Origin of the sequence: Curtobacterium sp. MCPF17_031 (assembly GCF_003234035.1) — a bacterium.
GTDB lineage: Bacteria > Actinomycetota > Actinomycetes > Actinomycetales > Microbacteriaceae > Curtobacterium.
In genome coordinates this window covers 111,277-224,817 of sequence record NZ_QKSG01000001.1, presented here as the reverse complement: position 1 = coordinate 224,817, position 113,541 = coordinate 111,277, and the positions used below count along the sequence as shown (strand labels likewise).

Annotated in this window: 106 protein-coding genes, 5 tRNA genes and 1 pseudogene (2 of these 112 cut by a window edge); 40 read left to right on the top strand and 72 right to left on the bottom strand. The window is 72.0% G+C overall.

Annotation, left to right across the window (positions count from 1 at the left end):
- Positions 1-1,478 carry the 3' portion of a cytochrome bc complex cytochrome b subunit gene (locus tag DEJ31_RS01110; RefSeq protein WP_111044144.1) on the top strand. Its footprint begins 214 nt before the window's first position, so 1,478 of the gene's 1,692 nt are visible here — the last part of the coding sequence; its start codon lies beyond the left edge, outside the window; it ends in the stop codon at positions 1,476-1,478.
- Between the two features lie 190 nt (positions 1,479-1,668).
- The gene (locus DEJ31_RS01105; protein ID WP_111044145.1) at positions 1,669-2,628 is read left to right on the top strand and encodes a phosphodiesterase; all 960 of its coding nucleotides are present in this window, start codon (positions 1,669-1,671) and stop codon (positions 2,626-2,628) included.
- A 211-nt stretch (positions 2,629-2,839) separates the two neighbouring features.
- Here DEJ31_RS01105 and DEJ31_RS01100 read toward each other — a convergent pair whose 3' ends face one another.
- Genes DEJ31_RS01100 through DEJ31_RS01085 form a run of 4 tightly spaced genes read right to left on the bottom strand, consistent with a single transcriptional unit; the run spans position 2,840 to position 7,090 of the window.
- Entirely contained in the window at positions 2,840-4,435 is a 1,596-nt protein-coding gene (locus DEJ31_RS01100; protein ID WP_258366063.1) for a stealth conserved region 3 domain-containing protein, read from the bottom strand.
- Positions 4,436-4,461: 26 nt separating this feature from the next.
- The gene (locus DEJ31_RS01095) at positions 4,462-4,938 is read right to left on the bottom strand and encodes a DUF6804 family protein (RefSeq protein WP_181421454.1); all 477 of its coding nucleotides are present in this window, start codon (positions 4,936-4,938) and stop codon (positions 4,462-4,464) included.
- A complete protein-coding gene (locus tag DEJ31_RS01090) occupies positions 4,935-5,561 on the bottom strand; it encodes a GDSL-type esterase/lipase family protein (RefSeq protein ID WP_110902302.1) in 627 nt (208 codons plus the stop codon). Before DEJ31_RS01090 ends, DEJ31_RS01095 begins: the two co-directional genes overlap by 4 nt.
- Entirely contained in the window at positions 5,558-7,090 is a 1,533-nt protein-coding gene (locus DEJ31_RS01085; protein WP_111121020.1) for an SDR family oxidoreductase, read from the bottom strand. Before DEJ31_RS01085 ends, DEJ31_RS01090 begins: the two co-directional genes overlap by 4 nt.
- Before the next feature lie 42 nt (positions 7,091-7,132).
- Here DEJ31_RS01085 and deoC point away from each other — a divergent pair, with 42 nt between their 5' ends.
- The 3 genes from deoC (at position 7,133) to DEJ31_RS01070 (ending at position 9,581) form a co-directional block, all read left to right on the top strand.
- The gene (deoC, locus tag DEJ31_RS01080; protein ID WP_258366062.1) at positions 7,133-7,879 is read left to right on the top strand and encodes a deoxyribose-phosphate aldolase; all 747 of its coding nucleotides are present in this window, start codon (positions 7,133-7,135) and stop codon (positions 7,877-7,879) included.
- Positions 7,880-7,980: 101 nt separating this feature from the next.
- On the top strand, positions 7,981-8,940 hold the full coding sequence (locus DEJ31_RS01075; protein WP_110902304.1) for an ROK family protein: 960 nt from the start codon (positions 7,981-7,983) through the stop codon (positions 8,938-8,940).
- 74 nt (positions 8,941-9,014) lie between these two features.
- The gene (locus tag DEJ31_RS01070; RefSeq protein ID WP_181421455.1) at positions 9,015-9,581 is read left to right on the top strand and encodes a type IV toxin-antitoxin system AbiEi family antitoxin; all 567 of its coding nucleotides are present in this window, start codon (positions 9,015-9,017) and stop codon (positions 9,579-9,581) included.
- A 34-nt stretch (positions 9,582-9,615) separates the two neighbouring features.
- Here the strand turns inward: DEJ31_RS01070 and DEJ31_RS01065 are convergent, their stop codons facing one another.
- The 15 genes from DEJ31_RS01065 to DEJ31_RS00995 form a co-directional block, all read right to left on the bottom strand.
- Positions 9,616-12,006, bottom strand: coding sequence for a bifunctional (p)ppGpp synthetase/guanosine-3',5'-bis(diphosphate) 3'-pyrophosphohydrolase (locus DEJ31_RS01065; RefSeq protein WP_258366061.1), 2,391 nt, complete (start codon positions 12,004-12,006; stop codon positions 9,616-9,618).
- A 45-nt stretch (positions 12,007-12,051) separates the two neighbouring features.
- Positions 12,052-12,411 (bottom strand): rhodanese-like domain-containing protein, encoded by a 360-nt coding sequence (locus DEJ31_RS01060; RefSeq protein WP_111121019.1) that lies wholly within the window; start codon positions 12,409-12,411, stop codon positions 12,052-12,054.
- Positions 12,411-13,409 (bottom strand): protein translocase subunit SecF, encoded by a 999-nt coding sequence (gene secF / locus DEJ31_RS01055; RefSeq protein WP_110902307.1) that lies wholly within the window; start codon positions 13,407-13,409, stop codon positions 12,411-12,413. Before secF ends, DEJ31_RS01060 begins: the two co-directional genes overlap by 1 nt.
- Positions 13,409-15,166 (bottom strand): protein translocase subunit SecD, encoded by a 1,758-nt coding sequence (secD, locus tag DEJ31_RS01050; RefSeq protein WP_110902308.1) that lies wholly within the window; start codon positions 15,164-15,166, stop codon positions 13,409-13,411. The genes secF and secD overlap by 1 nt, the downstream gene beginning before the upstream one ends.
- Before the next feature lie 91 nt (positions 15,167-15,257).
- Positions 15,258-15,647 (bottom strand): preprotein translocase subunit YajC, encoded by a 390-nt coding sequence (yajC, locus tag DEJ31_RS01045; RefSeq protein ID WP_110902309.1) that lies wholly within the window; start codon positions 15,645-15,647, stop codon positions 15,258-15,260.
- Positions 15,648-15,713: 66 nt separating this feature from the next.
- Positions 15,714-16,751: a Holliday junction branch migration DNA helicase RuvB gene (ruvB, locus tag DEJ31_RS01040; protein WP_111121018.1), complete on the bottom strand. Its 1,038-nt coding sequence runs from the start codon at positions 16,749-16,751 to the stop codon at positions 15,714-15,716.
- Positions 16,748-17,368 (bottom strand): Holliday junction branch migration protein RuvA, encoded by a 621-nt coding sequence (gene ruvA, locus DEJ31_RS01035; RefSeq protein WP_111121017.1) that lies wholly within the window; start codon positions 17,366-17,368, stop codon positions 16,748-16,750. Before ruvA ends, ruvB begins: the two co-directional genes overlap by 4 nt.
- The gene (locus DEJ31_RS01030; RefSeq protein ID WP_375537603.1) at positions 17,365-17,934 is read right to left on the bottom strand and encodes a crossover junction endodeoxyribonuclease RuvC; all 570 of its coding nucleotides are present in this window, start codon (positions 17,932-17,934) and stop codon (positions 17,365-17,367) included. The genes ruvA and DEJ31_RS01030 overlap by 4 nt, the downstream gene beginning before the upstream one ends.
- An 83-nt stretch (positions 17,935-18,017) precedes the next feature.
- Positions 18,018-18,782, bottom strand: coding sequence for a YebC/PmpR family DNA-binding transcriptional regulator (locus DEJ31_RS01025; protein ID WP_110902313.1), 765 nt, complete (start codon positions 18,780-18,782; stop codon positions 18,018-18,020).
- Positions 18,783-18,867: 85 nt separating this feature from the next.
- Positions 18,868-19,467 (bottom strand): pyridoxal 5'-phosphate synthase glutaminase subunit PdxT, encoded by a 600-nt coding sequence (gene pdxT / locus DEJ31_RS01020; RefSeq protein WP_111121015.1) that lies wholly within the window; start codon positions 19,465-19,467, stop codon positions 18,868-18,870.
- Entirely contained in the window at positions 19,457-20,374 is a 918-nt protein-coding gene (pdxS, locus tag DEJ31_RS01015) for a pyridoxal 5'-phosphate synthase lyase subunit PdxS (RefSeq protein WP_110902315.1), read from the bottom strand. Before pdxS ends, pdxT begins: the two co-directional genes overlap by 11 nt.
- Positions 20,375-20,403: 29 nt before the next feature.
- Positions 20,404-20,985, bottom strand: coding sequence for an HIT domain-containing protein (locus tag DEJ31_RS01010; protein ID WP_110902316.1), 582 nt, complete (start codon positions 20,983-20,985; stop codon positions 20,404-20,406).
- The gene (gene thrS / locus DEJ31_RS01005) at positions 20,985-22,973 is read right to left on the bottom strand and encodes a threonine--tRNA ligase (protein ID WP_111121171.1); all 1,989 of its coding nucleotides are present in this window, start codon (positions 22,971-22,973) and stop codon (positions 20,985-20,987) included. The genes DEJ31_RS01010 and thrS overlap by 1 nt, the downstream gene beginning before the upstream one ends.
- 95 nt (positions 22,974-23,068) lie before the next feature.
- Positions 23,069-23,611 (bottom strand): adenine phosphoribosyltransferase, encoded by a 543-nt coding sequence (locus DEJ31_RS01000; RefSeq protein WP_111121014.1) that lies wholly within the window; start codon positions 23,609-23,611, stop codon positions 23,069-23,071.
- 133 nt (positions 23,612-23,744) lie between these two features.
- On the bottom strand, positions 23,745-23,990 hold the full coding sequence (locus DEJ31_RS00995) for a hypothetical protein (RefSeq protein WP_111121013.1): 246 nt from the start codon (positions 23,988-23,990) through the stop codon (positions 23,745-23,747).
- A gap of 878 nt (positions 23,991-24,868) precedes the next feature.
- On the opposite strand from DEJ31_RS00995, the gene DEJ31_RS00990 reads away from it, so the two are divergent.
- On the top strand, positions 24,869-25,882 hold the full coding sequence (locus DEJ31_RS00990) for a glycoside hydrolase family 6 protein (protein WP_111121012.1): 1,014 nt from the start codon (positions 24,869-24,871) through the stop codon (positions 25,880-25,882).
- A gap of 118 nt (positions 25,883-26,000) precedes the next feature.
- Here the strand turns inward: DEJ31_RS00990 and DEJ31_RS00985 are convergent, their stop codons facing one another.
- Together DEJ31_RS00985 and ybaK are read right to left on the bottom strand one after the other, a co-directional pair.
- Positions 26,001-28,604, bottom strand: a complete 2,604-nt coding sequence (locus DEJ31_RS00985) for an ATP-dependent Clp protease ATP-binding subunit (RefSeq protein WP_111121011.1) — start codon at positions 28,602-28,604, stop codon at positions 26,001-26,003.
- 96 nt (positions 28,605-28,700) lie between these two features.
- The gene (gene ybaK / locus DEJ31_RS00980; protein WP_110902321.1) at positions 28,701-29,186 is read right to left on the bottom strand and encodes a Cys-tRNA(Pro) deacylase; all 486 of its coding nucleotides are present in this window, start codon (positions 29,184-29,186) and stop codon (positions 28,701-28,703) included.
- A gap of 67 nt (positions 29,187-29,253) precedes the next feature.
- On the opposite strand from ybaK, the gene DEJ31_RS00975 reads away from it, so the two are divergent.
- Together DEJ31_RS00975 and DEJ31_RS00970 are read left to right on the top strand one after the other, a co-directional pair.
- Positions 29,254-29,562, top strand: a complete 309-nt coding sequence (locus tag DEJ31_RS00975; protein WP_111121010.1) for a DUF6412 domain-containing protein — start codon at positions 29,254-29,256, stop codon at positions 29,560-29,562.
- Positions 29,563-29,620: 58 nt separating this feature from the next.
- Complete coding sequence (locus tag DEJ31_RS00970; RefSeq protein ID WP_111121009.1) at positions 29,621-30,367, top strand: membrane protein insertase YidC; 747 nt, start codon at positions 29,621-29,623, stop codon at positions 30,365-30,367.
- A 61-nt stretch (positions 30,368-30,428) separates the two neighbouring features.
- Here the strand turns inward: DEJ31_RS00970 and DEJ31_RS00965 are convergent, their stop codons facing one another.
- Positions 30,429-30,698: a hypothetical protein gene (locus DEJ31_RS00965; protein WP_110902324.1), complete on the bottom strand. Its 270-nt coding sequence runs from the start codon at positions 30,696-30,698 to the stop codon at positions 30,429-30,431.
- An 87-nt stretch (positions 30,699-30,785) separates the two neighbouring features.
- Between DEJ31_RS00965 and DEJ31_RS00960 the strand changes: the two genes are divergently transcribed.
- Positions 30,786-31,793 carry a hypothetical protein gene (locus DEJ31_RS00960; protein ID WP_111121008.1) on the top strand — a complete coding sequence of 336 codons (1,008 nt, stop codon included), beginning with the start codon at positions 30,786-30,788 and terminating at the stop codon, positions 31,791-31,793.
- Between the two features lie 255 nt (positions 31,794-32,048).
- Positions 32,049-33,440, top strand: a complete 1,392-nt coding sequence (locus DEJ31_RS00955) for an MFS transporter (protein WP_111044155.1) — start codon at positions 32,049-32,051, stop codon at positions 33,438-33,440.
- Between the two features lie 10 nt (positions 33,441-33,450).
- On the opposite strand, the gene DEJ31_RS00950 is transcribed toward DEJ31_RS00955, so the two are convergent.
- Entirely contained in the window at positions 33,451-33,909 is a 459-nt protein-coding gene (locus DEJ31_RS00950; RefSeq protein ID WP_111121007.1) for an NUDIX domain-containing protein, read from the bottom strand.
- 23 nt (positions 33,910-33,932) lie between these two features.
- Here DEJ31_RS00950 and DEJ31_RS00945 point away from each other — a divergent pair, with 23 nt between their 5' ends.
- Entirely contained in the window at positions 33,933-34,769 is an 837-nt protein-coding gene (locus tag DEJ31_RS00945; RefSeq protein ID WP_111121006.1) for an alpha/beta fold hydrolase, read from the top strand.
- Positions 34,770-34,811: 42 nt separating this feature from the next.
- Here the strand turns inward: DEJ31_RS00945 and DEJ31_RS00940 are convergent, their stop codons facing one another.
- The 3 genes from DEJ31_RS00940 to DEJ31_RS00930 form a co-directional block, all read right to left on the bottom strand.
- Positions 34,812-35,846, bottom strand: coding sequence for an SGNH/GDSL hydrolase family protein (locus DEJ31_RS00940; RefSeq protein WP_181433433.1), 1,035 nt, complete (start codon positions 35,844-35,846; stop codon positions 34,812-34,814).
- 153 nt (positions 35,847-35,999) lie between these two features.
- A complete protein-coding gene (locus DEJ31_RS00935; protein WP_111121004.1) occupies positions 36,000-36,353 on the bottom strand; it encodes a PRC-barrel domain-containing protein in 354 nt (117 codons plus the stop codon).
- Positions 36,354-36,399: 46 nt separating this feature from the next.
- Complete coding sequence (locus DEJ31_RS00930) at positions 36,400-37,383, bottom strand: glycosyltransferase family 9 protein (protein ID WP_111121170.1); 984 nt, start codon at positions 37,381-37,383, stop codon at positions 36,400-36,402.
- 130 nt (positions 37,384-37,513) lie between these two features.
- On the opposite strand from DEJ31_RS00930, the gene DEJ31_RS00925 reads away from it, so the two are divergent.
- From DEJ31_RS00925 to DEJ31_RS00895, 7 genes are all read left to right on the top strand, one after another.
- Positions 37,514-38,062 (top strand): HAD-IIIA family hydrolase, encoded by a 549-nt coding sequence (locus DEJ31_RS00925; RefSeq protein WP_110902331.1) that lies wholly within the window; start codon positions 37,514-37,516, stop codon positions 38,060-38,062.
- Positions 38,059-39,150 (top strand): glycosyltransferase family 9 protein, encoded by a 1,092-nt coding sequence (locus tag DEJ31_RS00920; RefSeq protein WP_111121003.1) that lies wholly within the window; start codon positions 38,059-38,061, stop codon positions 39,148-39,150. The genes DEJ31_RS00925 and DEJ31_RS00920 overlap by 4 nt, the downstream gene beginning before the upstream one ends.
- Positions 39,151-39,214: 64 nt before the next feature.
- The gene (locus DEJ31_RS00915) at positions 39,215-40,231 is read left to right on the top strand and encodes a glycosyltransferase family 1 protein (RefSeq protein ID WP_258366059.1); all 1,017 of its coding nucleotides are present in this window, start codon (positions 39,215-39,217) and stop codon (positions 40,229-40,231) included.
- Positions 40,231-41,586, top strand: a complete 1,356-nt coding sequence (locus DEJ31_RS00910; protein ID WP_111121002.1) for a glycosyltransferase — start codon at positions 40,231-40,233, stop codon at positions 41,584-41,586. The genes DEJ31_RS00915 and DEJ31_RS00910 overlap by 1 nt, the downstream gene beginning before the upstream one ends.
- Entirely contained in the window at positions 41,583-42,233 is a 651-nt protein-coding gene (locus DEJ31_RS00905; protein WP_111121001.1) for an SIS domain-containing protein, read from the top strand. The genes DEJ31_RS00910 and DEJ31_RS00905 overlap by 4 nt, the downstream gene beginning before the upstream one ends.
- Complete coding sequence (locus DEJ31_RS00900) at positions 42,230-43,621, top strand: PfkB family carbohydrate kinase (protein WP_110902335.1); 1,392 nt, start codon at positions 42,230-42,232, stop codon at positions 43,619-43,621. Before DEJ31_RS00905 ends, DEJ31_RS00900 begins: the two co-directional genes overlap by 4 nt.
- A 43-nt stretch (positions 43,622-43,664) precedes the next feature.
- Positions 43,665-44,369, top strand: a complete 705-nt coding sequence (locus DEJ31_RS00895; RefSeq protein WP_110902336.1) for an SDR family oxidoreductase — start codon at positions 43,665-43,667, stop codon at positions 44,367-44,369.
- A gap of 241 nt (positions 44,370-44,610) precedes the next feature.
- On the opposite strand, the gene DEJ31_RS00890 is transcribed toward DEJ31_RS00895, so the two are convergent.
- On the bottom strand, positions 44,611-45,711 hold the full coding sequence (locus tag DEJ31_RS00890) for a glycosyltransferase family 9 protein (RefSeq protein ID WP_110902337.1): 1,101 nt from the start codon (positions 45,709-45,711) through the stop codon (positions 44,611-44,613).
- A gap of 209 nt (positions 45,712-45,920) precedes the next feature.
- On the opposite strand from DEJ31_RS00890, the gene DEJ31_RS00885 reads away from it, so the two are divergent.
- Genes DEJ31_RS00885 through DEJ31_RS00875 form a run of 3 tightly spaced genes read left to right on the top strand, consistent with a single transcriptional unit; the run spans position 45,921 to position 49,935 of the window.
- On the top strand, positions 45,921-47,441 hold the full coding sequence (locus DEJ31_RS00885) for an aldehyde dehydrogenase (RefSeq protein WP_111121000.1): 1,521 nt from the start codon (positions 45,921-45,923) through the stop codon (positions 47,439-47,441).
- Positions 47,438-49,027: a D-glycero-beta-D-manno-heptose 1-phosphate adenylyltransferase gene (gene rfaE2, locus DEJ31_RS00880; protein WP_111120999.1), complete on the top strand. Its 1,590-nt coding sequence runs from the start codon at positions 47,438-47,440 to the stop codon at positions 49,025-49,027. Before DEJ31_RS00885 ends, rfaE2 begins: the two co-directional genes overlap by 4 nt.
- The gene (locus tag DEJ31_RS00875) at positions 49,024-49,935 is read left to right on the top strand and encodes a glycosyltransferase family 2 protein (protein WP_111120998.1); all 912 of its coding nucleotides are present in this window, start codon (positions 49,024-49,026) and stop codon (positions 49,933-49,935) included. Before rfaE2 ends, DEJ31_RS00875 begins: the two co-directional genes overlap by 4 nt.
- 35 nt (positions 49,936-49,970) lie before the next feature.
- Here DEJ31_RS00875 and DEJ31_RS00870 read toward each other — a convergent pair whose 3' ends face one another.
- From DEJ31_RS00870 to DEJ31_RS00845, 6 genes are read right to left on the bottom strand one after another with little or no spacing between them, the layout of a single operon-like run.
- Positions 49,971-50,654 (bottom strand): TetR/AcrR family transcriptional regulator, encoded by a 684-nt coding sequence (locus DEJ31_RS00870; RefSeq protein ID WP_258366057.1) that lies wholly within the window; start codon positions 50,652-50,654, stop codon positions 49,971-49,973.
- Positions 50,651-52,702: a CocE/NonD family hydrolase gene (locus DEJ31_RS00865; RefSeq protein ID WP_111120996.1), complete on the bottom strand. Its 2,052-nt coding sequence runs from the start codon at positions 52,700-52,702 to the stop codon at positions 50,651-50,653. Before DEJ31_RS00865 ends, DEJ31_RS00870 begins: the two co-directional genes overlap by 4 nt.
- Complete coding sequence (locus tag DEJ31_RS00860; RefSeq protein ID WP_111120995.1) at positions 52,699-54,546, bottom strand: ABC transporter ATP-binding protein; 1,848 nt, start codon at positions 54,544-54,546, stop codon at positions 52,699-52,701. The genes DEJ31_RS00865 and DEJ31_RS00860 overlap by 4 nt, the downstream gene beginning before the upstream one ends.
- Complete coding sequence (locus DEJ31_RS00855; protein WP_111044167.1) at positions 54,543-55,424, bottom strand: ABC transporter permease; 882 nt, start codon at positions 55,422-55,424, stop codon at positions 54,543-54,545. Before DEJ31_RS00855 ends, DEJ31_RS00860 begins: the two co-directional genes overlap by 4 nt.
- Positions 55,421-56,464 (bottom strand): ABC transporter permease, encoded by a 1,044-nt coding sequence (locus DEJ31_RS00850; RefSeq protein WP_110902345.1) that lies wholly within the window; start codon positions 56,462-56,464, stop codon positions 55,421-55,423. Before DEJ31_RS00850 ends, DEJ31_RS00855 begins: the two co-directional genes overlap by 4 nt.
- On the bottom strand, positions 56,461-58,071 hold the full coding sequence (locus DEJ31_RS00845; RefSeq protein WP_111120994.1) for an ABC transporter substrate-binding protein: 1,611 nt from the start codon (positions 58,069-58,071) through the stop codon (positions 56,461-56,463). Before DEJ31_RS00845 ends, DEJ31_RS00850 begins: the two co-directional genes overlap by 4 nt.
- Positions 58,072-58,230: 159 nt before the next feature.
- Here DEJ31_RS00845 and DEJ31_RS00840 point away from each other — a divergent pair, with 159 nt between their 5' ends.
- The 3 genes from DEJ31_RS00840 to DEJ31_RS00830 are packed head-to-tail and all read left to right on the top strand — an operon-like array spanning position 58,231 to position 59,932.
- Positions 58,231-58,824, top strand: a complete 594-nt coding sequence (locus tag DEJ31_RS00840; RefSeq protein ID WP_110902347.1) for a molybdopterin-dependent oxidoreductase — start codon at positions 58,231-58,233, stop codon at positions 58,822-58,824.
- Positions 58,821-59,681 carry a ferredoxin reductase gene (locus DEJ31_RS00835; protein WP_309146918.1) on the top strand — a complete coding sequence of 287 codons (861 nt, stop codon included), beginning with the start codon at positions 58,821-58,823 and terminating at the stop codon, positions 59,679-59,681. Before DEJ31_RS00840 ends, DEJ31_RS00835 begins: the two co-directional genes overlap by 4 nt.
- Complete coding sequence (locus DEJ31_RS00830; RefSeq protein ID WP_111044169.1) at positions 59,681-59,932, top strand: DUF6510 family protein; 252 nt, start codon at positions 59,681-59,683, stop codon at positions 59,930-59,932. The genes DEJ31_RS00835 and DEJ31_RS00830 overlap by 1 nt, the downstream gene beginning before the upstream one ends.
- A gap of 287 nt (positions 59,933-60,219) precedes the next feature.
- Here DEJ31_RS00830 and DEJ31_RS00825 read toward each other — a convergent pair.
- Positions 60,220-60,291: transfer RNA gene (locus DEJ31_RS00825), tRNA-Gly, on the bottom strand.
- Between the two features lie 123 nt (positions 60,292-60,414).
- Here DEJ31_RS00825 and DEJ31_RS00820 point away from each other — a divergent pair.
- Both DEJ31_RS00820 and DEJ31_RS00815 read left to right on the top strand, forming a co-directional pair.
- On the top strand, positions 60,415-61,812 hold the full coding sequence (locus DEJ31_RS00820; protein ID WP_258366056.1) for a serine hydrolase: 1,398 nt from the start codon (positions 60,415-60,417) through the stop codon (positions 61,810-61,812).
- 75 nt (positions 61,813-61,887) lie between these two features.
- A complete protein-coding gene (locus DEJ31_RS00815) occupies positions 61,888-63,291 on the top strand; it encodes a M20/M25/M40 family metallo-hydrolase (protein WP_110902350.1) in 1,404 nt (467 codons plus the stop codon).
- Between the two features lie 39 nt (positions 63,292-63,330).
- Here the strand turns inward: DEJ31_RS00815 and DEJ31_RS00810 are convergent, their stop codons facing one another.
- The 4 genes from DEJ31_RS00810 to DEJ31_RS00795 all read right to left on the bottom strand — a co-directional run bounded on the left by DEJ31_RS00810 (position 63,331) and on the right by DEJ31_RS00795 (position 65,809).
- The gene (locus DEJ31_RS00810; protein ID WP_111120993.1) at positions 63,331-65,226 is read right to left on the bottom strand and encodes a cellulose binding domain-containing protein; all 1,896 of its coding nucleotides are present in this window, start codon (positions 65,224-65,226) and stop codon (positions 63,331-63,333) included.
- A gap of 253 nt (positions 65,227-65,479) precedes the next feature.
- A tRNA-Val gene (locus DEJ31_RS00805) sits at positions 65,480-65,554 on the bottom strand.
- Between the two features lie 23 nt (positions 65,555-65,577).
- Positions 65,578-65,651 (bottom strand) — tRNA-Cys (locus DEJ31_RS00800).
- 86 nt (positions 65,652-65,737) lie between these two features.
- Positions 65,738-65,809: transfer RNA gene (locus tag DEJ31_RS00795), tRNA-Gly, on the bottom strand.
- A gap of 248 nt (positions 65,810-66,057) precedes the next feature.
- Here DEJ31_RS00795 and DEJ31_RS00790 point away from each other — a divergent pair.
- The 5 genes from DEJ31_RS00790 (at position 66,058) to DEJ31_RS00770 (ending at position 72,381) form a co-directional block, all read left to right on the top strand.
- Positions 66,058-66,130, top strand: a tRNA-Val gene (locus DEJ31_RS00790).
- Between the two features lie 129 nt (positions 66,131-66,259).
- Positions 66,260-67,795, top strand: a complete 1,536-nt coding sequence (locus DEJ31_RS00785) for a DUF3375 family protein (RefSeq protein ID WP_111120992.1) — start codon at positions 66,260-66,262, stop codon at positions 67,793-67,795.
- Positions 67,792-68,631, top strand: a complete 840-nt coding sequence (locus tag DEJ31_RS00780; protein WP_111120991.1) for a DUF4194 domain-containing protein — start codon at positions 67,792-67,794, stop codon at positions 68,629-68,631. Before DEJ31_RS00785 ends, DEJ31_RS00780 begins: the two co-directional genes overlap by 4 nt.
- Complete coding sequence (locus tag DEJ31_RS00775; RefSeq protein WP_110902355.1) at positions 68,628-71,993, top strand: ATP-binding protein; 3,366 nt, start codon at positions 68,628-68,630, stop codon at positions 71,991-71,993. Before DEJ31_RS00780 ends, DEJ31_RS00775 begins: the two co-directional genes overlap by 4 nt.
- A 46-nt stretch (positions 71,994-72,039) precedes the next feature.
- Positions 72,040-72,381, top strand: a complete 342-nt coding sequence (locus DEJ31_RS00770) for a hypothetical protein (RefSeq protein ID WP_146236656.1) — start codon at positions 72,040-72,042, stop codon at positions 72,379-72,381.
- Positions 72,382-72,594: 213 nt separating this feature from the next.
- On the opposite strand, the gene DEJ31_RS00765 is transcribed toward DEJ31_RS00770, so the two are convergent.
- A complete protein-coding gene (locus tag DEJ31_RS00765; protein WP_111120990.1) occupies positions 72,595-74,058 on the bottom strand; it encodes a peptide MFS transporter in 1,464 nt (487 codons plus the stop codon).
- A 232-nt stretch (positions 74,059-74,290) separates the two neighbouring features.
- Between DEJ31_RS00765 and DEJ31_RS00760 the strand changes: the two genes are divergently transcribed.
- The gene (locus DEJ31_RS00760; protein ID WP_110902358.1) at positions 74,291-76,444 is read left to right on the top strand and encodes an acyl-CoA dehydrogenase; all 2,154 of its coding nucleotides are present in this window, start codon (positions 74,291-74,293) and stop codon (positions 76,442-76,444) included.
- A gap of 568 nt (positions 76,445-77,012) precedes the next feature.
- On the opposite strand, the gene csrA is transcribed toward DEJ31_RS00760, so the two are convergent.
- The 15 genes from csrA to DEJ31_RS00685 form a co-directional block, all read right to left on the bottom strand.
- On the bottom strand, positions 77,013-77,264 hold the full coding sequence (gene csrA, locus DEJ31_RS00755) for a carbon storage regulator CsrA (RefSeq protein ID WP_111044175.1): 252 nt from the start codon (positions 77,262-77,264) through the stop codon (positions 77,013-77,015).
- A 69-nt stretch (positions 77,265-77,333) separates the two neighbouring features.
- Positions 77,334-78,269 carry a hypothetical protein gene (locus DEJ31_RS00750; RefSeq protein ID WP_111044176.1) on the bottom strand — a complete coding sequence of 312 codons (936 nt, stop codon included), beginning with the start codon at positions 78,267-78,269 and terminating at the stop codon, positions 77,334-77,336.
- Positions 78,244-80,298, bottom strand: a complete 2,055-nt coding sequence (locus tag DEJ31_RS00745; protein ID WP_111044177.1) for a flagellar biosynthesis protein FlhA — start codon at positions 80,296-80,298, stop codon at positions 78,244-78,246. The genes DEJ31_RS00750 and DEJ31_RS00745 overlap by 26 nt, the downstream gene beginning before the upstream one ends.
- On the bottom strand, positions 80,295-81,494 hold the full coding sequence (locus DEJ31_RS00740) for a flagellar biosynthesis protein FlhB (RefSeq protein ID WP_111120989.1): 1,200 nt from the start codon (positions 81,492-81,494) through the stop codon (positions 80,295-80,297). The genes DEJ31_RS00745 and DEJ31_RS00740 overlap by 4 nt, the downstream gene beginning before the upstream one ends.
- A 4-nt stretch (positions 81,495-81,498) precedes the next feature.
- Complete coding sequence (locus tag DEJ31_RS00735) at positions 81,499-82,260, bottom strand: flagellar biosynthetic protein FliR (protein WP_110902363.1); 762 nt, start codon at positions 82,258-82,260, stop codon at positions 81,499-81,501.
- The gene (locus DEJ31_RS00730) at positions 82,260-82,535 is read right to left on the bottom strand and encodes a flagellar biosynthetic protein FliQ (RefSeq protein WP_110902510.1); all 276 of its coding nucleotides are present in this window, start codon (positions 82,533-82,535) and stop codon (positions 82,260-82,262) included. The genes DEJ31_RS00735 and DEJ31_RS00730 overlap by 1 nt, the downstream gene beginning before the upstream one ends.
- 42 nt (positions 82,536-82,577) lie before the next feature.
- Positions 82,578-83,351: a flagellar type III secretion system pore protein FliP gene (gene fliP, locus DEJ31_RS00725; protein ID WP_258366098.1), complete on the bottom strand. Its 774-nt coding sequence runs from the start codon at positions 83,349-83,351 to the stop codon at positions 82,578-82,580.
- Positions 83,352-83,401: 50 nt separating this feature from the next.
- Positions 83,402-83,947, bottom strand: coding sequence for a flagellar biosynthetic protein FliO (locus DEJ31_RS00720; protein ID WP_111120988.1), 546 nt, complete (start codon positions 83,945-83,947; stop codon positions 83,402-83,404).
- Positions 83,948-83,951: 4 nt separating this feature from the next.
- Positions 83,952-84,665 carry a flagellar motor switch protein FliN gene (gene fliN, locus DEJ31_RS00715; RefSeq protein WP_111120987.1) on the bottom strand — a complete coding sequence of 238 codons (714 nt, stop codon included), beginning with the start codon at positions 84,663-84,665 and terminating at the stop codon, positions 83,952-83,954.
- Positions 84,662-85,543, bottom strand: a complete 882-nt coding sequence (locus DEJ31_RS00710; RefSeq protein WP_110902367.1) for a flagellar motor switch protein FliM — start codon at positions 85,541-85,543, stop codon at positions 84,662-84,664. Before DEJ31_RS00710 ends, fliN begins: the two co-directional genes overlap by 4 nt.
- A 68-nt stretch (positions 85,544-85,611) precedes the next feature.
- Positions 85,612-86,541: a flagellar motor protein MotB gene (locus tag DEJ31_RS00705; RefSeq protein ID WP_111120986.1), complete on the bottom strand. Its 930-nt coding sequence runs from the start codon at positions 86,539-86,541 to the stop codon at positions 85,612-85,614.
- Positions 86,542-86,543: 2 nt separating this feature from the next.
- Positions 86,544-87,356 (bottom strand): motility protein A, encoded by an 813-nt coding sequence (locus DEJ31_RS00700; protein ID WP_110902369.1) that lies wholly within the window; start codon positions 87,354-87,356, stop codon positions 86,544-86,546.
- A gap of 1 nt (position 87,357) precedes the next feature.
- Positions 87,358-87,639, bottom strand: a complete 282-nt coding sequence (locus DEJ31_RS00695) for a flagellar FlbD family protein (RefSeq protein WP_110902370.1) — start codon at positions 87,637-87,639, stop codon at positions 87,358-87,360.
- 124 nt (positions 87,640-87,763) lie between these two features.
- The gene (locus DEJ31_RS00690; protein WP_110902371.1) at positions 87,764-89,353 is read right to left on the bottom strand and encodes a Na+/H+ antiporter; all 1,590 of its coding nucleotides are present in this window, start codon (positions 89,351-89,353) and stop codon (positions 87,764-87,766) included.
- 50 nt (positions 89,354-89,403) lie between these two features.
- Positions 89,404-89,622 carry a hypothetical protein gene (locus DEJ31_RS00685; protein WP_110902372.1) on the bottom strand — a complete coding sequence of 73 codons (219 nt, stop codon included), beginning with the start codon at positions 89,620-89,622 and terminating at the stop codon, positions 89,404-89,406.
- A 34-nt stretch (positions 89,623-89,656) separates the two neighbouring features.
- Between DEJ31_RS00685 and DEJ31_RS00680 the strand changes: the two genes are divergently transcribed.
- Positions 89,657-90,400, top strand: a complete 744-nt coding sequence (locus tag DEJ31_RS00680) for an SDR family NAD(P)-dependent oxidoreductase (protein ID WP_111120985.1) — start codon at positions 89,657-89,659, stop codon at positions 90,398-90,400.
- A gap of 80 nt (positions 90,401-90,480) precedes the next feature.
- On the opposite strand, the gene DEJ31_RS00675 is transcribed toward DEJ31_RS00680, so the two are convergent.
- On the bottom strand, positions 90,481-91,182 hold the full coding sequence (locus tag DEJ31_RS00675; RefSeq protein ID WP_111120984.1) for an SDR family oxidoreductase: 702 nt from the start codon (positions 91,180-91,182) through the stop codon (positions 90,481-90,483).
- A 96-nt stretch (positions 91,183-91,278) separates the two neighbouring features.
- Between DEJ31_RS00675 and DEJ31_RS00670 the strand changes: the two genes are divergently transcribed.
- A complete protein-coding gene (locus DEJ31_RS00670) occupies positions 91,279-91,683 on the top strand; it encodes a MerR family transcriptional regulator (RefSeq protein ID WP_111120983.1) in 405 nt (134 codons plus the stop codon).
- Between the two features lie 90 nt (positions 91,684-91,773).
- Positions 91,774-93,108 (top strand): LCP family protein, encoded by a 1,335-nt coding sequence (locus tag DEJ31_RS00665; RefSeq protein ID WP_111120982.1) that lies wholly within the window; start codon positions 91,774-91,776, stop codon positions 93,106-93,108.
- Between the two features lie 12 nt (positions 93,109-93,120).
- Here DEJ31_RS00665 and DEJ31_RS00660 read toward each other — a convergent pair whose 3' ends face one another.
- Together DEJ31_RS00660 and DEJ31_RS00655 are read right to left on the bottom strand one after the other, a co-directional pair.
- Complete coding sequence (locus DEJ31_RS00660) at positions 93,121-94,311, bottom strand: MFS transporter (RefSeq protein WP_111120981.1); 1,191 nt, start codon at positions 94,309-94,311, stop codon at positions 93,121-93,123.
- A gap of 70 nt (positions 94,312-94,381) precedes the next feature.
- Complete coding sequence (locus tag DEJ31_RS00655) at positions 94,382-95,311, bottom strand: helix-turn-helix transcriptional regulator (protein WP_111120980.1); 930 nt, start codon at positions 95,309-95,311, stop codon at positions 94,382-94,384.
- 218 nt (positions 95,312-95,529) lie between these two features.
- Here DEJ31_RS00655 and DEJ31_RS00650 point away from each other — a divergent pair, with 218 nt between their 5' ends.
- Positions 95,530-97,122 (top strand): peptide chain release factor 3, encoded by a 1,593-nt coding sequence (locus DEJ31_RS00650; RefSeq protein WP_258366051.1) that lies wholly within the window; start codon positions 95,530-95,532, stop codon positions 97,120-97,122.
- A 74-nt stretch (positions 97,123-97,196) separates the two neighbouring features.
- Here DEJ31_RS00650 and DEJ31_RS00645 read toward each other — a convergent pair whose 3' ends face one another.
- On the bottom strand, positions 97,197-98,888 hold the full coding sequence (locus DEJ31_RS00645) for a class I adenylate-forming enzyme family protein (RefSeq protein ID WP_111120978.1): 1,692 nt from the start codon (positions 98,886-98,888) through the stop codon (positions 97,197-97,199).
- A gap of 190 nt (positions 98,889-99,078) precedes the next feature.
- Between DEJ31_RS00645 and DEJ31_RS00640 the strand changes: the two genes are divergently transcribed.
- Both DEJ31_RS00640 and DEJ31_RS00635 read left to right on the top strand, forming a co-directional pair.
- The gene (locus tag DEJ31_RS00640; protein WP_111044189.1) at positions 99,079-99,780 is read left to right on the top strand and encodes a YafY family protein; all 702 of its coding nucleotides are present in this window, start codon (positions 99,079-99,081) and stop codon (positions 99,778-99,780) included.
- A gap of 96 nt (positions 99,781-99,876) precedes the next feature.
- The gene (locus DEJ31_RS00635; RefSeq protein ID WP_111120977.1) at positions 99,877-100,248 is read left to right on the top strand and encodes a VOC family protein; all 372 of its coding nucleotides are present in this window, start codon (positions 99,877-99,879) and stop codon (positions 100,246-100,248) included.
- A 133-nt stretch (positions 100,249-100,381) separates the two neighbouring features.
- On the opposite strand, the gene DEJ31_RS00630 is transcribed toward DEJ31_RS00635, so the two are convergent.
- The 6 genes and pseudogenes from DEJ31_RS00630 to DEJ31_RS00605 form a co-directional block, all read right to left on the bottom strand.
- A complete protein-coding gene (locus tag DEJ31_RS00630) occupies positions 100,382-100,837 on the bottom strand; it encodes a hypothetical protein (RefSeq protein ID WP_111120976.1) in 456 nt (151 codons plus the stop codon).
- Positions 100,838-100,963: 126 nt separating this feature from the next.
- Positions 100,964-101,788, bottom strand: a complete 825-nt coding sequence (locus DEJ31_RS00625) for an alpha/beta hydrolase (protein ID WP_181433431.1) — start codon at positions 101,786-101,788, stop codon at positions 100,964-100,966.
- Positions 101,789-101,793: 5 nt separating this feature from the next.
- A complete protein-coding gene (locus DEJ31_RS00620) occupies positions 101,794-102,405 on the bottom strand; it encodes a class I SAM-dependent methyltransferase (RefSeq protein ID WP_110902383.1) in 612 nt (203 codons plus the stop codon).
- A gap of 67 nt (positions 102,406-102,472) precedes the next feature.
- A pseudogene (locus tag DEJ31_RS00615) lies at positions 102,473-102,874 on the bottom strand (DUF4259 domain-containing protein); the annotation flags it as partial.
- Between the two features lie 62 nt (positions 102,875-102,936).
- A complete protein-coding gene (locus DEJ31_RS00610) occupies positions 102,937-103,593 on the bottom strand; it encodes a hypothetical protein (protein WP_146243078.1) in 657 nt (218 codons plus the stop codon).
- Between the two features lie 225 nt (positions 103,594-103,818).
- Entirely contained in the window at positions 103,819-104,835 is a 1,017-nt protein-coding gene (locus tag DEJ31_RS00605) for a LysR family transcriptional regulator (protein ID WP_220034838.1), read from the bottom strand.
- Between DEJ31_RS00605 and DEJ31_RS00600 the strand changes: the two genes are divergently transcribed.
- Together DEJ31_RS00600 and DEJ31_RS00595 are read left to right on the top strand one after the other, a co-directional pair.
- Complete coding sequence (locus tag DEJ31_RS00600) at positions 104,834-105,646, top strand: inositol monophosphatase family protein (RefSeq protein ID WP_111120971.1); 813 nt, start codon at positions 104,834-104,836, stop codon at positions 105,644-105,646. The two genes, DEJ31_RS00605 and DEJ31_RS00600, sit on opposite strands and share 2 nt — an antisense overlap.
- A gap of 41 nt (positions 105,647-105,687) precedes the next feature.
- A complete protein-coding gene (locus tag DEJ31_RS00595) occupies positions 105,688-106,356 on the top strand; it encodes an NADPH-dependent F420 reductase (protein ID WP_220034837.1) in 669 nt (222 codons plus the stop codon).
- A 75-nt stretch (positions 106,357-106,431) separates the two neighbouring features.
- Here DEJ31_RS00595 and DEJ31_RS00590 read toward each other — a convergent pair whose 3' ends face one another.
- The 8 genes in view from DEJ31_RS00590 to fliG are tightly spaced (at most 43 nt apart) and all read right to left on the bottom strand, a layout consistent with a single transcriptional unit that may run on beyond the window.
- Positions 106,432-107,607: a flagellar hook protein FlgE gene (locus DEJ31_RS00590; RefSeq protein WP_110902388.1), complete on the bottom strand. Its 1,176-nt coding sequence runs from the start codon at positions 107,605-107,607 to the stop codon at positions 106,432-106,434.
- 43 nt (positions 107,608-107,650) lie between these two features.
- A complete protein-coding gene (locus DEJ31_RS00585) occupies positions 107,651-108,091 on the bottom strand; it encodes a flagellar hook assembly protein FlgD (RefSeq protein ID WP_110902389.1) in 441 nt (146 codons plus the stop codon).
- Positions 108,092-108,119: 28 nt separating this feature from the next.
- Entirely contained in the window at positions 108,120-109,637 is a 1,518-nt protein-coding gene (locus tag DEJ31_RS00580; protein ID WP_111120970.1) for a flagellar hook-length control protein FliK, read from the bottom strand.
- Entirely contained in the window at positions 109,634-110,392 is a 759-nt protein-coding gene (locus DEJ31_RS17690) for a C40 family peptidase (RefSeq protein ID WP_111120969.1), read from the bottom strand. The genes DEJ31_RS00580 and DEJ31_RS17690 overlap by 4 nt, the downstream gene beginning before the upstream one ends.
- Positions 110,389-110,814 carry a flagellar FliJ family protein gene (locus tag DEJ31_RS00570; RefSeq protein WP_111044200.1) on the bottom strand — a complete coding sequence of 142 codons (426 nt, stop codon included), beginning with the start codon at positions 110,812-110,814 and terminating at the stop codon, positions 110,389-110,391. The genes DEJ31_RS17690 and DEJ31_RS00570 overlap by 4 nt, the downstream gene beginning before the upstream one ends.
- The gene (locus DEJ31_RS00565; RefSeq protein WP_258366047.1) at positions 110,814-112,172 is read right to left on the bottom strand and encodes a FliI/YscN family ATPase; all 1,359 of its coding nucleotides are present in this window, start codon (positions 112,170-112,172) and stop codon (positions 110,814-110,816) included. The genes DEJ31_RS00570 and DEJ31_RS00565 overlap by 1 nt, the downstream gene beginning before the upstream one ends.
- Positions 112,169-112,792, bottom strand: coding sequence for a hypothetical protein (locus DEJ31_RS00560; RefSeq protein WP_111120968.1), 624 nt, complete (start codon positions 112,790-112,792; stop codon positions 112,169-112,171). The genes DEJ31_RS00565 and DEJ31_RS00560 overlap by 4 nt, the downstream gene beginning before the upstream one ends.
- Positions 112,785-113,541: the 3' portion of a flagellar motor switch protein FliG gene (gene fliG / locus DEJ31_RS00555; RefSeq protein ID WP_111044202.1), read on the bottom strand. 281 nt of this gene lie beyond the right edge of the window; the window shows 757 of its 1,038 coding nt (coding positions 282-1,038); the start codon falls outside the window, past its right edge; it ends in the stop codon at positions 112,785-112,787. The genes DEJ31_RS00560 and fliG overlap by 8 nt, the downstream gene beginning before the upstream one ends.

The following is a 113,541-nucleotide window of genomic DNA, read 5'->3' as shown; positions in this document are numbered from 1 at the left end:
TCTCCGGGACCTTCCTGACGTTCTTCTTCCAGGCGTCGATGACCGAGGTCGTCTACAACGGTCCCTACGTCCCGCTCAAGGGCGTCGAGATGTCGGCCGCTCTGCAGTCCACGCTCAACATCTCCTTCGAGATCCGCGGCGGCCTGTTCGTCCGACAGATCCACCACTGGGCGGCCCTGCTGTTCGTGGCCTCCGTCATGCTCCACATGGCGCGCGTCTTCTTCACCGGCGCGTTCCGCAAGCCGCGTGAGCTCAACTGGGTCTTCGGCTTCGTGCTCTGGGTCCTCGCCATGGCCGAGGGCTTCACCGGGTACTCGCTCCCCGACGACCTGCTGTCCGGCAACGGTCTGCGCATCATCGTCGGCATGATCGAGGGTGTGCCGGTCATCGGTGTCTGGATCGCCTACCTGCTCTTCGGCGGCGAGTTCCCCGGCACCGACATCGTCGGCCGTCTCTACACGCTGCACATCCTGCTGCTGCCGGCGATCCTCGTCGCAGTGCTCGGTGTCCACCTCGTGCTCGTCGTGATCAACAAGCACACCCAGTACGCGGGCCCGGGCAAGACCAACGACAACGTCGTGGGCGTCCCGATCCTGCCGGCGTTCGCCGCGAAGGCCGGTGGCTTCTTCTTCATCGTCGCAGGCATCCTCGCTGCCATCGCGTCGTTCTTCACGATCAACCCGATCTGGAACTACGGCCCGTACGACCCCTCCCCCGTGTCCGCCGGTACCCAGCCTGACTGGTACATCGGCTTCGCGGACGGTGCGCTCCGTCTGGTGCCACCGCACTGGGAGGTCAACTGGTTCAGCTACACGATCTCGTTCAACATCCTCGTTCCGATCGCGGTCCTCATGGGGCTCATCATCGCGATCTTCGTGTACCCCTTCATCGAGGCCTGGGTCACGGGAGACGAGCGCGAGCACCACATCGCCGACCGCCCGCGCAATGCCCCGACCCGGACCGCTCTCGGCGTCGCCGGCATCACGCTCTACGGTGCGCTGTTCACCGCGGCGTCGTCCGACCTCATCGCGACCCACTTCATGGTGTCGATCAACCACGTGATCCACGTGCTCCAGGCAACGACGGTCCTCGGTCCGTTCGTGGCCTTCTGGATCACCAAGCGTGTCTGCCTCGCACTGCAGAAGAAGGACCGCGAGATCGTCCTGCACGGGTACGAGTCGGGCCGCATCGTCCGACTGCCGCACGGTGAGTACATCGAGGTGCACGAGCAGCTCGACGAGTACGAGCGGTGGCGCCTGCTGGAGTTCAACGACTACAAGCCGCTGATGATCCGCCCGGACTCCCGTGGTCGCATCACCTCGTTGCAGAAGGCTCGTGCACGCGCCTCCCGCTTCTTCTTCGAAGACCGCATCGAGCCGGTGTCGAAGAACGAACTCGAAGCCGCACATGCGGCGCACCACGGTCCCGACCTCGAGGGGACCCACCAGGCGCCGCAGGTCGGTGCCGGCACGCACTAGTCTCCTCGGCAAGAACGCGAACACCCCTCGTCCACTTCGTGGTCGGGGGGTGTTCGCGTTCGCATCACCCCGCGGACATCGGACACGCCGCCCCGGTTCACGGGGCGTTCAGACGTGGGTGCTGGAATCGTCGAGGACGGTGTGGCACTGTGTTGCACCACGCACCCGCTGCCAACGGAAGAAGAGACCGATGGACGCCCGGACGGCCGAACACCCCAGGCCGAACCACTTCCTGCTCCACCTCAGCGACACCCACCTCATCGCCGGCGACGGCGCGCTCTACGGAGCCGTCGACTCCACCGCACGGCTCGGCCAGATCATCGCCGAGATCGAAGCCTCCGGAGCACGCCCCGAAGCGATCATCATCACGGGCGACGTCGCGGACAAGGGGGAACCAGGTGCCTACGTCAAGGTCCGAGACATCATCGAACCCGCCGCCGAACGCCTCGGCGCCCAGGTCATCTGGGCCATGGGCAACCACGACGAACGCGGCGCCTTCCGGCAAGAGCTCTTCGGCTTGCAGCCCACCGACCGTCCCGTCGACTTCGTCTACGACGTCAACGGTCTCCGCATCATCACCCTCGACACGAGCGTCCCCGGACACCACCACGGTGAGGTCTCCCCGGAACAGCTCGACTGGCTCGCCGAGGTCCTCTCCGAAGCAGCACCGCACGGCACGATCCTCGCGATGCACCACCCGCCCGTCCCGAGTGTCCAGGACCTCACCGTCCTCGTGGAGCTCCGCGACCAGCCGGCTCTCGCCGAAGTGGTCGAGGGCAGCGACATCCTGACCATCATCGCCGGGCACCTGCACTACTCGACGAGCGCCGTGTTCGCGGGCATCCCCGTTTCCGTCGCGAGCGCCACCTGCTACACGCAGGACCTCAACGAGTTCCAGGGCGGCACCCGTGGACGGGACGGCGCCCAGTCGTTCAACCTCATGCACGTCTACGGACACCAGGTCGTGCACTCGGTCGTCCCGATCGGCACCTACGCGACGGTCGGCGAACCCGTGTCCTCCGTCGAGGTCGAAGCGCGCCTCGCTGCTGCCGGGGTCGTCATCCCGACAGCCGTCGAGCCGGCGCCCGTCACGGCCTCCATGCCGGTGTTCACCCTCGACTCGGTACCGGTGTCCCCGATCCACCGGTGAGGGCGTGGGTGGGTGCCTGGAGGCCGTGCACGGAGCGGGCCCACGAGATTGCTGGGCCCCGGCCCCGTGCTCGCCCTGAGCACGACTCAGGAGATGGCTGGGGTCCGGCGCCGTGCTCGCAGGCTCGCCCGGAGCGACGCTCCGGGGATGGCTGGGGTCCGGCCGTGCTCGCAGGCTCGCCCGGAGCGACCGGGAAGGCCGCTGGCGCGTCCTAAGCGCCCGGTCGCTCCCACGGGGCCGGGAAGGGGAAGTAGCGCTCGAGGAAGTCGGTGACCCGCTCGGTACGCTCCTCGTCGCTCACCTCCGGGAAGCTGCCGTCGTTCAGGCAGAACATGTCGACGTTCCGCTTCTTCAACAGCTCGTCGAGCTCCCGGAGCCCCGCTTCCATCGTCGTGTCGATGTACCCGACGGTCGCGTTCTCCTGGATGATCGCCCGTCCCGTGAGCAGCGCGTAGTAATGGTAGAGCGAGTTCGTCACGGAGATGTTGTCCGCCGCACGGAACCGGGAGCCGGCGGTCGCGGCGAACTCCGCCGCGAACTCGTGCTCCATCTCGGTCATGATGCTCTTCCGCAGCGGCGTGGCGGCATGCTCCAGGTGTCGCGTGGTGACCGCGCCGAACCGCTGCTGCAGGAGCTTCCGGTTCACCCGTGCCGAGTTCTCGAACCCGCTGCGTGCCGGGTTGTTCGTCCCGAGCCCGATCCGGGTGGTCGCGAGGATGAACTTCGTCACCGATCCCGGGCTGAAGAACATCGACGGGTCGACCTGGCGCCCGAAGAACATGTCGTCGTTCGAGTAGATGAAGTGCTCGCTGAGCCCCGGGATGTGGTGCAGCTGCGCCTCGACGGCCTGCGAGTTGTGGGTCGGCAGGACCGAGGGGTCGGCGAAGAACTCCTCGCTGCGGACGATGCGCACCTTCGGGTGGTCAGCCAGCCACTCGGGAGCCGGAGAGTCGGTCGCGATGTAGATTCGCCGGATCCAGGGCGCGAAGATGTGGACCGACCGGAGCGCGTACTTCAGTTCGTTGATCTGCCGGAAGCGGGCAGGGGCGTCGTCGCCCTCCCCCAGGACGGCGTTCGCCTGCGCGGCCTGACGGGCGCGCTGGTACTCGATCGCGTTGCCGTCCACCCACGAGAAGACGATGTCGATGGGGAACCGGATGTCGGAGACGTGGTCGTCGAACATGTGCTCGACGGTCGACCAGCCGCGTCCGTAGCGCTCGATGTCGACGAGGACGAACTCCTCGATCGGCAGGCTGCGTCGCATCAGGGCGTTCTCGACGGGTGCCAGGACCTCGGTCTCGGTGACACGCCAGAACTCGAGCTGCACGCTCGTCTCGGCGCCGTACCGCAGGCGGCCCATCGGCTCGAGGCGCGGACGGAACAGGCGGAGGACGGGCTCGTCGGCCGCTCCGAAGCCGTCGTCGACGACGAGCAGGGCGGCCTTGCCCGGCGGCTTCGCGTAGAACGGCTCGCCGGCGGCGGCGTCCATCACGGCGCTCTCGGCCCGCTGGCGGTCGCGCTCGTCGACGGCGATGACCGGACGCTGGTCGTTCCCGCGGATGAGCAGGTGGTCGACGTCGCCGGCGGTGAGGGCGTCGTCGAGGAACAGCAGGTCCTCGATCATCGACTGCTGGGGCGTGAGGTGCCCGTTGATGAGAGTGAGGCGTCCCTTGCGGAGGACGACGTCAGGACGGTCGAGACCGCCGGAGGACGGTCGAGGGGTCAGCAGAGGACTCTCGGTCACCGGCTCGGTCTCGTTGCTCATCCATGCCTTCCAGGTCACGCCGCCGTACTCGATGCACAGCATGTGCGATCTTACCGGGAGGCGCGGCGTCAGTCCGCCGAGCGCGGGACCTTGACCGCGATCCCGACGACGATGAAGAGCGCCGCCGCCACGAGCTGCAGCGCCGCCCACAGCTGCCCCGCGATCGGGAGCACCACGACGGGGTTCCAGCAGACGGCGACGGCGGCCGTGAGGACTGCCGCCCACCAGACGCGTCCGCGGATCGCGAACACCAGGACGATGAGTGCCAGCACCGTGACGCCCCATCGCGCGAACACGAACGCCGAGGAGTCGAGGAACGCCACGCAGGCCAGGAGCACCACGGCCGCGAGGAGCGACGGTGCGAGGGCCGGCCGGGTGAAGTCCGGCAGGGTCCGTCCGTCGCGGTCCGACCCGCTCCTGCGAGTGGCGCCGGGAGACGGGCGAGCAGCCCTGGACTGCGACGACGCCTGCCGCGACGACGCCTTCGGAGACGAGGTCGCCTGCTGCGAGGACCCGATCGCCGGCCGTCCCTTCCGTCCCGTCATCGGTCCTGGGCGTCGCGCAGGTCCGCCAGCGAGATCGGCCGGGACATCGGCGGCAACTCACGGACACGCTCGAGCGCCGGAACGAGCTCGGCGACGTAGGCGCGATACCCGTCCTCGTCGAGGTGCAACCCGTCGTCGGTGAACCGCTCGTCGAGGTGGTCCCCGTCGGCCAGGGCAGGCCAGACGTCGAGGTACTGGGCGTGGCAGGTGGCGACGAACTGGCGGAGGTGCCGGTTCGCCTGCTCGATCTTCTGCGTGTACTCGGCCTGCCGCGGAAGGATCGACACCAGCAGCAGTCGGACGCCCGGCAGCGCACGACGGAGGCTCACCAGGGCGGACTCGACGTTCCGCACGACGTGCTCGGCGCTGGCACGGTGGTGGCCGAAGTCGTTCGTGCCGATCAGGAGGACGATGACCTCGGGTGCGGCCTGCACGACCTCGTCCAGGCGTGCCAGGACGCCATCGGTGGTGTCGCCGTCGACGCCGAGGTTGATCGTCCGTTCGTCCGGCAGCCACTGCTCCCATGCGCCGCCCGCGGTGATGCTGTCACCCAGGAACAGGACACCGCCGCCGTCCGAGCGGTCGCCGCCCGTGCTGCCGCCGTCCGTGCCGTCGTCACTCATGCCGCCTCCTCGTGCGCTGGCTGCGCGTCGTCATTCTGGTACGTGGAGTTGCGCTGCGTCGAGTCCGTGCGGTGCGCCTCCCGTTCGGCCCGGGCGGTGATCCGCTCGACCATGCCGGGGAAGATCACCCCGTGGAACGGCAGGATGCCGTACCAGTAGAGCCGCCCGGCAAGGCCCTGGGGGAAGTAGATCGCTCGCTGGTGGTAGTCGCTGCCGCCGTCGTCCGACGGGGTGACGGTCATCTCGAGCCAGGCGCGGCCCGGCGACTTGAACTCGGCCCGGAGGCGCAGGTACCGACCGCGTACCAGCCGCTCGACGCGCCACCAGTCCAGCGCGTCACCCTGCTCGAGACGCTTCGGGTCGCGACGGCCGCGGTTCAGGCCGACGCCACCGGCGATCTTGTCGAGCCAACCGCGCGCGACCCAGGCGAGCGGGAAGGAGTACCACCCGTTCTCGCCCCCGATCGACTCGACGACGCTCCACACGGCCTCCGGCGGGGCGGACGAGTGCCGCTTGCGGTCGTCGACGTAGACGGTGTGGCCTGCCCAGTCCGGGTCGCTCGGCAGCGGATCGGCCGACCCGCTCGAGAGCGTCGCGTTCCGCCAGCTCGTCTCGACGTCGCCCTTGCGCATCTTCGCCAGCGCGAGCCGGACCGCTCGGCGGTACGAGGTGAGTCCGCCCTCCGGCGGCGGGATGACGTCGTCGATGTCGTGTTCGCGCTGGACGCACTCGAACTGCAGCGACTCGATGATCGGGGTCGCGAGCTTCCGCGGGATCGGCGTCACGACGTTGAACCAGTGCGCCGCCAGTCGCGGGGTGAGGACCGGGAGGACCGTGATCGGCCGCTGCGGCAGCTTCGCCTCGACCGCGTAGCCGTTGAGCATCTGCCCGTACCGGAGCACGTCCGGCCCGCCGATGTCGAACGTGCGGTTGACGTCGGCGGGGATCGTGAGTGCTTCGACCAGGTAGTAGAGGACGTCGCGAACGGCGATGGGCTGGATGTGGTTCCGCACCCAGCGCGGCGCGGGCATCCACGGCAGGACGTCCGTCAGGTGACGGATCATCTCGAACGACGTGCTGCCTGAACCGATGACGACGCCGGCCTGCAGCGCGACGGTCGGCACACCGGAGCCGAGGAGGATCTCCCCGACCTCTTTCCGGCTGCGCAGGTGCTTGCTGAGGTCGCCGTCCGGGTGCAGACCGCCGAGGTACACGAACCGCTGCACTCCGGCCTCGTGACCGACACGGGCCATGGTCTGGGCGGCGTCGCGCTCGGCCTGCTCGAAGTCGCCGTCCGCTCCCATGGCGTGGGCGAGGTAGTAGACCGCCTCGATCCCGTCGACGGCGCCGGCGACGGCGTCGGCGTCCTGCAGGTCCCCCTCGGCGACGGTCACCCGGTCCGCCCAGGGGACGTCCTGGAGCTTCAGTGGGTTGCGGACGAGCACCCGGACGTCGTGCCCGGCATCGAGGAGTCTGGGGACCAGTCGACCACCGATGTACCCGGTGGCCCCGGTGACGAGGACGCGCATGCTCCGCACGGTACGCCTCACGCCTGCTTGTAGGCTTGCCGGGTGGACAACGCAGCGCTCCCCGACAACACCGAAGCCGTCACTGCTGATGCCGTGCGTCGACTCATCGACCACGCGGTCCTCAAGCCCGAGCTGAGCCGCTCCGAGGTCGATGCGCAGCTCGACGAGGCCGCCGCGCACCGCGTGTTCAGCGTGTGCGTCCGTCCGGGTGACGTCCTGCACGCCGTCGAGCGCCTGCAGGGCACCGGGGTGGGCGTCGGCACCGTGATCGGCTTCCCGCACGGCACCACCTCGACCGCGGCCAAGGTCGCCGAGTCGCTGCAGGCCCTCGCCGACGGGGCCTTCGAGCTCGACATGGTGCAGGACATCGGCGCCGCGAAGTCCGGTGACTGGCAGCGCGTCGAGCGTGACGTCCGCGCCGTCGTCGATGCCGCCGGGGACACCGTCGTCAAGGTCATCCTCGAGACCGCGTACCTCACCGACGACGAGATCGTCGCCGCCAGCCGTGCCGCCGTCGCCGGTGGTGCCGCGTTCGTCAAGACCTCGACCGGCTTCGCCGGTGGTGGCGCGACCGCCGAGCACATCCGTCTGATGCGCGAGACCGTTGGTCCCGACACCGGTGTGAAGGCCTCCGGCGGCGTCCGCGGCCTCGACACCCTGCTCGAGATGGTCCGGGCCGGCGCGAACCGTATCGGCACCAGCGCCTCCGCTCGCATCCTCGACGAGGTCGCGCACCGCGTCGCCACCGGTGCGGCCTCGGGTCGCGGCGACGACACCTCGTCCTACTGAGCCCCTCTCCCCCGACCGACCTCACCTGGCCGGCCGCGTCCGGACGTGACGACACGTCCCGGACCGCTGCCGGGCCTCCCGACCGCCACACCGGAGTGCGCATGTCCAGCACCACGACCTCGTCCGAGTCCTCGAACCTGGCCCTCGCCGTCGACCTCGGCGGCACGAAGGTCGAGGCCGCGCTGGTCACCGACCAGGGCGTCGTCCTGCCCGCCACCCGGCACCGCAGCCCGACCGGCCCCGGGCGCACGTCCGAGGAGCTGCAGGCCGCGGTCGACGAGGTCGTCGTCGCGGCCCTCGCCAGCCTGCCGGACGACGCGACCCTGGTCGGCGTCGGGATCGGCTCGGCCGGCCCGGTCGACGAGGAGAACGGCCTGGTCTCCCCGCTGAACATGCCGGTCTGGCGCGGCTACCCGCTCCGCGACCGCGTCGCCGCCCACGTGCCGCATGGCGTCCCGGTGACGCTGCGCATGGACGGGCTCGCGATCACGCTCGCCGAGCACTGGGTCGGTGCCGCGCAGGGCTCTGACCACGTGATGGGCATGATCGTCTCCACCGGCGTCGGTGGCGGGCTCATCCTGCACGGTCGGACCGTGAGCGGGCCGACCGGCAACGCCGGCCACATCGGACACGTCGAGTGCGGTGGGTACGAGGACCCCTGCGCCTGCGGTGGCACCGGCTGCCTGGAGGCTGTCGCCAGCGGCCCGAAGACCGTCGCTTGGGCGCGTCGTCAGGGGTTCGCCGGCAGCACCGGCGAAGAGCTCGCGGCCGCCTACGCGGCCGGGGACGAGGTCGCCGTGGCCGCGGTCAAGCGGAGCGGTCGCGCGCTCGGTCAGGCCATCGCGGCCGCGACGAGCCTGGTCGACCTGGAGGTCGTGGCGATCGGTGGCGGTTTCTCACACGTCTCCCCTGACCTGTTCGAGTACGCCCGACAGGCCGTGGCGGAGCGGGTCGAGTTCCCGTTCGTGACGAAGGTGCGGATCGTGCCCACCGGGCTGTCGCAGGACGGCCCGCTCATCGGCGCGGCGGCGCTCGTGCACCGGGCCGACGTCCTGCGCTGACGCCGGTCCCGAGCCGGTCCACCGCTTGTCCACACCCGCGTCCCCGGTGACGCCCGGTACGGGATCATGTGCTCGTGCCCTCCTCCCGCCTCGTCACCACGGACGACTGGCCAGCGGCGGAACTGCACGCCGCCGTCCTCGCCGGTGACCTCGTCGCGGTCGGCGCCTGCTGGGCGTCGGTCGCCGAACCACAGGACGCTGCCCTCCGTGCCGCCTCGTACGGGTGGAGCGTCGGCGATCCGCGGGTCGTCGCCGGCGGCCTGAGCGCCGCGTGGATCTGGGGCGGGTGCTCCCGCCCGCCCGTCCCCCACGACGGCTGCGTCCCCGCCGACGAACGGTTCCGTCGGCGTGGTGCATGGACGACCGTGCGCGAGATCGCTCTGGACGACGACGACGTCACCACGTGCGCCGGGGTGCGGGTGCTCACGCCCGAGGCGACCGCCCTCGACCTGCTCCGGGTCCGACGTCGGTTCGGCATGCGGGACGCCGAAGCCCTCCGCGGACTGGTGGTCGCCGCGAACCTCGACCCGTCGTCCGTCGGACGCTGCCTCGAGCGGGCGGAACGGGCGCCGATGGGACGGCAGGCGCAGCGGCGGTTCCGCGACACCGGGTTCGACCGGACCGATCGGAGCCCGGCCTGACCGGCACTGCCCGGCCTGACCGGCACTGCCCGGGTCAGCCCGCGCTGACCCGGTACACGTCGTACACGGCATCGATGCGACGGACGGCGTTCAACACGCGGTCGAGGTGCGTGGTGTCGCCCATCTCGAACACGAACCGCGACAGTGCCAGGCGATCGGACGACGTCGACACGGTGGCCGACAGGATGTTCACGTGGTGGTCGGTGAGCACCCGGGTGACGTCGCTGAGCAGGCCGGAGCGGTCGAGCGCCTCGATCTGGATCTGCACGAGGAACACCGACTTGGACGACGGGGCCCACTCGACCTCGATCATCCGGTCCGGCTCGTTCATCAGCGACTTGACGTTCGTGCACGACGCCTGGTGCACCGAGACGCCCTGGCCGCGGGTGATGAAGCCCACGATCTGGTCGCCCGGCACAGGAGTACAGCACTTCGCGAGCTTGACGAGGATGTCCGGCGCACCGCGGACGAGCACGCCGCTGTCGCTGTTGCGCAGCTGTCGGCTCGTGACGTGACGCGGGAACGAGAGTTCCGGCTCGTCGGTCTCGGTCTCCGTCTGGATGCTGCCGAGCGCCTTCTCGATGACCGACTGACTGGAGACGTGGCCCTCGCCGACAGCCGCGTAGAGCGCAGCGACGTCGTCGTACCGCATCGCCGACGCCACCTCGGAGATGGTGTCCTGGCTCATGATGCGCTGCAGCGGCAGGTTCTGCTTCCGCATCGCCCGCGCGATCGCGTCACGACCCTGCTCGATCGCCTCTTCGCGACGTTCCTTCGTGAACCACTGCTTGATCTTGTTCCGCGCTCGCGGACTGCGGACGAAGGTCAGCCAGTCCTGGCTCGGCCCGGAGTCGGGGTTCTTCGACGTGAAGATCTCGACGACGTCACCGCTCGACAGCGCGCTCTCGAGGGGCACCAGCCGGCCGTTGACCTTGGCGCCCATCGTGCGGTGCCCGATCTCGGTGTGCACGGCGTAGGCGAAGTCGACCGGGGTGGCCCCGGCGGGCAGGCCGATGACCTTGCCCTGTGGGGTGAAGACGTAGGTCTCCTTCGCACCGATCTCGTACCGCAGCGAGTCGAGGAACTCGGCCGGGTCGCTGGTCTCTGCCTGCCAGTCGGTGATGTGCGCGAGCCACGCCATGTCCTGGTCGGACTGGCTCGAGCTCTCGGCGTCGCGCCCGGTGACGCGCTGCTTGTACTTCCAGTGCGCGGCGACACCGAACTCGGCACGCTGGTGCATCTCGTGCGTACGGATCTGGATCTCGACCGCGCGGCCCTGCGGCCCGAGGACCGTCGTGTGCAGCGACTGGTACAGGTTGAACTTCGGCGTCGCGATGTAGTCCTTGAAGCGACCGGGCAGCGGCGTCCACCGCGCGTGCACCGCACCGAGCATCGCGTAGCAGTCGCGGACTGTTGGGACGAGGACGCGGATGCCGACCAGGTCGTAGATCTCGTCGAACTCGCGCCCCCGCACGATCATCTTCTGGTAGATCGAGTAGTACTGCTTCGGGCGGCCCATGACGTCGCCCCGGATCTTGGCGGCCTTCAGGTCCTTCTTGAGGGTCCCGGTGACGCTCTGCACGAACTGCTCGCGCTTGGGCTGCCGCTCCTTGACCAGGCTGTCGATCTCGACGTAGAGCTTCGGGTGGAGCACGGCGAAGGACAGGTCCTCGAGCTCCAGCTTGATCATCTGGATGCCGAGGCGGTGTGCGAGCGGCGCGTAGATCTCGAGCGTCTCCTTCGCCTTGCGCGACGCGGAGGCGGACTCCACGAAACCCCACGTGCGGGCGTTGTGCAGGCGGTCGGCGAGCTTGATGACGAGTACCCGGATGTCCTTCGACATCGCGATCACCATCTTGCGGACGGTCTCGGCCTGGGCGCTGTCGCCGTACTTGACCTTGTCGAGCTTCGTGACGCCGTCGACGAGCATTGCGATCTCGTCGCCGAAGTCCTCGCGCAACTGGTCCAGCTGGTAGTCGGTGTCCTCCACCGTGTCGTGCAGCAGCGCGGCCGCGATCGTGATCGTGCCGATGCCGAGGTCGGCGAGGATCTGCGCCACGGCCACCGGGTGGGTGATGTACGGCTCGCCCGACTTCCGCTTCTGCCCGTCGTGCGCGCGTTCGGCGACGGAGTACGCGCGCTCGATGAGCGTCGTGTCCGCCTTGGGGTGGTGCGACCGGACGGTGCGGATCAGGGTGTCGACGGCACCCGCGGGCTGTGCGCGGGAGAACAGCCGCGGCAACAGGGAGCGGAGTGAACCGAGGTTCCCCGTCGTGTTCGCACCGAGCGGTGGACTGGACGGCCGCGGTGCCGATCCCGGCCGCGAGCCGTCGCCGGGCCGAGACGCACCGCTGGACTCGGGAGCACCGCCGGACCGGGAGGCTGCGCCGGCATCCGGCTGCGAGGACTCACGCGTGTCGGTCATGCTGCGCCTCCCGGGACTCGATCCGACAACACTACGCGTGTCGTGTCAGTGCTCGTGACCACGTTCGCCGTCAGCGGCGGCGGCCGTGCCGGGCCGGACAACCGGGGCGCCGGACTGCTCCCAGGCGACCATGCCGCCGGACAGGCTGACGGCGGGGACGCCGGCGCGCTCGAGCGCCGCGACCACCTGCGCCGAGCGGTACCCGCTGTGGCACACGACCACGGCGGGGTGCTCGTCGTCGACGGGGACCTCGGCCCAACGGGCCTGCAGCTCCGACATCGGCAACAGCGTCGCCTGCGGTGCATGCACCTCGTCCCACTCGGACTGCTCGCGCACGTCCATCAGCGGTGCGCCGGCCTCCAGGCGCGCGAGCGCCTCGGTGAGGTCGACCTCGGCGGCGGCCATCAGACCTCCGCCCCGGCCTCGACCGGACGCTTCTTCGCGGCCGCCTGCTGCTTCTTCGCGTCGGCCGCGACGATCTTCGGCTCCTTCTCACGGAGGTGCGCGTACATCGGCGAGGCCAGGAAGATCGTGGAGTACGTCCCCACGATGATGCCGATGAACAGCGCGAGCGAGATGTCCCGGAGCGTTCCGGCACCGAGCACGTACGACCCGATGAACAGGATCGCCGCAACGGGCAGGAGCGCGACGATGGAGGTGTTGATGGATCGGACCAGCGTCTGGTTCACGGCCAGGTTGACCGACTGCTTGAACGTGCGGATCGACTCGATGCTCGTGTTCTCGCGCACCTTGTCGAACACCACCACGGTGTCGTACAGCGAGTACCCGAGGATGGTGAGGAAGCCGATCACCGCAGCCGGCGTGACCTCGAGTCCGACGATGCCGTAGACGCCCGCAGTGATGAGGAGGTCGTGGATCAGTGCGGTCATCGCCGCGAGCGACATCTTCCAGGTGCGGAAGTACAGCGCCATGAACACTGCTGCCAGGGCCAGGAAGATCACGAGACCGCGGATCGCCTGTGCCAGGACGTCGGCACCCCACGTCGCACCGATGAAGGTCGCGGCGACCTTGTCGTCCGGCACCCCGTACGCCGAAGCGAGCTCGGAGGCGATCTCGTCGGTCTGGGCGGTCGTCAGCTGACCGGTCTGCACGCGGATGCCGTGCTGGCCGAGCTGCGAGACGCGCGGGATGACGTCCGGGACGACGCGTTCGACCGTCTCGGTCGCGAGGCCCTGGTCCGTCGACTTCGCGTCGGAGATGGTGAACTCGGAGCCGCCGGTGAACTCGATGCCGAGCTGGTACCCGCCGCGCAGCCACGGGATCGCGAGTGAGAGCACGATGCACACGACCGCGATGACGTACCAGGTCTTCCGGCGTCCGACGATGTCGTAGGACCGCTTGCCCGTGTAGAGGTCGCTGCCGAACTGGCTGAAGCTCGCCATCAGCTGTCCTTCCCGTTGCCGGTGCCGTTGCCCGTGCCGTTGTCGGTGCCGGCGGCCTTGCGCTCGGCGATGGTCTGGCGGCGGGCGGCTTCACGCGCACTGCGCTGCCGCTTGCCGTCCACGATCGGGGCCCGGAACTGCGCTCGGCCGCGGTACACCGCACCGAGTGCTGCCGGGTCGAGCCCGCTGAAGCGGTGCCCTTCGCCGAAGAAACGCGTCCGGGCGATGAGCTGCATCATCGGGTGCGTGAAGAGCGCGACCACGACGACGTCGATCAGGGTGGTGAGGAGCAGCGTGAACGCGAATCCCTTCACGTCGCTGACCGCGAGCACGTATAGGGTCACGGCGGCGAGGAAGTTCACCGAGTCGGACGCCAGGATCGTGCGGAGTGCACGCTTCCAACCGGACTCGACCGCGCTCTCGAGGGCTCGGCCGTCACGGAGTTCGTCCCGGATGCGCTCGAAGTACACGATGAACGAGTCCGCCGTGATGCCGATCGCCACGATCAGACCCGCGACTCCCGCCAACGACAGTCGGTAGTCGACGCGCCACGACATGATCGCGATCACCAGGTAGGTGAGCGCTGCGGCGACACCGAGCGACAGGACGGTGACGAACGCCAGGGACCGGTACTGGATGACCGAGTAGATGACCACGAGGATCAGACCGATGAGACCGGCGACGAGGCCACCGACCAGCTGCGCGGTGCCGAGCGTCGAGGAGATGACCTCGTTCGACTGGACCTGGAAGTTGATCGGCAGCGCGCCGTACTTCAGCTGGTCGGCGAGGGTCTTCGACGAGTCGGCGGTGAAGTTGCCGGTGATCTGCGCCTTGCCGTTGGTGATCGCGGAGTTCGTCGTCGGTGCCGTGATGACGGTGCCGTCGAGGACGATCGCGAACTGGTTCTGCGGCTGAGCGAGCTTGACCAGGCGGTTCGTGACCGAGCCGAAGTCCTTCGTGCCGGCCCCGTTGAAGGACAGGTTGACGGCCCACTCGCCGGTCGTCGTGCCCTGCGAGTTCGACGCGAGACCCGACGTGGCGTTGCTGATGTCGGCACCCGACACCTCGACCGGGCCGAGGATGTACTTCGCCGCACCGTCGTTGTCGCACGTGACCAGGGGCTCGTCATCCGGAGCCGACGTGACGTCGTCCGGAGCCGTGCACTTGTAGTTCGTGTAGAGGTCCTGCAGCTTGGGCGTCACCCAGGCCAGGTCACTGCCGTTCGTCGGCTTCGCGCTCGGCGTCGCCTGCAGCGATGCGGGCGGCGAGTACGGCGTCGGCGAGGCGGACGACCCCGAGCCGGAGTCCCCCACGGCGCTGTCCGACGCTGCTTCGGTGTAGAGCACCGGCCGGAAGGTCAGTTTCGCCGCGGCCTCGATGCGCTGGATCGTCTGCTGGTCCGGCTTGCCCGGGATCGAGACGACGATGTTGTTCGCGCCCTGGGTGTTGATCTCGGACTCCGAGACACCGGTGGCGTCGATGCGCTGGCGGATGATGTTCACCGCCTGCTGCAGCTGCTGCGAGGTGACTGCCGAGCCCTCGGTGCTCTGCGCCGCGAGGGTGATCTGCGTGCCACCCTGCAGGTCGAGTGCCAGCTCGGGGAGCCAGCTCGCGCCGGCGTACCACTTGTCGGAGGCGTCCTTGGTGGTGCTCGCTAGGACCGATGCGGCGGTGTTCAACCCCGCGAGGACCGCGATGAGGATCACCAACCAGGTGAGCGAGCGGAGCGCCTTCTTGACGGGTGTCGATCGTGCCACCGGTCGTCTCGTCTTTCTGTCGTGAGCCCCGCACGTCGCAACGCACGGGGCTCATGGTGTCGCACCGCCGGTCAGCCGGCGGCGTCGGAGGTCAGTCTTCGGTCTTGCGCTTCGTGATGTCGACGTCCTCGACACGCTCGCCGTAGATCGGCTCGCCGTTGAGTTCGGTGACGTGGGAGTCCGACTCCGTCTCGGTCGTGACGGTCGTGTCCACGGCCTCCGGGGTCTCTTCCGGGACGACGCGGGACAGCGTCTGGCGGTGCACTGTGATGACGGTGCCGGGTGCGATCTCGACGTCCGCCGTGACCTTCTCGTCATCGACCGACACGAGCGTGCCGTACAGGCCGAAGGACAGCATGACGCGTGCGCCCGGGACCATCTGGCTGGCCGTCTCCGTCTGCTGCTTCTTGCGCTTGCGGCTGCTGTAGAACATGAAGGCCGCGAACGCCACGACGATGATGATGAGGAAGTACTGGTCCATGGGAGCCTTCGGTCGGTCGAGCGGTTTCGGGCGCGAGCAGTCTAGAGCACGCACATGTGCAGTACTTCACGCATCGTCGGCGTCGAAGAGACCGGGCTGGGCGGCCGCCTGGCCGGGTGTCAGACCGAAGTGTCGCCAGGCCTGCGGCGTCGCGATCCGCCCGCGCGGGGTCCGGGTGACCAGACCGATCCGCACGAGGAACGGTTCCACGACCGACTCGATGGTCTCGGACTCCTCGCCCACGGACACCGCGAGCGTGTTCAGGCCGACGGGTCCGCCGTCGAAGCGGGTGAGCATCGTCTCGAGCACCGCGCGGTCCAGCCGGTCGAGGCCGTACTCGTCGACGTCGTAGAGCTCCAGGGCGCCCTGGACGGCAGCCATGCCGTCGCGGGTGCCGTGCACCAGGGCATAGTCCCGGACACGACGAAGCAGGCGGTTCGCGATGCGTGGGGTACCCCGGGAACGCCCGGCGATCTCCCGCAGGGCGTACCGGTCGAAGTCGAGCTCGAGCAGGTGCGCGGCACGGATCAGGACCTGTTCGAGTTCGTCACGCTCGTAGAACTCGAGGTGTGCGGTGAAGCCGAACCGGTCGCGGAGCGGGTTCGGCAGGAGCCCGGCACGGGTGGTCGCCCCGACGAGGGTGAACGGCGCGAGATCGAGCGGGATGCTCGTCGCCCCGGCGCCCTTGCCCACCATCACGTCGATGCGGAAGTCCTCCATCGCCAGGTAGAGCATCTCCTCGGCCGAGCGCGCCATCCGGTGGATCTCGTCGATGAACAGGACGTCACCGGGCATCAGGGACGACAGCACCGCGGCGAGGTCGCCGGCGTGCTGGATCGCCGGCCCGCTCGACATCCGCAGCGGCCGCGCCGACTCGTGCGCGACGATCATCGCGAGCGTGGTCTTGCCGAGTCCGGGAGGCCCGGCCATCAGGATGTGGTCCGGCGTCCGGTCCTGCATCGCCGCGGCCTTGAGCAGCAGGTCGAGCTGCCCGCGGACCTTGCGCTGTCCGACGAACTCGTCGAGCGACTTCGGTCGCAACGCTCCCTCGAACGCCAGCTCCTCCGGCGACTGCGCGTCGGCGGCGGTGATCCCGCCGCTCACCGTCCGGCACCGGTGGGTCGGAGGGTCCCGAGTGCGGCGCGGAGCAGCGCCTGGGTGCCCATCTGCTCGACACCGGGTTCGTTCGCGACGGCGTCGTCGACGGCACTGCGGGCAGCGTCCTCGCGCCAACCCAGACCGACGAGCGCGGTGACGACGTCCTCGGACGCGGGGTGGGCGCTGGCTGCGGCGGCCGCTGTCGTGGCCGTGGGCGCTTCGAAGGCGGCGAGCTTGCCGGCGAGGGCGACGATGATCAGCTTGGCAGTCTTCGGGCCGATGCCGGAGACCTTGCGGAACGCTCCGTCGTCGTCGTTCGCGACGGCGTTCGCGACCTGGGCCGCGGTCATCTGCCCGAGGACGCCGAGTGCCGACTTCGGGCCGACGCCGGAGACACTCCGGAGCAGGTCGAAGACGCGCAGTGCATCGGTCGACTCGAAGCCGAACAGCTCGAAGGCGTCGTCGCGCACGATCAGGGCCGTCCGGACGAAGACCTCGGATCCGTGGCGCATCGTCAGGGCGTGCGCGGGCGTCACCGTGACGGCGTACCCGACTCCCCCGACCTCCACCACGGCGGTCGATCCGGCGACGTCGATGCAGGTGCCCCGGAGACTCGCGATCATGCCCCGAGCCTAGGGCGGGCCGGGGACGTCCTCGCGCCGCCGCTCCGCACGAGGGGCGACGCGGCACTGCGTCCGGCCGCACCGGCCTGCGCGTCCCGCCAGGCCCGCTGTGCCGGGGTGAGCGTCGACGGACCGGAGCTGACGGCGTCGGGCGAGCCGAGCCTCCAGGCATGACAGACGGCCAGGGCGAGCGCGTCCGCGGCGTCGGCGGGCTTCGGCGCCTCGGCGAGCCCGAGGACCCGGGCGACCATCGCCTGGACTTGCCGCTTGTCCGCGTTGCCGTAGCCGGTGATGGCGGCCTTCACCTCGGACGGGGTGTGCAGACCGACCGGCAGCCCGCGCGCGGCGGCCGCGTGCAGGGCCAGGCCCGACGCCTGCGCCGTCCCCATCACGGTGCGGACGTTCGCCTGCGCGAAGACACGCTCGACCGCCACCGCGTCGGGACGGTGTGCGTCGATCTGTTCGGCGATGCCCTCGGCGATCGCGAGCAGTCGCAGTTCCAGCGCCATGTCGGCGGGGGTCCGCACGACCGTCACGTGCACCAGCCGCGCCCGGCGATCCGGCATGACCTCGACCACGCCGACGCCGCAGCGGGTGAGCCCGGGGTCGACCCCGAGGACCCGGAGCGCCGCGCCGGACCTGGCCGTGATCAGTCCTCGTCTTCGTCGAGTTCGGCCTGGACGTCCGCCGGCACGTCGAAGTTGGCGTAGACGTTCTGGACGTCGTCGCTGTCCTCGAGCGCGTCGATGAGCTTGAACACCTTGCGGGCGGTGTCCGCGTCGACCTCGACCTTGAGGTTCGGCACGAACTCGGCGTCCGCGGCGTCGTAGTCGATGCCGGCAGCCTGCAGGGCGGTCCGGGCCTCGACGAGGTCACTCGCCTCGGTGATGACCTCGAAGCCACCGCCCTGGTCGATGACGTCCTCGACGCCGGCGTCGAGGACGGCCGTCATCACGTCGTCCTCGGTCAGGTCGTCGGTCTTGGTGACCGAGATGACACCCTTGCGGTTGAAGTTGTACGCGACGCTGCCCGGGTCGGCCATGGTGCCGCCGTTGCGGCTCATCGCCGTCCGGACCTCGGCCGCGGCACGGTTCTTGTTGTCGGTGAGGCACTCCACCAGGAGCGCGACGCCGTTCGGCCCGTAGCCCTCGTACATGATGGTCGTGTACTCGATCGACTCACCGGTCAGGCCGGCGCCGCGCTTGATGGCGCGGTCGATGTTGTCGTTCGGGACCGAGGTCTTCTTGGCCTTCTGGACCGCGTCCACGAGGGTCGGGTTGCCCGACATGTCGGCCCCGCCCATCTTCGCGGCGACTTCGATGTTCTTGATGAGCTTGGCGAACGACTTCGCACGGCGACCGTCGATGACGGCCTTCTTGTGCTTCGTCGTCGCCCACTTGGAATGCCCGGACACGGTTCTCCTTGCGTCGTGCGGAAAGTCTCCGACAGTTTACCGGCTGGGCCCACACGGCCGGTACCGGCGCGCCACGGAGCCCGCGTCAGGCGCGGCGGACGATGTCGAGGAAGCGACGGTGGAACCGGTCCTCGCCCGCGACCTCGGGGTGGAACGCACTCGCGAGCACGTTGCCCTGCTGCACGGCCACCACCTGGCCGTCGGGCAGCGCACCGATGACGACGACGCCGGACCCGTGCTGCTCGACGACCGGCGCGCGGATGAACACCGCGTGCACCGGGTCGGCACCGAGGTCGGGCATCGGGATGTCGATCTCGAACGAGTCGTTCTGGTTGCCGAACGCGTTGCGTCGCACCGTGGTGTCGAGGACGTCGAGCGTGTGCTGCCCCGCGATGCCGTCGGTGATCCGCGAACTGAGCATGATCATGCCCGCGCACGTGCCGTAGGTCGGGAGTCCGGCACGGATGGCGTCGCTCAGGGGCTCGGCGACGCCGAACGCGCGGGAGAGCTTGTCCATCACGCTCGACTCGCCGCCGGGGATCACGACACCGTCGAGGGCGTCGATCTCCTCCGGGCGGCGGAGCGGGACGACGTCCGCACCGAGCTCGGTGAGCGAGGCGATGTGTTCGCGGAAGTCGCCCTGCAGTGCGAGGACGCCGATCCGGGGGGCGGCCTTACCAGCCACGCTCGGCGAGGCGGTGCGGTGCTGGGACGTCGGCGACGTTGATGCCGACCATCGCCTCACCCAGACCACGGGAGACCTCGGCGATGACCTTGGGGTCGTCGTGGAAGGTGACGGCCTTGACGATCGCGGCGGCACGCTTCGCGGGGTCGCCCGACTTGAAGATGCCGGAGCCGACGAACACGCCGTCCGCGCCGAGCTGCATCATCATCGCGGCGTCCGCGGGGGTGGCGACACCACCGGCGGTGAAGAGCACGACGGGCAGTGCGCCGGTCTGGGCGACTTCCTTCACCACGTCGTACGGCGCCTGCAGTTCCTTGGCGGCGACGTAGAGCTCGTCCTCCTTGAGGTTCCGCAGCGCCGCGATCTCCTTGGAGATGGTGCGGATGTGGCGCGTGGCCTCGGACACGTCACCGGTACCCGCTTCGCCCTTGGAGCGGATCATCGCCGCACCCTCGGTGATGCGACGGAGGGCTTCGCCGAGGTTGGTGGCGCCGCAGACGAAGGGGGTCGTGAAGCCCCACTTGTCGATGTGGTTCACGTAGTCGGCCGGCGAGAGGACCTCGGACTCGTCGATGTAGTCGACACCGAGCTCCTGCAGCACCTGGGCCTCGACGAAGTGCCCGATGCGGGCCTTCGCCATGACCGGGATCGACACGGCGGCGATGATCTCCTCGATCATCGACGGGTCGGACATGCGGGCGACACCACCCTGGGCGCGGATGTCGGCGGGGACGCGCTCGAGGGCCATGACGGCGGTGGCGCCGGCTTCCTCGGCGATGCGTGCCTGGTCGGCGTCGATCACGTCCATGATGACGCCGCCCTTGAGCATCTCCGCGAGACCGCGCTTGACGCGCGAGGACCCGGTGGTCGAAGTGGCGTTGACGGTGCTGGGGGTGCTGTCGCTCATGATCCCCCCATCTTAGTGCGGAGCAGGCGTCAGCGCTGTTCGCCCCAAGCGTCCGCGATGAGCACCCGGGTGTCTCCGAGCATCTGCGACATCGACTTGGTGCGGGCGATGATCGGGAAGAAGTTCGAGTCCGACTCCCACCGCGGGACCAGGTGCTGGTGCAGGTGCGCGGCGACCCCGGCTCCGGCGACCTCGCCCTGGTTCATGCCGATGTTGAAGCCGTCGCAGTGCGAGACCCGCCGGAGGACCCGCATCGCCGTCTGGGTCAGCTCGCCGATCTCCTGCAGCTCCTCCGGCGTCGTCTCGTCGTACAGCGGGACGTGTCGGTACGGGCAGACCAGCAGGTGTCCGTTGTTGTACGGGTACAGGTTCAGCAGGACGTACGCGTGCTCGCCGCGCGCGACGATGAGGGCGTCCTCGTCGGACTTCCGCGGCGCCTCGCAGAACGGGCAGTCGTCACGGTGTCCGCGGCCCTCGCCCGCGCGACCGGCGTCGATGTAGGCCATCCGGTGCGGGTTCCACAGGCGCTGGAAGGCGTCCGGGACCGCCGCCTGGGTGGCGGCGTCCCGGATCACCAGCGGGTCGCCCTCGTCGTCGAGCGGGCCGGTCATCAGACCTGCACGCGGTCGCGGATGGCGGTCGTGATGCGCTCCACCGCTTCGTCCACGGGCACGCCGTTGTCCTGACGGCCGTCCCGGAAGCGGAAGCTCACGGCCCCGGCGTCGCGGTCGTCCCCGCCCGCGATGAGCTGGAACGGCACCTTCGCCTTGGTGTGCGTGCGGATCTTCTTCTGCATGCGGTCGTCGGAGTGGTCGACCTCGGCGCGGACGCCCTTCGCGCGGAGCTTCGTGACGACTTCGTCGAGGTAGTCGCCGTACTCCTCGGCCACCGGGATCGCGACGACCTGGACCGGCGAGAGCCACGCGGGGAACGCGCCGGCGTAGTGCTCGGTGAGGACGCCGAAGAACCGCTCGATGGACCCGAACAGGGCGCGGTGGATCATCACCGGGCGCTGCCGGGTGCCGTCGGCGGCGGCGTACTCGATCCCGAAGCGCTCCGGCAGGTTGAAGTCGAGCTGCACGGTGGACATCTGCCAGGTGCGCCCGATGGCGTCCCGCGCCTGCACGGAGATCTTCGGGCCGTAGAAGGCCGCACCGGCGGGGTCGGCGACGAGTTCGAGCCCGGACTCCTCGGCGACCTCGCGCAGGGTGTTCGTCGCGACCTCCCAGACCTCGTCGTCGCCGACGTACTTCTCGGGGTCCTTGGTCGAGAGCTCGAGGTAGAAGTCGTCGAGACCGTAGTCGCGGAGCAGGGACAGCACGAACTGGAGGGTCGTCGTGAGCTCCTCCTTCATCTTCTCCTGCGTGGTGAAGATGTGCGCGTCGTCCTGGGTCAGCCCGCGGACCCGGGTGAGGCCGTGGATGACGCCGGACTTCTCGTTGCGGTAGACCGTGCCGAACTCGAACATGCGCAGCGGCAGGTCGCGGTACGACCGGGCCTGCGACCGGTACGCCAGGATGTGCATCGGGCAGTTCATCGGCTTGAGGTAGTAGTCCGCGCCCTGGCGGGTGACGTTGCCGTCCTCGTCGCGGGCCTCGTCCATGTGCATGGGCGGGAACATGCCGTCCTTGTACCACCCGAGGTGCCCGGACTGCTCGAACAGGTCGCCCTTGGTGATGTGCGGCGTGTACACGAACGAGTAGCCCTCCTGCTCGTGCCGACGACGCGAGTAGTCCTCCATCTCGCGGCGGATGATGCCGCCCTTCGGGTGGAAGATCGCCAGGCCGGAACCGATCTCGTCCGGGAACGAGAACAGGTCGAGTTCGGCGCCGAGCTTGCGGTGGTCGCGCTTCGCTGCCTCTTCGAGACGCACGAGGTACGCCTTGAGCTGGTCCTTGTCCGGCCACGCGGTGCCGTAGACCCGCTGCAGCTGCGGGTTCTTCTCCGAGCCGCGCCAGTACGCCGCGGCGACGCGCATGAGCTTGGCGGCGTTGCCGATCCAGCGGGTGTGCGGGACGTGCGGGCCACGGCAGAGGTCCTGCCAGACGACGTCGCCGGACTTCGGGTCGACGTTCTCGTAGACGGTGAGTTCACCGGCGCCGACCTCGACGCTCTCACCGGAGTCGCCTTCTGACGCGGCACCCTTCAGGCCGATCAGCTCCTGCTTGTAGGGCTCCCCCGTCATGAGCTCGCGGGCTTCATCGTCGGTGACGACCCGGCGACGGAAGCGCTGGGCCTGCTTGACGATGCGGTCCATGCCCTTCTCGATCGCCTTGAGGTCCTCCGGCGTGAAGGGTTCGGCGACGTCGAAGTCGTAGTAGAAACCGTCGGTGACGGGCGGACCGATGCCGAGCTTGGCGTCCGGGTTGATCTGCTGCACCGCCTGCGCGAGCACGTGCGCGGCCGAGTGGCGCAGGATGTCGAGGCCGTCCTGCTCGTCGAGCGTCACCGGCTCGGCGGTCTCCCCCGCCTGGACGTCGGCGGCGAGGTCCTTGAGCACTCCGTCGACACGGATGGCGACGACTCCGCGGACGCCGTCGAAGAGCTCAGTCCCCGTCGTGGTGGTCGTCGCGGTGCGGGGCTCGGGTGCCTGGGGCACGTCGGCGGGCTCGGCGGATGCTGCGGCGACTGACTCGGTCACGATGGTGGGGCTCCCTCGGTCTGGTGGTACGTCGATGGTAGTGGCGGGCCGGGTCAGGCGGGCACGCGGCCGAGCGTGGTCACGGGCAGGCGCGGCTCGAGGCGCTCCCGGCCGGACAGCCCGTCGAGTTCGAGCAGCGCGGCGAACCCGATCGCCTGGTACCCGGCACGCTCGAGCAGGGTCACGGTCGCGGCCGCGGTGCCGCCGGTGGCCAGGACGTCGTCGACGACGAGCACGCGGGTGCCGGGCTCGAGCTGGCCCGGGCGGAGTTCGATTTCGGCCTCGCCGTACTCGAGCGCGTACTGCTCGCTGAGGACCTCGCCGGGCAGCTTGCCGGCCTTGCGCACGGTGAGCACGCCGACCTGGTGCTGGGCGGCGATGCCGCCGGCCAGGGCGAACCCGCGGGCCTCGATCCCGGCGACGGCTTCGAAACCGGCACCCACCGCGAACGGCGCAGCGAGGGCCTCGCAGACGCGGCCGAAGGCGATCGGGTCGGCGAACACCGGCGTCACGTCGCGGAAGAGCACGCCCGGCTTCGGAAAGTCGGGGACGATCGTGGTGAGGCGCTCGACGAGAGCAGCCGCGGAGTCGGTCATGCACTCAACCGTACGGGGCTGGCAGCGTCCCGCCGTCCGGCGCGCTTGCACGGGTGGCGCCGGACGGGAGGCTCGCCACCGGCTGGTGCCGTGCCTCCCGTCCGGCGCTGGTCGCGACGGCTGCCCACGTCCGTCACCGCCACATGTGCATGGCGGCGCCGAGCATCAGCCACTCGGCTTCTCGGCGCAGGCGGGCCTGTTCTTCGCGGTGCCGGCGGAGCTCGTCGGCCGGGTCGACCTCGTGCGGCTGCCGCCGGGTGCGACGGCTCCACACGATGAGGGCGAGTCCGATCCGGAGGGCGATCCGGTCCGGCAACGACACCCGGTGGGGTCGTCCCGTCGGCGGCCGCACGGGTCGGAGGAGGGTCTTCGATGACATGGTGGATTCCTGTTCGGAGAATGGATTCGAGTGCTCGAGAAAGGGTCGACGAATCGACCGGAGAACACCGTGGCGATGTCCCGGAAGGCGCGACAGTGCGACCTCGCAGAATGTCGTCAGGGCATTCCGGACGCATTGTCGGAAAGAGTGCGACCCGGCCGGGACGGTCGTGCACGAGTGCCGGACCTGCTGCCGAGCCGGAGGCGCGCCACGGCCGGACCAGCACCGCTCGCGGTCCAGCGCACCAGCCGGGCTCCAGCGCGCCGAGGCTCAGGCCCGGTCGGAGTCCCGGCTCAGGCTCAGGCTCAGGGCCCGCCAGGACTCAGCACGGAACGAGACCAGCACGGCGCTGGACTCAGCGCATCCCGCAGGGGCGAGGGAGACCGATCAGCAGGAACCGAGGACGGGACCGGTGGTTCCACGGACTGCACGGTACGGCGTCTGCATGGTGATCATTGTCGGCCCCCTTTCGGCGAGGTCTCTGCGGTACTGCTCTGAATCGGTACTGCTCTGAATCGGTACTGCTCTGAATCGGTACCGATCTGAATCAGTACCGATCTGAATCAGTACCGATCTGAATCAGTACTGCTCTGCATTCATCGGAACACATCCGTTCGGGCGTTCGCGACGAGTGAACACTATCCATGTCCGCGAGTGACGCGCAACCCTTTCCGGAATTCTCGTGCGGAATTGCATGGCGGAACACCTGAGCCGGCTCCGACCCGCCCGCACCACCGGACGAGCACGGCGCTCGCGCCCGGGTCAACCCCTCGTTCTGGAGATCGACCGCCACGCGGAGCACGGGTTCCGATGGTCCACGGTCGGCGGTACGGACGTGCAGGGCGTCCCCCCCCCCCCCCGACCTCGGAGGGGAACCGATGCACACCAGGATCCGAGCACGCGTCGCAGCAGTGCTCATCGCGACGGCCACGATCACCGGGACGGGCGCACTGCACGCCTCGGACGGGGCAGTCGCCGCCGTGCCACCGCTCACGAGCGCCACCATCAGGACCGCGGCCGCGACCGAGGTCTTCGCGGGCGGTCTCGCCGTGCAGCCGGACAGCCAGCCCGCCCTGGCGGCAGCGAAGCTCACCGCCGAGGGGCGGACCACCGAGGCGGCCGCCGCCCGCACGATCGCCACCCGACCGATCGCGACGTGGCTCGGCGAGTGGTACACCGGCGGCCTGCTCGACCGGGTCGTCGCCCGCAACCTGGCCGTCGCCGAGAAGGCCGGGACCACCCCGGTGTTCGTGACCTACGCGGTGCCCAACCGGGACTGCGGCGGCTACTCCGCCGGCGGGCTCGGTGCCGCCGAGTACACGGCGTGGAACCAGCAGATCGCCGCCGACCTCCGCGGGCACCGGGCGGTCGTGCTCGTCGAGCCGGATTCGCTCTCGCACCTCGCGACGTGCACGAGTGAGCGTGACACACGACCCGGGCTGATCGCGTCCGCCGTCCGTGCGTTCACGGCCGCCGGCGTTCCGACCTACCTCGACGGCGGCAACGAGAACTGGAACACGCCGGTACTGCAGGCCTCGTACCTGCGGCAGGCCGGGGTCGCGGACGCACGCGGGTTCTTCACGAACGTGTCGAACTTCTACGGGGTGGACGGGGAGCGGGCCTACGCCGACCGCGTGAGTGCCCTGACGGGTGGGTCGCACTACGTCATCGACACCTCGCGCAATGGCCGCGGGTGGTCCGGGTCGTGGTGCAACCCGCCGGGTGCCGGTCTCGGCCGGGTACCGCACGCGACCGGCGGCACGACGGCACTGGACGCACTGCTCTGGGTCAAGACGCCCGGGGCGAGCGACGGGACGTGCAACGGCGGGCCTGCCGCGGGTTCGTGGTTCGCGGCGTACGCGGTCGACCTGGTCGCCGACGCGCGGCAGTAGTCGACACCGGCCGGGAGGCGCACCCCGCCGGACGACGAACGGCCCGGACGACGAACGGCCGGGACGACGAACGGCCCGGCCCCCGCATGGGGACCGGGCCGTCAGGACCGGGATCGGATCAGACCGTGGCGGGCGTGCCGACCAGTGCGACGAGCGCCCCGTCGACGACGTCGACCCGGACGGTGTCACCCTCGTCGACCGCCCCGTCGACCACGAGCTCCGCGATCCGGTCGTCGACCTCGCGTTGGATCAGCCGGCGGAGCGGACGGGCGCCGTACTCGGGCTCGTACCCGTGCTCGGCGAGCCAGTCCGTGGCGGCGTCGGAGACCGACAGGACCATGCCCTGCGCGGCCAGACGGAACGCGGTGTCCTGCAGGAGCAGCGACACGATCGACCGCAGCTGTCCGCGCTCGAGCTTGCGGAAGAGCACGATCTCGTCGATGCGGTTGATGAACTCCGGTCGCATCGACTCGCGGAGCTTGCCCATCACCCGCTTGCGCAGGTCGTCCTCCTGGTAGCCGAACGGGTCGGTGCCGCCGTCGGTCGCGACGGAGAACCCGAGCGCACCCGAGCGGGACGCCAGGAACTCGGAGCCGATGTTCGAGGTCATGATGACGACCGTGTTCCGGAAGTCGACCGTCCGGCCCTGACCGTCGGTGAGCCGTCCGTCGTCGAGCACCTGCAGCAGCAGGTTGAACACGTCCGGGTGTGCCTTCTCGACCTCGTCGAGCAGGATCACCGAGTACGGGTTCCGACGGACACGCTCGGTCAGCTGTCCGGCCTCGTCGTAGCCGACGTACCCCGGAGGGGCACCGACCAGCCGCGAGACCGTGTGGCGCTCGCCGAACTCGCTCATGTCGAAGCGGAGCATCGCCGACTCGTCACCGAACAGTGACGAGGCCAGCGCCTTGGCGAGTTCGGTCTTGCCGACGCCGGTCGGACCGAGGAACAGGAAGCTGCCGACCGGACGACGGGGGTCGCCCATGCCGGTCCGGCTGCGCCGGACCGCCTTCGCGATCGCGCGCACGGCGTCGTCCTGACCGACCACACGGTCGTGCAGTTCCGATTCCAGGGCGGCGAGTCGGGTCTTGTCGGCGGAGCCGAGGCGGCTCACCGGGATGCCGGTGGCACGCGACACCACGGCGGCGATGTCCGCCTCGGTGATCACGTCGTCGACCGGCTGCGGACGGGTGGCGGCGGCGACGCCACCGGTGGTGGCGGCGGTGATGCGGGCCTCCAGTCCGGCGATCTCGTCGCGGAGGTCGGACGCCTCTTCGTACTGTTCCTCGGCGACGGCGCGGTCCTTCCGGGCCGTGAGTTCGGCGACCTGGGTACGGAGCGTGTCGACGTCGACGTCGCCCGAGCGGGCGAGACGGCGGCGGGCACCGGCCTGGTCGATGAGGTCGATCGCCTTGTCCGGCAGGTGCCGGTCGGTGACGTAGCGGTGGGAGAGTTCGACGGCGGCGCGGATGGCGTCGTCGGCGTAGGTCACGCCGTGGTGCTCGGCGTAGCGGGGGCTGAGGCCGGTGAGGATCGCGACGGCGTCCTCCACGCTGGGCTCCCCCACCGTGACCGGCTGGAAGCGGCGCTCGAGCGCCGCGTCCTTCTCGATCCGGCGGTACTCGTTCAGCGTCGTCGCGCCGACCAGGTGCAGGTCGCCCCGGGCCAGACGCGGCTTGAGGATGTTCCCGGCGTCCATCGACCCGCCCTCGCCACCGCCACCGGCACCGACGACGGTGTGGAGTTCGTCGACGAACACGATGAGCTCCTCCGAGTGCGCGGCGATCTCGTCCATGGCCTTCGTCAGACGCTCCTCGAAGTCACCGCGGTAGCGGGTGCCGGCGAGCATGCCGGGCAGGTCGAGTGCGACGACGCGCTTGCCCTGCAGCAGGGCCGGGACGTCGCCCTCGACGATGCGCTGGGCGAGACCCTCGACGATGGCGGTCTTGCCGACGCCGGGCTCACCGATGAGGACGGGGTTGTTCTTGGTGCGGCGGAGCAGGATCTCGACCGCCTGCTCGATCTCGTCGGCTCGGCCGATCACCGGGTCGATGCGACCCTCGCGGGCGCGGGCGGTGAGGTCGGTGCCGTACTGGTCCAGCGTCGGGGTCTCCGACTGCTGGTCCTGCTGGGCGGTGGTGCCGGGCATGGGACGCCCCTCTCGTGCGGCCTCGGCCGCCTCTTGTGCGTAGGACTGCATCACCTGCGGGGTGACACCGGCGCTCGCGAGCAACTGGCCCGCGACCGTGTCCTGGTCCGTGACGAGCGCGAAGAAGACGTGCTCGGGGTCCGTGTACGTGCTGCCGAACCCGCGGGCCGCCTGAGTGGCCTCGAGCAGGATCCGCTGCGCGGACGAGGTCAGTGCGGGACGGCCCTCGACCGCCTCGCCCGAGGGCATCGGCAGGCGCTGCTCGACCTCGGCGGCGAAGCGCTCCGGGTCGGCGCCCGCAGAGCGCAGGACGGCCGCGAAGGGCTCGGTGCCGACGAGCACGTGCAGGACGTGCAGGGCGTCGATCTCGTGCTGCCCCTGCTCGACCGCGTAGGTCGCCGTCTGCTGGAGCAGCTCGTGGGTACGACGGCTGAGGAGCCGCGTGATGTCGACCGGTCGTCCGAACGGCATGGACCGCTGGGACTGGCCGGGGTTCTGTGAGGCTGCGAGCAGTCGTGCGAGGAACTCGTCGAACGAGTCGTTGCCGCCGGTCGGGCCGAACGTCTGTGGCAAAGGGACCTCCTGAGGAACTTGAGTGCCTTCGGCTCAATGCAACGCAGGGGGACCGTGCTCATTCCCGGTCAGAGGAAGAACTTGCGGCGGATCGACTCAACTCCGGGCGATGGGCGCCGTGCTCGCATCCGTGACCCGCACCAGGTCCGCCGGCGACAACTCGATGTCGAAGCCGCGGCGACCCCCGGACACGAAGATCGTCGGGTGCTCGGACGCCGAGGCGTCGAGCACCGTGCGCAGGCGCGTCTTCTGCCCGACGGGACTGATGCCACCGACGACGTACCCGGTCCGCCGCTCTGCCAGGGACGGGTCAGCGAGCGAGGCCTTCTTGCCGCCGACCGCCGCCGCGATCGCCTTGAGGTCCAGACGGTCGGCCACCGGAACGATCGCCACGGCCAGGTCGCCGTCGACCGACACGACGAGCGTCTTGAACACCTGCTCCTCGCGGAGCCCGAGCGCCGCGGCAGCCTCTTCCCCGAAGTTCGTCGCGCTCTCGTGGTGCTCGTAGACGTGCGGCGTGAACGGCACGCCCGCCCGCTCCAGCGCGAGCGTCGCCGGGGTGCTCGGGGAAGCTGCGCTCATGCCCCGATCCTGCCCCGGTCGACCGTCACGGCCTCGGAGCCACGCGGGCGCTACGCTGAGCCGCACCATGACCGTCATCGAGGTGCTGCTCCGCGGGCTCTCCGCCGTGCACGGCCTCGACCCCGCGGCACTCGGCTCGCTGCCGGCGCTGACCGCCGCCGCACTCGGGCTCGGCGCGGTCGGCATCACCGTGACCGCGCTCGCCGCGGCACTGCTCGTCCTCCGACTGGTCGCGGTCCTGACGGGAGTCGGCGCTCCGGGCGCACCGCGGGCCTCCCGGACGACGCCGGACCTCGTGACCCGGATCGCCTGGAGCGACCCCGACGCCGACGGGCACCCGCGACCGCGGGCACCGGGAGCCGCCCCGGCGGTCTGACACCGATCGGTGTCGGGGCCGCAGACGCTCCCGACCCTCCGATCGAAGGACCTCCGTCATGGACATCACCACCCTGCCCGGCCTCAGCACACTGCTGCGCGCCGGTTCCGCACTCGTCACCAGCCTCACCGACCTGCTCACCCCCGTCGCCGGGACGGCCGCCGCGACGCTCGCCGTGGTCCTGCTGACCGTGGCCGTCCGGGTGCTCCTCGTCCCCCTCGCCGTCCTGCAGGTGCGTGCCGAACGGGATCGGCGTCGTCTGGCACCCCGGATCGCGGAGCTCCGCCGACGGGCGGGGCAGGACACCGCCCGGTTCCAGCGATCGCTGCAGGAGTTGTACACGAGCGAACGGGTGTCGCCACTCGCCGGGTGCCTGCCGGTGCTCGCACAGGCGCCGGTCGTGTCGCTGCTGTACACGCTGTTCACCCACGCGAGCATCGACGGCACCGTGAACACCCTGCTGCGGGCCACCCTGGCCGGCATCCCCTTGGCACAGTCCGCGGTGGCGGTCGTCACGTCGCCGCTGTGGGTCCACGCCTGGGTGGTGCTCCTGCTGCTCCTCGCCCTGGCGGTCGTCGTCGAGGTGACCCGGAGGGCCCAACTCCACTGGAACCCGGTCCCCCCGGCCGGCCCGGTCGATCCGGGTCTGCCCGGCACGGCGGCGATGACCGGGATCGCCCGGTGGGTGCCGTTCGTCTCGGTCGGGTTCGCCGCGATCGCGCCCCTGGCCGCCGCCCTGTACGTCCTGACGAGTGCGGTGTGGACGCTCGGCGAGCGGGCGGTGCTGCGGCGGGTGCTCCGGTAGCGGGCGTGGGCGCGGTCGGACCGGCCGCCCTGCCGCGGCCGCCCCGGCGGCCCGGTCGGCTCTAGCCGCCCTGGCCCTCCTGCTGCGGCCCCTGGTCGACCGGGTCGTACTCGGTGTCGCGGCCCTGCTCCTCCTCCGGCAGCGGGACGTGCCGCTCGGTGCCGCTGCCACCCGGGCTCGTCGCGACGTAGTCGGCCTCGCCGGACTGCGTGTCGTGGCTCAGCGGTTCGAGCGTCTCCTCGTCGACGTCCTGCGGTGTCGAACCGGTGGCGTCGGCGGGGACGGCGGGGTCGGTCTGGTCGGCGGCCTGGTCGTTCTGCGCATCGGTCATCCCTCGGGCGTACTCCCCCCGGTCTGGGTGCGCGCCGTCGGCGTACCGGTGGCAGCATGACAGCAGGCGTGACGACGAGGAGCGCGCATGAGCCGGACCGACGACGACGCGGCAGCACGAGCGCGTCTCGAACACATCGCCTGGGGCGCAGGGTCGACCCCGGCGGACGCGGCGCGCGCCCGCATCGCGCTGGCGGACCTCGACCGGGAGGCACGCAGGCGGCCCGTCACGACCGTCGCCCCCGCCGCGGGGCCGCGTCGGGGTCGTCGTCCTGGTGCGCAGGTCGTCGCGGCTGCTGCGCCGGGCGTTCCGAGCGCGGCACCGGTCGTTCCCGAGGTTGCCCCCGCCCCGGACGTCGCGACCACCCCGGACGTCGCGCCGACGATCCGGACCGCCGGGCCCGACGTCCACCCGACCGGGAGGACGGAGCCCGGAGACGACACCGGCGACGCCGGAGACGCCCCGTCGTCGGTGACCGACGGTGTCGAGCGCGACCAGCCGTCCGGGGCGACCGCCGACGGACGTCGTGGGGCGGGCCTCCCGGTCGGCGGCCTCGCCCACCGTGCCCGGGAGGTGTTCGGGCTGGTCCGGCGGACCGACCGGACCGTGCTGTGGGCGCTCGGGGGCGCCGCCGTCGTGATCGGCCTGGTCGCGGGGACGGGCGTCGGCCTGTCGATCGGAACCCGCAGCACCGCCGAGCCGGCGACCACGGTGACGACGCCAGCAGCGGGGACGGTGACGCTCGAGCAGATGCTCGACCTGCCGCAGACCTACGCCGACCAGCTGCCCGGCGGCATGGACGCGCCGGTGTCGCTGCACACCACCCGACTCGTGTTCACGAACCGGTCGCTGGCCGGCGACGACGCGGCGACGCCCTGGAACGTCTGGGCCGGCGTCGGACGGGACAGCTCGACGATCTGCCTCGTGGCGACGGCCGACCGTCGGCAGGGCACGAGCGCCTGCTACCCCCGGGACGACGCCCTGCACGGGGCGGTCTCGCTCTCCGACACCTCGTCGAGCGGCACGCTCTGGCTGCGGGTCGTGGGTGGCGCGGTCCGTGGCACCGTGACGAGCTCGCCCGCGCCGCTGTACTGATCCGCGGGCACGCTCCGCCCCCCCACCCCCCGAGAGGCCGGGCATTGGAGCGCTCCTGAGAGCATCGCGAGAACGACCTGGGGGTCCTCGCGTGATCGACGCGGGCCGTGCAACACTGGGTGGAGCGCACTCGCCGTGGAGTGGCCAGAACCACATCTCCACATCCCCGCCCACCACCCGCGAGCGCGCCCCGACCGGTCGAACACCCCGTCGTTCCCGCGCGCTCCTCGCACGTCCTCGAGGAGGTCAGCCGCCGTGTCCACCACCAGCAACCGAACCGTCCAGCCGCACACGACGCCGATCACCGTCACGACGTCGTCGGTGATCGGGATCGCCGTCCTCGGCCTCGCCACGTTCTTCGCCATCACCACCGAACTGATGCCGGTCGGCCTGCTCGGCACCATGAGCGAGGACCTCGGTGTCACCGAGTCCACCATGGGCATCGTCATCACGGTGTACGCGGCGGCCGTCGCCCTGCTCGCACTCCCCCTGACCTCGCTCACCGCGAAGCTCCCCCGGAAGACGGTCCTCGTCGCGACCCTCGTCGGCTACACGGTGTCGAACGCGCTCGTCGCCCTGGCCCCGTCCTTCGCCGTGGTCTGCGCCGGACGCGTGGTCGGCGGCATCGCGCACGCCTTGTTCTTCTCGGTCGCCTCGGCCTACGCCACGCGGATCGTCCCGCCCCGGCTCGCCGGCCGCGCCATCGCGTTCGTCTACTCCGGCAGCTCGCTCGGCTTCGTGATCGGCGTCCCCCTCGCCACCGGCGTCGGGCAGTCCGTCGGGTGGCGCCCTGCCGTCGGCGGCGTCGCGGCGTGCGCCGCACTGCTCGCCGTCGTGGCCGCGGTGTGCCTGCCCGCCGTCCGCGGAGCCGCGTCGCCGCACGTCGGCTCGCCGAAGGCCTGGGCGCGCACCGGACTGCTGTCGGTCGTCGTCGCCGACCTGCTGCTCTTCGCCGGACACTACGTCGTGTACACGTACATCGGCCCGTACGTCGTCGACGCCGGACTCGACGTCGGCATGGTCTCGGGCGCCCTGCTCGTCCTCGGCGGCACCGGCGTGATCGGCCTCTGGCTGGCCGGGGTGTTCGTCGACCGGGCTCCCCGCCGGACGCTGATCGCCGCGATCGCCGCGATGGCCGCCGCGTTCGTCGTGATGCCGTTCGCGCACGGATCCCTGGTCGGCACGATGGCCGTCGCCGGCGTCTGGATGGCGGCGAACGGCACGACCGGAACGCTGTTCATGGCCGCCGCCATCCGCACCGGTGGGGTCAGTCCGGAGATCGCAGGTGCCCTGGTCAACGGGGCCTCGAACATCGGCATCGCCGGCGGTGCCGCGATCGGCGGCCAGGTGCTCGGTCTGTCGGGACTGCAGACGCTGCCGTTCGCGGGGGCGCTGGTCCTGGTCGCGGGGCTCTCCGTCGTGGCCTTCGCCAAGCGCGGCTTCCCGGTGCACGCCACGACGCAGCCGCACCTCAGCACGTCGTCGATTCACGTGCTGACGTCGTCGCTCGCCGTCGTCACGAGCTCGATCCCGACCGTCAGCCGGGCGATCCAGACCGTCACCGGGTCCGTCGCCACGGTGCACCGTGCCGCGACCGCGTCCATCCAGACCGCCACGGGGTCGGTTCGGACCGTCCGCGAGCGGTAGCCGGCAGCGCTCAGCCGCGGTACGCCAGGGCGTCGAGTGCGGCAACCTGACCGGCGACGACGAGTCCTCGCGCCTCGGCGAGCGGCACCCAGCGGGCATCGTCGACCTCGGGAACCTCGACGGAACGGCCCGATCCGCGGGGCAGTTCCAGCGACACGGTGTTGCTCCGGACGACCTCGACCACGAAGTCCGGTGCGTCGAGCGTCCACACCGTCACGACCTTGCCGGACGCCTGCCGGAAGTCGCCGAGCAGTTCCGGTGTGCCGCCGGGGGCGGGGACGCCGATCTCCTCGCCGAACTCGCGGAGGGCCGTCGCCAGCGTGTCCTCCCCCGCCTCGATCTCCCCCTTCGGGATCGACCACGCGCGCGGACGTCGACGCCAGAACGGGCCGCCCATGTGGGCGACGAAGACCTCGAGCGACGGGCCGGCGCCGCGGTGCAGCAGCAGTCCGGCAGAGCGAGGGGGCACGGTCGGAGACTACCCTCGCGCGCATGCAGACCATCGAGCTCGGTGACGGCCGTTCCGTCCTGGTCGACGACACCGCTGCCGACCACGGCGCCGACGGCGGCTGGCCGACGCTCGTCTGGCACCACGAGTCTCCCCACACCGGTGTGCTCTTCGAACCGCTGCGGAGCGCCGCCACCGACCGCGGCCTGCGCCTGGTCGCCGTCACCCGCCCCGGGTACGGCGGGGCCGACCCGCTGCCGGGTCGGCGGGTCGCCGACGGCGCACACGACCTCGAGCAGGTGCTCGACGCCCTCGGCATCGACCGCGTCGCCGCGCTCGGTGGCTCCGGCGGCGGACCGCACGCCCTCGCCGCTGCGGCCCTCCTGCCGGACCGGGTCGCCGCGGTCGCGACCCTCGCCTCGCCCGCTCCCTTCGACGACTCGCCCACCTGGTGGGACGGCATGGCGGACGACGGCGTCCTCCGCGCCGCCACCGCCGGACGCCAGGCCCGCATCACCCGGGCAGCCTCCGCCGCCTTCGACCCGTCCCAGTTCGTCGACACCGACTGGGCCGCCCTCGACGGTGACTGGGCCGCACTGGGGCAGGACGCGACGGCGGCGGGCGGGTCGGGCCTCCAGGGCGGGGTCGACGACGACGTGGCGTTCGTGACGTACTGGGGGTTCGCCCTGTCGGCGGTCACTGTGCCGACGTTCCTGGTGCACGGCAGGCGGGACCGGGTCGTCCCGGTGGCGCACGGCCGAGCGCTGGCCGAGGCGATGCCCGGGGCGGCGTACGAGGAGCGTCCGGACGACGGCCACATCGCGGTCCTGTCGACGGTGCCGACGCTGATGGACCGCCTCGCCGAGGTCCTGCGCGCCTGAGATGCCCGACGGCGCCGCGACCCGTCCTGCAGCAGCAGGACGTCAGCCGAGGAGCTCGCGGAGTTCCGCGTCGAGCCGGCCGGTCAGGTACCGGACTCCGGCGGTGTTCGGGTGCAGCGCTCCGGGCTCGAGGTCGATGCTGCTGAACCCGCCGAACGAGTCGAGCGAGACCCCTGACACGTACGCGCCGGACCGGGCGCAGGCCGAGTGGGCCTGGGTCGTGTCGAAGACGTCGACGAAGCGGACCCCGGCGGCGCGGGCGGCGGACTGCCCGACCTCGTCGAGCTGCTCCTGGATCCCGTGCAGCCACCGGACGTCGGTGTCGGTGAAGGGGTACGTGTCCGAGGGGAACCGACCGGCGAGGGTGCCGAGGTCGACGGCAGGCCGGAAGCACCCGCGTTCCGGGGTGTGATCGGCGTCGGGGAAGATCGCCGGGTACCCGACCAGGAGGACCGTGGCGTTCGGGGCCGCCCGACGGATGTCCGCCAGCGTCTCCGCGATGCCCAGGGCGACGCGGCTCTCGATCTTCGCCCCGAGGGTGTCGACCCCGTCGACGTCGAGCGTGCTCCGGCACGATGGTGCGTTCTTGCCGGAGAAGACCGGCCCGGAGGCCGACAGCGCCATGCACGATGCAGCGGTGCCGAACAGGTCGGCGTCGTTGCCACCGATGGTCAGGGTGACGAGCCGGGTGGAGTCGGACAGGGCCTCGATCTGCGGCGGTGCGCCACGCCACTGCGTGCGCTCCCGGACGTCCTCGCTGGTCGCTCCGGCGCACGTGACATCCGTCAGGGCGAGCCCGAATCGTGCTGCGATGCGGTGCGGGTAGTCCCGGCCGGACTGCGCGCAGGCACCGACCGGCAGACCCGTCGGGTTCGCCAGCCCGTACCCGGCCGAGTACGAGTCGCCGAGTGCGACGTACTCGCTGCCCGGCGGCAGGTCCGTCAGTGTCTCGGGTGGGTCGTCGGTCACCGGGAAGGGCTGCGGCACCGGCCACTGCGGTGCGGCGACCGCGGCCTGCGGGATGAGCGCACCTCCCGGCCCACCCACCAGGGCCACACCCGTGAGCACGACGGACACCACGAGCGTGTGCACCACACGGGTGGCGCGCTCGCGAGCACGGGACGGACGGCGCAGGGTGGGCTCCGGGAGGTTCGGGTCAGGGTCGAGCGGACCAGGCTAGCCGGTCGCGCTCGACCCGCCCTGGCACGACGCCGGTCCGGTGGAAAGGACTCAGCGCCGCCCGAGACGACGCTCGCCGCCGACGCCGGCCTGGTAGTCGAGGCCGTAGTGCTGGAAGAGCTCCGGCTCGGTCGCCGCATCGAGCTCGCCGTCGGTCGCGATCGAGGGCGCGTCCTTCACGGTCTTCTTGTCGAACGTCACGAGCAGGTGCTTCGGCGCGACGGTGGCGCCGACGAGCGGCACGAACACGAGCTTCTTGCCCACGACGCCCGTGGTCACCGCCCCGAAGGCCGGCTGCTGCGTCGCCGTGTCGTAGTAGATGCTCTCGAGGTTGCCGATCTTGTCCTCCTGGGCGTCGACGACCGGCAGGCCGATCCAGTCCCGGATGTTGGCTGCTTCGAACACGGCGGCTCCCTTCGACGGCCGGACCGTCCGTGCCGTCGGATCGACGCTACCGATCGGCGCTGGGTGCGGTGACGGCGGGCGTCACGCGCAGTCCGTCGACCGCAGCGAGGACGTCGTCCGCGCTGACGGCGAGGATGGCCGGGTCCGGGTCCTCGGCGAAGACGTCGCCGCGGCGGACGGACGCGTCGGTGAGCACCACGTGCGGGCCCGAGGAGGGCGGCCCCCAGGCCTCGGGTGGCGCCGGGCCGAAGAGCACGACCGAGGGGATCCGGTAGGCGGAGGCCAGGTGCGCCGCTCCCGTGTCGACGGTGACCAGGAGGCTCGCGGCGGCCACGACGGCGGCGAACGGCTGCAGGTCCAGACGTCCGGCGAGGACCGCCGAGTCGTCGAGCCCGGCCAGCTCGGCGACGGCCAGCGCGCGCTCGACGTCGTCCGCGCCTCCCGTCAGGACCACGTGGTGCCCGCGGGCGACGAGTCCGCGGACCACGTCGGCGAACCGGTCGACTGGCCAGTGTCGGGCGCCGTGGAAGGCGCCGACGTGCACGACCGCGGCACCGCGCACGACAGCGGGGACGGCCGGGACCGCGATCGACACGTCGTCCGGGTCGGCGGGCATGCCGTGGGCGGTCATGAGACCCGCCCACCGGACGCGTTCGTGGACGTCGTGCCGCCACTCCGGACCGTCGGGGGCGCCGTGGCCGATCACGCGACGCGCCTGCAGCGCGTCGATGAGTTCGCCCGACTCAGGTCCGGCACCGTGCAGGTTCACGGCGACGTCGACGACGCCGGTCGGCACGTGGATCGGGTGGTCCAGGCCGTGCTGGGCGAGGTGGACGTCGACGTCGGTGACGAGCTCGACGACCGGGGCGAGCCAGGCGGTCGTGGCGAGGGTGATGCGGTGCCCCGGGAAGGCCCGGCGGAGGGCGTGCAGCGCGGGCACGGCGACGAGCAGGTCGCCGAGCTTGATCGCCCGGAGCACGACGAGCTCGGGGCGGCCGTCGGACGGGGGCAGGGTGGGTACGGCGGTCACGTGGACCGACGCTACCGGGACGAGACCGTCCCGTCCGCGGGAGGCAGCACCCTGTCCACCGCGCGCCACGGCTCGCCACGGTTCCGGCACCGGTTGGGCACGAGCGCCGCCGTGCCGGTAGAGAAGGGGTGTGGCTCTCTCCGACCGTCCGCTCCGCGGCGTGCTCTTCGACCGCGACGACACCCTGGTGGTGGACGTTCCCTACAACGCCGATCCGGAACGGGTCGTGCCCGTGGCGGGTGCGGCCGACGCGGTCGCCGCGGCCCGCGCCGCCGGCCTCGCCGTCGGTGTCGTCACCAACCAGTCCGCGATCGCGAAGGGCCTGGCGACCCGGGACCAGGTCGACGCGACGAACGCCCGCGTCGACGAACTCGTCGGGCCCTTCGACGTGTGGGAGGTCTGCCCGCACGACCGCGGCGATGACTGCGCCTGCCGGAAGCCGCGACCGGGCATGGTGCTCGCCGCGGCGGACCGGCTCGGGCTCGACGCCGCCGACCTGGTCGTGATCGGGGACATCGGTGCCGACGTCGGTGCTGCCGTGGCTGCGGGTGCCCAGGGGATCCTCGTGCCGACCGACCGCACCATGCCCGCCGAGGTCGAGGCCGCCACCACCGTCGCCGGCTCGATCGAGGAGGCCGTGGCCCTGGTGCTCGCACGGGCCGCGGGAGGGGCCTCGTGAGCGGGCCGAGCGGTCGCCGTGTGCTCGTCGCGCGGCTCGACTCGTTCGGGGACGTGCTGGTCGCCGGCCCCGCCGTCCGAGCCGTCGCCGCCGGGGCGGACCACGTCACGCTGCTGTGTGGTCCGCAGGGCTCCCCCGCCGGCGCACTGCTGCCCGGCGTCGACTCGCTCCGGGTCTGGGCGGCGCCCTGGGTCACCGAGACCGTCCGGCCGCTCGACGACGCCGTCCTCGCCGAGTTCCGCGCGCTCGTCGCCGAGGAGCGACCCGACGAGGCGGTCGTCCTGACGTCCTTCCACCAGTCGCCGCTGCCGCTCGCGATGCTCCTGCGGCTCGCCGGGGTCCGCCGGGTGTCCGGTGCCTCGGTCGACCACCCCGGCTCGCTGCTCGACGTCCGACTGCGGCCCGGTGAGGACCTGCCCGAGGACGTCCCCGAACCCGAACGGGCGCTGCGCATCGTGGCGGCCGCGGGCTTCGTGCTCCCCGACGGCGACGACGGTCGGCTCCGGGTGCGGCACGACGACGACGCGGTGTTGCCCGACGAGGTGGCGGCACTCGACCGGTACGTCGTCGTGCACCCCGGCGCCAGTGTGGAGGCCCGCTCCTGGCCGCCCTCCGCCCACCGCGAGCTCGTGGCCGCCTACGACCGACTCGGTGTCCCCGTCGTGGTGACCGGTTCGCCCGGCGAGAAGGACCTCACCGCGGAGGTGGCCGGCACCACCGGCATCGACCTCGGCGGTCGCACCACCCCCGCGGTGCTCGCCACGGTCCTGGCCGGGGCCGAGGTCGTCGTCGTCGGCAACACCGGCCCGGCGCACCTCGCCGCTGCCGTCGGTGCCCGGATCGTCTCGCTGTTCTCGCCCGTCGTGCCGGCCGTGAAGTGGGCGCCGTACGCCGAACACGTGGAACTGCTCGGCGACCAGGACGCGCCCTGCCGGCTCTCACGGGCCCGCGAGTGCCCCGTCCCGGGACACCCATGCCTGGCCCGAGTCACCGTCGACGACGTGCTCGCGGCCCACGAACGGCTCGTCGGATGCGCTCTGCGGACGAACGACGACTCCCTGCGAGCAGCACCAGAGACCCGTGGGTAGCGTGCGGCACTGCTTCTCCTTCTGCTCCTCCTCCTCCTGATCGACAGCGACCGAAAGGCAGTGCATGCGGATCCTCGTGTGGCACGTGCACGGCGGCTGGATGGACGCCTTCGTCCGCGGCCCGCACGAGTACCTCATCCCCACGACCCCCGCCCGTGACGGCTGGGGCCTCGGTCGCGGTGGCCGGAGCTGGGGCACGAACGCCGTCGAGATCGCGCCCGAGGACGTCGCCGACGCCGAGGTCGACCTGGTCGTCCTGCAGCGACCGGAGGAGCTCGAGGTCGCCCGCGACCTGCTCGGCGGGCGCGACGTGCCCGTCGTCTTCGTGGAGCACAACGCCCCGCGTGTCGACGTGCCGAACAGCCTGCACCCGTTCCGGGACCGCGACGACGTGACCATCGCGCACGTCACGCACTGGAACGCCCTGATGTGGGACTGCGGCTCGACCCGCACCACCGTCGTCGAGCACGGCGTCGTCGACCCCGGTCCGCTGTACACCGGTGAGCTCGAGCGGTTCGGCGCCGTCATCAACGAACCCGTCCGACGCAACCGCGTCGTGGGCACCGACCTGCTCCCCCGCTTCGGCGCGGTGGCACCGGTCGACGTGTTCGGGATGGGCACCGAGAAGCTCGACGACCTCGGCCACGGTGACCTGCTCGTCGGGATGGGCGACGTCAAGCCCGACCCGATGCACGCGGCCCTCGCCCGTCGCCGGGCCTACGTCCACGCCAACCGGTGGACTTCGCTCGGGCTCTCGCTCATCGAGTCGATGCACATGGCGATGCCGGTGCTGGTCCTCGCCACCACCGACGCCGCACGAACCGTGCCCGCCGAGGCCGGCGCGATCGGGACGGACGTCGAGGAGCTGGTGCGGGTCTCCCGGACGCTGGTCGACGACCCGGACGAGGCTCGCCGACGCGGCCTCGTCGCCCGGGAGGCCGTGCTCGCGCGCCACGCGCTGCCCCGGTTCCTGGCGGACTGGGACGAGCTGCTGGACGACGTGCGGTCACGACACCGGTCCCGGACCGGAGCCACGACCGTCGGTGCGGGGGCTGCGGCACCGCAGGGAAGGAGCATCTGATGAAGATCGCCATGGTCTCGGAACACGCGAGTCCGCTCGCGACCCTCGGCGGGGTGGACGCCGGTGGACAGAACGTCCACGTCGCCGCGCTCTCCGCTGCACTGGCCGACCGAGGCCACACCGTGACCGTCTACACGCGGCGCGACGACGCGTCGCTGCCGGTGCGCGTGCCGCTCCGACCGGGCGTCCACGTCGTCCACGTCGACGCGGGACCGGCCCGGCACGTCCCGAAGGACGACCTGCTCCCCTACATGGGCACGTTCGCGCAGGTCCTGGCGTCGGAGTGGTTCGTCGACCGGCCCGACGTCGTGCACGGCCACTTCTGGATGTCCGGCCAGGCGACCATCGACGCCGTGGGCCAGGTGCAGGTGCGCACCGGAGGCACGCGGATCCCCGTCGTGCAGACCTTCCACGCCCTCGGCGTCGTCAAGCGTCGACACCAGGGTGCCGCGGACACCAGCCCCGTCGAACGCGAGTGGCTCGAGCCCGCCGTCGGCCGGAGCGCCGACCAGGTCGTCGCCACGTGCTCCGACGAGGCGTTCGAGCTGAAGAGCCTCGGCGTGCCGCTGCGGTCCATCTCCGTCGTCCCGTGTGGCGTCGACGTCGAGCTGTTCCGACCGGACGGCCCCGTCGAGGAACGTGGGCGCACCTTCCGGGTGCTCACCGCCTCCCGCCTCGTGCAGCGGAAGGGCGTCGGCACCACGATCGCGGCCGTCGCCCAGCTCGTCGCGGCCGGTCGAGACGTCGAACTCGTCATCGTCGGCGGTGCCGGCACGGCCGGTGCCGACCTGCCGGACGACCCCGAGTACCAGCGCCTCGACGCGCTGGCCCGCGACCTCGGCATCCGCGACCACGTCTCGTTCCGCGGGCAGCTCGCCCAGGAGGCGATGGGCTCGGTGTACCGCAGCGCCGACGTCGTCGTCTGCGCGCCCTGGTACGAGCCGTTCGGCATCGTCCCGCTCGAGGCGATGGCCTGCGGCGTGCCGGTGGTCGCCTCCCGCGTCGGTGGGCTCATCGACACGGTCGTCGAGGACGCCACCGGGCTGCACGTCGAACCCCGTGACGAGGACGGCCTCGCCGCAGCCCTCGGCGGCCTGCTCGACGACCCCGAGCGCCGTGCCGCCTACGGCCGCGCCGGTCGCCGCCGCGCCGAGTCCCGGTACACGTGGCAGAAGGTCGCCACCGACACCGAGCGCGTCTACGAACGGCTCGTCGCCGGCGGTCGGGTCCGTCCCGTCCGTCCGGTCGGCGGCATCGGCACCGCACCCACCACCCGCATCCCGGACGCCGTCCGACCCGCCGAGGACGCGCTGGCCGAGGCCGCGCTCCCCATCACCGAGAGGAACGCCCGATGACCATCGAGCAGACCGGGATCGGCACGACCGAGACCCCGACCGTCGACGCCCCGCCCAGCGACGCCTCGACCAGCACCCGCGCGGTGCTCGAGCACATCGCGGCGTCCGTGCCCGTCATCGCGTCCCTCGTCGACCACAGCGACCGCATCGCCGCTTGGGCGGACGACATCGCCGCCCGTCTGGTGGCCGGGCGTCGCCTGCTCGCCGCGGGCAACGGCGGTTCGGCGGCCGAAGCGCAGCACCTGACCTCCGAGCTCACCGGCCGCTTCGACGGTGACCGACCCGCGTACTCGGCGATCTCGCTGCACGCCGAGACCTCCGCCGTCACCGCGATCGGGAACGACTACGGCTTCGAGCAGGTCTTCGCCCGTCAGGTCCGCGCACACGCCCGCGCCGGTGACGTCGTCGTCCTCCTCAGCACCAGCGGCAAGAGCCCGAACCTGCTCGCCGCCGCGGCAGCCGCCCGGGACGCCGGAGCGCGGTCGATCGCGATGACCGGTGCGCTGCCGAACCCGCTCGCCAGCGCAGTGGACGACGTCATCGCCATCGACGGCCCGTCCGCCAACGTGCAGGAGGCGCAGCTCGTCCTCGTGCACGCCCTCTGCCGGGCCATGGAGCCCGCGCTCCGCCGAGGAGGCACCCGATGACCGACCGTCGACTCCGCATCGTCGTCGTCGGCGACACGCTGCTCGACGTCGACGTCAGCGGCACCAGCGATCGTCTCAGCCCGGACGCGCCGGTCCCCGTCGTCGACGTCCGCTCGGACCAGCGCCGCGCCGGTGGTGCCGGTCTCGTCGCGACCATGCTCGCGAAGGACGGTCACGACGTCTCGCTGGTCACCGTGCTCGGTGACGACGCCCACGCGGACCAGCTCCGGTCGTTGCTCCCCGGCGTCCGCATCGTCGACGGCCCCTCCGGCGCGCCGACCCCGGTGAAGACCCGGGTCCGCGTCGGCGAGCACGCCCTGGTCCGGATCGACGAGGGCTGCGACACCCCGCCGGTCCCCGCCGTGACGCCCGCCATGCGCGACGCCCTCGACGGCGCCGACGCGGTCATCGTCGCCGACTACGGACGCGGGCTCACCGAGGCGGCCGAGATGCGTGCCGCGCTCGCTGCGGTCGTCGGGCACACGCCCGTCGTCTGGGACCCGCACCCGAAGGGCGCCACCCCCGTCGCCGGCACCACCGTCGTCACGCCGAACGCCAGCGAGGCGCACCGGTTCACCGGCATCGTCGGCAGCGGGGTCGCCTTCGCGACGGACGCCGCCGCGGACCTCGTCGCCCGTTGGGACGTCCGCGCCGTCGCCGTCACGATGGGCGACCGCGGGGCACTGGTCGGCAGCCGCACGCCCCGCGGCGCCGACTCCCGGTTCGTCCCCGCTCCGTCCGTCACGGCCGGCGACCCCTGCGGTGCCGGCGACCGGCTCGCTGCCGGGGTCGCCGTCGCCCTCGCCGACGGAGCGGAGATCGCCGACGCCGTCACGGCCGGGGTCGAGGCCGCGTCCGCGTACCTCGCCGCCGGTGGCGTCGCCTCGCTCGTCGAGGGCGCGCCACCGGCACCGATCGCCGTGCCCGGTGCGGACCGGGACGCACTGCGTGTCGTCCACGAGGTCCGTGCCTCCGGCGGCGTCGTCGTCGCGACCGGCGGCTGCTTCGACCTGCTGCACGCTGGACACGCGCGCACCCTGTCGGCAGCGCGGGCACTCGGCGACTGCCTGGTCGTGTGCCTGAACTCGGACGATTCGGTCCGGGGGCTCAAGGGCCCGGACCGGCCGATCATGGGCCAGGACGACCGAGTCGAACTCCTCCTCGCACTGGACTGCGTCGACGCCGTCGTCGTGTTCGACGAGTCCACCCCCGACGAGGCGCTCCGTCGCTTCCGCCCGGACGTCTGGGCGAAGGGCGGCGACTACACCGCGGACGAACTGCCCGAGTCCGTGACCCTCGCCGAGTGGGGTGGACGGGTCGTCACCGTGCCGTTCCACCCAGGCCGCTCCACCACCCGGCTCGCCGCCGCGATCGAACGTGTCGGCTGAGCCCCACCGCTCTCCATCTGCCCCACCACAGCAAAGGACATCCATGCCCGTCCCCACCACCCCCATCGGCCGCGTCCTCGTCACGGGCGGCGCCTCCGGACTCGGCGCAGCCGTCGTGGCCGCCGTCACCGAGGCCGGCGGCACCCCGATCGTCCTCGACCTGCGCATCGACGCCGTCCCCGAGGGCGTCGACGCCGTCGCCGTGGACGTCTCGGACACCGACGCCGTCGAACGTGCTGTCACCGAAGCGGTCGAGCGCCACGGTGGCCTGGACGCCGTCGTGACCGCGGCGGGGATCGACACACCCGCTCCGATCGACGCCATCTCGTCGGGCAACTGGGAGAAGATCGTCGGCGTCAACCTGATCGGCACCGCGTCGACCGTGCGCGCCGCACTGCCTGCGCTCGAGGCGACGCACGGCCGGGTCGTCACTATCTCGTCGTCGCTCGCCCTGCGCGGCGTCGGCCACGGCACCGCCTACTCGGCGTCGAAGTTCGGCGTCCGCGGGTTCTCGCAGGCCCTCGCCGCGGAGACCGCCGGCCGCGTCGGCGTCACCAACGTGATCCCCGCCGGCATGCGCACCAACTTCTTCGCGGACCGGACCGAGCAGTACAAGCCGGGTCCGGACGCACAGCTCATCGAACCGGAGTACGTCGCGAACTCGATCATCTTCGCCCTCTCGCAGCCGGCCGGGTGCGAGATCCGCGAGCTGTCGATCATGCCGGCGACTGAGCCCAGCTGGCCCTGAGCCGTGCACACGACCGGCGCATGCGCCTGACGGACGGGAGGCCCGGTACCAGCTGGTACCGGGCCTCCCGTCCGTCTGCGGTCGCGCCGTGCCGCCGCCCGCCAGCCCGCCGCCGAGGTCGCACGAGCTGCTGCCCGGACGGCCTACCGGCAGCCGATCGTGCACCCTCGGCGAGGGGCGCGCGGCACGTCGTGCGACCTCGGGAGGCCCACACCGGCCCCGACGGACCGGCCCACCGCCGTCAGTTGGTGGCGAGCAGGTCCTCGACGTCCGCCAGGACCCGGTCCGGGGTGATCTCGTCGACGAACGACGGGTCGTGCTCGCACCGCTCGGCGCTCCACCCCACCTGCGTGACGTCGACGTCGCACACCGGGCACCGGGTGACGAAGCTCATCAGGACCCGGTGCCGTCCGCGGTCGAGCGGCCCGGCGTTGATGACGTTGCCGAACCAGAAGACGCCGACGGTCGGGGTGCCGACCGCGACGGCGAGGTGCCGCGGACCGGAGTCGTCGCCGACCATGACGTCGGCGGCACCGAGCACGGCGGGCAGTTCCGGCAGCGGCAGGGTGCCGGTGAGGTCGTGCAGGCGGGCGGCAGCCTCGGGCCCGACCGCCTCGGACACCGACGCCCGAATGGTGGTCGCGGCCGGCCGGTCCGAGTCGTCCCCGACGAGGACGACGTCGTCGCCGGCCTCGAGTCGGGCGACCGCGACGGCAGCGAACCGCTCCGGGCTCCAGCGCCGGCGGGGGTCGGTGGCACCGGGGTGCATCGCGACGAGTCGGCCGGTGACGCCGAGGCGCTGCCGGACCGCGGCCCGCTCGTCGTCCGTCACGGAGAGGCGCGGGTCGAGCGTGACGGGTTCGGCACCGGCGAGCCCGACGACCTCGAGCGCGCGGAGCACCTCGTGCTGGTAGTAGACGTAGCGGACCCAGCGCTCCGTGGGGGTGGCGTCCTCGGTGGCGGTGCCGATCGAGTGCGCGGCGCCCAGGCGGAGCAGGAACGGGTTCGAGTTCCGGCCACCGCCGTGCAGCTGCACCGCCAGGTCGAACCGGCCGTGCAGGCGGGCGAAGAAGTCCTCTGTGTCCGGGGCGTCGTCGCCGCCGTCCCGGACGCCCGGCGACACGGGCAACTCCTCGACGGCGTGCACGACGTCGGAACGGCCGGCGAGCAGCACCCGGGCCATCGGGGTGCCGAGCAGGGTGATACGCGCCTCCGGGTACGCGGCGGCCAGGGCCTCGATCGCCGGCATGGCGAACATGAGGTCGCCGAGTCCCCCGCCCCGGAGCACCGCGATCTCGCGGACCCCCTCGAAGCGATCGCCGCCACGTCCGATCTGCACCACGCCTGTCGTCCTCCTCGTCGTCCGACGCTGCCCGGTGTCCCGTCGCGCGTCCCTTCGTTCCTACCGACCGGAGCCGGTGCAGGTGCCGAGACCGCGGACCAGCTGCGTCCCGTGGACACCACGGCGCGACCCGTGGGCGCGTCCAGCAGGAGGAGTGCAGCGTGGGGAGCCCCGGTGTACGTGACCGGACCACCACGAGAAGGACGCACATGACGCTCGATGCCCCCACCACCACCGCTCCGTCGTCGGACGACTCGTCCGCGGACACGATCACGGTGCTCGATCCCGTGACCGGCGAGGTGGCCTCGGAGACCCGCCGGAGCACGGCGGACGAGGTGCGGGACGCGGTCGCGCGTGCGCGGGCAGCGGCGACCGGATGGGCCCGGACGGCTCCCGGTGAGCGTGGGGCGCTCCTCCGGGCAGCGGCCGAACGGCTCCGTGACCACGCCGACGAGCTCGCCGCGATGAACACCCGCGAGACCGGCAAGGTCCCGGGCGACGCCCTCGGCGGAGTCGAGGCCGGCATCAACACGCTCATCCAGTACGCCGAGCTCGGCCCCCTGCACCGCGGCGAAGCCCTGCGCGGCAACCACGGTGCCGCCGACTTCGCCGTCCCGCACCCCCGGGGCGTCGTCCTCGCCCTGACCCCGTGGAACGACCCGGTGGCCGTCGCGTGCGGGATCCTCGGCGCCGCGATCGCCGCCGGCAACACCGTCGTCCACAAGGGCAGCGAGCGGAGCCCGGGCACCATTTCACTGCTCAACCGCCTGCTCGCCGCCGAGCTTCCCGACGGCGTGCTCGTCGGCGTCGACGGTGACGCCACGACCGGTGAGCAGCTCCTGGCCGAGGACGGCATCGCCGTCTACGCCCACGTCGGTTCGACGGCGACAGGCGACCGTCTGGCCGAGGCCGCGCTCCGCACCCGCGCGCACGTCATCCGCGAGAACGGCGGCAACGACGCCGCCGTCGTGGACGCCGACATCGACCCCGTCTGGGCAGCCGACCAGGTCGCCCTCGGGGCCTTCGCGAACACCGGGCAGATCTGCACGAGCGTCGAGCGCGTCTACGTGCACCGCGACATCGCCGAGGAGTTCACCGCTGCCCTGGTACGTGCTGCCGAGCGCAAGACCGCGGCCGCGGCGGCGGACTTCGGCCCCCTGGTGGACGAGCGCCTCCGTGCGACCGTCCAGCAGCACGTCGACCAGGCCGTCGCCGCCGGCGCGCAGGTCCTGACCGGCGGGGCGGTCCCCGCGGGCACGGGCACCTTCTACCCGGCGACGGTGCTCACCGGCTGCACCGACGACATGCTCGTCCTCACCGAGGAGACGTTCGGCCCGATCGCCCCGATCCGCGTCGTCGAGGACATGGCCGAGGGGCTGCGCCTCGCCGCGGAGGACCGCTACGGCCTGGCCGCGACCGTCCTGACCGCCGACACCGCGACCGCGCTGCAGGCCGCGGCCGAACTGCCGGTCGGCACCGTGAAGGTCAACGCCGTGTTCGGCGGCGCACCCGGCGGCAGCGCGGAGCCGCGCGGCGCGTCGGGCTCCGGTTTCGGCTACGGCCCGCACCTGCTCGACGAGATGACGACGACCACGGTCGTGCACCTCGAGGCCGCCCCGCGACGCACGACGAGCTCGGCCGCCGCGAGCACCGGCACCGGCACGGCCGTCGACCCGTCCACCGCCGGCAGCCACGGCACCGACACCGCGACGGCCGAGGACGTCCGATGACCGCCGACGTCCGCATGGTCCGCCGCGTCGTCGACACGATCGCCGCGCGCCAGCCGGTCGTCGTGGTCGTCGGGGACGTCATCCTGGACCGCTGGACGGTCGGCGCAGCCGAGCGGGTCTCCCGCGAAGCCCCGGCCCCCGTGGTCCGCGTCACCGAGACGATCGCCGTCCCGGGAGGCGCGGCGAACACCGCGGTCAACGCCCGGGCCCTGGGTGCCGACGTCCGGATGGTCGCCCTGATCGGCGACGACGAGACCGGCCGGGTCCTGCGGGACCGCCTGGAGGCCGCCGGCGTCGACACCCGCTGGCTGGTCGCGGTGCCGGGCGCGACGACGACGAGCAAGGACCGGATCGTCGGTGGGGACCGTGTGGTCGTCCGGGTCGACGACCTGGCCGGGCCGCCGAGTGCGGCGGACACGGCCCTGCTCGCCGAGGCGACGGCAGCGGCGGTACAGGGACGCATCCCGGGCACCCCCGACACCATCGCCGGAGTCGACGGAGCCGCCGCCGCGGACGCCGTCGTGGTCTGCGACTACGACCTCGGCGTCGACGCCGCCGCGATCGTCCCCGTCCTCGAGCGGGACCGACCGACCACCGTGGTCGTCGACGCGCACGACCTCGGGCGCTGGCGTGCCCTGCAGCCGGACCTCGTCACGCCGAACGCCGGCGAGGCCGCCGCACTGCTCGGCCGCGACCTCGGCCAGGGTGCCGGACGTGCCGAGACCGTCGTCGCCGCTCGGGAAGAGGTCCTCACGGTCACCGGTGCGCGGAACGCCGTCGTGACGCTGGACCGCAACGGCACGGTCCTGCTCGAGGACACCACGGCCCCGGCCACCGACGTGCACCGCACCCGCGCGACCCCGGCTTCCGAGCAGCAGGCCTCCGGTGCCGGCGACACGTTCTGCGCCGCGGCCTCGGTCGCCCTCGCGGTCGGCACCCCCGTGCGCGAGGCCGTCTCGTTCGCTCAGGCAGCAGCCGACGTGGTCGTGCGCGAAGCCGGCACCTCCGTGTGCACCGCCGAGGCCCTGGTGGCGTCGGTGTCGGCTCCCGCCGAGACCGTCGTCGACCACGACCAGCTCGCCGACGCGGTCGAGGAGGCCCGGCGCGCCGGTCGTCGCATCGTCTTCACGAACGGGTGCTTCGACGTCGTCCACCGTGGGCACACGACGTACCTGCGGCAGGCGAGCGAGCTCGGCGACCTGCTCGTGGTGGCGCTGAACGACGACGACTCGGTCCGTCGCCTGAAGGGACCGGAGCGTCCGATCAACACGGCTGAGGACCGTGCCGGTGTGCTCGCCGCCCTGGCCTGCGTCGACCTGGTGACGGTGTTCGCGACCGACACCCCGATCCCGCTCATCGAGCGGATCCGCCCCGACGTCTACGTCAAGGGCGGTGACTACTCCCCCGAGATGCTCAGCGAGACCGAGGTGGTCCGCGCGCACGGTGGCGAGGTCGTCATGGTCGACTACGTCGCCGAGCACTCCACGAGCGCGGTCGTCCGCCGGATCCGCGAGACCGCGGCCGGCACCGGCACCGGCGCCGGAGCGCCGATGGGAGACCCGACCGCCGTGTCGGGGGACGCATGACGCGCGGCGCACGGTGGTCCGGCGAGTGGGGTCGACCGACCGCGGGCCCGGCGGTGGAGAGCGCCCCCGTCGACGTCGACGTCCTCGTCCCGACGGTCGGGCGCACCGCCGAACTCGCCGTGACCCTGGCCGGCCTGGCCGCCCAGACCGACGTCGCCTTCCGCCTCGTGCTCAGCGACCAGTCCGCGACGGGCGACGCCGTCGCACAGCCGGCGGTCGCCGCGATGCTCCGCGTCCTGGAGGCCCAGGGCCGGCCCGTCACGCTGCTCACCCACCCGGAGCGGCGCGGCCTCGCTGAGCACCGGCACTTCCTGCTCGCCAACGCCACCGCGGACGCCGTCCTGTTCCTCGACGACGACGTCTGGCTGGAACCCGGGTCCGTGCACCGGATGCTCGACGCCCTGCGCTCGCTCGGCACCGGCTTCGTCGGGAGCGCCGTCCAGGGCCTGTCGTACCTCGAGGACCGCCGCCCGCACGAGACCGCTCCGTTCGCGGTCTGGGACGGCCCCGTCGTTCCCGAGGTGGTGCGTCGCGGGACGCCCGGCTTCGACCGCTGGTCCCTGCACAACGCCGCGAACCTGGCCCACGTCGCTGCCGAGCTCGACGTCGAGCCGGGCGGCTGGCTGCCCTACCGGGTCGCGTGGGTCGGCGCCTGTGCGCTGTACGACCGGGCAGCGCTCGAGGCGGTCGGCGGCTTCGGGTTCTGGGAGACCCTGCCGATCGGGCACGCGGGCGAGGACGTGGTCGCGCAATGGCGGGTGATGGAGCGCTTCGGCGGCGCCGGCATCGTGCCGTCCGGGGCCGTGCACCTCGAGGCGCCGACGACGGTGACGGACCGCTCCGTCGACGCTCCCGACGTCGTGTTCGCCGACGAGTTCCCGCACGAGCAGGTCCAGCAACGACCCTGACGGCGTCTGCGCGGCCCCGACGGCGTCCCTTCCGGTCAGGCGGGGTCCGCCGCCGTGTCGCCGTCGAGCAACCTCCGGACCGCCACGCCGAGCTCCGCCATCAGGAACTGCCACATCCACTGCAGTGCCACCGCGTTCGTGAGTCCCGGCGCGTTCTGCGCGAGCTGCGTGGCGACGCCGTCGCTGTAGGCGGCGAGCTTCAGGGCGACGACCGACGCGTCGATGGGCTCAGCCTCGGGTCCGGTGGTGCCGGAGCGGAACGTGCCGTCCGCCAGCCCGCGGCGGATGATGCGCACGAGACACGACTCCCAGACGCGGATGCGCTGGGCGTACTCCTCGGCGACCTCGGGTCGGCGTGCCACCGCCGTCCAGTAGTCCGACCAGATCCGCCAGTGCTGCCGGACCTCCTCGCTGTCGTCGAACAGCGGCGCGACGAGCATCCGGAGGGCCGTGACCACGTCCGCCTCGGCGTCGGCAGCCACGACGATCGCGCCGTAGAACCGCTCCGTCTCGAGCACGACGACCTCGTTGAGGATCTCCGCGACGCTACCGAAGTGGTAGGTCACCGTCCCGACCGACACGTCGGCCTCGGCAGCGATGTCCCGGAGACCGGTCGCGCCCAGGCCCTTCCGGACGATGACGGTCCGCGCGGCCGCGACGATCATCGCCCGCCGCACCTCCGGACGCTGCCGGGGCTTCGTCGTACCGCCTCCGCTCACGCGGACGTCCTCGGCACGTCGTCGCGGAAGGTGTGTTCGGCAACGAGCTCCTCAGGTGCGTCCCGGTCGCCGTCGCGGGCCCAGGCGCGGACGGTGTTCACGACGTGGAACGCGTCGGCCGACGCCGTGACGCTCGAGGTCGTCTCGAGCCGGGCGGCCCACGACGCCTGCTCGAGGCCGATCGACCAGCGGGACCGGGCGCTGGCCGAGGTCGGGTCGTCGGTCCGGATGCGGTAGGTCTCCCGCGCGTCCTCGCGGAACACGAGACCGTCCGGGTAGACGCGTCCACCGCCGTACCCGGGGTCGACGTCGAGCGCCCACTCCCCGGTCTCGACGTCGTGCGTGACGGTCCGCTGCGGGAGCGGCTCCGACGGTGCGACCCGGGCGATCGCGAGCGGCGTGGAGCGCTGGGGTGCCTCGAAGCCGACCCCGTCATCGTCACTGCGGGTCCAGACCGGCAGCGTGACCGTGCTCGCGGCGGGGTCGAGGACCACCGTCGCCGTCGTGCCGTGCGGCCACACCCACGGCCAGTAGGAGGTCGACACGGCGAGCCGCAGGCGGTGTCCGGCGACGAACCGGTGGCCGGTGGACACGAGCCGGACCGGCAGCGTCGCCGGCGTGCCCGGGACGAGCGGATCGGACCGGTCCATGCCGTCCCGCCGCGCCGCGTTGAGCACCCCGCGGGTGACGAGGGTCGAACTGCCGTCCGGTGCGACGTCGCAGAGCCGGACGGTGACCGTCGCGCGCGCCTGGTCGCTGACGACGGACAGGTCGACCAGGACGTTGCCGAGCAGGTCGAACGAGTCCTCGACGGGCAGGTCGAAGCACACCGAACGTCCGTCCTCGGCACGCTGGTCCGGCGGCAGGTCCGTCGCGTTGCCGAAGGGGAAGAACCGCCCGGCGTCGACCCCGGTCTCCTGTGGGGAGGCGACGACGACGAGGCCGTCGGCTCCGCCGCGGAACCGGTCGAGCGGCAGCACGCGCGGGTCGGTGTCCGGGGAGGGCCACGACGTCGCGCCGACCCAGCGCCCGGTCCGCGCGGCGTAGTACGTCGCCGGCGGCTCGGGGTCGTTGATCCACGCGCGGAGGGCCGGCTCGCGCTCGACGCCGGTGTCGACCCCGCGCAGCCACCGATCCCACCACCGGAGCGACTCCTGCAGGAACCCGATCGACGGCCCGGGTGCGAGCCCGCGGTCCGGGTACTGGTGCGACCACGGCCCGACGATGCCCTTCACGGGGGCGCCGACGTGCTCCACCAGCCGGAGCACGGCGTCCCGGTACGGGTCCGCCCAGCCGCCGACGGCGAGCACCGCGGCGCTGATCGAGCCGTACTCCTCGGCCGCGCTGCCGTGCCGCCAGTAGTCGTCACGCTCCTGGTGGGCCAGCCACACCGGGGTCATCGGTCGGTTCGACGCCAGGCGCTGCCGCCACTGCTCCACCCAGGACCCGCCGACCACCTCGGGCCGCGGCGGCCGGGAGTTGAACGCGAACATCGTCGCCCCCCACGCGGCCATGTCGATGCCGAGCACGGCCCCGCCGACGTAGTGCACGTCGTTGTCGTACCGGTCGTCCGTCGAGCACACCGTGACGATCGCCTTGAGGGCCGCCGGGGCACGGGCCGCGAGCTGCAGCGCGTTGAACCCGCCCCACGAGATGCCGAACATGCCGACGGCCCCGGTCGACCACTCCTGCGCGGCCAGCCAGGCGATCACGGCCTCGCCGTCACGGAGTTCCTGCTCGCTGTACTCGTCGTCGAAGAACCCGTCGGAGGAGCCGGTCCCGCGGATGTCGACACGGACCGAGGCGTACCCGCGCGCGGCGAACCAGGGGTGCCGCTCGGAGTCCCGCGGCGCCGTCCAGTCGTCGAGCCGGTACGGCAGGTACTCGAGCAGCACGGGGACGCGGGCGTCCCGGCCAGCGGCGGCAGGTGCCCAGATGCGGGTGTGCAGGCGCACCCCGTCCGGCATCGGGATCCACTCGTCGCGGACCTCGACGCCGTCGCGCAGTCCCACCGGCACCCCGATCGCCGTGAACGTGCCGTCGGTCATGCGTCCTCCCAGTTCCGGATCCGGTGCCCGTCCCCGTGGTCGGTCCAGCCGTCGGCGTGCCCCCAGTGCTGCACCCCGTCGTCGACGTCCGGCAGGTCGGTGACACCGGGTTCGAGCGTCGCGGCGAGCAGGGTCCGCGTGTACGGGTGGTTCGGGCCGGTGAAGACCCGCTCGGTCGGTCCGATCTCGACGATCCGGCCGCCGGTCATCACGGCGACGCGGTCGGCGACGCCGCGGACCACGGCGAGGTCGTGGCTGATGAACAGGCAGCTCAGGCCGTTCTCGCGCTGCAGGTCGGCCAGGAGCGCGAGGATGCCGGCCTGGACCTGCACGTCGAGCGCGGTGGTGATCTCGTCGGCGATCACGAGTCGGGGTCCGGCGGCCAGCGCCCTGGCGATGCCGACACGCTGCCGCTGGCCGCCCGAGAGCTGCCCCGGCAGGCGGCCCGCGAACTCCGGGCCGAGCCCGACCTGGGTCAGCAGGTCGGCCACCCGGTCGCGCGAGGACGACCCGGTGAACAACCGGAGCGGCCGGGCGATCGCGGCACCGACCGTGCGTCGGGGGTTGAGCGAGGTGTCGGCGTTCTGGAACACGAGCTGCACGGCGCGGCGCAGCTCCGGGGACCGAGCGGCGACCGGCTGGCGCAGGTCACCGGTCGCGGTCCCGTCGGCGTAGGTGAAGGTGCCCGACTCGGCCGGCACCAGACCCGCCATCGCCGTCGCGAGCGTGGACTTGCCGCTGCCCGACTCGCCGACGACGGCGAGCGTCTCGTGGGCGCCGATCTCGAAGGACACCCCGTCGACCGCGGCCGGCAGGCCGCGTCCGTACCGGACGACCAGGTCGCGCGCGGTCACGACGGGCCGGCCGGGAGGCTCGGTGCGCGCAGGCGCGTCGGTGACCGTCTCTGGGACGGTGGGCTCCGGGACGGTGGTCCGGCGGTCGTGGTGGTTTGGGCCTCCCCCCACCGGCACGGCCGACCCGCCGCTGGCGCGTCGGTCCGGAACCGGCGGCGTGGGCCCAGAGCGGGCCCCACCGTCGGGGACCGCTGCCAACAGGGCGCGTGTGTACTCGTGGTGCGGGTCGGCGAAGAGCGCCGCGGTGTCGCTGTGCTCGACGACCTCGCCGTCGCGCATCACGGCGATCTCGTCGGCCATCGCCGAGACCACGCCGAGGTCGTGGCTGACGAGCAGGACGGCCATGCCGAGCTCGCGGCCCAGGTCGGCGACGAGGTCCAGGACGGCCGCCTGCGTGACGACGTCGAGCGCCGTCGTCGGTTCGTCGAGCACGAGCACGCGGGGGCGGGCGGCGACGGCCATGGCGATCGCGACGCGCTGCTGCTGGCCGCCGGAGAGCTGGTGGGGGTAGCGGCGGACGATCGTGTCCGGATCGGGCAGCCGGACGAGCCGGACTAGCTCGGCGAGGCGCTCCGGGGAGTCCGGCTCGCCGTGCGCGCGGAGGGCCTCGCGGATCTGGGCGCCGACGCGCATCGACGGCGTCAGGGCCTGCCCGGCGTTCTGGGCCACGACCGAGGCGGTCCCGCCGCGGAGCGCCCGGGTGGCCGACGGCGACAGGGCGAAGACGTCCTGGCCGGCGACGACGACGGAGCCCCGCACGATGCGGGACCCGGTGCGCAGGTGTGCGAGGAGGGTCCGGGCGACCGTGGACTTGCCACTGCCGGACTCGCCGACCAGGCCGAGGGTCCGGCCGGCTGCGATGGTGAAGGAGACGCCGCGGACGACGGGGACCTCGGTGCGTCCCGCTGCGTACGAGATCGCGAGGTCCTCGACCCGCACGGCGGGGGCGGTGCCGGTCGGGTTGCCGGTGGTCGGGGTGCTCGGGCTCATGCGCGGGTCGCTCCCTGCGTTGCACGGTCGACGCCGAGCGACTTGCTCAGCCCGTCCGCGGCGAGGTTCAGGCCGATCACGAGCGTCGCCAGCGCCACGATGGGTACAAGCGTGCCGAGCGGCACGACGGTCACTGCGGTCCGGTTCTCCTGCACCATGAGGCCCCAGTCCGGCGTCGGCGGGTTCGCCCCGAACCCGAGGAAGGACAGCGACGCCACCAGGAGCACGATCCACGACGCTCGCATCGCGTACTCGACGAGCACGACGTCGAGCACGTTCGGCAGGATCTCGCGGAACACGATCGACAGCGGCTTCTCGCCGCGGGCGCGGGCTGCGGTGACGTAGTCCTGCGTGATCACGGTGCGGGCGGCACCGCGGACGACCCGGGTGACGGCTGGCGCGTACACGACGGTGACGGCGAGGACGATGACCCACAGTCCGGCGTCGAAGACGGTCACCACGACGAGCAGGGCCAGGATCGACGGCACGCTCAGCAGCGCGTCGACGACCCGCATCACGACCTCGTCGAACCAGTTGTCGGCGTACGCGGTCACTGCGCCGAGCACGGTCCCGACCGCGACGGCGATGGTCGTCGCCAGGAAGGTCACGAGCAGTGCGTACCGGCCCCCGTTCAGCGTGCGGGACAGGATGTCCCGGCCGTACTGGTCGGTGCCGAGCCAGTGGGTCCACTCGGGGCCGGCGAGCACGTTCGCGGAGTCCGTGGCGACGGGGTCGTGCACGCCGATCACGGGGGCGAGGAGGGCGAGCACGAGGTGGAGCGCGATGAGCCCGAGGCCGACGGCGAGGGCGGTCGAACTGCGGAGCGGCGCGACGGCGGCGCCGATGACGCTCCGGGAGCGCGGGGCGACGGCGGTCATGCGGAGACCTTCCCTTCGGGTGCGTCGACGGCTGCCGACGGCTGGACGGGTGCGCGTCGTCGTGCCGGTGGTCGGACGCGGGTCCGGCGCTGCCGGGTGCGCAGCCGTGGGTCGAGCGCGAGCGCCACCAGGTCCGCGGCGAGGTTGCAGACGACGTAGACCACGGCGCTGAGGAGCGCGATCGCCTCGATCGTCGGCAGGTCCCGGTTGAAGACGGACTCGAGCATGAGCTTGCCCATCCCCGGGTAGTTGAAGACGTTCTCCACGACCACCACGCCGCCGAGCAGCCACGCGACATTGAGCGCGACGACGGTGAGCGTCGGGAGCAGCGCGCTCGGCACGGCGTGCTTCCACACCACCCGGCGCATGGTCAGGCCCTTGAGCTCAGCGGTCGTCACGAACTCGGACGCCATCACGTCGATGGTCGAGGACCGGGCGGTGCGCACGATGTAGGCCGCCATCGCCAGGGTGAGCACGATGATCGGCAGCCAGATCGTCGGCAGCAGCTCCCCCACGGTGGCGTCGCTGCCGCGCAGGACCACGGCCGGGAACAGCGGGATGCCGATCGCGAACAACAGCACGAGCACCGTCGCGACCATGAACTCGGGGACGCTCATCACGACCAGGCTGACGATCGAGACGACCCGGTCGGTCGGACGCCCGCGGCGCACGCCGGCGAGGACCCCGAGCGTGAGCGAGACCGTCACGCCGACGAGCATCGCGGGCACGGCGATGAGCATGCTGTTGCGGAACGCGGTGAAGAGCGTCGGTCCGACGGGCTCCCCGCCGACGAGGGAGGTGCCGAAGTCACCGTGCACCGCACCGACGAGCCACTGGCCGTAGCGGAGCCACACGTTCTGGTCGAGCCCGAGCGTCTGGCGGAGCTGCTTGACGGCCTCAGGGGTGGCGTTCTGCCCGAGGAGCTGCTGGGCCACGTCGCCGGGCAGGGCCTGCACGGCGAGGAACACGAACAGGGACGCCAGGACCACCGTCAGCAGGGCGATGCCGATACGCCGGAGCACGGGGAGGAGGACGTTCATCGGGCCAGTCCGATCTTCAGGTAGTCGAACTCGAAGCCGAACTCCGCGTAGTTGACGACGTCCCGGGACAGCCCGACCAGGCGGTCGCCGAACATCGGGGTCATGTCCGCCCCGTCCCGGACGACGAGCCGCTGCGCGTCCTGGTAGAGCGTCAGCCGCTTGGCGTCGTCCATCTCGGCACGGGCGTCGTCGAGCAGGGCGTCGAACGTCGGGTTCGACCACGCGCTCTCGTTGTACGACGAGCCGGAGCGGAAGATCTGGTTGAGCAGCTGGTCGATCGGCCGCCCGGTGAAGAAGTAGCTCACCATGAGGGGCTTCTGCATCCAGATCTGCGTGTAGTAGGAGTCCGCCGACGCGTTCTTGACGGTCAGGTCGATGCCGGCGGCCTTGACCTGGTCGCGGTAGGCGACGGCCAGGGGCGTGAAGACCGACTCGTAGGCCGACGTGTGGATGGCAGCCTGGAACCGCTCGTGGCCGGCCCGCTTGAGCAGGCTCCTGGCCTTGTCCGGGTCGACCTCGCGCGGTTCGTCGAGGAACGCGGCAAGCTGCGGCGGGACCGGGTTGTCCCAGCCGGGCGCCCCCGTGCCCTGGACGGCGGTGTCGACGATCTTCCTCGGGTCGTACGCCAGCTTCATGGCCTGTCGCACCAGTGGGTCGGAGAACTCGTCGCTCGTCGCGAGCATCGGCATCGTGTACCACTGCGCGTTCACGACCCGGGCGACGGTGGCGCGCTGGGACGCGGCGACGACACGGGCGGTCGCGAAGTCGAGGTTCGTCTGCGAGATCAGGTCGATCTGGCCGGCGAGCAGGGCGTTCACCCGCGCGGTGGTGTCCTGGATCGAGAAGAAGTCGATGCCGTCGAGGGCCGGGCGGCCGGCGAAGTGGTCGTCGAACGCCTCGATGCTGCCGGTGCCCGCCGGTGTGAAGGACGAGAGCCGGAACGGTCCCGTGCCGATGCCGGTGCGACCGATCGTCCCGATGGCCGCCGCCGGCACGATGTAGCACTGGTACGCCGTCAGGAGCGACGGGAACTCGGCGTTCGGTTTCGTCAGTTCGAACCGCAGCGTGTACGGGTCGACCGCGCGCATCGAATCCGCGGTCATCACCTCGCCGAGCACCCCCGCCTGGGGCGACGCCGTCTTCTCGTCGAGGATGTGCCGGATGCTCGCGATGGCGTCGTCCGCGGTGAAGCGGGAGCCGTCGTGGAACCGGACCCCGCGGCGCAGGTGGAACGTCCACACGGTGCCGTCGGCGTTCCCCGACCACTCGCGGGCCAGGTCGGGGACGGTCTGGCCGGACTCGTCGAGCTTGACCAGCCGGTTGTAGAGCGCGCCGAGGTACTCGTACGCGGAGAGGGAGCTCGCTGAGTCGAGGGTCTCGGCAGCCGAAGCAGCAGGTCGCGCGATGCGCAGGCGGCCGCCGCGACGGGCGACGCCGGTCGCTGCCTGCTCCGGGATGGTGGTGGCACCCGCGCCGGAACTGCAGCCGGTGAGCGTGAGCAGGCCGAGGCCGGCGAGCCCTGCGGCGCCGGCGAGGACGGTCCGCCGGCTCGGCCCCTGGTGGGCGGCCTCGGGACGGCCGAGGTCTGATCGGACGATGGTCTGCATTCGGGGTGACCCCTCCTGGTAATCGTTCCGGTGAACGATAGGGGGCATCGCAGCCGACCGCCAGTCCGACGGCGCGGAACCAGCACGCTCGTCACACGACCGTCACACGCGGGCGACCCGCGCAGGCCATGATGGGAGGCGACACCGACGAGGAGTGACATGGCCACCTTCACCCGCGGGTTCGGCGGACGCCGCCGCGACGCCGACGACAGCAAGATCCCGCCCGGGCAGACCCTGGTGCACGACTGGCCGGTGCTCTCCGCCGGCGCCACACCCGAGATCGAGCCCTCCGAGTGGAGCTTCTCGATCCGCACCGAGTCCGGCCTGCACTCGTGGACGTGGGACGAGGTCCGAGCACTCGGGCTGGAGGACATCACCGTCGACATCCACTGCGTCACGCACTGGACGAAGCTCGGCATGGCCTGGCGCGGGGTACCCCTCGACAAGCTGTTCGCCGACATCGAGACGTCGCTCGACTTCTGCATGGTGCACAGCTTCGGCGGCTACACCACGAACGTGCCGCTCGACGAGCTGCTCGAGGGGCAGGCGTGGATCGCGTTCGAGGCGGACGGCGAACCCCTCACCCCCGAGCACGGCGGCCCCGCACGGCTGCTCGTCCCGCACCTGTACTTCTGGAAGAGCGCGAAGTGGGTCCGCGGCATCGTGATGCACGCCGAGGACGAGCCCGGGTTCTGGGAGAACGCCGGCTACAACATGCACGGCGACCCGTGGAAGGAAGAGCGGTACTGGTGAGCCTCTCCACCGCCGACGGTACCCCCGGCCTGGAGGCCCGTCCCCCGTCCGCCCGGCCGGACCGGCCCGGTGCCGCACCGGCCGGGCCCGGTGTCGCCCCCGTCCGCCCGCTCCGGCGTCCCGCCTGGCACGCCGCCACGGTGGCGTCGGTGTCCCCGGAGACGCCGAACGCCCGACGCCTGGTGCTGGACGTGCCGACCTGGCCGGGCAACGACCCCGGGCAGCACCTGGACCTGCGGCTCACGGCGGAGGACGGCTACCAGGCCACCCGGTCCTACTCGATCGCTTCCTCCGGCGACGACCCGCGGGTCACGCTCGCGGTGGACCGGGTCGAGGACGGCGAGGTGTCCCCGTTCCTGGTCGACGCCGTCGAGGTCGGGGACGCGCTCGAGGTGCACGGGCCCCTCGGCGGGTGGTTCGTCTGGCGTCCGGGCCCCGCGGCGTCCGAGCCGCGCCCGGTGCAGCTGATCGCCGGTGGGTCGGGCATCGTGCCGCTCCTGCCGATGGTCACCGCGCACGCAACCGCCGGCGATCCGTCACCGTTCCGGATGCTCTACGCCGTCCGGACCCCGGAGGACGTCTTCTTCCGGCAGGAACTGGAAGCAGCGGTGACCGCGGCCGAGCACGCACCGTTCGTCCTCGACATCGTCTACAGCCGCCGGGTGCCGGACGGCGTGACGACCCCGGCCGGACGACTGACCCGGGAACGGTTGGCGGCGGCGGTCCTGCCGCCCGAGGCCGGGGCCCTGGTGTACGTGTGCGGCTCGACACCCTTCGTCGAACAGGTGCTGCGGTGGCTCGGTGAACTCGGCCACGACACCACCGAGGTGCGTGCGGAACGGTTCGGAGGCTCGTGATGACGCTCGTCGACGGCAACGCCCTGGCCGGGGACCTCGCCGAGGTGCTCGGGGGCGACGCGACGTCCGCCCGGTTGCGCTGTTCGGGCTGCGGGACCACGGGCCTCCTGGCGGTGACCCGGGTCCATCGGACGGCGATGGGGAGTGTCGCCCGCTGCCGTGGGTGCGACACGGTGCTCGTGACCGTCGTCGACACCGGCGCGTCGCTGTGGGTCGGCATGCCGGGCACGAGAGCCGTCGCGACAGCCTGAGCCCGCCGCGCAAGTCGACAGGCCGATGGGCGGCGGATCGTGCGGGAAGCCGCACGACCCGCCAGCGGGACCCTCCCGCTGGCCCTGCTGCTCCGAAGAGATCTCCGGGCCCGCGTCCGGACCACCCATCCGGGGGCCACGACGAGGCGACGGTGCCTCCACGCCGGCGGGCGCGGGGACCCGAACCCTGCGCCCGCTGACGTGCTCGTCGCCACTGACGTGCTCGTCGCCCACCGACGACAGAACCCCCCGACCGATCGGCCGAGGGGTTCTGGTTCTGCGTTCCGAGCGGATGACGAGATTCGAACTCGCGACCCTCACCTTGGCAAGGTGATGCGCTACCACTGCGCCACATCCGCACGCTGCCCACCGGGGTGACCAACAGCGACCACTGTACCCGACGACCGGCGTGATCCGGGCCTCCTGTCCGGATGTCGGGCGCGCCGGACGTCGCCAGCGACGACCGGACTAGGGTCTGCTCCGTGACGACGACGTTCCGACGCAACTCCCCGTCCGCCCTCGGCATCGACGCGACCGGGCTCGACCGCCTGGTCTCCGCGCTGGAGGGCGCGGACGGCGTCGAGCCGCACAGCCTCATGGTCCTCCGGCACGGCGAGGTCGCGGCTGAGGGCTGGTGGGCCCCGTTCGCCGCCGACCGGGCGCACCTGCTCTACTCGCTGAGCAAGAGCTTCACCGCCGCAGCCGTCGGCATCGCCGTGCGCGCGGGGCTGATCGACCTGGACGACACGGTCGTCAGCCACTTCCCCGAGCTCGACGCCGAGGTGACCGACGAGCGCACCCGGCGGATGCGGGTCCGGCACCTGCTGGCGATGGCGAGCGGACACCGCACCGAGACCATCGACCGGGCGGAGGCGATCGACCCGACGAACACCGTCCGCGGGTTCCTGCTCCTCCCGCCCGACGAGGAGCCCGGCAGCGTCTTCGCCTACAACCAGCCGTGCACGTACACCCTCGGCGAGATCGTCCGGCGGATCAGCGGGACATCGCTCCTCGAGTACCTGCGTCCGAGGCTGTTCGCGCCGCTCGGCATCGACGACTTCGCGTGGCGGCGAGACGACTCCGGCGCGGAACTCGGGTACAGCGGCGGCTACACGACCACCGACGCGGTCGCCGCACTCGGCCAGCTGTACCTGCAGCGCGGGGTGTGGGACGGGCAGCGTCTGCTCGACGAGGACTGGGTCGACCAGGCCACCAGCGTCCGGGTCGCCAACCCCGACGAGGAGAACCCGGACTGGTCGGCGGGCTACGGGTTCCAGTTCTGGATGGCGCGGCACGGCTTCCGCGGCGACGGCGCCTACGGCCAGTTCTGCGTCGTCCTGCCCGAACACGACGTCGTGGTGGTGATGACCGGCCAGAGCCCCGACATGCAGGCCGTCCTCGACGCGGTGTGGGAACACCTGTTGCCGGCGATCGACCGGCAGGGGGCCGAGACTGCCGACGCGGCCCTGCGCGAGCGACTCGCCCGGCTCGCACTCCCCCCGCTCGCCGGTGACGCGCTCGGCGTGCTCGGCGCGCTGCCCGAGGGCGCCTTCTCCGCCGCGTCCGGGTCGACGGGCGTCGGAGCCGGACTGGAGGCCCTGCACCTGACCCAGGACGCCGAGCGCGGGTGGGTACTCACCCTCCGCGACGCCTCCGGCGAGGTCACGGCCCCGGTCCGCGACGGCACGTGGGCGGTCTCCGGTTCGACGGCGACCAGCGGCGGACGCTCCGGTGACGTCGTGTCGATCGACGTCCGGTTCGTGGAGACACCGCACCTGCTGCACGTCCGGTGCGACCTGGCTGCGGGCACCGCCGCGGCGAGGTGGGAGACGGAGCCGCTCCACGACGGCATCGTGACGCTGCGCCGCCCGATCGACTGAGCGTACCTCCGGACGAAGTCCTGTGTGCGCGGATCCGGAGTTGCCTCCGACCGTCCGGTCCCTACGGTCGGACTGGTGGAACACGGAACGGACAGCGGCGAGGCGGACGTCACCACGAGCCTCCAGGCCGCGCAGGACACGATCATCGACCAGTTGTCGGAGTGGGTGCGGATCCCGTCCGTCGCCTCGCAACCGGAGCGGGCGCTCGACGTCGAGCGCTCCGCGCGGTGGCTCGCCGGCGCGATGCGCGAGGTGGGACTCCGGACCGAGGTGCTGCGGGCCGGACCGTCGCCCGCGGTGTACGGCGAGTGGCTGGTCGACCCGTCGCTGCCGACCGTCCTGGTCTACAGCCACCACGACGTCCGGCACGCGAAGCCCGAGGAGTGGATGGAGACGGCGCCGTTCGCACCCGTGCTCCGCGACGGCCGACTGTACGGCCGCGGCGCGTCGGATGCGAAGGGGCAGGTCATCGCACACCTCTGGGCGCTGCGGGCACACCTGGGGACCCGGGACGACGGCCAGCCGGCGGTGAACCTCAAGTACCTCGTCGAGGGCGAGGAAGAGCTCGGGTCGTCGCACTTCGCCGCGCTGCTCGAGAGCGACCCGGAGCGGTTCGCTTGCGACGTCGTCGTCTTCTCGGACACGCTGCAGTGGAAGAGCGGCAACCCGGCGGTCGTCACCTCGATGCGCGGCATGACCGGAGCCACCCTGACCGTTACCGGCCCGGCTCGAGACGTGCACAGTGGGGCGGTGTCCGGTCCGGCGCCCAACCCGGTGCACGCGCTCGTCTCGGTGCTCGCGGCGATGCACGACGACGAGGGTCGCATCGCCATCCCGGGGTTCCTCGACGACGTCGACGAGCTCACCGAGGAGCGGCAGCAGGAGCTGCGTGACCTGGACTTCGACACCGACGTGTGGCTCGAGCGGACCGAGACCCGGAGCGTCGTCGGCGAGCCCGGACACACGATCGAGGAGCGACTCTGGGCGCGCCCGTCGATCGAGGTCCTGACGCTGCTCGCCGGCGACCCCACCGGGTTCCCCCGGGCCGTCATCCCCAGCGAGGCCACCGCGGAGATCAGCATCCGGACGGTCCCCGGTCAGCACGTCGCCCGTGTCGCCGAGCAGTTGCGGGCCTTCGTCGCTGAGCAGATGCCGGACGGGGTGACCTACGAACTCGACATCCCGGAGGAGTCCGGCCAGGACCCCTACGTCACACCGTCCGGTCCGGCCGCCGAGGCCCTGGTCCGAGCGATGGAACGGGGGCACGGCACCGAGACCGCGGGACGGATGGGGAATGCCGGCGGCGGACCCGCGGAACTGCTCGGACGGGTGCTCGACGCTCCGGTGCTGTTCATCGGGACGGGGCTGCCGGAGGACCACTGGCACTCGAGTGACGAGAGCATCGAGGTGCAGATGCTGCTGGACGGGGCGGCCTCGATCGCGTTCCTGCTCGAGGAACTCGCCGACGCGTTGCGGTGACGGGCCGCGTGCCGCCGCTGTCGGTGCCGCTCCGCCTGCTCAGCGTGTCGCGCCGGTGACCACCGCATGCGCGAACGACCACTGCGCGTCCCGGACCCCGGAGCACATGTAGGCGCCGATGGACGGGTCGCAGGGCTGGTCGCGGGTGGCCTCCCAGTAGGACAGCACCTCGATGCCGTTCGCCACAGACCAGGCCGCCAGGTCCTGGGCATCCGTGCGGGTGAAGACCTCGCCGGTGTCGTTCAGACCGACCATCGGGGTGATGCCGATCATCGACAGTCGGGCCGGAGCGCTGAGCGCGGCGTAGGCGGGGATCGTGGCGAGCTGGCTCGCGGTCGCCAGGGCGGCGGACTCCGCGGCCGCACCCATCGGCTGGGCCCCCTGTCCGTAGTCCATCGCCATGAGGTTCACGGCGACCGGACGGACACCGGCGACGGCGAGCCCCCGGACGGCGGCGACGCCCTCGCCGAGGAGTCCGGTCGGCATCACCGGCAGGGTGAGCGAGACGTCGAGGTGGCGTCCCTTCGCGGCCTGCGCGGCGACGACCCCGGCGATCGCCGTCGCACGGCGCTGGTTGGCCGCCGTGTCGCCGAGCGCCGTGCCCTCGATGTCGAGGTCGATCCGGTCGACGCCGAACCGGTCGACGACCTGCTGGTAGGCGGCCTGCAGCTTCACCGGGTCGGTGCACCGCAGGGCGAGCTCGCTGTTCACCGCGCCGCCGAACGACACCACGACCTGGCCGCCGCTCGCCTGGAACGCGGCGATGTTCGCGTGGAAGTCCTGCGGGCCGCCGATCCGGTAGGCGTCGAAGCCGGCCCAGGCCGGCGTGCAGGCGCTGCCGCCGTTGTCCGACACGACGAACGCCAGCGTGAAGGCACGCATGCCGGTCTGCGCCGCGAAGGCCCGCAGGTCGGCGGTCGGCCACAGCCCGAGGTCGACGTACGGGGCGATCAGGGTCCGACCGGCACGGGGCTGTGTCAGGGGTGCCGGGACCGCGATCGGCGCAGGCGCGGGGGTGCTCGTGGCCGGCGTGCCGGACGGGCCGCCGCTCACCGTGCAGGCGACGTCCGTGCCGGTGGGCAGGTCGAGCACGGTGCACCCGGTCGGGACGACACCGGCGCCGCCTGCGGTCTTCGAGGTGAGCCCGAACGACGTTGCAGCTCCGGCGTCGAGCGAGCGGGCGTAGGACGGGGCGGACGCGATGAAGCCGCCGGTCGTGGCACTCGCGGTGGCGTCCCAGATCGTGTCGACGGTGGCGGCGTAGGTGAACCGGATCCGCCACGGAGCCAGACGCAGAGCGGTCCGGTTCGTCACGCTGACCGAGGACTGGCTGCCGGTCGTCCAGGTGGCGTTGTCCAGCCAACCGACCGCGACCGTGCCGTCCCGCCCGGTGGCCGGCTTCGGCGTGGGAGCGGGCGTCGGTGCTGACGCCGGCGTGGGCGTCGGTGTCGGTGTCGGCGTTGCCGGGGGCTTGCCCGGCGTCGCCACTCCACCGTTGACCGAGCACGGCAGGGCCGCTCCGATGACCGTGCAGGAGGTCGGCACCGTCGTCGCCTTCGCGACCTTCCGCGAGTCGATCCGGAAGGACGCCGTCGCACCCTTGGCTATGTCCGGTCGTGCCGTCACCCCGGCGACCGTGAGCGACCCCTTCGCGCTCGAGACCTTGCGGACGTCGCGGAACGTCCGCGCGTCGGACGCGTACGCGAACTCGATCGTCCATCCACGCCAGGTGGCACCGGACCCGTTCGTGACACCGACCGTGGAACGGAAGCCGGTGGCCGTCACGGCGCTGTTCTTCCACGACACGGACACCTTCGGACTCGCCGCTGCGAGGGCCGGCACCGCGGTGACCGTCGTCGCGCTCACCGTGGTCGCGAGCATCGCCAGGAGCACCGCCGCGGGCAGGAACCGCCGCATCGGGGTCGGACGCCGCATGGTGCCACTCCTCGGGTCGGGAACCGCCCTCCGCCCCTCGGGCCGGGCGTCACGTTCCGTCGGCCCCTATCGGCAGTGCACCCGGATCCGTCGGTGCCAGCCGCAGAGTTCTCCGGACGGGAGCGGCCGTGCGGGACCATCGCCGTCTCGCCTCTCGCCTCTCGCCCCGCGTTCCGAGCCGACGCGGTCGCACGAGGTGTCCCGACGGCGGGAACGACGAAAGCCCCCGGCATTCCTGCCGGGGGCTTCTTCGTGGTGGGCGATACTGGGATCGAACCAGTGACCTCTTCCGTGTCAGGGAAGCGCGCTACCGCTGCGCCAATCGCCCAGATGAGTTCCGCCGGAGCGGACTGGAGGTGGGGACGGGATTCGAACCCGCGTGGACGGCTTTGCAGGCCGCTGCCTCGCCTCTCGGCCACCCCACCATCAAGGTCCACGTCTGGCGTAGTACCCGATCGGTGGGATACCTCTTCTGGAGAGTTGCTGCCTTCCGGAGAAGACAGGCACCTCGAGCGGATGACGAGATTCGAACTCGCGACCCTCACCTTGGCAAGGTGATGCGCTACCACTGCGCCACATCCGCATGGTCTGACCTGAGTCACACCGGTGTTGTCCGACCCGCTCTCGCGGCGACTCGTAAACTGTACCCAGTTCACGCTGTTTCTCCAAAACCGGTTCCGTTCACCGGGCGTGTCCCCCGAGTTCATGCGGATCGGCGGGGTCTCCACGGGCCTCCAGTGCGCCCGCCCGGCCGGCGACGCGCGCGACGAATGGCCGGTGTTCCGACCACGGTCCGACATCCGCTACTATCGATCCGCACGCAAGTGCGAGGGGCGATTGGCGCAGTTGGTAGCGCGCTTCGTTCACACCGAAGAGGTCATCAGTTCGAGTCTGGTATCGCCCACGTGCCCGTTCCGGGCAAGCAGAACACCCGAAGAGCCCGACGCCACCGCGTCGGGCTCTTCGCATCCCACGAGCCGTCCGACCACACGACCCGTACAGCCACACGACCCGTCCGACCACCAGGGGCAGCATGACCGACGTCGACCTCGAGTTCGCCCGGGTCCGCCAGGTGCTCGACCGTCCGACGCTCCGCCTGATGTCCCGTCCGACGAGTGCCGCGGTCGTCTCGGTGTTCCGCACGGTGTTCGACCGCGACGTGCAGTACGTCCCGGCCGACCGGATGCACCTGCAGGTCGAGGAACACGTCGCCCGACTGCAGGCGACCGGTGCGCGGGTGCCGGCGGGCGACTCGCCCACCGGGGACCTGCCGGCGGGCGAGGCACCGCGTCCCAACGGTCGGTCGCTCTGCCGCGAGTGGGTGGCGGCACAGTGGCTCGTCCGCTCGAACTCCCCCGACGGTGACGAGCAGTACAGCTTGACGAGTCACGCCCTCGAAGCCCTGAGCCTCATCGACGCGCTGTCGTCCGAGCGCGCGCTCATCAGCGAGAGCCGCCTGGCGATGATCGTCGACGCCGTGCACCGTTGGGCCGCCCGTGCCGAACCCGACCGGGACACCCAGGTCCGCCGGCTCGACGCCCAGATCGCGGAGCTGCAGGCCGAGCGGGACCGCCTGGCCCGCGGTGACGAGGTCGTCACGGTCGACGAGGACCGGATGCGCGACGGCTACACGAACCTGACCGACCTGATCCGCCAGCTCCCGAGCGACTTCAAGCGGGTCGAGGAAGCGGTGGCGACCATGCACCGCGAGATCGTCGAGGACTTCCGACAAGAGGTGCGTCCGATCGGCGAGATCCTGGACGACTACCTGGCCCGGACCGACAACCTCATGGAGTCCACGCCCGAGGGCCGGGCGTTCCAGGGAGCCTTCGAGCTCCTGCGCGACGACGCGTTGCTCCTCCGGCTCCGGGACGACATCACCACGATCCTGGAACACCCGTTCGCGAGCTCGCTCAGCGCGACCGAGCGCCGGACCTTCCGGGGCACGGTCGGCATCCTCCGTCAGGGCATCGAGGACGTCCTCGCCCAGCGCCGGATGCTCACCGCCACGCTGCGCGACCAGATCGTCGCGCACGACGTGGTGCGGGACCGCGAACTCGACGCTGTGCTGCGTTCGGTGAACCGCGGACTCGCGGCCTGGATGGACACCGGCTCGGCGCGCGACCGGGTCCCGCTCGGCCTGCTGCCCCCGTCCGCCGCGGTCGGGACGCTCCGCGAGAAGTTCTACGACCCGGACGCCGAGTCCGCACCACCGCCGCTCGAGGAACCCGACGACGACGTGTTCGAGGACATCGACGTCGAGTCGCTCCGCCGCCACGGCGGTCCGCTGCTCGCCGAGCTGCGCGACGTCCTGGCGCACGCCGCGACCGGCTCGAGCGTGGACGCCTTCCACACGCTGCCCGCCGAGCAGCGACGCCCCGTCGAGCTCTTCGGACTCGCCCACCTGCTCACCGGACACCAGGACTTCGAGGTGGGCACGGCCTCCGCGCCGCACCGAACCGTCCGCCCCGACGGCGAGCCGGTCACCTTCCACATGCCCACCGCAGCGCTCGTCCCCGCGGGCGATGCTCCGGGCCCCGACGACGAACCCGGCCAGGAGGCACCGTGAGCGACACGACGCCAGCACCCGTCCACGACGAGGTCGCGTTCGAGGACGCCTCCGGCGTGGACGCCGACGGAGCCGTCGACTTCGCCGGCGATATCGCCGGCGACTTCTCCGGCGACGCACTCGCGGAGCGTGACGAGAGCACGTTCGCGCTGTTCGAGGGCGACGAGGGCCGCCTCGACGAACCGCAGCGCCGCGCCCTGGTCGCCCTGCTCCGGCACCCCTACGTCAGTGCCCGGACGCACGTGGACGAGTGGCGTGCGGTCCTGGACGCCGAGCACCAGCTCCGGTCCCGACTGAACGACCTGTTCCTGGAACTCCACGTGGACCGGGACCGCGAGGTCGCCTTCAAGCGCCAGGCCCGCTCCGAGAGCACCCGGCGTGGCTTCCCGACCCTGCTCCGCGACGCCCCGTACACGCGCGAGGAGACGATCGTCCTCGTCTACCTGCGGATGCGGCTGCGCGCCGACGCCCGACCCGGCCCCGACCAGGTCGTGGTGGACCGGACCGAGATCCTCGGGCACGTGTCCGGCTTCCGACCGGCGACCGCGACCGACCGCACCCGTGACGAGGCCCGCGTGGCGAAGGCGGTCGAGCGACTGGTGACGGCCCGGGTGCTGCTGAAGACCTCCGACCCGGACCGCTTCCGGATCGCGAGCGTCGTCGAGGTCCTCCTGCCCCTCGAACGACTGGTCGAGCTCGACACGTGGTTGACGAGGACAGCGCTGCGGAACGCGACCACCGACGGCGGTGCGGCGTCGGACGACGGTGATCCGCCCCTCCTGACCGATGACGACGCGGACACCGACACCGACGAGACCGAGGAGGACCGCGCGTGAGCACCGTCGACATCGACACCACGGGCATCCCCGCCCTGTTCGACACCGTCGCGCAGTGGCGCGCCGAGTCCATGCAGGTCGTCAACTGGGGCGGTTTCCAGGGCCACCGCCAGGTGGAGCTCTCCGGGACGGCGACCCTGATCTCGGGCGCCTCGGGAACCGGCAAGTCCACGCTGATGGACGCGTACCTCGCGGTGATGATGCCGTCCGACGTGCCGTTCAACGGCGCCTCGAACGACGCGACGACCGGCCGGGCGCGCAGCGCGGACCAGCGCAACCTGCTCACCTACCTGCGCGGCAAGGTCGACACCCGGCGTGACCCGGAGACCGGTGCGCTCAAGGACGTCACGCTCCGCGGCGACGAGCAGACCACCTGGGGCGCCGTCGCGGTCACGTTCCGGAACGACGACGAGCGGCGGTTCACGGTCCTCCGCGCCTACATCGTGCCCCGCCGTGCCCGTGGTGTGGCGGACATCCAGATGACCATGGCGACCGTCGACGACGTGTTCGACCTGCGCCGACTCGAGGACTTCGTGCCCTCCCGGTTCGCGCACCTGGAACTCACCGGCCGGATCCCGGGGCTCGTGATCCGTGACACCTACCAGGAGCTCGCGTACACGCTGCAGACCCGGCTGGGCATCGGCGACTCCGGCGGCGGGAACCGCGCCATGCGCCTGCTCGCCCGCATCCAGGCCGGTCAGCACATGCCGACCGTCGACGCCCTGTACAAGTCGCTCGTGCTCGAGACCCCCGGCACCTACGAGGCGGCGGACCGCGCGCTCGCCCACTTCGCCGCCCTCGACGAGGCGTACGAGGCGATGGACACCGAGGAACGCAAGGTCCGCATCCTCTCCCCCATCAGCGAGCTGCACGACGAGATCGAACGGTCCCGGGCGGCAGCGGCGGCGCTCGACGGCATCGCGACCGGCGCGGACGTCTCGCCCTTCGCGCACTGGACGGCGTCCCGCAAGCGGGAGCTGCTCGACCTCGAGGTCGAGCGGAACACCCGCGAGCGGACCGCCACCCGCGCCGAGGTCGAGGCCGCCTCGGCCCGGCACGCCGCGGTCGAGGTCGAGCTCCGCGACGCGGAGGCCCGACTGCGCGACTCCGGCGGCAACGCGCTGGCGCAGCTCGAGGACCGCATCGACCGCGGCACCCGGGAGCGCGCCGCCGTCGCCCGCGCCCGCGAGGTCTTCGACGAGCGCACCGCGCCCCTCGGCGAACCGTTGTCCACCGAGGCCGAGTTCACCGAGGCCCAGCGCGCCAGCCACGAGTTCCTCGGCACCTACCCCGCTCGGCGCGACGACCTCGACAGCCGCCGCGACGCCCTGACCCGCGAGGAGTACCCGCTCCTCGACCGCGAGCGGACCCTGCGTCAGGAGCGTCGGTCGCTCGAGCACCGCCAGGGCGCCATGCCGCTGCCGATGCACGAAGCCCGCGTCGCGATGGCCCGCGCCGCCGGCATCGACCCCGCGGAGGTGCCGTTCGTCGCCGAACTCCTCGACGTCCTGCCAGCCGAGGAGCAGTGGCGCACTGCGATCGAGTCCGTGCTGGCCCCGGTCGCCCGCACCCTGCTCGTCGACGAGGACCGCCTGGACGACTTCAGCGCCGCGATCGACGCGCTGCGTCTGCCCGTCCGGGTGCAGTTCGAGGGCGTCCCGATGGGTCCGCACATCGACCTGCCCGGCGACAGCTCGATGGTCTCCGGCAAACTCGCGATCAAGCCGTCGCCGTTCAGCACCTGGGTCCGCGAGCGCATCGAGTCCGACCGGATCGACGCCCGCTGCGTCGAGGACGCCGCCGACCTCGGCGGGGGTGGCCGACGTGTCACCGTCGCCGGGCAGCTCCGCGACGGCCGCCGCGGCGCACACGGCGACCGCCGCCAGGCGAACGTCATCGGCTTCACGAACGAGTCCCGGGTCCGCTCCGTCGAGACGGAGCTCGCCGAGATCGCCGCCGACCTCACCGCCCTGGAGGCCCGCCGCACCGACATCGCGCAGGACCTGGCCGCCCTCGACACGCTCCGCACCGCGCACCGACACCGCGTGGACGTCACGTGGGACGCCGTCGACGTGGCCGGCGCCGACGCGTCGCTCACCCGACTGGAGGACGAACGCCAGGCGCTCCTGGCCGCCGACGACGGACTGCGGACTCTCCGCGCGTCCGTCGCCCGGCTCCGCGCGGCACTCGACGACGCCGCCGACCGTCGCGCCGCCGCACGGCTCAGCGTCAAGCGTCTGGAGGAACGACACGCGGTGCTCGTCGACGGCCAGGACGCCGCCAGCGAGATCCTCGAGCGGTTCACCGACGCGCCCGAGCGGCTGCCGGACGAGCAGCAGGAACGTCTGCTCGCCGAGGCCTTCGACGAGGTCGGGGCACCCGAGGGCGTCGACGGTTTCGACGACGCGACCAAACGCCTCCGGCGGCGACTCGAGGAGCGCCTGTCGCAGGCCCTCGACGGTGCCGCGACCGCCTCGGTGGCACTCACCACGACGTTCGAGCGCTACCAGGACGCCTGGCCGGACCCGAACCTCGGCACCGGGGTGGCGTCGTACCCCGACTACCGCGCGATCCTCGACCAGATCGTCGCCACGGGCCTCCATGCGCGACGCAGCGAATGGCGTCGACGGCTGTCCCAGTGGAGCGGCGAGGACCTCGTGCCGCTCTCCGGCGCGTTCGACCGCGCGGTCGTGGAGATCGAGGAGCGCCTCGAACCGGTCAACGAGATCCTGCGCGACCTGCCGTTCGGCGCGAACCGCGACCGACTGAAGATCGTCATCCGCCGCGTCACGCGCGAGGACGTCACCCAGTTCCGCAGGGAGCTCCGCGCCCTGTCCGCCTCGGTCGACACCGAGTTGACCGACGACGTCCTCGAGACACGGTTCCGACGCCTGCGCCGGTTCATGGCCGTCATCCGACCCGACCCGGAGTCCCCGCGCGGGCGCACCACGCAGCGGGACGCCGTCCTGGACGTCCGTCGGCACATGGAGATCACGGCCGTCCGCTACGACACGGCGGGTGACGACCTCGGCGTGTACTCGTCCCTCGGTGACAAGTCCGGTGGCGAGACGCAGGAGCTCGTGGCGTTCATCGTCGGTGCGGCGCTCCGCTACCAGCTCGGCGACGAGACCCGGCCCCGACCACGGTTCGCGCCGGTGTTCCTCGACGAGGCGTTCATCAAGGCAGACTCCGAGTTCGCCGGCCGTGCGGTGACCGCGTGGCTGCGACTCGGCTTCCAGCTCGTGGTCAGCGCGCCGCTCGACAAGGTCACGGCCCTGGAACCGTCGATGGAGCGGCTGCTGTCGATGCGGAAGCACCCGGACACCGGGTACTCGTCCGTCACCCAGATCCGACGGGACTGAGCACGGTCCAGGCTCGCTGCCGGTGGTCCGGCGGTAGGGTCGTGGCGTGTTCGGACGTCGCGCTCCCCGCCCTGCTGCTCCCGACGACTCCGCCGGGGCGGTGCCGCCGGACGTCCCGGTCCTCGGCATCGGTGCCGTCGTCCGGGTGGTCCCGTCGGACCGCGGCGACCAGTGGGCGGACGACCCGATCGGGTTGATCGTCGCTCCGGGAGGCGCGCAGCTCGCCGGGTACGCCGGTGCCGGGGTCCGCGTGGCCTGGGTCGTCGAGTTCGACGAGCCCGCCTACACGACGGACGGCCGCGGCCCGTTCGAGCGCGCGACCGTCCAGAGTCGTCAGTTGGTGCCGATCCCGATGGAACCGGAGACCGTGGACGCCGGAGCGTCCTGACCGGTCAGTACTCTTCGGAGCCGGACTTCATCATGGCGGCGACGGCCAGGCAGGTGCCGAACCCACCGAGGACGCCGATGCCGATGATGATGCCTGCGATGAGCTCGAGCATGGGGGTGACTCCTCGTGATCTGGTGCCGGTCTGGCGGGGCCGGTCTGCTGCGCTCCAGGCTACCGGACCGTGCCCGTCGGACGTGCGGTGCCGCGCGTCAGCTAGCGGATGCCGCGCATGAGTCGCAGCACCGGCCGGGCGATCACCAGCAGGACGACACCGACCACGACGGCGACCAAACCGAGGACCGTGAAGTACGGCGCCTCGTGCTCCGGGTCGTAGTACCGGGAGAGCACGCCGGTCAGCGCGGTGCCGAGCGACACCGACAGGAAGAACAGCGCCACCATCTGCGTCTGGAACTTCGGCGGCGCGAGCTTCGTGGCGACGGACTGCCCGGTCGGTGACAACAGCAGTTCTGCGACGGTGAACACGAACAGGATGCCGACGAGGGCGAGCAGCGGCGTGCCGTTCTCACCGGTGCCGACGAAGGGCAGGAAGAGCAGGAACGCCACGCCCATGATCCCCGTCCCCAGGCCGAACTTCGTCGGCGTGGACGGTTGGCGGTCGCCCAGGCGGGTCCAGAGTGCGGCGAAGAGTCCCGACAGCACGATGATCATGACCGGGTTGATCGACTGCGCCCACGACACGGGCATCGTGAAGCCGAACAGGTCACGGTCCAGGCGCTGGTCCGCGTAGACCGTCACGACGGTGAACTGCTGCTGGTACAGCGACCAGAACACCGCGCTGCCGATGAACAGCGGGATGAACGCGAACACCCGGGAGCGCTCGTCGGGGGTCAGGCCACTGGACAGGATCACGACGAAGTAGGCGATCGTCGCGACGACCACCACGACCACCACGACGACCGGCAGCGTCGACACGGTCAGCAGTCCGGTGAGCACGGCCACCGCGATGACGACCAGTCCGGCGACCGCCACGACGACGGCCAGCGGGTAGCGCGACCGCGGCAGCGGGTTCGTCACGTGCTGCACGGCGTCGGGCAGGTTCCGTCGGCGGATCGCGTACTGCACGAGTCCCGCGGCCATCCCGACCGCGGCGAGCCCGAAGCCGTAGTGGAATCCGAGCGTCGACTGCAGTAGTCCGGTGAGCAGTGGCCCGGCGAAGGCGCCGAGGTTCACACCGAGGTAGTACAGCGAGAAGCCGGCGTCGCGCCGCGGGTCGTCGCGCGTGTAGAGCGAGCCGACGATCGTCGTGGCGGTGGCCTTGAGGCCGCCGGAGCCGAGCGCGATCAGCACGAGCCCGACCCCGATGCCCGCGACCCCGGGGACCAGGGCGAGCGCGATGTGACCGAGCATCACGACGACGGCGCTGCCGAAGAGCGTCCGGTCGGCGCCGATCAGGCGGTCGGCCACCCACGCGCCGAGGATCGTGAAGAGGTACACCGAGCCGCCGTAGGCGCCCATGATGCCGTTCGCCACCCCCTGGTCGATGCCCAGGCCACCCCGTGTGAGCGAGTAGTACATGTAGAGCAGGACGATGCCCTGCATGCCGTAGAACGAGAAGCGCTCCCAGAGCTCGACGGCGAACGGTGTGGACAGCTCGAACGGCTGCCCGAAGAAGGTGCGTCCGCTGCCGCGCCGGTCCGGCTTCGTGGTGCTCGACATGCCGGCCAGTGTGCCCCCGGAACGAGGGACGGGCCGAATCCCCACCAGGGTCCCCACGGATGTCCCGGGCGGGTCTTGGAGGGTTCCCACCAATGACGAGGTTCGGCCGACCGGACCGGTTGTGGCCCTGGCACGGCTGTCATGCCATCCGCAACACGGGTGCCTACGCTGGCTTGGTCGGACCGCCCTGCAGTGACGCGGTCCGTCCACCGTGCAGTTCAGGAGGCACCCGATGGTCGACACCGCACCAGTCCGCAGCAACACCGAGCGCCGTCCGAGCAGCGCCGGTCCGACCGGCACGCCGGGCTCGGACACGCGAGCCTCCGGCAGCGCGCCGAAGGCCGACGCCACGGGCGACCCGGCAGCCGGCACCCCGACCGGCGGCACGGACACCGACGTCCGGATCGACGTCGACCTGCTCGCCGAGCACCTGCTCGGTCGCTGGGCCGAGGACCGCCGGATCTCCCGCCGACTGGCCCGCGACCCCGCGCTGCACAAGATCGAGGGACAGCCGATCGCCGAGCACCGTGCCCGGGTCTTCGAGCAGCTCCGCATCCTGGTCGACGCCGGGGCGATCCAGCGTCCTTACCCGCCGCAGTTCGGCGGTCAGGACAACCACGGCGGCAACCTGGCGGCGTTCGAGGAACTGACCGTCGCCGACCCGTCACTGCAGATCAAGGCCGGCGTGCAGTGGGGTCTCTTCGCCTCGGCCGTGCACCACCTGGGCACCGAGCGGAACCACCGCGAGTTCCTGCCCGGCATCATCGCCTTCGACGTCCCCGGCTGTTTCGCGATGACCGAGACCGGCCACGGCTCCGACGTGCAGAACATCGCGACGAGTGCGACCTACGACCCGGAGACGCAGGAGTTCGTCGTGCACACGCCCTTCCGCGGTGCGTGGAAGGACTACATCGGCAACGCCGCCCTGCACGGCAAGGCCGCGGTCGTGTTCGCCAAGCTCGTCACGCAGGGCATCGACCACGGTGTGCACGCCTTCTACGTCCCGCTCCGCGACGACGACGGCTTCCTGCCCGGGGTCGGCGGCGAGGACGACGGGGTCAAGGGCGGACTGAACGGCATCGACAACGGCCGGCTCTGGTTCGACCACGTCCGGATCCCCCGCACGAACCTGCTCAACCGCTACGGCGACGTCGCCGAGGACGGCACGTACTCCTCGCCCATCGAGTCCCCCGGCCGGCGCTTCTTCACCATGCTCGGCACGCTCGTGCAGGGCCGGGTGTCGCTCGACGGCGCCGCGGTCGTCGCGCAGAAGGTCGGGCTGCAGATCGCCCTGACCTACGCGATGCAGCGTCGGCAGTTCCCCACCGGCGACGGGCAGGAGGGTGTGCTCCTCGACTACGGCCGGCACCAGCGCCGTCTCATCCCGCGTCTGGCGACCGTGTTCGCGCAGTCCTTCGCCCACGAGAAGCTGCTGCAGACCTTCGACGACGTGTTCAGCGGGCGAGCGGACACCCCGGAGCGTCGCGAGGACCTCGAGACCCAGGCAGCGGCGTTCAAGTCCATGTCCACCTGGTCGGCACTCGACACGCTGCAGGAGTGCCGCGAGGCGACCGGCGGCGCCGGGTTCCTCGCCGAGAACCGCATCACGGGCCTCCGCGCCGATCTCGACGTCTACGTGACGTTCGAGGGCGACAACACCGTCCTGCTGCAGCTCGTCGGCAAGCGCCTGCTCACCGACTTCCGCAAGGCCGCACCGCGCGACGCCGCCTCGACAGCGAAGTTCGTCGCGACCCAGGTCGGGTCGAAGCTCGCCGATGCCACGGGCCTCCGCCGGCTGGGCCAGACCGTGTCCGACCGCGGTTCGCTCGCGGCCTCGGTGGCCGACCTGCAGGACAGCGGGACGCAGCGCGCGCTGCTGGCCGGGCGCGTCGAGACGATGGTCACCGAGATCGGGATGCGCCTCCGGACCGCCGGCAAAGACCGCGCCCGCGCGGCCGTGCTGTTGAACCGGTCGCAGCACGAGCTCATCGAGGCGTCGAAGGCGCACGCCGAGCTCATGCAGTGGGACGCCTTCACGGACGCGATCGCCGACGTCCCGCCGGGAGACACCCGGACCGTGCTGGTCTGGCTGCGCGACCTGTTCGCCCTCGGGTTGATCGAACAGCACCTCGACTGGCACCTGCTGCACGGTCGGCTCTCGGCGCAGCGTGCCCGAGCGGTCTCGGCGTACGTCGACCGGCTCGTGGCGCGGATCCGTCCGGTCGTCCCGCAGCTCATCGAGTCCTTCGGGTACGAGCCGGCGCACGTCCGCTCCCCCATCGCTGCCGGTACTGAGCAGGCACGACAGGACGAGGCCCGGGCCTGGTACGCCGCCGAGCGTGCTGCGGGTCGGCTCCCCGAGCAGGAGAAGAAGCCCCGGCCGTAGGCGCGGCGCGGCGCGGGGCGCGGCGCGCGCGGGGCGCGGCGCGCGGGGCGCGGCGCGCGCGGGGCGCGGCGCGCGCGGGGCGCGGCGCGCGGGGCGCGGCGAGGATCCGCACAACAGGAACCGGCCCGAACCGCGGGACACCGCGGTTCGGGCCGGATGCCGTTGGGCGCAGCCGAACGGTGCCGCGCCCGGGCGGGCGCGGCGGGCGGCACTGCCGCCGGGGTACCGCCGGGCTGCCGCCAGCTGGCGCGGCGAGGATCCGCACAACAGGAACCCGGGCGAACCGCGGGACACCGCGGTTCGAGCCGGATGCCGTTGGGCGCAGCCGAACGGCGCCGCGCCCGGCCGGGCGCGGCGGGCAGCACTGCCGCCGGGGTACCGCCGGGCTGCCGCCAGCTGGCGCGGCGAGGACCCGCACAACAGGAACCCGGTCGAACCGCGGGACACCGCGGTTCGAGCCGGATGCCGTTGGGCGCAGCCGTACGGCGCCGCGGCGCAGCCGAACGGCGCCGCGCCCGGCCGGCCGCGCCAGCAGCCGAGCGGCGCCACGCCAGCAGGCCGCAGCGCGTCAGTCGGCAGCGGGCGGCCGCGGGGCGCCGAGTGCGGCGCGCAGGCGTGCTTCGGCGTCGTCGTCGGCGCCTGCGGCAGCGGCGACGTTCGCCTCGGCCACGGCACGGACGACCTCTTCGCGCTGGATCTTCACGCCACGAGGGGCGTCGATCCCGATGCGGACGCCGTCACCGCGGGAGTCGAGCACCGTGATGACGATGTCGTCACCGATGAGGATCCGCTCGCCGACCTTCCGCGTGAGTACCAGCACCGCACCAGCCTAGCGACTCCCCCGCCGCCAGCCCGGCAGCGACGAGCACCAGGCGGCGGCGAGCATCGGTCAGAGCGTCCGGACCGGGACCCCGAGCAAGCGGACGGTCTCCGGGGTGCTCGTCTCCTCGGCGCCGATCGCCAGGATGCCGGCGATCGGGACGCCGACCTCGACCACGGCGCTGAGCATCGTGACGGCGTCCTCGTGCTTCCGCCCGACGTCGACGACGACCCACACCTGGTCCGGTGCGAGTGACGTGGTGGTCGCCACGTCGGTCCACGCCGCGACCGCGAGCAGTGCGACGCCGTCGCGCACGGCGTCGGCGCGGGCGAGGATGCCGCTCCGCCGGTCCGAGGCCGCCGTGGCACGCAGGCCGTGCCGACTCGCGAACACCCCGGCGGCGGCGTCGACGTCGGTGGCGCGGCCGACGAGCAGGACGAGGTCACCGTCCGCCGAGCGGACCGCGGGTGCGGGTGCGGGTGCCGGAGCGGAGGGGACACCGGTGGTCGAGGGGGCGCGCAGGTCGGCCCACGGGTCGGTGTCCGGGCCTCCCGGCAGGCTGGTCACGGACGGCACCGCACCGTCGGTCGCGGACGGGAGGCCCGGCTCGACCGCGGCCGGTCGGGTGGCGGCCCGGCGCGGCGGGGCCAGTCCGTCCGCGGCGAAACCGTCGAGGACCGACGCGAAGGCGTCCGCCCGGACGGTGGCGGTGCCGTCGGAGTCGGCGATGCGGGACTCGGCTGCCTCGGCGTCGGCGAGGAGCGCCGCGATGCCCGCTCGCTTGGCCGGGGAGGAGGCGATCGCGACGCGGGCGGTCGGCGGGTCGAGCGGGTCGGGGACCTCGATGACGGCCTCGACGTGGGCCTTCCGGAACAGCCCGGCCACCCCGCCGGTGGTGACGCGTTCGGCGGAGACGATGCGCGCGCCGGGGCCGAACTCGGCGAGGACGCCGGCGCGGACCTCGTCGAGCGTCGCGCCGCTACGCTGCGATCGGATCGGCGGCACGGACCACCCCCACGGTCTCGATGGTGGAGCCCGCGGCGGTCGCCTCCTGGTACGACAGCACCGGCAGCCCGTTCGCCTGCGCCGACACCATGCGGTGCACGGCCGGGCGGAGCTGAGGGGCACAGACCAGGACGGCGGACAGGCCCTGGTCCTCGACGGCGCGGACCGAGTCCCGGACGGAGCCCAGGACCTGTTCGATCCGGTGCGCGTCGAGGAGGATCTGGCTGCCCTGCTCGGACGGCCGGAGCCCCTCGAGCATCGCCTGTTCGAGCACCGGGTCGATCATGATGACACGGAGCACCGTGCCGTCGAGGTGTCGGGCGGCCAGTGCCGGACCGAGCGAGGCGCGAGCCGACTCGACCAGGCCCTCGGGGTCGGTGGAGACCTTCGCGCGGAGGGTCAGCGCCTCGCAGATCCGGCCGAGGTCGTTGATCGGCACCCGCTCGGCGAGCAGCCCCTGCAGGACCCGCTGCAGTTCGGCCATCGAGAGCATCCCGGGCACGAGCTCCTCGACGGCGGCGGGGTTGACCTGCTTGACGCCCTCGGCCAGGACCTTGACGTCCTCGCGGGTGAGCAGCCGGGCAGCGTTGTCGCCGATCACGGCCTGCAGGTGGGTCACCAGCACGGACACGCGGTCGATGACGGTCGCGCCGGTCATCTCGGCGGCGTGCCGGAGTTCCGCGGGGACCCACTTGCCGGCGAGGCCGAACACCGGCTCGACGGTGGGGTCACCGGGCAGGCCGTCGAGCTGTTCGCCGAGGGCCAGGACGCTCCGCGCGGGGGCGGTGCCGCGACCGGCCTCGACCCCGGCGATCCGGATGGCGTAGGTGGCGGGCGGGAGGTCGATGCTGTCCCGGGTCCGGACCGGCGGGACGACGATCCCCATGTCGATGGCGATCTTGCGGCGGAGTGCACGGACCCGGCCGAGCAGGTCGTCGGAGGCGCCGGAGACCATGTCGACGAGGTCGGGGGCGAGCAGGATCTCGAGGGCGTGCACGCGCATCTGCTCGAGGAGGTCCTCGGGGGTGTCGCTCGCCGGGGCGGCGGCCGCGAGCGCCTGCTGCTCGGCGGCCGTGGCGGCGGCACGCTTCGCGTTCTGGCCGATCCGCCACCCGGTGAAGAGCAGGCTCGCGCCGATGAGCAGGAACGGCAGGATCGGCATGCCGGGGATGAACCCCATCGCGATCGCGGCAGCGCCAGCGATCATCAGGGCGGTCCGGGACTGTGACAGCTGGTCGGAGGCCGACGTGCCGATGTCGGACTCGGCGCCGGAGCGGGTGACGATCATCCCGGTCGACACGGCCATCAGGAGCGCGGGGATCTGCGACACGAGGCCGTCACCGATGGTGAGGATGCCGTAGTGCGAGAGCGCGTCCGTGATCGACATGCCGTTCTGCAGCATGCCGATCGCGATGCCGCCGACGAGGTTGATGACGAGGATCAGGATGCCGGCGATCGCGTCGCCCTTGACGAACTTCGACGCGCCGTCCATCGCGCCGTAGAAGTCGGCCTCGGCGGACACCGCCGCGCGGCGCTCCTTGGCCTGTTCGTCCGTGATGAGTCCGGCGTTGAGGTCGGCGTCGATGGCCATCTGCTTGCCGGGCATCGCGTCGAGGGTGAAGCGCGCACCGACCTCGGCGACGCGCTCGGCGCCCTTCGTGACGACGACGAACTGGATCACCACGAGGATGAGGAAGATCACCGCGCCGATGATGACCGAGCCGGCCACGGCGACGTGCCCGAAGGCCTGGATGACGTCGCCTGCGAAGCCCTGCGCGAGCACGAGGCGGGTCGAGGCGACGTTGAGCCCGAGCCGGAACAGCGTCGCGACGAGCAGCAGCGACGGGAACACCGAGAAGTCGAGCGGCTTCTTCACGAACAGCGTGGTGAGCAGGATCACCAGCGCCAGCAGGATGTTGCAGATGATGAGGACGTCCAGCAGGAACGGCGGCACCGGCAGGATCAACAGCAGGATGATGCCGACGATGAGCACCGGGACGGCGAACTTCGGCAGGTCGGCGCGCTTCATGCGGGGAGGGCCTCTCCGGGAGTGGGTTCGGTGACGGGACGCGGGGTCCGGAGCTTGCGGGGGCGCACGTCGCCGCTGAGCGTGGTCGGGTCGAGCACGGTGGCGACCTCCTCCGGGGTGGTGGGGCGGGGCGGGGTGTGCGTGCCGACGGTGGCACCGCGGGCGGCGAGCGTCATCACGAACGACAGGACGCGGGCGACGGGCGTGTAGAGGTCGACGGGGATCTCCTGACCGAGCTCGCACGCGGCGTGCAGTGCACGGGTGAGCGGGACGTCCTGGACCATCGGCACCCGTTCCTCGGTGGCCTTCAGGCGGATTGCGTCGGCGACGGGTCCGGCGCCCTTCGCCACGACCCGGGGTGCGGACTTGCCGGCCTCGTACCTGATCGCCACGGCGTAGTGGGTCGGGTTGGTCATCACGACGTCGGCGGTGCCGATCGCGGCGATCATCCGGTTCCGGCTGGCGGCGAGCTGCCGGGAGCGACGCTGCGACTTCACGAGCGGGTCACCCTCGGCCTGCTTGTTCTCGTCCTTGACCTCGCGCTTGGTCATCATCGTGCGCTTGCGGTTCCGGCGGATGACGACGAACACGTCGAGCGCGGCGAGGACGAGCCCGGCGGCGATCGCGGCGCGGAGCAGGGTGCCCGCGCCGGCTCCGGCAGCTTCGAGGACGCTCGTCAGCGGCAGCGAGCCGCTCGACATGAGCACGGGGACAAGTCCCTGCACGGCGAACCACAGCACGAGCCCGACCACCGCCGTCTTCAGCAGTGCCTTCACCCCGTTCCAGAGCGCCTGCGTACCGAACACCCGCTTCACGCCGGCGACGGGATCGAAGTGGTCCGGCTCCGGGGTGAGCTTCTTGATGTGCACGCCGCCCTGGGCGACCGCGACGGCGAGCACCGCGACGGCGACGACGGCGAGCATCGGGCCGATCGTGCTGCCGATCGAGGCGAGGGCGTCGTCGAGGACGTGCCGCATGGTGCCGATGCTCGGGTCCGCGATGACGAGGGTCACGGCGTGCAGCTGCTGCTGCCCGGCCGCCGAGGCGTGCCCGATCGTGGACGGGACCATCAGCGCGGCGACGGCGATGCCGATCCAGGCGCTGAGGTCCTGCGACCGGCCGAGCTGCCCCTTGCGGCGCACCTCGCGCATCCGCTTGTCGGATGCCTGTTCGGAGCGTTCTCCACTGTCCGACATGCCGTCACCCCCTGCCCGTGATCGCCTGGACGGCGTCGCCGGTGAGCGACGACACGACGCTCGGCAGGGCCATGAAGAGCGCGCCGGCGAACAGGACGGTGAGGCCGATCTTGATCGGGAAGCCCATCTGGAACGCGTTCAGGGCGGGGGCGACGCGGGTGAGCAGGCCCAGGCCGACGTCGGCGAGGAACAGCACGACGACGAGCGGGCCGGCGATCTGCAGTGCCGCGAGGAACATCTGCCCGAACGCCGCGACGAGCATCGGCGCGATCCCGTCGATCGGGAAGCGGCCGTCCACGAGCGGCACGCCGTCGAAGGACCGGACCAGCCCGCCGATGATCAGCTGGTAGCCGCCAGAGGCGAACAGCAGCGCGAGCGAGGCCATCTGGAACAGCCGGGTGAACTGGGCGCCGTTCACCTGCGACTGCGGGTCGTACGCCTGCGCGAGCGTGAACCCGCCGAACAGGTCGACGAGCGCGCCCGCGGACTGCACGGCCGCGAACACCAGGTACACCATGAAGCCGAGCACCAGTCCGACGAGCAGCTGGGTGACGAGGGCGACGAGGAAGGCGGCCGTGTCGAGCTGCTCGTACCCGGCGGTGACCTTCGGGGCGACGCCGATCGCGAGGCCCAGGCCGAGGATCACCTTCACGACGCCGGGGAACGCCTTGTACGAGAACGGCGGGGCGACCACGAAGAACGCGACGAGCCGGACGCCGGCGAGCATCGTGCCCTCGAGCCGGGCGGCGTCGAAGACCAGGTCCATCAGCCGCTCCCGAGCAGCTTCGGGATCATGTCGAACGCCACGTGCGTGAAGGCGATCATCTCGGAGATCATCCAGTTGCCGCAGACGACCAGGGCGATCGCCACGGCCAGGGCCTTCGGCACGAACGAGAGCGTGACCTCCTGGATCTGGGTCACGGACTGGAACAGCGAGATCGCGAAGCCGACGACGAGCGAGGTGATGAGCACGGGCGCCGCGAGCTTGCCGGCGACCAGGAGCGCCTGGAGGGTGAGGTCGATGACCGCCTGCTGGTTCACGAGAGCCCCCCGGGCACGGTGTCGGGTCCGGACCACGTCGCGCTAGACAACGTGGTAGCTCTCGATGAGCGAGGTGATGATGAGTCCCCAGCCGTCGACCAGGACGAACAGCAGGATCTTGAAGGGCAGCGAGATCATCACCGGCGGGAGCATCATCATGCCCATCGACATCAGGGCTGCGGAGACGACGAGGTCGATCACCAGGAACGGGATGAAGATGACGAACCCGATGATGAACGCGCTGCGGAGCTCCGAGATGATGAACGCCGGGATGACCGTCGTCATCGGCACGGCGGACATGTCCTTCGGGTTCGCCTGACCGGCGGCGCGGGTGATGAGGGCGACGTCCTCGTCGCGGGTCTGGTGCAGCATGAACGTCCGGAGCGGCTTGGTGCCGATCTCGACGGCCTGCTGGAAGTCGAGGTGCCCGGCCAGGTACGGCTGCACGGCGTCGTCGTTGACGTGCCCGATGACGGGTGCCATCACGAACAGCGACAGGAACAGGGCGAGTCCGGCGATCACCTGGTTCGGCGGGATCGACTGCAAGCCGAGCGCGTTCCGGGTCATGGCGAGGACGACGAAGATCTTGGTGAACGAGGTCATCATCAGCAGCAGCGCCGGTGCGACGCTGAGCAGCGTGATCCCGATCAGGGTGACCACGGCGGAGGACGGCGTGCCGTCGGGGCCGTTGACGTCGACGCTGAAGCCGCCGGTGGACGGCGTCGGCGGGGCGGTCGGGGCCGCGGGGGCGGTCGGCTGGACCACACCGGCCGCGTGGGCGCCGGTCGTGGTGAGCATGAGGAAGCCGGCCACCATCGTCAGTCCGAGGAGGACGAACAGCAGCACCCTGCCCGTGCGGGCCGCGCTCACCCGGTCCGCCGGGAGCGGAGCGCCGACGCCGCCTGGCGCCAGGTGTCCGCGGAGAGGACCGAGCCCTGCAGCTGCGTGACCGTCGGGACGAGGGCGTTGGTGCGCGGCGCGGCGCGTCGGCCGCGCGGCCGCAGCGGCAGTGGATCGGTGGGCGTCCCGGCGGACGCGGTGTCGGACTGGAGGCTGGGTGCGGCCTGGTCCTGCCGGTCCAGTTCCGCACGGAACGCGTCCGCCGTCGGCAGTGCGACCGGGCCCGTCACGATCGTGAGTTCCGGCGCGGGTGCCCGGCCGCTCGTGAGGAGGGTCACGCCGTGCTCGGCCACGCCGAGGACGAGCCGCTCCCCGTCGACGTCGACCACGACCACGCTCGCCTTGCCGCCGATGCCCTGACGGGCGACGACCTCGAGTGACGCCGAACGACGCCCCCGGGTACGTCCCGCGCCGAACTGCCCCTTCTGCATGCGGCGGTGCAGCACCCACATGAGGGCGAGCACGACACCGAGGGAGAGCGCGACGCGGAGTGCGATGACGAGCGTGTCCACCGGGTCAGACCGTCTCGGCGACGTCGAGGATCTTGGTGATGCGGACGGCGTAGTCCTGGTCGACGACGACGACCTCGCCGTGCGCGATGAGCCGTCCGTTGAGGAGCACGTCGGCGGGGGCACCGGCGGAGCGGTCGAGTTCGACGACGGCACCGGGCTCCATGCCGAGCACGTCCCGCACCGACATCCGGGTGCGGCCGATCTCGACGGTGAGGGTCATCTCGACGCTGTTGATGCGGCCGAGGTTGCCGGCGGACAGGACCGGCGCGGCCGCGATCGGCTCGGCGACGGTGCCGTTCTCGCGGATCCGGATCGCGACCCAGCCCATCGGCTGCCCGGCGCCGGTCAGGGCGAACACCACGGCCTCCGGGTCGGCGACCAGGGCGACGGCGGAGTCGCGGCGGCCCTCACCGAGCACGCCGGCACCGAACGGGGCGACCGCTGCCTCGAGGGACGGGCGGAGGACGTCGGCGACGGACACGAGGCCGGCGTCGACGCCGCCCGCTGCCGTGATGGCGGCGAGGTCGAGCAGCACCACGGCGAGGTCCGCGGAGACGCCACCGACGAAGGAGGCGACCACGGCGTCGGCGGCACGTGCCTGCAGGTCGGCGGACGGGCCTCCCGGCTGGGCGACCGCAACGAGCGGGACGGCGGTGGGCAATGCGCTGGCGAGCGCCTCGGCGGCGGTCGTGTGCAGGGTGGAGGTGACGGCGGTCATGCGGACGGCTCCGATGCGGTGGTGGTGACGACGACGCCCGCGAGCCGCGAGCCGTTCGCGCCGACGGCGGCGGTGCCGACGGGTTCACCGTCGACGGAGATGGTCAGTGGGCGGTGCTGCGGGTGCGGCAGCGGCAGGACGTCGCCGACGGCGAGGCCGAGGACCTGTGCCGGCAGGACGGTGGCCGGGGCGAAGCGGAGCGAGACGCCGACCGGCACCGACGCGAGCTGCGCGTCGAGCAGTGCCTTCGCGTCGGCGGTCGAGACGTCGGCCGGGCGGTCGACGAGCTGGGGCAGGACGGCCTCGGCGGGCAGGGCTAGCGTGCCGGCGGCGATGCGCTCCCCCACCCGGATCTCGAACGACACGACGATCATCAGGTCGGACTTCTGGGCGGCCTGGGCGAACTGGCTGTTGAACTGGAAGGCCCCGGCGGTGACGGGCTGGTCGAGCAGCCCGCCGAGGGAGTAGCGGAGGTCGTCGAGGGCGTCCTCGACCAGGCGGCGCACGAGGGCCTGCTCGATCGGGGTGAACGTCCGCTCGGGTGTCGGCAGCGGCTTCGAGGCGCCGAGCGAGTGTGACACCCAGGCCAGGGCGGCGTCGAGCGGGACCTGCAGGACCCCCTTGGCGGTGACTCCCTCGATGGGCAGCAAGACCATCCCGGTGAGTGCGGGCAACGACGCCGCGTACTCGTCGTAGGTCATCATCGCGACCTGCTCGCAGGTGACCTGGCTGAGGACACGGACCTTCGCGGTCAGCTGCGTGCCCCACTGCCGCGCGAAGGTCTCGAAGGCGAGCTCGAGGACCCGGGCGTGCTCGCGAGCGAGCGTCGACGGGCGCGCGAAGTCGTACACCTCGGGCGCGGTCAGGGTCTCGGTCACGAGTCGTACTCTCGGCTGCCCGGGGGCGGCCGTCAGCTCTGGCCCCTCTTCTGGGGCGACGGTCGCGCCTACCCGGAGCGCGCTCCGTCCTGCGCCTTCGCGAGGCTCGGCATGAGGGCGCTGACGTCCTGGTCGGCGTTCGACAGGACCACGATGTCGACGCGGCGGTTCAACGCGAGGTCCCCGTCCGTGCTGCCCTTCGCGAGCGGCCGGCTGGACCCGAAGCCGACGGACTGGATCCGGGCGGCCGGCATCCCGCCCCGTTCGACGAGGTCACGGAGCACCCCGGTCGCGCGGGCGGCGCTGAGCTCCCAGTTCGTCGCGTACGGGGCGGTGGAGTTCCGGCTGTCTGCGTGTCCCTCGACGCTGACGTCGTGGTCGGCGCCGCGGAGGACCGGGGCGATGGCGTCCATGATCCGCTTCGCCTGGTCCGACAGGTCGGCGCTGTTCGTCCCGAAGTACGTCTCGCTGCCGATCAGCCGGACGGTGAGTCCGCGGGCGTCGACCGTGAACTGCACGTTGGAATTCTGGCCGGCCTCGTCGAGGTTGCCCTTGATTGCGGCCTCGATGGCTCTGAGGTCGTCGAGCTCCTCCTGCGCGGCCTTCACGTCCGCCTTGGCCGCGGTCTGCGGCACGACGGTGGACGCCGGGTCGACGTTGGTGTCCTTCGCCCCCGAGGCCGCGGTGGAGTGGTCCGCGTGCGCCTTGTCGGTCGAGTAGCCGGAGCCGTCCTCGACCTGGTCCTTCGTCACGACGGTGCCGGAGGCGGTGTCGACCTTCTGCGACTTCACTTCGCCGAACCCGGTGGCGAGCGAGTTCTTCAGCGCCATGTACTTCTCCTGGTCGACGGTCGACATGGCGAACAGCACGAGGAACATGCACATCAGGACCGTGATCATGTCCATGTACGAGGCCATCCAGCGCTCGTCGGGGTGTTCGGCCTCGTCGTGGCCGCGCTTCTTCCGACCACGCCCGCGCCCCCGGGGGTTGGCGCTCATGCTCAGGCCGCCAGCTGCTGGTCGTCGGCGCCGGCCTTGACCTTGGCGCTCTTGCCCGATGCACCACGGGCGCTCGGCGGCACCATCGCGGTGAGGCGCTCACCGAGGAGCCGCGGCTGACTGCCGGCCTGCACGGCCAGGAGGCCCTCCATCAGCAGTGTCTGCCGGTCCGACTCGAGCTGGGCGAGCTTCCGGAGCTTCCCGCCGATCGGCAGCCAGAGGAAGTTGGCGGTGAGCAGACCCCACAGCGTCGCGACGAAGGCACTGGCGATGAGCGGGCCGAGTTCGTCCGGCTTGCCGAGGTTCGCCAGGACGTGGGTCAGGGAGACGACGGTGCCGATGATGCCGACTGTCGGGGCGAAGCCGCCGAGCCCCATGAAGAACGCACTCGCGCTCCGCATCGGCGCGGCGTTCGACTCGATCTCGTCCTCGAGCAGGATCCGCAGCTCGTCGCCGTCGGTGCCGTCGGCGATGTTCTGCAGCGCCTTCTTCATGAACGGGTCGTCGTGCTTGTCGGCCTCCTGCTCGAGCGCGAGCAGGCCGTTCGAACGGGCGGTCTCGGCCAGTCCGACGACGTCGTCGATGACGGCCTGCGGCGGGGTGACCTTGCCGGTGAACGCCTTCGGCGCGGACCTGAACGCCGAGAGGGCGTCCTTCAGCGTGGTGCTCGCGATGCCGCAGCCGATGGTGGCGCCGAAGACCAGGAGCATCGGCGCGGGGAGGAACAGACCGCCGAGTTCGACGTGCTCCATCTCGACCATGCCGAAGAGTGCGCCGAAGGCCAGGAGGATGCCGATGATGGTCGCGATGTCCACGTCAGCGACCTCCGTCCTGGGCGCGGAGCGGAGCGACCGGGGCGAGGGTCGGCTGCGGGCCCGTGCCGTCGCGGCCGACGGGCCGGTCGGTGCCGTACGCCATGCTGACTATGCGTGCTCGGTACCCGGCGATGCGGTCGATGACCTCGGCCAGCGACTCGCGGACGATGTACTTCGCCCCGTCGACCATGATGAGCGTCGTGTCCGGCGTCTCCTGGATGCGCTCCACGAGATCGGGGTTCACAGCGAAACCGCTGCCGTTCAGTCGCGTGACGACGATCATGGCCCGTCCTGGTTCTCGATCGACCCGCCGCCGTCCGTGGGGCAGGTGTTCGACCGCCCGTCCGTGGGTGGTCAGTGCGCACTATCGGCGGACTCGGTCGGTCCGTAAGGAGGGGGACGGATCGTCAGCCGCGCTGGTCGAGCCGGAGCAGTCGGGTCTCCTCGGCGTCGTACTCGGCGCGGACCTGCCGCAGGACCAGGTCGTCGATCTCACCCTGGTCGCGCAACCGCAGGACCGTCGCCGCCTTCAGCCGGACGAGTGCGAGCTCGAGTTCGACCGCAGCGCCGCGCTGGACCAGCAGCGGGTGCTCCTCGTCGTCGCTCTCCTCGGCCTTGACGAGCGCCAGGTGACCCTCGTAGTCCTCGCGGATGCGGTCGACGATCTCCGCTTCGGCACCGGTCTTCCGGGCCAGCCGCGGCAGCGCGTCGAGAGCTTCCTCCAACGCCGTGCGCTCAGCGGATCGGCGCTCCTCGAGGACCTCGCCGCTGCCGTCGAAGGACGCCCAGCGCACGACGGCCGGCAGCACGAGCGACTGCCCGACGATGGTGACCACCACGACACCGGCGGTGACGAACACGATGAGGTCGCGGTCCGGGAACGCGCCACCGCTCTCGACCAGCCGCGGGACGGCCACGGCGGCGGCGAGCGAGACGGCACCGCGGAACCCGGTCAACCCACTGACCAGCCGGTCGCGGTGTCCTTCGCGGGGCGAACCTCCCGTCCGCAGCGTGACGAGCCGCACCGTCCCCCAGGTGAGGTTGAGGAACGCGAAGCGCAGGACGACGACGGTGACCGAGACGATCCCGATCAGCCCGAGGCCCCGGGCGATCTCCTGCCCGGCGAGCTCCCGGACCGCGATCGTCGCCTCGATCCCGACCAGCACGAACAGGGCGCCGTTGAGCAGGAACGTGCTGAAGGACCAGAACGACCGCACCTGCTGGCGCGTCTCGGCCCGGTCGAGCTTCGGCGCGACCTGGCTGACGACGAGCCCTGCCACCACGACCGCGAGGACGCCGGAGGCACCCACCGCCTCGGCAGCGAGGAAGGCGGCGAACGGCACCAGCAGCGTCAGCAGGTTCTCGAGCACGACCGCGTGGATCCGACGGAGGACGAGCATCCCGAGCCACGACGTCACGAGTCCGGCCGCGATCCCACCGAGGTAGGACAGGAGGAGCATGCCGGACACGTTCCAGACGGTGAGCTCCTGCTCCCCCGCCGTGACCGCGACCGCGATGCCGTAGATGACGAGCGTCGTCCCGTCGTTCACCAGGGACTCCGCGCGCAGGACGGTCGTGTTCCGACGTGGCAGCGACCGGGTCAGCGCACCGACCGCGGTGGCGTCCGTCGGCGCGACCGCGGCACCGAGCACCCACGCGGGGCCCCAGGGCATCCCGAGCAGGTGCAGGATCGTCGCCACACCGCCGGCGGTGAGCACGACCAGGAGCGTGCCCATCAGGACGATGCCGCGCAGGTTGTTCCGGATCTCGCGGAGCGAGATCGTCAGGCTCTCCCAGTAGAGCAGTGCCGGCAGGAACAGGAAGAGCACCACGTCGGCGGGTAGCTCCAGCTTCCCGAACGCGGGGATGAAGGCGATCGCGGCCCCGAAGGCGAGCAGGAGGACCGGGGGCGCGACGCGCAGCCGGTTCGAGACGGCGGTCGCGACGGCGATCGCCACCACGAGCACGACGACGAGTTCGGGCGCGATGAGTTCCATGGGGAGTCCAGCCTGACAGGGTGCGGGTGGACGTGTACGCGGTCGTCCGCTCAGCGTCCCCGCTCGGCCCGGGCCGTGAGCACCAGGAAGGTGACGTGCCCGAGCAGGGCGATGCCGAAGAACACGAGCGCGACCGCGTAGACACGGTCGAGCGTTCCGTCTCCGGTCAGCAGGAGCACGATGCAGCCGACCACGGCCGCGGACAACACCCCGACCTGCACCGTCGACCACGTCTTCCGCCATCGCGGCTGCTGTCCCTGACCGTCCACTCCCCCATCATCGGCCACGACGTACGCTGCGCTGATGGAACACACCGTCCTCGTCACCGGATCCACCGACGGACTCGGGCGGCTCTCCGCCGAGTCCCTGCTCGCTGACGGCCACCACGTCGTCGTGCACGCACGGAACGGCAGCCGCGCCGAGACCCTGTCCGACCTCGTCGACCGTGGCGCGACCCTGGTCACGGCGGACCTCGCCGACGCGCGTGCGGTCTGGCGCCTTGCCAGCGAGCTCGGCGGCTCCGGACTCACCGCGGTCATCCACAACGCCGGGGTCCTCTCGGGGCCGGACGTCCTGCCCGTCAACGTCGTCGCGCCGTACCTGCTCACCGCGCTGCTGCCGGACGTCCGACGGCACGTCGTCCTCACGAGCGGCATGCACCGCGGCGGCTCGGCGTCGCTCGACCGGATCGACTGGCACACGTCGACCGGCTCGTCGTACTCGGACAGCAAGCTCTTCGTGACCGCGATCGCCGCTGCGCTCCCCCGCCTGCGGCCGGGCGTCGTCGCACACGCCGTCGACCCGGGTTGGGTGCCGACGAAGATGGGCGGCGCGGGGGCACCCGACGACCTGGAGGCCGGCCACCGCACACAGGACTGGCTCGCCGTCACCGATGACCCCGACGCCGAGACCCCCGGCTACTGGTACCACGGGGAGCGGGCGACACCGCAGGCCGCCGTGCGCGACTCCGCGTTCCAGGACGCGCTGCTCGCCGCACTGGCGGACGTGACGGGCGAACGGATCCGACGGTCCGGTGCACCTGACTGACGGGAGGCCCGTGGCGGCGTCGCCACGGGCCTCCCGTCAGTCAGGTCCCGGGGGCTGCCGGCCGATCCCGAGCGGGCGGTTCAGCCGATCTCGGCGGAGAAGTCCACCGGGTCGCCCGCCAGGGAGGCCTTGACCAGGCGAGTCCAGTCGTCGACCAGCACCTCGGTGGCGTCCCGCTCGACCCCGTCGAGGGCCGCACGGACGACGTCCGCGGGGTCGGTCATCGGGCCGTCGTAGCCGGCCATCATGTCGGTGTCGGCGGCGCCGAGGTGGAGGCCCTGGACGGTGACTCCCCGGCCGGCGAGCTCGAGCCGGACGGCGTTGGTCATGTTCCACTCGGCCGCCTTCGCGATGGCGTACCCACCCGCGCCCGGCGCCGAGAACCAGGAGAGCGCGGAGAGGACGTTGACGATCGCACCCCCGCCGTTCCGCTCGATGACGGGCGCGAACGCCCGGACCATGTCGAGCGTTCCCCAGAGGTGGGTGTCGACGGCTCGGCGGGCGTCCGCCAGGTCGTCGGTGAGCAGCGAGCCGGACGAAGAGACGCCGGCGTTGTCGATCAGCAGCGTGACGTCGCTGGCTGCGGCAGCGGCGGCCGCGACCGAGGCCGGGTCGGTGATGTCGAGGGCGAGCACCTCGACCCCGGGGACGTCGACGAGGTCGGGGCGCCGAGCGGTGGCGTAGACCTTCGACGCGCCGCGTTCGAGGAGCTGTTCGACGAAGTGTCGTCCGATGCCGCGGTTCGAACCGGTGACGAGGGCGACGGATCCGGTGATGTCCATGGTGGTTTCCTTCCGCCGAACGGGTCCGTCCCGCTGCGGCTCGGTTACGGTAAGACCTCACATCAGTGTCAGGGGCAAGCCCCGAACGGAGACGACATGCGCATCGGCGACCTCGCTGCCCGGACCGGGGTGAGCGTCCGCTCGCTCCGCTACTACGAGGAGCAGGGGATGCTCACCGCCACCCGGACCGGCACCGGGCAACGGACCTACGGCACGGAGGCCGTGGACCGGGTCCGCCTGGTACAGCAGCTCTTCGCCGCCGGACTGCCGAGCCGCACCATCGTCCGGCTCCTGCCCTGCGTCGACGCCGGTGAAGCCACGCCCGAGTCCTTCGCCCTGCTCGTGCAGGAACGCGACCGGATCACCGCACAGCTGGCCGAGCTGACGGCGACCCGGGACCGGCTCGACGAGGTCATCCACATCTCCGAGCACCCGAGTCCCGAGCACTGCCCCGCGCTCCGGACCGAGGTGCTCGCGGTGGACGAGGGCGCCGCCGCCTGACGGTCTCTCAGGTGTCTCGACGGTGCGGAGCCCTGCGGTCCGGCATGATGACGGAACCGGGGCCTCTCCCGGACTGACCCCGGGGGATGCATGTCGGACGACGGACGAGCGCACGCGGACCAGTCGACGAGCTCGTCACCGCTCATCCGGCACGGCAGGCTGCGTCGTCGCGGTCCGTTCGGGTTCGTGCTGCGCGGCGTCGCCGTCGTCGCCGCGGTCGCCGTGGTGGGGTCCGGTTCGATCGCCGCCATCGCCACCTGGCAGGTCCTGCAGAGCGCCCAGCCCTCGGTCTCCCTCGTGATGCCCGGCACCACTGCGAAGAAGGCGCCCGCGCTGACGGCCCAGTCGGGCGAGGTCAACATGCTGCTCGTCGCGACCGACACCCGCGACGGACAGGGTGCCGGGTTCGACGACCCGGCGAACCAGCAGGCGAGCAACGGCGTCGGCAACAACGACACCAACCTCCTCGTGCACATCTCGGCCGACCACTCGAACATGTCGGTCATCAGCTTCCCGCGTGACCTCGTCGTCCCGATCCCCGCGTGCACGAACGACGACGGTGCCGTCACCCCGGCCTCGTCCGCCGCGATGCTCAACACGGCGCTCTCCCGCGGCGGCGAGCAGCACGGCCTGGCCTGCGTCGCGAGCACCATCGGCAAGCTCACCGGCCTGCAGATCGCCTACGCGGGCAAGATCACCTTCGACGGGGTCGTCCGGATGGCCGACGCGGTCGGCGGTGTCACGGTCTGCCTCGCCACGCCGATCAAGGACGATGACGTCACCCCAGCGCTCGACCTGCAGCCCGGCAACCGCGAGCTCCGAGGGGCCGAGGCCGCTGCGTTCCTCCGGTCGCGACACGGCGTCGGCGACGCGAGCGACCTCGGCCGGATCAGCAACCAGCAGACGTTCATGTCCGCCCTCGCCCGCCAGACCGTCTCCGCCGGCACGCTCACCAACCCGGCGAAGGTCCTGCGGCTCGCCGACACCGCCTTCAAGAACATGGTCCTGTCGGACTCGCTCGACGACGCGGCGACCCTGGCGCGCCTCGCCCTCGCCGTGAACACCGTCGGACTCTCGAACATGGTGTTCGTCCAGTTCCCGGTCGTCGACGACCCCCAGGACCCGGCTCGGGTCCTGGTGTCCGAGGGGCCCGCGGCGACCCTGACGGCTGCGCTGCAGGCCGACGAACCGGTGCGGCTCGCCCCGAACAGCCTCGGCCGTTCCGCCGTGCGCGATCCCGACGCGCCCACCGCGAAGCCGTCGGCTCCCACCAGCCCATCAGCCACCGCCACCCCGCCCGCCTCCGGGAGCACGACGACGGCTCCGGCGACGCCCCGGGCGAGCGCGTCCGCGGCCGAGCTGCCGGACTCGGTGTCCGGCCAGACCGCCGACACGGTGACCTGCGCGGCGAAGTCGGAGTACTAGGCCGGGCTCCGTTCAGGCACGACCGGCGAAGGTCTGCCGGCCGACCACCGTCACGACCAGCGCCAGGGCCCCGAGGACGGCCATGGACACCGCGAGGACCAGCCCGCCCGAGACCGCGATGAGCAGCGCGCCGACCAGACCGGCAGCGGAGATCGCCAGGTTGAACGCCACCGGCAGGAACGCGTTCGCCAGGTCCGACTCCGTGCCGCCCGCGATCGTCAGTGCGCTCTGCAACTGTGGCGCCGCTCCGCCGAAGGTCAGCCCCCACAGCACGGCCGCGCCGAGGACGACCGGGGCTGATCCGTGCCCGACGACGAGCAGCACCGCAGCGACGACGAAGCCGCCGAGGCTCGCCCACAGCAGCCCCCGGGGGTACCGGTCGATCAGGGCCGCCGTCAGGACGACGCCACCGATCGAGCAGACCCCGTAGACCAGCAGCACCAGGTCCGCCGAGAGACCCGTGTCGGTGTCGCGCAGGAACGGTGCGATGTACGTGTAGATCGTGTTGTGGCCCAGCATCCACACGAAGATGACGGCGAGGACGACCGGCACCCCGCGGAGGAGGAACACCCGCTGCAGCGGCAGGCGCCCGCCGGCGGGCTGTCCCGCGACGTCCGGCACCAGGAGCGTGACCAGGACGAGCAGCACGACGCCGAGCACGGAGATGCCGGCGAAGGACCAGCGCCAGTCCAGCACCCCACCGACCCAGGCGCCGAGTGGTGTGCCGAGGGCGAAGCCGACCGGCGCACCCGTCGACACGATCGCCAGGGCCAGGCCACCACGGGAGGGCGGGCTGATCCGACGCCCGTACGCGGCCAGCATCCCCCACAGGACGCCGGTGGCCGCGCCGCCGACGAAGCGGGACACGAGCGAGACGACGACGTCCGACGAGATCGCTGTCACGGCGTTCGCGAGCACCAGGCAGGTCAGGGTCGTGAGCAGCAGCGGCTTCCGGCGCATCCCGCGGGTGAGCGTGATGGCCGGCACGGTGACCACGACGGTGCCGAGCGCCCAGACGCTGATGAACTGACCGATGACACCCTCGCCGGCGTCCAGGTCCCGGGCCATCAGCGGCAGCAGCCCTGCCGGCATCGTCTCGGCGGACAGCAGCAGGAACCCGATCGCGGCGAGGGCGACGAGCGCGCTCCACGGGATGCGGGTCTGGGTGCCCCCCGTCGTCGGGGTGGGTGCGGTGGTCGTCATCGGGGTCCGTCCTGTCGGTGCTGCGGCCGGATCGACCGTACGGCGGGGCCACCGGACGGAGGACGCCCTGTCAGGGCACGTCTCGGTCGACGCCGGCCGGCCGGGAGGCGCGCATCTCGTCCGACACGCCGGTCGCCCGGGCACCGTCCGCCGCCCGTGTCGCGGCCCAGCTCGCCAGCAGCTGCAAGGACTCGGCGTCCGTGCTGCCCGGCTCCGCCGCGTAGACGAGCAGACTGTGCTCGCTGTCGAGGCCCGGCGTCAGGTTCTCGAAGTGGAGCCGGACGTCGCCGACCGCGTGATGGTGGAAGGTCTTGACGCCGTGGGTGTGCAACCGGACCTCGTGCGCCGCCCACTTCTGCCGGAACTCCGGGCTGAGCGTCGCGAGCTCACCGATCAGGTCCCGCAGTCCGCGGTCGTCGGGGTGGCGGCCGGCCGCGGTCCGCAGCATCGCGACCGAGATGTCCGCCGCTCCCTCCCAGTCCGGGTAGAGCCGACGGGACAGGTCCTGGTGCAGGAACGCGAACCGGGCGAAGTTCGGCTGGTCGCCTCCGGTCTCGACGACGTCGCTGTAGAGCGCCCGGCCGAGGTCACTCATCGCCACGACGTCGAGACGGGCGTTCTGCACGAAGGCGACGACATCTCGCATCGCCTCGAGTGCGAAGCGGAGCCCCGGACGGACCGACCCCGAGGTGCTCGTGCGGGCCCGGCGCACCGGTGACAGGTTCGCCGACCGGGCCAGGTCGAACAGATGCGATCGCTCGGAGTCGTCGAACCGCAGCGTCCGGGCGATCGCGTCGAGCACGGTGTCGGTGACCCCGGCCAGGTTCCCCCGCTCGATCCGCGCGTAGTACTCGGCGCTCACCCCGGCGAGGACCGCGACCTCGCCGCGTCGGAGGCCCGGGACCCGCCGACCGGCACCGCCCGGGAGTCCGACCGACTCCGGCGCGATGCGCGCGCGCCGCGACATCAGGAAGTCCCGTACCTCGTTCTCGTTCGGCATGGGCCCACGGTACGACGGGAGGTGCCGGAGAGGGGTTCCCTGTCGCGGTACCCCGGCGGCGGTCGCGGGGTCGCGGGCGTCCGGAACGCGCCGGACCCGGCGGGCCTCCCGGAGGGCCCCGGTTCGTCGACTGTCCGGAGCAGTCGGTATCGTCGGAGGGTGCAGAAGTCGGAACACCCAGGTCACGCCGTCGGTCGATGCCACGAGCGGGGCGACGCGTGACCGGTCCGTCCCCGGCGGACACCGCCGCCGCCGGCACGATCGAGCGGGAAGCCGAACGCCGTCGGACCGTCGCCGTGATCGCCCACCCGGACGCCGGCAAGTCCACGCTCACCGAATCATTGACCCTGGCGGCTTCCGCGATCGACGAGGCCGGTGCGGTCAAGGGCAAGGCCACCCGGCGCGCGACCGTGTCCGACTGGATGGAGATCGAGCGGAGCCGCGGGATCTCGATCAGCTCTGCGGTCGTCCAACTCGACGCCGGCGGCACGCTCATCAACGTCGTCGACACCCCGGGCCACGCCGACTTCTCCGAGGACACCTACCGCGCGCTCGCGGCCGTCGACTGCGCGGTCATGCTGATCGACGCCGCGAAGGGCATGGAGGCGCAGACGATCCGTCTGTTCGAGGTCTGCCGCACCCGCGACATCCCCGTCATCGCCGTCGTCAACAAGTGGGACCGCCCCGGCCGTGAAGCCCTCGACCTGCTCGACGAGCTCGAGGAGCGCACCGGACGTGCCCCGACGCCGGTCACCTGGCCGGTCGGTGAGGCCGGTGACCTGCAGGGACTGGTGGACACCATGACCGGGACCCTGACCACGTACGAGTCCACCGGCGGTGGGCACCTGCCGGTCGCGACCGAGCGCTCGGCGGACGAGGCCGCCGAACTGTTCGGCAGTGCGTGGGCGACCGCGCTGGAAGAGGTCGAGCTCACCCGCGAGGTCCGTGGGCTGCCCGACCAGGACGACTTCCACGCGCGCGTGAGCATGCCGGTGTTCTTCGGCGTCGCCACCAAGCACCTCGGCACGGTCGACCTGCTGCGCTTCCTGCGCGACACCGCCCCTGCCGCGCTCCCCCGTCGCACCGAGGACGGCGCGCCCCGTCCGGTCACCGAGCCCTTCGCAGCCCAGGTGTTCAAGGTGCAGGCGAACATGGACCCTGCCCACCACGACCAGGTCGCCTTCGTCCGCATCTGCTCGGGCCGGTTCGACCGCGGCATGATGCTGACCCACGCGCAGTCCGGCCGACGGTTCAACACCAAGCACGCGCTCAGCGTGTTCGGTCGGGAGCGCGACACCGTCGACGTCGCCTGGCCCGGCGACGTGGTCGGTCTGGTGAACGCGACGATGCTGCACCCCGGGGACACCCTGTACAGCGACGAGGCCGTCGAGTTCGAGCCGCTCCCCCGGTTCGCGCCGGAGATGTTCGCCACCGTCGCGCCCACCGACCCGAGCACCGCGAAGAAGTTCCGCAAGGGCATGCAACAGCTCGCCGGGGAGGGCGTCGTGCAGCTGCTCGAGTCCGAGCGTCGGACCGCGCAGGCGCCGATGGTCGGCGTCATCGGGTCGCTGCAGCTCGAGGTCCTGACGTCGCGCCTGTCGGCGGAGTTCGGCACCGCCGTCCGCGTCGAACCGCTGCCGTGGACGATGGTGCGCACCGTCACGGACTCCGACCTCGCGTTGCTCGAGCGGCGGCGCGACCTGGAGATCGTCACCACCGACCGCGACCGCTACGGGCTGTTCCGCGACCAGTGGCACCTCAACTCCGTGATGCGCGAGCTCAAGGGCCTGGAGCTGCCGGCACCGGTGTGAACCTCCCGCTGAGTCGCGACGGGCACGTCCGCCGACCTCGCCGTCGGGTCGTCAGCGCGCTGGCGCCACTGCATTCAGGGGCGGACGAACAGGCCGGCTTCGGCGTCGTCGGACGTGCGGCGCTGCATCACGAAGTGCTGCTTCTTCCCGGTGGCCGTGTAGGGCAACTCGTCGACGAAGGCGTAGAGGCGCGGCCGCTTGAAGTCGGCGAGGTCGGTGCTCGCCCGGCAGTGTGCGTCGAGGGCGGACACCGCTGCCGCGGGATCGGTCAGCTGTCCGCTGCGACGGACGACGTACGCCACGACGACCTGGCCCCACTCGGGGTCCGCCTTCCCCACCACGATCGAGTCCGCGACCCCGGCGTGACCGGCGAGGACCTCTTCGACCTGCACGGGGTGCACGTTCTCGCCGCCGGAGATGAGCATGTCGTCCTTCCGGCCGACGATCGTGACGACTTCGTCCTCGTTCCAGGTGGCGAGGTCACCCGGGTAGAACCACCCGTCCTGGAACTTGGCGCGCTCGGCAGCCGGGTCGTGCACGTAGGCGTACCCGGACTTGATCGACCGGATCGCGATCTCGCCGATCTCCTTGCCGTCCTTGGCCACCTGGTCCCGCGGGTCTGCGAGCCGTCCGGCGAGGGCCTGCACGACGGCGACGTCGTCGTCGATGTTCGCGCGTCCGGCGGCACCCGCGTTGGCGGTCAACTCGTAGCCGCGGAGGAACGTGTTCCAGAACGTCTCGGTCGTGCCGTAGCCGTTCGAGATGTTCGGGGTGAGCACCCGCTGGTACCGCAGCGCCGCCTGCCGTTCGAAGGGTGCCCCCATCGTCACGATGCCGGTGAGGCTCGACAGGTCACGGGGTCGCGCCTCCTGCTCGTCCGCGAGGCGCTCCAGGTTCGTCGGAGCTCCGACGACGAACGTCAGGCTCGACTCCTCGATCAGGTCGAGGACGCGCACCGGGTCGAACTGCCGCAGGGTGACGGCTTCCGCCCCGACGTAGAACACCGGGTTCGGTCCCGCGCAGTACACGCCGCCCCGGTGGAACCAGGGCGACATGTTCAGCGTCCGGTCCCGGGGTGACAGCGGCAGGTGCATGATCACGTCGTGCGCACTCAGGGTCTCGTTGAGGCTCGACAGGGGCACGGCCTTCGGGCGGCCCGTGGTGCCCGAGGTGTAGAGGCGGGTGGTCTCGTCCCAGACGGTGCCGGCTTCGGGAGCTCGGAACGACGGTGCCGACGTGTCGAGCAACTCCGCGAAGGTGATCGAGCCCGGCAACGGCTCGACGTCAGGGGCCGGCTCTCCGACCGAGACCAGCACGGCCGGTCGATGGGAGGCCAGTGCGAGCGCGGTCGCGACGTCGGCGGAAGCAGCGGCTTCGTAGACGAAGACCACGGGCTCGGCGTCGTCGAGGATGTGTGCGGTCTCCCCGGGTGCAAGACGGAAGTTCATCGGCGAGCCCACGGCACGCAAGCCCTGGGTCGCGACGTAGAGGAACGCGAACTCCGGCCGGTTCATCAGCTGGTAGCAGACGACGTCGCCGGCTTGCACACCGTGGCGTGCGAGGCCACCGACCAGGTGTCCGGTGACCGCGCCGAGCTGGGCGTACGTCCACGACCGCCCGGTCTCCGGGTCGCTCAGAGCGGGCTTGCCGCCGAACCGGTGCACGTTGCGCTCCACGGCGGAGGCATAGGTGAAGTTCCGCTCGAAGACCGCCCGCAGCCGGGTCGGGTCGTACGCACGTCGGACGTCGGAACCATCTGCACTCATGTGACGATCAAAGCCTCATGAACTTCCGCACCGGAACCATTCCGCCAGGAGCGAACCCGGACCCCGCAGTGCGGACAGACGTCCACCGCCGGATCACTCCCGGACTGGGCAGGGCTCGTCGAGCTCGGCCGACGCCGACGGGTCCCAGATCGTGGTCTCCGCGCCGACTACCGAGTCGCATGATGGTGGAGTGAACCGCACCGACCGCCTCTACGCCCTCGTCGAGGAGTTGCGCGCTGTCGCTCCCCGGCCCCGCAGCGCGCGTTGGCTCGCCGAGCGGTTCGGGGTGTCGGTGCGGACCGTCGAGCGCGACCTCTCGGCGTTGCAGCAGTCGGGCCTCCCGATCTGGGCCGAGCCCGGCCGGACCGGGGGCTACGTCATCGACGCGACCGCGACGCTCGGGCCGACCGGGTTCACACCGGACGAAGCGCTCGCGGTGCTGGTCGGGCTCGGGACGCTGCAGCGTGGGCCCTTCCGACAGGCCGCCGCGACCGCCGTCCGGAAGGTCCTCGCGGTGATGCCGGAAGACGACGCTCGACGGGCCAGGGCCCTGGCGTCACGGGTGCACCTGCTCGAACCCGCCGACGACGCACCGGTGCTGCCGGCCTTCGCCGCCGCACTCCGGGCAGACCGGGTGGTCCGGCTGCGGTACCGGGACCGCTCGGGGTCGGAGTCCGTCCGGGAGGTCGAACCGCTGGGGTCGATCGGCAAAGCCGGCGACTGGTACCTGATCGCCTGGTGCCGCCTGCGGGACGGTGTCCGCGCCTTCCGCGGCGACCGGGTGCTGTCGATCGAACTGACCGACGAGCGTCCGCAGGCGCGGACGCTCCGCCGCGAGGACCTGGACATCCCGTACGGTCGCCTCCGATCCGTCACCGAGCACGTCGACTGACCGGAGGCGACCGGATCCGGGAAACACCGACAGGACGGTGTCGCGGGTGTCGGCGAGGCTGGCCGGACCAGATCACCACTGCTCCAGGAGGCCCCCGTGTCGTTCACATCCATCCGCATCGTCACCGAGGACGTCGACCGTCTCGCCGCGTTCTACGAGCGTGTCACCGGCCGCCCGGCGGAACGACCCACGCCGGTCTTCGCGCAGTTCAGCGGCTCCGGCGCGGTCCTGGCCATCGCGAGCACGGCGACGGTCGCGATGCTCGGGGACGCCGTGTCCGCGCAGACGAACCGGTCGGTGTTCATCGAGTTCGAGGTCGCGGACGTCGACGGCGAGTTCGAGCGCCTGCAGCCTGAGCCCGACGACGTCGTCCTGGCACCGACGACGATGCCGTGGGGCAACCGGTCGGCGCTCGTCCGCGACCCCGACGGCAACGTCGTGAACCTGTTCAGCAGGCCGGCGTCCTGAGCGACTGCCGCTCGACAGCGGCAGGGACGTCGCGGCTCGTCCGGCGGCCGTCCGGTCCCTCCCCAGCCCGGCACCCGACGGGAGGCGCGGTGCGGGCCGGCGCCGCGCCTCCCGTCCGGCGGGTGCGCAGCGGTCAACCGTGCGACGCGGGAAGGCGGACGGTGACGCGACCGGAGGACGGACCGCCACACGGCTCCGCGTCGTGCGGACTGTCCCAGCGCAGCGCCACCGACTGCTCGATGAGCACGTGGCCGGCACGGTCGTACACGGCGACCGCACCGCGCTCCGGCGTGTCCATGCCCAGGTACAGCGTCCGGCTGTCGCCGCCGGCGACGGGTGTCGGTGTGTTCGCCGGGTCCGCCTCCGGTGGGAAGGGCGGCGGATCGTCGGCTGCGGGTGGCTCGCATCCGGCACCGCCGCACGCGGTCACGGTGGCGACGTCGGTGGTGTCGCCGAGGAGCGTCACCTCGACGCCGTTCGCCCAGCCGATCGCCGTGCAGGCGGTCGGACCGACGCTGCACCCGGCGACGCCGAGGGCGACGACGAGCGCCACCGCCCCGCCGATGGCCGCCGCTCGCCCCGTCCCCATGCGTCGATCCTGCACCGGGCGGTCCCGACCGCGGGACACGGTTCGGTCACGTCGTCCTGGGCGTCGGCCTCGGGATGCGGAGGAGCGCGACCGGTCGAGGGATCGGACCGATCGGACACCGGCTGTTCACGCGGGAGTCGGGCGGCGCCGCATCCACTCGGCGATGAGCGCGGTTCCCGTGGTGAAGGCCGGGAGGCCCGGGCGGTTCAGGAAGGCGTGCGCACTGCCCGGCAGCACATGGCGTTCCACGTCGGCGCCCGCGGCCGCGAGCTCGGCCGCGAAGCGATCGCCCGAGGTCCGCATCGTGTCACGCTCGGCGTTCACGACGAGCGTCGGCGGGAAACCGGTCAGGTCGTGCCCGCCGGGGAACGCGTACCGGTGCACCAGCGCCCGCCGGGTGCCGGCGTGGTTGCGGTTCGCGACGTCGAGCGCCCACGGCGCGTGCGTGATGCGACGATGGCCGCGCGAGCGGTGCGCTGGGTCGCTCTCCCGGGGGCGCGCGGCGTGGAAGAACCCGTACGCGAAGACAGCTCCGACCGGAGGGGTGCCGTCGTCCACCGCGTGCAGGGCCGCGGCGGCAGCCAGACACGCCCCGGCGCTCGCGCCGCCGAGGACGATCCCCTCCGGGGACTGGGCCGACACGGCCCGTGCCGCGGCGGTGACGTCCTCGAGTGGCAGCCGGAAGCGCTCCGGTTGCTCCGCTGGCCCTCCCGGTCGCCGCCGCAGCGGTCCTGTGCCGGGGAACGGCGCCAGGCGGTACGCCGCCGTCACCACCCTGACGCCCTGGTCGGCGAGGACGCGGGCGACGTCGTGGGCCTCGGGTTGCGCAGGACTCCCCCGGAAGAACCCGCCGCCGTGCAGCCAGAGCAGCGTGGGACCCGCGCTGCTGTCCTCCGCCTCCGGTCGGTACCAGCGGAGCGATTCCGCACCGACGGCGTCCAACTTGCGCACGGGGATCAGGCCCCCGCACCGAGGCGAACGAGGACCGCCCCGTGCGGCCGCGGTGTCCCGCTCGCCGCGCAGCGGGTGTGCGTCTCGACGACGTCGAAGCCCGCGGCCCGCAACTCCTGCTCGAGCGCTTCGGCGGGCCACCGGTGTGCCGTCACGACCGCGTGGTCGAACGGCTCGACTGCGGGACCGACGAAGAAGCCGACGAGGAGCATGCCGCCCGGGCGGAGGACCCGGGCGAACTCCTCGAGAGGACGGCGGATGCGCTCCGGGTCGTGGTGGACGAGCGAGTACCAGGCGAGCACACCACCGTACGAGTCGGACGGGTCGTCCAGGGCGTCGATGCTGCCGGTCGTGAACCGGACGCCCGGGTAGGTACCCCGGGCGTGGTCGATGAAGGCCGGCACAGCGTCGATCCCGCGGACGTCGTGACCCGCCTCGGCGAGGAACGCGGTCCAGTGCCCTGGACCACACCCGGCGTCGAGTACCGGCCCCTCGACCGATGCCGCCCAGGCGCTGACGAGCTGCACGTCCGACGGGTGGACCGAGTCCATGGTCCCGAGGAGTTCGACGTACTCGGCTGCTCGGTCGGTGTACGCGTCCTCGACACTCGTCCCCATCGGGGCAGGCTACCGACGAAAGCCGAGGGAGCGGTCCGACCCGGCGGTCCTGACGCTCCGTCGTGACCTACTGGTCGGTGCGGAGGTTCGCGCGCAGGCGTGCGATCGACACACGCCACTCGCCGAGCTCGGTCGTACCGGCGTCGTCCCACAGTTCCGCGAGTTCGCCCTCGCCAGCCGAGGCAGCGGCGACGGCCTGCCCGGCCAGTCGGACGAGCCCCGCATCGGGCTGGCCGGCACGGTCGACGAACTGCCCGATGGTTGCGGTGTAGGCGTCGTCCTGCGTCGGCCGTCCGAGACCGTGCGCGACGACCTCGGCGGCGGCGATCGCGAGTTCCGCGACGTCGCTGTCCATCCCGGGTCCGGCCTCCGTCGCCGCGGTGAGTGCCGACTCCACGACGGTCCACCCCCGCTCGTCGTCCAGATCGCCGACGAAGTCCGCCGCTGCGTCGTTGCCGACCGGTTCTGCGCTCCAGGTCCCCGTGTGGCAACCCTAGACGGCGTGCACGGTGGAGGAGCAGGACCGCCGACTCAGACGATGACGACCTTCGCGTGGACGAGGATGTCGTGCAGGTCGGGACGCAGCGCCTCCTGTGAGGAGGTCTTCACCTTCACGATGAGCGCCGCTCCCGGCTTCGCGAACGCGCGTGCCACCGTGGCTGACCACGATCCGTCGGTGTTGTGGCCCGCGATCGACAGGAACTGCGCCGTCCCGTCGGTCATGGTCGGCAGGAGCTGCTCCTCGAGCTGCTCGGCCGGCAGCCCGGCAGCCGTGAACAGCTCCTCGGTGGCCGCGCGGTCCCCGATCGACGGGTCGAGGTCGGTGATACGCTGCTGCATGATCGTCGCGACCGACCCGTCCGACTTCGTGTACTCCCGCGTCCCCGTCGCGGAGTCCTCGCCGGTCTGCTTCCAGTCGCCGAGCGCGGAGATCTCGAGGCTGAACGCCGGCAGCTCGGTGGTCGAGAGCGCGGTGCCCTCCTCGAACGTCAGGTCCGTCGGTTCTGCGGCGTCGGCGGTCGGTGTCGACGACGCGACCGGTGTCGACGACGCGCTCGGCGATGACGCCTGCGACGTCGGCCGCTGGCTGGCCTGCGCGGTGCTGCCGGGTCCTGCGCACCCGGACAACGCGATGACCGCGATGACCGTTGCCGTGCCCATGGTGGTGATCCTGGACGTGATGGACATGTGTTCCCCCTTGCCTCCGCCGTGCGCCCCGTGCACCAGCGAGTCCACGTCCGAGCCTAGAGGTCAGCGCCGTGGTGCGCGCATCGGGCACTCGTCGCCGCCCGGCGGTTCACCGGGCGTCGAACCGGTCCTGGTTCGCTGACACGTCGTCCCGGTGCGCTTCGGACCAGCGCTCGAGTCGCCGCACCGTCTGGTGCGGGGACGGTCTGAGGTCCGTGAACCCGATCATGACTGACGGCGTGGATCCCGCCCGGAGCGCAGCACGTCCCCGGTGAGGGCGCGGAACCACCGGTGCCCTACGTCGGCGGTGAACTGACGGTGCCACGCGAGGACGATCGGTACCGGCGGGAGAGCGACCGGCAGCCGGAACGACCCCACTCCGTCGTCCAGCCGTGCTGCCACGGAGGCCGGCACGACGGCGACGGCGTCGGTCGACCGGACGACCTCGATCGCCGCGCCGGTCGCCGCCAGGGACGACACGACCGTCCGCGACCGGCCGACCGACTCCAGGTGATCGTCGACGCGGTCCCGCAACCGGCCTCGGCGCGACACCACCACGTGCGGCACCGCGACCCACTGCTCGAGGTCGATCGGTGCCGAGAGGATTGGATGACCGGCACGGGCCACTCCGACGAGCTCGTCCGTGCCGACGGCCTGGTGGTCGATCGACGGTGACACCGGCGCCGCTGATCCGATCTCCAGATCGACCACCCCACGTCCGAGTTCGGTGTTCCCGCCGGACGCCTCACCGAGGAACCGCACCCGGACACCGGGCGCGACCGTCGCCACCCGCTGCACGAGAACGGGCGCCAGTGCCGTCGTCAGGGCGTCGTGCGCCTGGATAGTGAACACACGCTGCAGCGCGTCGAGGTGCAACTCCCGTTCCGGTGTCAATACGTCGGCACTCCGCAGGACCAGGGCACGCACTTCGTCCCGCAGCGCGATCGCACGCGGGGTCGGCCGCATGACGCGACCGGCACGGACGAGGATCTGGTCCCCGGTCGCCTGGCGGATCCGACCGAGGGTGCGACTCATCGCGGGGGCGGACAGGTGCAGTCGGTCTGCGGCACCGGTGACGCTCTCCTCTTCGAGCAACGCATCCAACGCAGTCAGGAGGTTCAGGTCCAGTTGCACGAAACGCAATCTACATGTGCGCGGATTGTATTTGTGCGCATCACCGCCCGCTCCTACCGTTGCCACCACAGCGACGAGGAACGCCGCGGCGAAGGAGAAGAACCCCATGGACGACACGATCAACTCTGCGCAGACGGTCGACGACCTCGCGCTGCTCGCCGGCCTCACGGCCGCGGTCACCGAAGCAGGGGCCGTGTTGCTCGACCGCTTCTCGACCGAGGACCGCGTCGACGACCTCGACACGCTCCTCGCGGCGATCGGCGACAACGACGTTGCTTCGGTCGCGGTGCTCCGCCCGGCACTCGAGCGGCTCCGTCCGGAGGCCCGGTGGGACGACGACGAAGAAGGTCGCGGCTCCCTGGGTGCCGGAGAGTGGTGGGTCACGGACGCCGCCGAGGGCAACGTGAACCACATCCACGGCCGGGTCGACTGGGGAGTCACCGCGACACTCGTCCGCGACGACGTCCCCGTCGTCACCGCGGTGTTCCTGCCCGCCCTCGGCCAGACCTTCACCGCGGTCCGAAGCGCAGGGGCGTCCCTGAACGGTTCACCCCTCGCGGTGTCCGCGAAGTCCGACCTGGCCGCCGCACTCGTCGGCACCGGGCAGGCCGCGCCCGGCGAGGCAGCCGACGCCCGCCGCCGCATGAGTGCGTCGATCGACCGGATGCTCAGCGCCGCACTGCTCGTGTCCGCCACCGTCCCCGCGACCCTGCAGCTCGTGCAGGTCGCCGCAGGGCACACCGACGCGTTCTGGCAGTACGGCCAGGTCCGGTCCGGTCTCGTCGCCGGCGCACTGCTCGTGCAGGAGGCCCACGGCGCCGTCATCGACACCACCGGCGCGCCGTGGACCCTCGCCAGCGACGACTTCATCGCCACCACCCCCGGCCTGGCATCGGGCATCGCCGCGGTTCTCCGCTGACCGCCGGTCGCCCCGCAGCTTCCCCAGGACAAGGAGTCCGCATGACCATGAACACCACCACGACCACGACCACGATCACGACGAGCACCATCGCCGTCCTCGGCGCCGGGCGCGTCGGCACGACCCTCGCAGCCGGGCTGGCCGCCGCTGGCCACCGGGTCACGCTCGGGGTCCGCGACCCGGGCACCGCCGCGGCCCGGAGCGACGCCAGCGTCTCGGCCGTCGCGACCGCGATCGCGAACAGCGATCTCGTCATCAACGCGACCCCGGGCGACGGTTCGCTCGAACGTCTCACCGGCCACCGTGAGGCACTCGCCGGCAAGGTGCTCCTGGACGTCTCGAACGCCACCGTCCGGAGCGCCGACGGCCTCCCCGGTGGGCTCCTCCACCGGGACACGAGTCTCGGTGAGCTCCTGCAGGCAGCACTCCCGGCGACGAAGGTCGTCAAGGGCCTGAACACGATGCTGTTCTCCGTCATGACGAGCCCCGGTGCGCTCCGGAACCCACCCACTACGTTCCTCTCCGGCGACGACCCCGACGCGAAGGACCTGGTGCGGGCCGTCCTGAGCAGCCTCGGATGGCAGGACGACTGGGTGGTCGACCTCGGAGACATCAGCACAGCTCGGGGCACCGAGGCGGTGGCGCTCCTGGTGCCGAGTCTGCTCGGGTCGGTCGGCTTCGTGCCCTTCGCGATCGCCGTCGCCCGCTGACCGTCCGGTCAGCACGCCGACACCGAGGACCCCCGGTCTCCCCTCACATGGGAGACCGGGGGTCCTCGTCGATCATCAGCGCTTCAGGTTCGTCAGCTCCTGCAGCACCTCGTCCGAGGTGGTGATGATGCGGGCGTTCGCCTGGAAGCCGCGCTGCGCGACGATCAGGTTGGTGAACTCCTGCGACAGGTCCACGTTCGACATCTCGAGCGTGCCGGCAGCCAGCGAGCCGACGCCCGCGGATCCCGGGACGCCGACGGTGGCGGCCCCGGAGTTCGCGGTCGCGCGGTAGCCCGACGCGCCGGTCTTCTCGAGGCCGGCCGGGTTGGCGAAGGTCGCGAGGGCGATGCGGCCGACGGCGAGCGAGGCACCGTTCGAGAACGTGCCCATCACGGTGCCGTCCTTCGAGATCGAGTAGCTCTTCAGCGACCCGGCCTCGTGCCCGTTCTGCGACGAGATCGACGCCGTGTTGAGCGCGGCGAAGCCCGTCAGCTGCGTCATGTCGACCGAAACGCCGCCGACCTGCAGGGTCGCACCGCGTGTGATCTTGCCGTCGGCGCCGAACGTGACGGTGCCGGTGGCCGAGGCGCCCTGCCCGTTCGAGGCGGCGACGGTCCACCCGGTGTCGGTCTTCGTGTACGCGAGCGACAGGGTGTGCTTCGTGCCGTACTGGTCGTAGACGGTGGCGTCGCGGTTGAGGACCTCGCCGGTCTTGGTGTCGGACGGCAGGTTGCCGGTGACGCCAGCGGTGCTGGTCGCAGTGGCGGGGGCGGCGGCCTGCAGCGGCAGCGTGATGTCGCTCATCTGGCCGCCGTCGTCGACGACGCCGTTGGTGGCCGAGTAGCCCTGGACGATCTTGCCGTCCGCGCTGACCAGGCGGCCGTCGGCGTCGAAGTCGAACGCGCCGGCGCGGCTGTACACGGTGTCGTTGCCCAGGCGGGTGACGAAGAAACCGTCGCCGGAGATCATCAGGTCGGTGGCCTTGCCGGTCGCCTGTGCGGAGCCCTGGGCGAAGTTGGTGGAGACGCCGGCGACCTGCACACCGAGGCCGATCTGTGCGGGGTTCGTGCCGCCGATGCCGGTCTGGGGGCCGCCGGCACCCTGGGTCATCTGCGACAGGGTGTCCTGGAACACGGTGGTCGACGACTTGAAGCCGACGGTGTTCACGTTGGCGATGTTGTTGCCCGTGACGTCGAGCATTTCCTGGTGGGAGCGGAGGCCGGAGATCCCGGAGTAGAGCGAGCGGAGCATGGTGCGTCCCTTCGTGGACGAGGAGTGTGGGAAGTGGATGGGGTCAGGAACCGGAGGCGGTGGTGATACCGGAGATCACGTCGAGATCGACCTCCTTCCCGTTCACGGTCACGGTCGGCACGCTCTTCGCGTAGGAGACCGCGGTGGCAGTCCCGGTGACGGCCGCGCCGGAGGCGGCGTCGGTGTAGCTGACCTGCTTCCCGACGAGGTTCGCGGCGGCCATGCGCATCTGCAGCGAGAAGTCCTCGTTGGCCGTCGTGGTCTGGTTGGTGACCTGCTCCATCATCGCGAGCTGCGTCTGCTGGCTGATCATCTGGTTCGTGTCCATCGGCGACGACGGGTCCTGGTTGCGGAGCTGCGTCACGAGGAGCTTCATGAAGACCTCGGAGTCCATCGTCTGCGACCGCGACGAGGTGGGGTTGGCGGCGACTGCTGCGGCGGCCGTGGCGGTGTCCACGGAGCCGGTGATCCCGTCGAGTGGCATGGTTCTCGTTCCTTGTCGTGGTGGCCGGTCAGGCGAGGACGTCGAGTCCCGCGGTGCGGACGGTGGTCGGGGCGGACGGGAGGGCCGTGGCGGGGCCGGTGCGGGCCTCCCGCCCGGTGGGACGAGCGGTGTCACGGCCGGCACCGTCGCGACCGGCGCCGTCGCGTCCGGCGGTGTCGGCGGCCGAGCGGTCGCGACCGTCGGCACCCGCGTCCGCCGGGTGGTTCTGCGCCGACAGGTCGAGCGTGGTGCCACCACCGGAGTCACGACGGAGGTCCGGCAGGATCTGCCGCACCGCGTCGCGACCCGCGTCCGAGGCCGCGAACAACTCGACGTGCATGCCGTGTCCGGTGACGTGGGCTCGGACGGTGACGGGGCCGAGGGCCTCCGGCGCGAGCTGCACCGTCAGGACGTGCTCACCGGGTCCGGCCTGCGCGAGGGTGAACAGCGGACGCGCCAGCTGCTGCGCCAGCGGTTGCGGCGCGGCAGCGGCGGTGGCCGGGGCGACCGACGCTGCGGTGGTCCCGACGCTCGCGGGAGCCGCGGTCGAGGGGACGGCCAGCACGGCGGGTACGTCGACCGTGCCGGTGACGGCCGGGAGGCTCGCCCCGCCCTGGTCCGCGGCGGCCGCGGTGGCCGGATTGCCAGCTGCGGTGGCCGGGTTGCCGGCAGCAGCGGCGGTCGCGGTCGCGGTGACGGTCGCGGTCGGAGTAGCCGCGCCCGAGGTCGGGGCGACCGGGTACGGAGCGACCGTGGGTGAAGCCATCGCGGCGGCGGGCACCGGGATGGAGACGGAGGACAGGGCGCCGGTGGGCGACGCCGCGGTGGTGCTCGGCGCGACGGTGTCCGCCGGCGCTGCGACTGCCGGCGCCCCGACCGCGGCGGTGGCCGAGGTGTCGTTCGCCGACGAGGACGCGGACGACGACGGCACCGCTGTCGGGATCTGAGGAGCCGTGCCCGCCGGTGCGGCGACGATCGACGCAGCCGACGGCAGGACGGGTCCGGGGACCGGCGCGACGGTCGGCGCGTTGCCGGTGGCATCGGTGGAGTCCGCAGTCGCCGCTCCGTCGTCGCCGTCGCCGGAGGTGTCGGGCATCGCGGAGGTGTCGGCGACGGCACCGGCGACGTCGGTCCCGACGACCCCGGCGCTTGCCGCACTGGCGCGGACGAGCACGGCGGCGGCGACGATCGGAACGGCCATGGCGAGGGTGCCCGCTGCGGGCTGCCCGGTCGAGTCGGAGCCGGTCTGCGCGGCGTCGGTCGGCAGGGCAGCGGTGCCGGTCGTCGGCGTCACGGGCCCGGTCTCGGGCGTCGCGGTGACCGGCGTGGTGAGGGTCGCGGGCGTGGTCGACGACGTCATTGACGACGACGTCGGGGCGCTCGTGCTCGGCTCCCCCGCCGGGTTCTGCCGCCTGCGGTCGCGCTCCCCCGCACCGGAGACGGCGGACAGAGCGGCCCCGAAGTCAGTGGCCGAACGGGACTCCGCACGCGGCCGGACGACGGCCGGCACCGGCGTCAGCGGTGCACCCGTCACGAGCGCGCTCACGCGGCGCTCCCGGCGAAGAGCGACTGCAGCGCGGCCATCTGCATGTCGGTGGCGTTCGTGGCGCTGCTCGCACCGGCGGTCCGGGCGACCTGCGCGGCGGAGGTGGCCGCAGCCTCCTGGCCGGACGGCACGATGCGGCGGATGGTGGCGATGTCGGAGTCCTTGTACCAGTTGTCGACGATCCGGACGTCCTTGCCCGGGCGGGGGGCGTGCAGCACCTTGCCGTCGCCGACGTAGATGACGATGTGCTGCTCGCCCTTGGGGATGATGAGGTCGCCGGGCTGCGCCTGCGCCAGGGACGGCACCGCGACGCCCATGTCCGCCTGGTCCGGGACGACCCGGGGCATGGTGACGCCGAGGTCCTTGAAGACGGTCTGCACCAGACCGGAGCAGTCCATCCCGGCGCGCGTCTCGCCACCGAACACGTACGGGACGCCGAGGTACTTCTCCGCCGCGGTGACGACGGCGTCGCCGGTGGCACCGCTGCCGGTCGCCAGGGTGCCGCGGCCGGCATCGACGGAGGTGGCGGGTGCGGCGGTGGCTACGGAGGGGGCGGTCGTGGCGGCTGCGCCGGTGGTCGTGGCGGACCGCGCGCCGGCGCCGGTCTCGGTGGCCAGCGCGTCGGCGAAGGTGGACGCGGCGGCGGAGGACGCAGCGGCCGACCCGGCGGTGGACGGCGCAGCGGCGCCTCCCTGCAGCGTCTCGATCTGGCTGCGGATCTCGCTGATCCGTGAGAGCACGGCGTCGATGCTCATCGGTGTCCCCCCTCGGTGCGGCGACGAGCCGCGATCTCGTCGAGCACGTTCTGTTCGGTGCGCAGGTCCTCGGCGGCGACCCGCGTGGTGTGCTGCCCCTCGAGCTTCTCGAGCCCGAGTGCCGAGCGGCGTGCGGCGTTGTAGGTCTGCTGCGCACGGTCGACGTCGGCACGCCGGGACCGGACGACGGCGTCGAGCTCCTCGAGCATCCCGCGCGTCGCGGCACGGGCCGAGGCGACGGCGCTGAGCGTCGCCGCGTCGGTGATCGTCGACGGTTCGTCGTCGAGGGTGCGGCGGGCGGCCATCCGGGCGTCGGCAGCCTCGCGGACCCGGCCGTTCGCGTCCGCGAGGGTCGCGGCGGCACGGTCCTGTTCGGCGTGCCGCAGACGCAGGAGCCCGGCGAGCGGGAAGCGGCGGGCCATCAGACGAGCCCCCCGCCGTTGCCGAGGGTGCGGACGAGACCGGCGAGGCGCTCCCACGACCCGGCGGCGGTGACCTGCTCGGCCATGCCCTGCCGGAGGAACGCGTCGATGGCGTCCTGGTGGTCCACGGCGGCGTCGACCAGTGGGTTCGTGCCGCGCTGGTAGGCGCCGACGTCGAGCAGGTCCTGCGCGGCACGCCGTGCGGCCATGACCTTCCGGAGCGCGGTCGCGGTGGCGCGCTGCTCGGGCGTCGTCACCTTCGAGGCGACGCGCGAGATCGACCCGAGCGCGTCGACGGAGGGGAAGTGCCCGGTGACGGCGAGCTTCCGGTCGAGGACCACGTGCCCGTCGAGGATGCTGCGTGCAGCGTCGGCGATCGGCTCGTTGTGGTCGTCGCCGTCGACCAGGACGGTGTAGATCCCGGTGACGCTGCCGACCCGGTCGGTGCCGGCGCGCTCGAGCAGGCCGGCGAGCACCGAGAACGTCGACGGCGGGTAGCCGCGAGTGGCCGGCGGTTCGCCGACGGACAGGCCGATCTCCCGCTGCGCCATCGCGACGCGGGTCAGCGAGTCCATCATCAGCACGACGTCCTGCCCGTCGTCGCGGAAGGACTCCGCGATGCGGGTCGCGACGAACGCGGCACGCAGGCGCATCAGGGCGGGTTCGTCGGACGTCGACACGACGACGATCGAGCGGGCGAGTCCCGCAGGCCCCAGGTCGTCCTCCAGGAACTCCCGGACCTCGCGGCCCCGTTCGCCGACCAGGGCGATCACGTTCACGGCAGCGTCGCTCCCCCGGGCGATCATCGACAGCAGCGAGGACTTGCCGACACCGGAGCCCGCGAAGAGGCCCATGCGCTGGCCCCGTCCGACGGTGGTCAGCGTGTCGAGCACACGGACGCCGAGCTGCATCGGGGTGTCGATGCGGGTGCGCGCCATGGCGTTCGGGGTGTCGTGGTCGAGCGGGACCCAGACGTCGGCCGCGAGCGGCCCGCGGTCGTCGATCGGACGGCCGAGACCGTCGATGACCCGGCCGAACAGACCGACGCCGGTCGGCACGAGCACGGGCCGACCGGTCGAGCGTGCCGGGGTGCCCGCGGTGATCCCGTTCAGGCGGCCGAGGGGCATGCAGCGCACCCCGGACGAGTCCGTGGCGACGACCTCGACCGCGGTCTGGGCCGTGCCCTCGCCGCCGACCGTGATGACCTCGCCGACGTGGGCGTCGAGCCCGGCGATCGTCAGGCCGAGGCCGACGGCGCTCGTCACGGTGCCGACCCGCTGGGGTTGCGCAGCACGGATCGCGTCGTCGAGGCCCCGCGGGCGGAGCAGCGTGTGCTCGAGGACACCGGCAGCGCTCACCGGACGCCCCCGAGGGCAGCGCGAGCACGGTCGAGGGCAGCGTCGATGCGGGCGTCGAGCAGTCCGTCGGGCAGGTCGACCACGGCGTCGCCGTCCCGGAGGGACGCATCCGCCACCACGGGGACCGGCATCGTCAGGTCCGCGACGGCCGCCGCGTCCGCCGGGCTGAGCCGCACCGACGTCATCACGGGCGCGCTCGCAGCGGCCAGGGCGCGTCGGAGCGTCTCCTCGGCGGCGGCCGGACGTCCGGACACCCCCTCCACGTCGTCTGCCCGGGAGGCCCGCACCGCGTACCCGACGACGGCCTCGGCCAGGTCGACGGCCGCGCTGGCGACCGACTGCTCGGCGTCGGCGAGGACCGGCGCGACCCGGGCCTGGAGCGCCACGGCGGCACGGTCGAGGACCGCGAGCCGGTCGACGACGAACGCCTCGAGGTCGGACAGCCGCGCGGCGTGCTCGGCGTCCATGCGGGCACGGGCTGCGTCGGTCTCGACCTGGGCGGCACGGAGCCCGGCGGCGTACCCGGCAGCGTGCCCGCGGACGTCCGCGCTCGCGGCACGACGGGCCAGGGCGGCGTCGGTGATCACCGGGAACGCGACCGGGGCGAAGGCGTCAGTCAACGAGCTCGTCCTCCTCGGCGCGGTGGACCGTGATGACGCCCTGGGCCTCGAGCTCGCGGACGGAGCGGACGACCTCGGCGCGGGCCTCCTCGACCTGCGACACTCGGACCGGGCCCATCGACTGCAGTTCGTCGTCGAGCAGTTCGCGGTTGCGCTCGGAGACGTTCGCGCGGATGGTCTCGACGACCGGCGTGGACGCACCCTTCATGGCGGTCGCCAGGATCTTCGAGTCGATGCCGCGGAGCACCTGCTGGATGTCGCGCGACTCGAGCTTCACGATGTCCTCGAAGGTGAGCATCCGGGAACGGATGTCCTCGGCGAGTTCCGGGTCACGGGCCTCCAGACCGTCGAGCACGGCCTTCTCGGTGGCGACGTCCGACCGGTTGATGATCTCGACCAGCGGCGCGATGCCGCCGACGACCTCGACGCTCTCGCGCGGCGAGACGACGGCTCCGGCGCGCGAGCGCAGGACCCCGGCGACGATGCCGACGGATTCGGGCGTGGCGGTGCCCATCGTGGCGAACGCCTGCGCGACGTCGGTGCGAACCCGCTCGTCGAACCCGGCGAGGACGGCGCTCGCCTGGGCGGGCTTCAGGTGCGCGAGCACGAGGGCGATGGTCTGGGGCAGCTCGCCCTCGAGCAGGGCGATGACCTGGCCGGGCTCGGCGTCGTCGAGGAACTCGAACGACTGACCGGCCAGGTTCGACGCCAGCCGGTCCATCACACCGGCGGCGCGCTCGGCGCCGAAG

Excerpts from the sequence above, each read along its gene's own strand:
- DEJ31_RS01105 (WP_111044145.1), top strand. The coding sequence starts at position 1,669 with ATGGACGCCCGGACGGCCGAACACCCCAGGCCGAACCACTTCCTGCTC.
- DEJ31_RS01100 (WP_258366063.1), bottom strand. The coding sequence starts at position 4,435 with ATGCTGTGCATCGAGTACGGCGGCGTGACCTGGAAGGCATGGATGAGC.
- DEJ31_RS01095 (WP_181421454.1), bottom strand. The coding sequence starts at position 4,938 with ATGACGGGACGGAAGGGACGGCCGGCGATCGGGTCCTCGCAGCAGGCG.
- DEJ31_RS01090 (WP_110902302.1), bottom strand. The coding sequence starts at position 5,561 with ATGAGTGACGACGGCACGGACGGCGGCAGCACGGGCGGCGACCGCTCG.
- DEJ31_RS01085 (WP_111121020.1), bottom strand. The coding sequence starts at position 7,090 with ATGCGCGTCCTCGTCACCGGGGCCACCGGGTACATCGGTGGTCGACTG.
- DEJ31_RS01075 (WP_110902304.1), top strand. The coding sequence starts at position 7,981 with ATGTCCAGCACCACGACCTCGTCCGAGTCCTCGAACCTGGCCCTCGCC.
- DEJ31_RS01065 (WP_258366061.1), bottom strand. The coding sequence starts at position 12,006 with ATGACCGACACGCGTGAGTCCTCGCAGCCGGATGCCGGCGCAGCCTCC.
- DEJ31_RS01060 (WP_111121019.1), bottom strand. The coding sequence starts at position 12,411 with ATGGCCGCCGCCGAGGTCGACCTCACCGAGGCGCTCGCGCGCCTGGAG.
- secF (WP_110902307.1), bottom strand. The coding sequence starts at position 13,409 with ATGGCGAGCTTCAGCCAGTTCGGCAGCGACCTCTACACGGGCAAGCGG.
- yajC (WP_110902309.1), bottom strand. The coding sequence starts at position 15,647 with ATGGACCAGTACTTCCTCATCATCATCGTCGTGGCGTTCGCGGCCTTC.
- ruvA (WP_111121017.1), bottom strand. The coding sequence starts at position 17,368 with ATGATCGCGAGTCTCCGGGGCACCTGCATCGACGTCGCCGGATCGACC.
- DEJ31_RS01030 (WP_375537603.1), bottom strand. The coding sequence starts at position 17,934 with ATGCCGGATCGCCGGGCGCGGCTGGTGCACGTGACGGTCGTGCGGACC.
- pdxS (WP_110902315.1), bottom strand. The coding sequence starts at position 20,374 with ATGAGCGACAGCACCCCCAGCACCGTCAACGCCACTTCGACCACCGGG.
- DEJ31_RS01010 (WP_110902316.1), bottom strand. The coding sequence starts at position 20,985 with ATGACCGGCCCGCTCGACGACGAGGGCGACCCGCTGGTGATCCGGGAC.
- DEJ31_RS01000 (WP_111121014.1), bottom strand. The coding sequence starts at position 23,611 with ATGACCGACTCCGCGGCTGCTCTCGTCGAGCGCCTCACCACGATCGTC.
- DEJ31_RS00995 (WP_111121013.1), bottom strand. The coding sequence starts at position 23,990 with ATGTCATCGAAGACCCTCCTCCGACCCGTGCGGCCGCCGACGGGACGA.
- DEJ31_RS00990 (WP_111121012.1), top strand. The coding sequence starts at position 24,869 with ATGCACACCAGGATCCGAGCACGCGTCGCAGCAGTGCTCATCGCGACG.
- ybaK (WP_110902321.1), bottom strand. The coding sequence starts at position 29,186 with ATGAGCGCAGCTTCCCCGAGCACCCCGGCGACGCTCGCGCTGGAGCGG.
- DEJ31_RS00975 (WP_111121010.1), top strand. The coding sequence starts at position 29,254 with ATGACCGTCATCGAGGTGCTGCTCCGCGGGCTCTCCGCCGTGCACGGC.
- DEJ31_RS00970 (WP_111121009.1), top strand. The coding sequence starts at position 29,621 with ATGGACATCACCACCCTGCCCGGCCTCAGCACACTGCTGCGCGCCGGT.
- DEJ31_RS00965 (WP_110902324.1), bottom strand. The coding sequence starts at position 30,698 with ATGACCGATGCGCAGAACGACCAGGCCGCCGACCAGACCGACCCCGCC.
- DEJ31_RS00960 (WP_111121008.1), top strand. The coding sequence starts at position 30,786 with ATGAGCCGGACCGACGACGACGCGGCAGCACGAGCGCGTCTCGAACAC.
- DEJ31_RS00945 (WP_111121006.1), top strand. The coding sequence starts at position 33,933 with ATGCAGACCATCGAGCTCGGTGACGGCCGTTCCGTCCTGGTCGACGAC.
- DEJ31_RS00915 (WP_258366059.1), top strand. The coding sequence starts at position 39,215 with ATGCGGATCCTCGTGTGGCACGTGCACGGCGGCTGGATGGACGCCTTC.
- DEJ31_RS00910 (WP_111121002.1), top strand. The coding sequence starts at position 40,231 with ATGAAGATCGCCATGGTCTCGGAACACGCGAGTCCGCTCGCGACCCTC.
- DEJ31_RS00905 (WP_111121001.1), top strand. The coding sequence starts at position 41,583 with ATGACCATCGAGCAGACCGGGATCGGCACGACCGAGACCCCGACCGTC.
- DEJ31_RS00900 (WP_110902335.1), top strand. The coding sequence starts at position 42,230 with ATGACCGACCGTCGACTCCGCATCGTCGTCGTCGGCGACACGCTGCTC.
- DEJ31_RS00895 (WP_110902336.1), top strand. The coding sequence starts at position 43,665 with ATGCCCGTCCCCACCACCCCCATCGGCCGCGTCCTCGTCACGGGCGGC.
- DEJ31_RS00885 (WP_111121000.1), top strand. The coding sequence starts at position 45,921 with ATGACGCTCGATGCCCCCACCACCACCGCTCCGTCGTCGGACGACTCG.
- rfaE2 (WP_111120999.1), top strand. The coding sequence starts at position 47,438 with ATGACCGCCGACGTCCGCATGGTCCGCCGCGTCGTCGACACGATCGCC.
- DEJ31_RS00875 (WP_111120998.1), top strand. The coding sequence starts at position 49,024 with ATGACGCGCGGCGCACGGTGGTCCGGCGAGTGGGGTCGACCGACCGCG.
- DEJ31_RS00865 (WP_111120996.1), bottom strand. The coding sequence starts at position 52,702 with ATGACCGACGGCACGTTCACGGCGATCGGGGTGCCGGTGGGACTGCGC.
- DEJ31_RS00860 (WP_111120995.1), bottom strand. The coding sequence starts at position 54,546 with ATGAGCCCGAGCACCCCGACCACCGGCAACCCGACCGGCACCGCCCCC.
- DEJ31_RS00855 (WP_111044167.1), bottom strand. The coding sequence starts at position 55,424 with ATGACCGCCGTCGCCCCGCGCTCCCGGAGCGTCATCGGCGCCGCCGTC.
- DEJ31_RS00850 (WP_110902345.1), bottom strand. The coding sequence starts at position 56,464 with ATGAACGTCCTCCTCCCCGTGCTCCGGCGTATCGGCATCGCCCTGCTG.
- DEJ31_RS00845 (WP_111120994.1), bottom strand. The coding sequence starts at position 58,071 with ATGCAGACCATCGTCCGATCAGACCTCGGCCGTCCCGAGGCCGCCCAC.
- DEJ31_RS00840 (WP_110902347.1), top strand. The coding sequence starts at position 58,231 with ATGGCCACCTTCACCCGCGGGTTCGGCGGACGCCGCCGCGACGCCGAC.
- DEJ31_RS00830 (WP_111044169.1), top strand. The coding sequence starts at position 59,681 with ATGACGCTCGTCGACGGCAACGCCCTGGCCGGGGACCTCGCCGAGGTG.
- DEJ31_RS00810 (WP_111120993.1), bottom strand. The coding sequence starts at position 65,226 with ATGCGGCGTCCGACCCCGATGCGGCGGTTCCTGCCCGCGGCGGTGCTC.
- DEJ31_RS00785 (WP_111120992.1), top strand. The coding sequence starts at position 66,260 with ATGACCGACGTCGACCTCGAGTTCGCCCGGGTCCGCCAGGTGCTCGAC.
- DEJ31_RS00765 (WP_111120990.1), bottom strand. The coding sequence starts at position 74,058 with ATGTCGAGCACCACGAAGCCGGACCGGCGCGGCAGCGGACGCACCTTC.
- DEJ31_RS00760 (WP_110902358.1), top strand. The coding sequence starts at position 74,291 with ATGGTCGACACCGCACCAGTCCGCAGCAACACCGAGCGCCGTCCGAGC.
- DEJ31_RS00745 (WP_111044177.1), bottom strand. The coding sequence starts at position 80,298 with ATGAAGCGCGCCGACCTGCCGAAGTTCGCCGTCCCGGTGCTCATCGTC.
- DEJ31_RS00740 (WP_111120989.1), bottom strand. The coding sequence starts at position 81,494 with ATGTCGGACAGTGGAGAACGCTCCGAACAGGCATCCGACAAGCGGATG.
- DEJ31_RS00735 (WP_110902363.1), bottom strand. The coding sequence starts at position 82,260 with ATGGACCTGGTCTTCGACGCCGCCCGGCTCGAGGGCACGATGCTCGCC.
- fliP (WP_258366098.1), bottom strand. The coding sequence starts at position 83,351 with ATGGTGGCCGGCTTCCTCATGCTCACCACGACCGGCGCCCACGCGGCC.
- fliN (WP_111120987.1), bottom strand. The coding sequence starts at position 84,665 with ATGACCGCCGTCACCTCCACCCTGCACACGACCGCCGCCGAGGCGCTC.
- DEJ31_RS00705 (WP_111120986.1), bottom strand. The coding sequence starts at position 86,541 with ATGAGCGCCAACCCCCGGGGGCGCGGGCGTGGTCGGAAGAAGCGCGGC.
- DEJ31_RS00695 (WP_110902370.1), bottom strand. The coding sequence starts at position 87,639 with ATGATCGTCGTCACGCGACTGAACGGCAGCGGTTTCGCTGTGAACCCC.
- DEJ31_RS00690 (WP_110902371.1), bottom strand. The coding sequence starts at position 89,353 with ATGGAACTCATCGCGCCCGAACTCGTCGTCGTGCTCGTGGTGGCGATC.
- DEJ31_RS00680 (WP_111120985.1), top strand. The coding sequence starts at position 89,657 with ATGGAACACACCGTCCTCGTCACCGGATCCACCGACGGACTCGGGCGG.
- DEJ31_RS00675 (WP_111120984.1), bottom strand. The coding sequence starts at position 91,182 with ATGGACATCACCGGATCCGTCGCCCTCGTCACCGGTTCGAACCGCGGC.
- DEJ31_RS00670 (WP_111120983.1), top strand. The coding sequence starts at position 91,279 with ATGCGCATCGGCGACCTCGCTGCCCGGACCGGGGTGAGCGTCCGCTCG.
- DEJ31_RS00665 (WP_111120982.1), top strand. The coding sequence starts at position 91,774 with ATGTCGGACGACGGACGAGCGCACGCGGACCAGTCGACGAGCTCGTCA.
- DEJ31_RS00660 (WP_111120981.1), bottom strand. The coding sequence starts at position 94,311 with ATGACGACCACCGCACCCACCCCGACGACGGGGGGCACCCAGACCCGC.
- DEJ31_RS00655 (WP_111120980.1), bottom strand. The coding sequence starts at position 95,311 with ATGCCGAACGAGAACGAGGTACGGGACTTCCTGATGTCGCGGCGCGCG.
- DEJ31_RS00645 (WP_111120978.1), bottom strand. The coding sequence starts at position 98,888 with ATGAGTGCAGATGGTTCCGACGTCCGACGTGCGTACGACCCGACCCGG.
- DEJ31_RS00630 (WP_111120976.1), bottom strand. The coding sequence starts at position 100,837 with ATGGGGACGGGGCGAGCGGCGGCCATCGGCGGGGCGGTGGCGCTCGTC.
- DEJ31_RS00620 (WP_110902383.1), bottom strand. The coding sequence starts at position 102,405 with ATGGGGACGAGTGTCGAGGACGCGTACACCGACCGAGCAGCCGAGTAC.
- DEJ31_RS00610 (WP_146243078.1), bottom strand. The coding sequence starts at position 103,593 with ATGTCCATCACGTCCAGGATCACCACCATGGGCACGGCAACGGTCATC.
- DEJ31_RS00600 (WP_111120971.1), top strand. The coding sequence starts at position 104,834 with ATGGACGACACGATCAACTCTGCGCAGACGGTCGACGACCTCGCGCTG.
- DEJ31_RS00605 (WP_220034838.1), bottom strand. The coding sequence starts at position 104,835 with ATGGGGTTCTTCTCCTTCGCCGCGGCGTTCCTCGTCGCTGTGGTGGCA.
- DEJ31_RS00595 (WP_220034837.1), top strand. The coding sequence starts at position 105,688 with ATGACCATGAACACCACCACGACCACGACCACGATCACGACGAGCACC.
- DEJ31_RS00590 (WP_110902388.1), bottom strand. The coding sequence starts at position 107,607 with ATGCTCCGCTCGCTCTACTCCGGGATCTCCGGCCTCCGCTCCCACCAG.
- DEJ31_RS00585 (WP_110902389.1), bottom strand. The coding sequence starts at position 108,091 with ATGCCACTCGACGGGATCACCGGCTCCGTGGACACCGCCACGGCCGCC.
- DEJ31_RS17690 (WP_111120969.1), bottom strand. The coding sequence starts at position 110,392 with ATGAGCATCGACGCCGTGCTCTCACGGATCAGCGAGATCCGCAGCCAG.
- DEJ31_RS00570 (WP_111044200.1), bottom strand. The coding sequence starts at position 110,814 with ATGGCCCGCCGCTTCCCGCTCGCCGGGCTCCTGCGTCTGCGGCACGCC.